Raw genomic sequence first — 115,343 nt, 5'->3', positions numbered from 1 at the left:
CGCGCTCGCCAAGATCCTCACCGAGCTGCCCGCCGCGCTGTCGCGCCGGGTCGACCCCCGCTCGTCGCTGAGCCTGGTCTGGGGCCGGGTCGAGGCGGGTTCGGTGGCCAACGCGATCCCGGACGACGGCATCGCCGAGGGCACCGTGCGCTGCCTGGACGAATCGGCCTGGCACGCCGCCCCCGACATGATCAAGGCGCTGCTCGAGTCGGTCGCGAGCGCCTACGGTGTCGAGGCCCGGATGGAGTACGTACGCGGAGTGCCGCCCGTGGTCAACGACGAGATCAGCGTGCAGATGCTGACCGAGGCCGCCGAGGGGGTGCTCGGCGAGAGTGCCCCGGTGCCGACCGAGCAGAGCCTGGGGGGTGAGGACTTCGGCTGGTACCTCGAATCCGTCCCCGGTGCGTACGCCCGGCTCGGCACCCGCACGCCGGGAGCGGCGCACTTGGCCGACATCCACCAGGGCACCTTCGACGTCGACGAGCGGACCATCGGCACCGGGGTGCGGTTCCTCGCCGCGACCGCGCTGACCGCGCTCTGGGACGGGCGCCGGCCGTTCACCGAGCCTCTGGTGGCGCTGAACGCCGACAAGTAACCTGATATCGGACATCGCCGATCCCTGGAAACGGGGTTCGGCTCCGAGGTGTCACCCACTGGACCGTACCCGCAGGTAGCCTCCCGGCGGCCCGCGGGTCACAAGGTGGCCTGAGCTGGATAACGGACCTATTTCGGACTCGTGTGCCAGTTTGGTCAACTCTGACGGACCAACTATCTTCCGTGCAGGGTTGCCGTGCGTCTCTTCGCGCGTGCACTGATACGCGAAGGGAGTCCATCTTGCTTCAGAACCGATTCGGCAAGCTGGCCGCGACCGCACTGGCGGGCAGCATGCTCATGGGTGCCGCCGCGTGCGGCGGGGGCGAGGAGACGTCGTCGGCCCAGCCGAGCGGGGCCGGGACCAGCGCTCCGGCCGCGTCGGGTGCGAAGGTCGGACTGGCGTACGACATCGGCGGACGCGGTGACCAGTCGTTCAACGACTCCGCCGCCGCGGGCCTGGACAAGGCCAAGGCCGAGCTCAGCCTGGCCGACACCAAGGAGCTGGAAGCCGGCAGCGGGGAGACCGAGGCGGCCAAGGAGGAGCGGCTCCGGCTGCTGGCCTCCGGCGGCTACAGCCCGATCATCGCGGTCGGCTTCGCCTACTCCGGCCCGGTGAAGAAGGTCGCCGCCGAGTTCCCGGACGTCAAGTTCGCGATCGTCGACGACGCCGCGGCCACCGCCCCCAACATCACCAACCTGCTCTTCGCCGAGCACGAGGGTTCCTTCCTCGTCGGCGCCGCCGCGGCGCTGAAGAGCAAGAAGAACCACGTGGGCTTCGTCGGCGGCGTCCAGGTCCCGCTGATCAACAAGTTCGAGGCGGGCTTCATCGCCGGCGCCAAGGCGGTCAAGCCCGACATCAAGATCGACGTCAAGTACCTCACCCAGCCGCCGGACTTCGGCGGCTTCAACGACCCCGCCAAGGGCAAGACCGCGGCCGAGGGCATGCTCGACGCGGGCGCCGACGTCATCTACCACGCGGCGGGCGGCTCCGGCGGCGGTGTCTTCGAGGCGGCCAAGGCGGCCAAGGGCCTGGCCATCGGCGTCGACTCCGACCAGGCCAAGACGGCGGCCCCCGACCTGCAGGGCGTCATCATGACCTCGATGGTCAAGAAGGTCGACATCGCCGTCTACGACTTCCTGAAGGGCGTCGCCGGCAACACGGTCAAGTCCGGTCCCGCGGTCTACAACCTCAAGGCCGGCGGCGTCGACTACTCCACCACCGGTGGCCAGGTCGACGACATCAAGACCAAGCTCGAAGAGTACAAGCAGCAGATCATCTCCGGCAAGATCACCGTGCCGGAGAAGACCTCCTGACCTGGTACCAATGAAGGGCCCGGCGGATATGTCCCCGGGCCCTTCGTCCTCATATCAGCTTCACGTTCCGTAACAGGGCCACCCGTGCGGAGGAGGCCGTCATCAGCACCCCGACATCGGCCGTCGAGCTCGAGGGGATCACCAAAAGGTTCCCCGGCGTCGTCGCCAACCGCGACATCTCCCTTTCCGTCCAGCAGGGTCACGTGCACGCCGTCGTCGGTGAGAACGGCGCGGGCAAGTCCACCCTCATGAAGATCCTGTACGGCATGCAACGCCCTGATGAGGGGCGGATCCGAATCAACGGCAAGGACGTCGCGTTCCGCTCCCCCGCCGACGCGATCGCGGTCGGCATCGGCATGGTCCACCAGCACTTCATGCTGGCCGACAACCTGACCGTGCTGGAGAACGTGATCCTGGGCAGCGAGCCGCGCAAGGGCGGTGTGGCCGTCGACTTCGGCGCCGCCCGCACGAAGATCCGGAAGATCTCCGACTCCTACGGCCTCGGCATCGACCCCGACGCCACCGTGGAGGAGCTGGGCGTCGGAGCCCGGCAGCGGGTGGAGATCCTGAAGGTCCTCTACCGGGGCGCCCGGATCCTCATCCTCGACGAGCCGACCGCCGTGCTCGTGCCGCAGGAGGTCGACGAGCTCTTCGACAACCTGCGGGAGCTGGTCCGCGAGGGCCTGACGATCATCTTCATCTCCCACAAGCTCGACGAGGTCCTCTCGGTCGCCGACGCCATCACCGTCATCCGGCGTGGCACGACCGTGGCCAGCGTCGACCCGCGGGGCGTGACGGCCAGGCAGCTGGCCGAGCTCATGGTCGGCAGTGAGCTGCCCAGCCCGGAGACCCGCGAGTCGACCGTCACCGATGTGGTGGAGCTGTCGGTGCGCGACCTGACCGTGCTCTCCCCGGACGGCCGCCGCGTCGTCGACGGCGTCGACTTCGACATCCGCAAGGGCGAGGTGCTCGGCATCGCCGGGGTCGAGGGCAACGGCCAGGCCGAGCTGGTCGAGGCCATCATGGGCATGCGTCCGGCGCTGGGCGAGATCCGCCTCGGCGGGCACGACATCTCCTCCTGGACGACCCTGCGCCGCCGGGAGGCGGGCATCGGCTACATCCCCGAGGACCGGCACCGGCACGGCCTGCTGCTGGAGGCCCCGCTCTGGGAGAACCGGATCCTCGGTCACCAGACCCGGTCGCCGAACGTCAGGGGGCCCTGGATCGACCGCGCCGGAGCGCGCCGCGACACCCAGCGCATCGTCGAGGAGTACGACGTTCGGACCCCGGGCATCGACGTGGACGCCGCGGCCCTGTCCGGCGGCAACCAGCAGAAGCTGATCGTCGGCCGGGAGATGAGCGGCGACCCGGTGTTCCTGATCGCCTCCCACCCGACGCGCGGCGTCGACGTGGGCGCCCAGGCCGCGATCTGGGACCACCTGCGCGCCGCGCGGGCCGCGGGCCTGGCCGTCCTGCTGATCTCCGCGGACCTGGACGAGCTCATCGGCCTGTCCGATACGCTCAAGGTGATCCTGCGCGGCCGGATCGTCGCCGACGTGGATCCGTCGAACGTCACCCCCGAGCAGCTCGGTTCCGCCATGACGGGCGCCGGAGAAGCCGCGTGAACGGACGTGAGAGCCGCCCGGCGGGTGCGCGGGCCGTGCGGACGACTCGCGCGGACGCCGCGGGAACGGGTGCCGGAGGGCACGCATGATCATCTATCGACCGCACGCCGCACCCGGGGTGTCCGTATGACCCAGGACAAGTAATGACCCAGGACAAATCGACCTTCGCCGACCGGCTGCTCGGCAGGGTCTCACCGACAGGGCTGCTCTCGCTGGTCGCCCCCGTTCTCGCCATCGCGTTCGCCGCCCTGGTCACCATGGCCGTCCTCTGGCTCACCGGCGACCCGCCGGTCGAGACGCTGGCCTCCATGGCCGAGTACGGCGTACAGCCGCGCTCGATCGTGCTGACCCTGAACGAGGCGACGACCTACTACCTGTCCGCGCTGGCGGTGGCGGTCGGGTTCAGGATGAACCTGTTCAACATCGGCGTCGACGGGCAGTACCGCCTCGCGGCGCTCACCGCCGCCGCCGTCGGCGGCGCGGTCACCCTGCCCGCCCCGCTGCACATCGCCCTGATCGTCTTCGTCGCGGTGCTGGTCGGTGCCGGATGGGCGGCCATCGCCGGGCTCCTCAAGGTGAAGCGGGGGGTCAGCGAGGTCATCTCCACGATCATGCTGAACGCCATCGCCACCTCACTCGGCGCCTGGCTGCTCAACAAGGAGCGCCTGGCCGTCGAGGTGGCGGGCAGCAACAACATCGGCACCCGGCCGATCGCCGAGTCGGGTCAGGTGCCCGGCCTGGCGCTGATCCCCGGAACCCAGAGCAAGGTGTTCGGCCTGATCATCCTGGCGGTCGTGATGGGTGTGCTGTACCACGTGCTGCTCAACCGGACCCGCTTCGGCTTCGACCTGCGCGCCACCGGCCGTTCGGAGACGGCGGCCGTGGCCAGCGGCGTCAACGTCAAGCGGATGGTCCTCATCGCGATGGTGCTGTCCGGCGCGGTGGCCGGGCTGATCGGCATGCCCCAGTTGCTCGGCGCCTCCTACAGCTACAGTCTCGACTTCCCCACCGGCCTCGGCTTCACCGGCATCGCCATCGCGCTGCTGGGCCGCAACCACCCCATCGGCATCGCGTTCGGCGCTCTGCTGTGGGCCTTCCTCAACACCTCGTCGGGCGTCCTCCAACTGGAGGGCATCTCGCCCGACATCGTCGCCATCATGCAGGGCACGATCGTGCTGTCGGTGATCATCGCCTACGAGCTGGTCCACCGTTACCAGGCCTCCGCCAAGCAGCGCCGGGTCAGCCGTGAACTCGCAGGCGCCCCCACCCCGGCCGAAGGAGTGTCGGTATGAGCAACGGCGTCACCACGGCGGAGGCTCCGTTCCTGGAGCCGAAGACCCAGGTCCGCAAGCGCACGTTCAAGCTGAGCTGGCAGACCCTTCTGCTCGCCCTGGGCGGGCTCGTCCTGCTGCTCTCGTTCACCCGCACCGTCACCGGCGCGGTCGACCTGACCTCCGCCGGCGCCGTCAACGCGGCCGTCGCGCTGGCCGTGCCGATCGGCCTGGCCGGACTCGGCGGCCTGTGGTCGGAGCGGGCCGGCGTGGTCAACATCGGCCTCGAAGGCATGATGATCATGGGTACCTGGTGCGGGGCCTGGGGTGCGCTCCAGTTCGACAACCCGTGGGCGGGCGTCGTGGCCGGTGCGATCGGCGGCGCGCTGGGCGGCCTGCTGCACGCGCTCGCCACCGTGACGTTCGGGGTGGACCACATCATCTCCGGTGTGGCGATCAACATCCTGGGGCTCGGCGTCACCCAGTTCCTTTCCAAGGTCACCTTCGCCGAGATGCCCGGCGGCGGCGACTCCCAGTCGCCCCCGGTGCCCAAGCCCGAGGTGGTGAGCCTGCCGCTGGTCGGCGAGCCGTTGCAGTGGCTGGGGCAGAAGCAGTGGTTCCTGCTGTCGGACGTGGCGAACATCCTGCGCGGTCTGGTGACGAACGTCTCGCTGCTGACCATCCTGGCGATCCTGCTGGTCCCGCTGACGTACTACGTGCTCTGGCGCACGGCCTTCGGCCTGCGGCTGCGCTCCTGCGGGGAGAGCCCGGTGGCGGCGGAGTCGCTCGGTGTCAACGTCTACACCTACAAGTACGTCGCGGTGGTCGTCTCCGGTGCCCTCGCCGGTCTCGGCGGCGCGTTCCTCGCCCAGGTCGCGGCCAGCGCCTACCGCGAGGGGCAGACCAGCGGCCGGGGCTTCATCGGCCTCGCCGCGATGATCTTCGGCAACTGGCGGCCGGGCGGCCTGGCCGCCGGCGCGGCGATGTTCGGTTACACCGACGCGCTCCAGCTGCGCCGGGGCGGCGAGTCGGTGCACGCGCTGCTGCTGGTGGTGGTGGTCCTGCTCGTCGGGGTCGCCGTCTACCAGCTCGTCCGGCAGAACCGCACGCGGGCGGCGCTGGTCACCGGGGTCGCGGCGATCGTCGTGTTCGTCGTGTTCGCGCTGACCGACACCATCCCCGCCGAGTTCACCTCGGTCACCCCGCACATCACCACGCTGCTGGTGCTGTCGCTGGCCGCGCAGCGTCTGCGTCCGCCGGCCGCCGACGGCGTGCCGTACCGGAAGGGACAGGGCAAGTGAGCACCATCGACGGCGTCGTCGGCGGCGACATCGACTGGGCGGCGCTGAAGGCCGAGGCCGTGCGCGCCATGGGCAACGCCTACGCCCCCTACTCGAAGTTCCCGGTCGGCGCCGCGGCGCTGGTCGACGACGGGCGGATCGTGTCCGGCTGCAACGTCGAGAACGCCTCCTACGGGGTCGGACTGTGCGCCGAGTGCGGGCTGGTGTCGGCGCTGCAGGCGAGCGGGGGCGGCAGGCTGGTCGCGTTCACCTGCGTGGACGGGCACGAGGAGCTGCTCATGCCGTGCGGCAGGTGCCGCCAGTTGTTGTTCGAGTTCGGCGGTCCGCAGCTGCTGGTGGAGACCGTCGACGGCCCCAAGCCGATGACGGAGATCCTTCCCTACGCCTTCGGGCCCGAGAATCTGAGCCGGGGGGCATGACCATGGACGCGATCGACGTCATCGTCACCAAGCGCGACGGACGCGAGCTGTCGGCGGAGCAGATCGACTGGGTCGTCGACGCCTACACCAGGGGTGTCGTGGCCGACGAGCAGATGTCCGCGCTCGCGATGGCGATCCTGCTCAACGGCATGAACCGGCGCGAGATCGCCGGGTGGACCCAGGCGATGATCCGCTCCGGGACCCGGATGGACTGGTCGTCGCTGCCCGGCCGCACCACCGACAAGCACTCCACGGGCGGCGTCGGTGACAAGATCACGCTGCCGCTGGCGCCGCTGGTCGCCGCGTGCGGCGGCTACGTGCCCCAGCTGTCCGGCCGGGGGCTCGGCCACACCGGCGGCACCCTGGACAAGCTGGAGTCCATCCCCGGCTGGCGGGCGTACCTGTCGCCGGAGGGCATGCTCGGCGTGCTGGGCGAGGCCGGGGCGGTCATCTGTGCCGCGGGCGACGGGCTGGCCCCGGCCGACAAGAAGCTGTACGCGCTGCGTGACGTCACCGGCACCGTCGAGTCGATCCCGCTGATCGCCTCCTCGATCATGTCGAAGAAGATCGCGGAGGGGACCGGGGCGCTGGTGCTGGACGTCAAGGTCGGCTCCGGCGCCTTCATGAAGACCGTGGAGCAGGCCCGTGAGCTGGCCGCCACCATGGTCGAGCTGGGTGCCGACGCCGGGGTCTCGACCGTGGCGCTGCTCACCGCGATGGACCGGCCGCTGGGCCTGACCGTGGGCAACGCGCTGGAGGTCACCGAGTCCGTCGAGGTGCTCGCCGGGGGAGGACCGGCCGACGTGGTCGAGCTGACCGTGCTGATGGCGCACGAGATGCTCCGGGCCGCCGGTCTGTCCGGCGGCAAGGACCCGGAGCGGGCGCTGAAGGACGGTTCCGCGATGGACGCCTGGCGCCGCATGATCGTCGCCCAGGGCGGCGACCCCGACGCGCCGCTGCCGCGGGCCGCCGAGACTCTGGAGGTCACCGCCCCGGCCTCGGGAGTGCTGTCGAGGCTCGACGCGTACGGCGTGGGCCTGGCCGCCTGGCGGCTCGGCGCGGGCCGCGAGCGCAAGGAGGACCCGGTGTCCTTCGGCGCGGGCATCACCCTGCACGCCAAGCCGGGTGACCCGGTGCGTGAGGGGCAGCCGCTGATGACCCTGCACGCCGACGACGCGGGCCGCTTCGAGCGGGCCCTCGCCGCGCTGGAAGGCGCGTACGCGGTCGGCGAGACCGCCGACGCGGACCTGCTGCCGCTGGTGATCGACCGCATCACCGCCTGAGCGTCCGTGCTCGTGGGCCCGCCCGCGACCCCGCCGGGGTCTCGGGCGGGCCCACGCCGTCAGGCGAAGATCTCCTTGATCACAGCGCGGTGGGTGGGCTGGGCCTCGGCGTGGCGCTCGCGGCCCTCGGCGGTGATGCCGACGAAGATGCCGCGGCGGTCGGCCTCGCAGATGCCGCGCGTCACCAGGCCCGCCTTCTCCAGGCGGGAGATCAGCCGCGAACAGGCGCTCTGGCTGAGGTGGACGGCGTCGGCGACCTCCTGAACCCGATACTTCTCCTGGCCGCCCTCGACCATCCGCTCCAGGACCTCGAACTCGCTCATGCCGAGCCGGTGCCGCTCGGAGAGCTCACGCTCCAGCGCGCAGGCGGCCGTGGCGTGCTTGGCCAGCACCTCACGCCAGGCGTGGACCACGGACTCCTCGCTCATGCCGGGCATCGTACCATGCACAAACATTAAATGCACACACATTAAATGCCTTTGCATTAGATGTGTGTGCATGTATGGTCGGTGGCCATGACCCCTTCGTCACACGACGGACGCTGGGACGCGCGGCTCTGGTCCATCCTCGCCGTGCTCTGCGCCGTCATCTTCCTCGACGCCCTCGACGTCTCGATGGTGGGAGTCGCGCTGCCCTCCATCCAGGCCGACCTGGGACTCTCCACGTCCTCGCTGCAGTGGGTGGTCAGCGGCTACGTGCTCGGCTACGGCGGCCTGCTCCTGCTCGGCGGCCGGACCGCCGACCTCCTCGGGCGCCGCAGGGTCTTCCTGGCCGCCCTGGCCGTCTTCGCCGTCGCCTCACTCCTGGGCGGGCTCGTCGACGACGGCACGCTGCTGATCGCCGCCCGCTTCGTCAAGGGTGTCAGCGCCGCCTTCACCGCGCCGGCAGCGCTGTCCATCATCACCACCACGTTCGCCGAGGGACCAGCCCGCAACAGGGCCCTCAGCGTCTTCACCGCCTCCGGCGCCAGCGGCTTCTCGCTGGGCCTGGTCATCTCAGGGCTCCTGACCGAGCTCGGCTGGCGCTGGACGTTCCTCATGCCCGTCCCGGTCGCGGTCATCGCGCTGGTCGCCGCCCTGCGGGTCCTGCCCCGGCCAGCCGATCGCGATCGCGCCGAAGGCGGGTACGACCTCGTCGGCGCGGTCACCGTCACCGGCTCCATGCTCCTGCTCGTCTTCGCGGTGGTCGAGGCGCCCGAGGCGGGCTGGAGCTCGCTCCGCACGATCGCCTCACTGGCCGGGGCCGCCGCGCTGCTGGTCGCGTTCGTGCTCGTCGAGCGGCGGGTGAAGCACCCGCTGGTGCGGCTCGGCATCCTGCGTTCGGGCCCGATCGTCCGCGCCAACCTCGGGCTGGTGATCCTGTTCGGCTCCTACGTCGGGTTCCAGTTCGTCGCCATGCAGTACTTCCAGAACCTGCTGCACTGGTCGGCCCTGGAGACCGCGCTGGCCTTCCTGCCCGCCGGCCTGCTGGTGGCGGTCACCTCCACCAGGATGGGCGACCTGGCGGACCGGTTCGGCACCGCCCGGCTCATCGTGATCGGGTCGGCCGCGCTGGCCGCCGGGTACGCCTTCTTCCTCCGGATCGACGGCGACCCCAGCCTGGCCACGCTGGTGATCCCCGGAATGGTCCTGCTGGGCGTCGCCTTCGCGCTGTCCTTCCCCTCGCTCAACATCCAGGCCACCAACGGTGTGGCGGACGACGAGCAGGGGCTGGCCTCCGGCCTGCTGAACACCTCCGGTCAGGTCGGCGGGGCGGTCGTGCTGGCGGTGGTGACCGCGGTCCTCACCTCCGGCGCGGACGCCGATCCGATCGCGGGCTTCCGCGCCGCCGTCGCGGTCTCCGGGATCCTCGCCCTGGTCGGCCTGGTGATCGCCCTCACCGGGCTCCGGGGCCGCCGCCCCGAGGCCGTCGCGGCCGAGGACGGCAAGGTCCTGGAGCCCGCCTGACCGGAGAACCCCCGGCGTGGAGACGCGCGGAGCCCGGCGGAAGTCCCTCCGTCTCCGCGAGGCCTCCCCCGGGAACCGCGGCCCCGGGACGCGGGCACGCCGCCGCCGGAACGGGGGCCCGGCGGCGGCGCCGGTCCGTGCGCGCCGCGCCGGAGGAACCGGTGCTTGACTCGCGCCTCGACAGACTGTCACGATCCGGCCACGGCGCGGTGGCCGGCGGGAGGTGAACCCCGGCGGTGATCCGGGCATCCAACGAGGCAGGAGGCTCACCATCATGAACCGCACCCTCGTGCCCCTGGCACTGCTGCCCCTCGTCCTGCTGTCCGGCTGCGGTTCGTCCGCCCAGACCGCGGCTCCGTCCCCCGGGGGCCCGGCGACCACCGCCGCACCCCCGCCGTCGGACACGCCGGCCCCGCCGCCGTCCACCACCCCGGCGGCGGGGCTCGAACCGCCGACGGGCACCGGGGAGATCGAGGTCACGCACACCGTCGACACCCCGCCCACCGTCACGGGAGCCCGGTTCGCCCAGCACCGGGGGTTCGACCGCGTGGTGATCGACCTCCGGGGCGACGTCCCCGCCTACAGCGTGCGGTGGGTGCCCGAGCTGGTCCAGGACGGATCGGGCGAGCGGATCGACGTCCAGGGCGGGGCCTACCTCCAGGTGACGATGAACCCCGCCACCGCGCACACCGAGGCCGGCGAATCGACCTGGGCGGGCGGGCCGGTCTTCCGGGCCGGGCTCGGCAACGTGCAGAGCGTGGTCAGGACCGGCGACTTCGAGGCCGTGGTGGGGGTGGGCGTCGTCCTCGACCGCAAGGCCGCGTTCCGGGTGCTGGAGCAGAAGAACCCCAGCCGGCTGATCATCGATGTCGCGCACGGAAAACGGTGACAGACTAGCCCGATGGTCCGCAGAATCGACAATGCGAAACGGATTCCCGTCCCGGGCGGGAAGGTCATCGACGAGTACGTCGGCCGGGTGAACAGCGGCGACGACCGTGTCTCCATCGCGCACATGACGGCTCCGGCCGGCTGGGACGAACCCGCGCAGACGCCGGAGTTCGCCGAGTACACCCTGGTGCTCAGGGGGTCGGTCATCGTCGAGCACGACGGCGGCACGACCGAGGTGAGCGCCGGGCAGGCGTTCGCCTCCGAGCCGGGGGAGCGGATCCGCTACAGCGCCGGCCCGGAGGGCGCCGAGTACGTCGCCGTCTGCCTGCCGGCCTTCTCCCCGGAGACCGCCGGCCGCGAAGACTGACGCGGGCCCCCGAGGGCCCCTGTCCTTCGGGGGTCCCCCGCCTTCCTGAGGGTCGCCGCAGCCTCCCGAGGCCGCCGGCCGGGCGGATCGGCGTCGCCGGAGCGCCCGCCCGGACGGGCACGTGAACATTCCGGGACCGGAGTGCGGCGGCTCCCCTCGTGAGCGGGGATGTCAGGCTTGCGACGGTAAGGTTGTGAAATGAGTCAGCTACCCACTCTTGAGCAGATCCGCCGGGCTCCGAAGGTGTTGCTCCACGATCATCTCGACGGTGGTCTGCGGCCGGAGACCATCATCGACGTGGCCCGTGAGACGGGTTATGACAGGTTGCCCGCCTCCGACGCCGAAAGCCTGCGCGTCTGGTTCAGGGAGGCCGCCGACTCCGGCTCGCTGGAACGGTACCTGGAGACCTTCGACCACACGGTCGCCGTCATGCAGACGCGCGAGGCCCTGGTCAGGGTGGCCGCCGAGTGCGCCGAGGATCTGGCGGCCGACGGCGTGGTCTACGCCGAGGTGCGTTACGCCCCCGAGCAGCACACGTCCGGCGGGTTGAGCCTCCCGGAGGTGATCGAGGCGGTTCAGGAGGGCTTCAGGGCGGGCTCGGCGGGCCGCGGGATCCGGGTGGGCACGCTGCTCACCGCGATGCGCCACCAGGCCAGGTCGATGGAGATCGCCGAGCTGGCGGTCCGCTACCGCGACGCCGGTGTGGCGGGCTTCGACATCGCCGGGGCCGAGGCGGGTTACCCGCCCACCCGTCACCTCGACGCCTTCGAATACCTCCAGCGGGAGAACGCCCACTTCACCATCCACGCCGGTGAGGCGTTCGGACTGCCGTCCATCTGGCAGGCGATCCAGTGGTGCGGCGCCGACCGGCTCGGCCACGGCGTCCGCATCATCGACGACATCACCGTGGAGGACGACGGCGAGCCCAAGCTCGGACGGCTGGCGGCGTACGTCCGCGACAAGCGGATCCCGCTGGAGATGTGCCCGACGTCCAACCTGCAGACCGGGGCCGCCCCCTCCATCGCCGAGCACCCGATCGGCCTGCTGCGCCGCCTGTACTTCCGGGTGACGGTCAACACCGACAACCGGCTGATGAGCGGGACGTCGTTGTCGGAGGAGTTCGCCAAGCTCTCCGAGGCGTTCGGCTACGGTTGGGACGACATGCAGTGGTTCACGATCAACGCCATGAAGTCGGCGTTCCTGCCGTTCGACGAGCGGTTGGCGCTCATCAACGGCGTCATCAAGCCCGGGTTCGCCCGGCTGAAGTGGCAGGCGTGAGCGGGCCCGCGCGGGCGGGGGGGAGCCCGATGAGGCAGGTGTTCCGCTCCACCCCCATGCTGGTCTTCGGCTGGCTCTGGATGGCGTTCGCCGCGTTCAACGCGGCCGACCTCGTCGTCCGCTACGACGGGCGGGCGTCCATGGTCGCCGCGGCGGTGCTGGGTGCGCTGACCGCCCTCGTCTTCGTGGTCTGCCTGAGGCCCGCCCTCATCCTGGGCGAGGAGGGCCTGCTGGTCCGCAACCCGCTCAGGAACGCCTTCGTGCCCTGGCGGCAGGTGGACGAGGTCACGGTCTCGCACGCGATCGCGATCACCTCCGCCGGCCGGACGGTCCGCTGCTGGGCACCGCAGACCTCGGCCCGGGAGCGGGCGGCGGCGGCTCGCAAGGGCAAGGGGAGCGCGGCCCCCCTGTGGCGGGGCCCGCGTATCGAGCCGGTCCCGTCCAAGGGCGAGCGGGCCGCCGAGGCTCTGGCGGGCAGGACCCACGCCGACTGGGTGGCGGAGCAGATCTCCGCACGCGCCGGGACCGCCTCGGGAACGGCGGTCGTCCCCGGCGACGGGGGGCTGAGGATCTCCTGGTCACCGAGCGCGGTCGCGGCCCTGGTCGGGGCGGCCGTCCTGATCGTCGCCGCCTTCCTGGTCTGACCCGCGTCATCTTCCTGGTCTGGCCCGCGTCGTCGTCTTCCCGGCCCGCCCGGACGTCGCTGTCCCGGGGCCACTGAGCCCCGGGGCGGTGGCCGGGTCCCTACAGGCCGAGGCCCTCGGCCAGGTCCGTCCTGAGGGCGCCGAGATCCCGCACGGCCTGCTCGCGGGCCGCGGCGACCTCGCCGGTCACCGGAACCACGACCTCCAGGTAGCACTTGAGCTTGGGTTCGGTTCCCGACGGGCGGACGACCACCCGCGCGCCACCGGACAGGTGGTAGCGGAGGCCGTCGGTGGGCGGGAGCCCGCCCGCGCCGGCGCTCAGGTCGTCGGCGGCCTCCACCTCGCGACCGCCGAGCCGGGTGGGCGGGGCGGTCCGGAGGCGGGTCATCGCGTCGGCGATCAGCGACAGGTCGGCCACCCGGAACGACAGCTGGGAGGTGGCGTGCAGCCCGTGGCGGCGGGCCTGGTCGTCCAGCAGGTCGAGCAGGCCGCGGCCGTCCAGCTTGGCCCGGGCGGCGAGACCGGCCACGACCAGCGCCGCGCCGATGCCGTCCTTGTCGTGCACGGGCAGCCCGAGGTCGGAGCCGATGCTGTAGCCCAGGGCCTCCTCGTAGCCGAAGACCAGGCCCCCGCCCGCCTTCATGATCCATTTGAAGCCGGTCAGGGTCTCGGCGTACCGCACCCCGTGCTCAGCGGCGATCTTGCCGAGCAGGGACGACGAGACGATGGTGGTGGCCACCAGGCGGTCGCCGCCCGAGGTCTGCCGGATCACATGCTCGCCGAGCAGCGCGCCGAGTTCGTCGCCGGTCAGCATCCGGTAGCCGCCGCCGGGCAGCGGGACGCCCACCGCGCAGCGGTCGGCGTCGGGGTCGTTGGCCAGGACCAGGTCGGCGCCGACGCGGCCGGCGAGCTCCAGCGCGAGGTCCATCGCGCCCGGCTCCTCCGGGTTGGGGAAGGAGACCGTGGGGAAGTCCGGGTCGGGCTCGGCCTGCTCCGCGACGACCGCGGGCGCCTCGAATCCGGCGGCGGCGAAGGCGGCGGCCAGCGTGGCCCCGCCCACGCCGTGCAGCGGGGTGTAGGCCACCCGCAGGTCGCGGGCCGAGCCGAGCGGGAGCGCGGTCACCGCCTTCAGGTACGCCTCCAGGACGTCGTCGCCCAGCGTCGTCCACGCCGGGTCGTCCGGGGAGCCCAGGGGCAGCCCGGAGACCGGCCCGACGGCGTCGATGGCGGCGGAGATCTCCGCGTCGATCGGCGGCACGATCTGGGAGCCGTCGCCCCAGTAGACCTTGTAGCCGTTGTCGCGGGGCGGGTTGTGACTGGCGGTCACGGTCACGCCCGCGTCGGCGCCCAGGTGACGGACGGCGAAGGCCAGCACGGGGGTGGGCAGCGGCCGGGGCAGGACCGAGGCGCGCAGGCCGGCGCCGGTGAGCACCGCCGCGGTGTCGTGGGCGAAGACGTCCGACTTGTGCCGGGCGTCGTAGCCGATCACCACGTGCGCGCCGGGGCCGAGGACCCGGGCCAGACCGGCGGCGGCGCGCATGACCGTCACCCGGTTCATCCGGTTGGGGCCGGCTCCCAGCTCGCCGCGGAGACCGGCGGTGCCGAACTCCAGCCTGGCCGCGAACCGCTCCCGCAGCCCGTCGCCGTCGCCGCTCTCCAGCAGCCCGGCGAGCTCCGCGCGTGTGTCCGGGTCGGGGTCCTGGTCCAGCCAGGAACGGGCGAGCCGTACGAGATCGCTGCTCATCGTCACCTTCCGAAGGGTGGGACCCGCCCGGCCCGCCCTGCCCGCGAAGGGGGGCGGGGCCCGGCGGCCTGTCTCCCGGAGCCTTGCGGGCCCTTCCCGGGAAGGGCCCGGCGGCCCCCGCTAGATCCTGTCGACGACCTTGGCCAGCAGGCCGCCCATGCGCGCGGCCGTGGCGCGGCCGACCTGGAGGACCTCCTCGTGGTTGAGGGGCGTGCCCACCAGACCGGCGCCGGGGTTGGTGACCAGGGAGATGCCCAGGACCTCGGCTCCGGCCTCGCGGGCGGCGATGGCCTCCAGCGCCGTCGACATGCCCACCATGTCGCCGCCGAGGATCCGGCACATGCGGACCTCGGCCGGGGTCTCGTAGGTCGGGCCGCGGAAGGCCACGTAGACGCCCTCGGCGAGCGACGGGTCGACCTCGCGGGCCAGCTCGCGCAGCCGCGCGCTGTAGACCTCGGTGAGGTCGACGAAGGTGGCGCCGGTGATCGGGCTGGCGCCGGTGAGGTTGATGTGGTCGCTGATCAGTACGGCCTCGCCGACCTCCTGGGTCTCCGGGCGGAGACCTCCGGCGGCGTTCGTCAGCACGATCGTGCCGACCCCCGCCCTGATCGCGGTCCGGACCCCGTGCACGACCGGCTCCACGCCGCGGCCCTCGTACAGGTGGGTGCGGCCGAGGAAGATCAGCGCGTTCTTGTCGGAGCCGGTCCGCACGGCGCGGATCCTGCCCGCGTGGCCCTCCACCGCGGGCGGCGCGAAACCGGGCAGGTCGGTCACCGGGATCTCGGCGATCGTCTCACCGATCGCGTCCGCCGCCGGAACCCAGCCCGAGCCCATCACCAGCGCGACGTCGAAGGATTCCACTCCGACGGCGCTCTTCAACGCGTCCGCGGCGTCCGTCGCGAGTGCATAAGGGTCATTGGTCACCCGACCGAGCGTACCGGTCATCCGGGCGTCCCTCACCGGCCGAGAGCCGCGTCCGGGCCAACCCGTCTCCGCCGGTTCCGGCCGGTCACCGCGACTCCGACTCCGGCTCCGGCTCCGGCATCGGCCCCGGCCCCGGCCTCGGTCCCGGCTCCGGCTCCGGCTCCGGGGGCGGTCAGCCGAGCAGGACGGCCGCCAGGCCCACTCCGGCACCGGCCGCGATCAGCCAGGCCGAGTTCAGTCTCGTCCGCCACAGCACCAGCAGCGCTCCGCCGGTCAGTGCCCAGGTGAGCGGGTCGACCAGGGAGGTGTGGCCGAGCTGGAGCGTGACCCCGGCCATCAGCGCGAGGGCGGCGGCGTTCACCCCGTCGAGCAGCGCGCTCGACCACGTCTTCGAGCGGATCCGGTCGGTGATCTTCGTGAGCAGGCCCACGAAGAGGAAGCTCGGCAGGAAGATCGCGACAGTGGCGAGGGCCGCGCCGGGCACCCCGGCGATCACATAGCCGACGAAGGTGGCCGTGGTGAACACCGGACCCGGGGTGAACTGGCCGATCGAGACGGCGTCGGCGAGCTGGCTCTCGGTCAGCCAGCCGAGCCGCTCGACGAAGTCGCCCTCCAGGAAGGCCAGCAGGACGTATCCGCTGCCGTAGAGGACGGCGCCGATCTTGAGCATGGTCAGGAACAGCCGGAGCAACTGGTCGGGGTCCTGGCTCCCCGCCAGGGCCAGCGGCGCGGCCAGCAGCCCTCCGATCCGGCCGGGCCCGTCGTCGCGGAACGTCCCGTCCGGTCCGGTCCGCCCGTCGGGTGGCGGCTCGCCGCCTCGGTCGCCGGGGGCGGGTGTCCCGGAGGCGGACGTGTCGGGACCGCCGGGGGCGGGTGCTCCGGGACGGAGGCGGGCACGCGCGGCCGGAGCGAGCCGTACGGCCGTCGTCAGCAGCCCGCCACCGGCGAGCAGCAGCAACTCGTTCACGCCGAGCAGGTAACCGGCCAGGGCGGCCCCGGCCAACGCCCACAGGTACGCGCTCTTCAGCGCGGTGCGTACCAGGGGGAACAACGCCCACACGATGATCGCGACGACGACGGGCCGGATACCGTAGAGCACCCCCTCCACCGCCGGGGTGGTGCCGTAGCGGACGTAGAGCGCGGCCAGCACGCCGACCATGAGCGCGGCGGGCAGGATGAAGCAGACCCCGGCCGCCACCAGGCCGCGCCGGCCGGCCCGCTCGTGGCCGAGGTGGATGGCCAGCTCGGTGGAGGACGGGCCGGGGATGAGGTTGGTCGCGCCGACCAGGTCGAGGAAGCGCTGCTCGGTCACCCAGCCGCGGCGCCGTACCACCTCGTCGTGCATCATCGCGATGTGCGCCGCCGGGCCGCCGAAGGCGACGGTGCCCAGCCGCAGGAACAGCCGGACCAGCTCGCGGAGGTCCGGACCGGTTCCGGTGTCACCGTCTCGGCGGGGCGTTTCCGTCACGCGGGCATCATGACAGCCCCGCAGGTGAGCATGGGCTGACGCCCCGATGAACAACGGGTGCGGGCGGGCGTGGCGCCCCCGGGGTTCAGCCGCCCAGCGAGGTGCAGGGCCGGCCGCGCAGGTCCCTGACGTAGTCGTCCGGGGCGCCCGCGCGCTCGGCGGCCTCGGCGAGGATGCCGAGGTAGCGCGCCGAGGGCAGTCCGCCCTCGTAGCCGTCGAGCACGTAGAACCAGGCCACGACCTCGCCCTCCAGGGTCTGCACCCGGAGCCTGATCTTGTGGTAGAGCCCGCGGGCGGCACCCTCCCACTGGTCGAGGGAGCTCTCGTCCCAGTCGGGCACGTCGTACAGGACGACGAAGACCTGCTCGCCGGGGTCTTCGACGATCGTGGCGAGCGCACCCTCCCAGCCGAGGTCGTTCCCGCCGAACGTCAGACGCCAGCCCTGGAGCCAGCCCGTCCCCCTGATCGGGGAGTGCGGGGCTCGGTGGGCCATCTGCTTGGGGTCCATGTTGCTGCCGTAGGCGGCGTAGACAGGCACGGCATCCAACAGTAATCCACAATGCGGCGGACGTTCACCCGGCCTCCGTCTCGTGTCGACATCACGGGTATTTGCGAGGGATTTGGAAGGCTTTCGTGGTTTTGATGGGGTGCCGAGCGCCGACCGGTTCGGACCATGCGGGAGAATGGGGTACGTGACAAGGATCGTGATCATCGGTGGCGGGCCCGGCGGATACGAGGCGGCACTGGTGGCCGCGCAACTCGGCGCACAGGTGACCGTGGTCGAACAGGACGGGCCCGGCGGGGCGTGCGTGCTCACCGACTGCGTGCCGTCCAAGACGATGATCGCCACCTCCGTCCGCAAACAGGCGCTCCTCGACGCCAGCATGCTCGGCGTGCACTACACCGGCGGGCCGGACGGCGACGTCGGCGGCGTCATCGCCGACATGCCCCTGGTCAACAAGCGCGTCAAGGAACTGGCCCGCGCGCAGTCCGCCGACATCGCGGCGCGGCTCGCCGCCGAGGGCGTCGAGGTGATCCAGGAACGCGGCCGGCTGGTCGACCCGCAGGTGGTCCGGGCGGGCGACCGGACGATCCGGGCTGACATCGTCATCGTGGCGACCGGCGCCACCCCGCGCATCCTGCGCGGCGCCGAGCCCGATGGCGAGCGCATCCTGACCTGGCGGCAGCTCTACGACCTCCAGGAGCTGCCCGAGCACCTCATCGTGGTCGGTTCCGGCGTCACCGGCGCGGAGTTCGCCGGGGCCTACCGGTCGCTGGGTGCGGAGGTCACGCTCGTCTCCTCCCGCGACCGCATGATGCCCAACGAGGACGCCGACGCCGCCGAGGTCCTCGAAGAGGTCTACCGCCGCCGCGGCATGAACGTCATGGGACGCTCCCGCGCCGAGTCCGTCAAGCGCACCGCCGACGGCGTGGTCGTCACGCTGGAGGACGGCCGCACCGCCGAGGGCAGCCACTGCCTCATGACGGTCGGCATGGTCCCCAACACCTCCGGCATCGGCCTGGAGGAGGCCGGGGTCACCCTCGACCGGGGCGGTTTCATCCAGGTCGACAAGGTCTCCCGCACCTCCGCACCCGGCGTCTACGCGGCCGGCGACTGCACCGGTGTGCTGATGCTGGCCTCGGTCGCCGCCATGCAGGGCCGGATCGCCGTCTGGCACGCCCTGGGCGAGGCCGTGCAGCCGCTCCGCCTGGCCACCGTGGCCTCCGCCATCTTCACCGACCCCGAGATCGCCGCGGTGGGCGTCGCCCAGCGCGCCATCGAGGCCGGTGAGATCGACGCCAACGTGGTCAAGCTGCCGCTGGCCACCAACGCCCGTGCCAAGATGCAGGGGTTCAACGACGGCTTCGTCAAGCTGTTCTGCCGTCCGCACACCGGCATCATCCTGGGGGGCGTCGTGGTGGCCCCCCGTGCCTCCGAGCTGATCCTGGCGGTCTCCGTGGCCGTGCAGCAGCGGCTCACCGTCGACCAGCTCGCCCACACCTTCGCGGTCTACCCGTCGCTGTCCGGTTCCGTCACCGAGGCCGCCCGCCGCCTGATGCAGCCGATGACCCCCACCGGCATCTGACACCCGGTCCCGTCCGGCCGGGATCCTCTCTCCGGCGTGCCCGCGCAGGCCAACATCTCACCAAGTATCGGCACGCCCGCACGTGTCGCGGGTCCCCGTCCGGCCTGTCCGGCGAGGCTGCCCTCCAGCGCCGGCGTCGATCTCCCGCCGCCAGGCGACGAGAGGCAGCCTGCTGCCGGACGAGAGGAAACCGATGATGAGGCACATCCGGCGGATGTGTTACCCGGTCGCCGCACTGGCCGTGCTGGCCGGACCGCTGGCCGTGGGCGGCGCGACCCATGCTCACGCCGCGCAGGCCGGCCCCGCCCCCGCGGTCCCCGCCGGGCCCGACACGGGTCGGGCGGGCCCGCCCACCGAGGCGGCTCCGGGCGGGACGGTGCTGCGTGCCGGGCCCGACCCGGCCTCCTGCCCCGCGCGGGTGGCGCTGGTCAACGGCGGCTTCGAGCGTCCCGCCGCCTCCAATGCGGTCAACTTCTTCCCCGACGCCTCGCGGAACGCGGCCGACTCGGTGCCGGGCTGGCTGACGACCGCCCGCGACCGCACCCTCGAGATCTGGACCGGCCCGGCCAACCCGACCAACACCGCGCCCGCCGAGGGCAGGCAGTTCGCCGAGCTGAACGCGAACGAGGTCTCGACCCTCTACCAGGACCACGCGACCACCCCCGGGGCGAAGCTGTACTGGCGGCTCTCCCACCGTGGCCGTCAGGGGACCGACACGATGGCCCTGGACATCGGCGCACCCGGCTCGCCGGTACCGCAGCGGGTCATGTCCGACGGCACCGGAGCCTGGGGCACCCACACCGGTGTCTACACGGTTCCCGCCGGGCAGACGACCACCAGGTTCGCCTTCCGCTCCGTCTCCGCGGCCGGAGGTGTCGGCAGCGTCGGCAACTTCCTGGACGACGTCTTCTTCGGTACCGCCCCCTGCGTCGTCGTCACCAAGGCCGCGATCCCCGAGGGCCCGGTCGACGTCGGGGATGTGATCACCTACCGGCTGACCGCCAGGAACGAGGGCGGAGGGGTGGCGGAGAACGTGCGGCTCACCGACGCCGTCCCGGCCGGGACCTCCTACGTGCCCGGTTCGCTCCGCGTGGTGGACGGCCCCAACAGCGGGGTCAAGACCGACGGGCCGGGTGACGACCAAGCGGCCTTCGACGCCGCGACGGGCAAGGTCTTCTTCCTGCTGGGCGTCGGCGCGACCGGTTCGGCGGCCGGACGGCTGCCCAACACCGCCGACCTGCCGGGTGGTACCACGGTGGAGTTCCGGGTCAAGGTCGGCCCGGCCGCCGCAGGTAAGCAGGTCGTCAACCAGGGCTCCGTCACCTACGAGAACCGCCTCGGCGCCACGCCGGAGCCGTTGACCTCCACCTCCGGTGAGGCGTCGACCAGAGTCAATCCCGCTGTGGACCTGAGCGTGGTCAAGTCCGCGGATCCGACCACGGCGACCATCGGCCAGAACGTCACCTACCGTCTCGCCGTCCGCAACGCCGGACCCAGCGACGCCACCGGGGTCACCGTCAAGGACATTCTGCCGCGCGGTGTCGCGTTCGTCTCCGCGACGGCCTCGGCCGGTGACTACGTCGCCGCCACCGGGACGTGGAGGGTGGGTGAGCTCGCCGCAGGCGGCACGGCCCTGCTGACGATCCACGTCAAGGCCACGGTGGCGGGGGAGCGGACCAACATCGTCACGGTCCGCGGTGACGAGAAGGACCTCGACCCGGCCAACGACATCGACGCGGTCAGGATCTGCGTCCGGCCTGCGGCCTCCTGCGAGAACTGCTGCTCCGCCCGGTGCGTGGACTGCGGGACGCGGGCGGGGTGACGGGCCCGGGGCTCAGCGCACCCGGGTCCGCAGGCGCTCCAGGGCGGCCCGGCCGTCCTGGACGGCGCGGGCCACGAAGTGGAGCTCCTCCGCGCGCCGTGCGCCGGCCAGGGTGTTCTTGGCCGCCTCGTACGCGTCGATCGCGTGCCGCCAGTCGTGGTCGGCGGTCATGCTCCCGCGTCCGCTGATCTGGAACTCGTAGTCGAGCTGGTCGATCTCCTCGCCCAGCCGGGTGATGTCCTCCTCCGCGCCGCGCCGCATCAGGGCGAACCGCGCGTTGCGCCGGGACCGCTGTTGAGCGCTGACGCCCCAGGCCACCACGGTGAGCGCCAGGCCCACCGCGCTGAGCACGACCATCACGAGGCCGACCGACGGGCCGCCGCCCGAAGGCGTGGACCGCGCGGCCTCCGGCTCGTCGGTCTTGAAGAGGTCACCGGGGTCGAAGCTGGGGACCGAGGTCGGCACGCCGGTGTCGATGCCCACCGGCGTGCCCCGGGCGCCGGTCAGGTCCACGTCGTCGGCCTGGATGAAGGACGCGCCTTCGACGAGTGCGCCGGTGAAGTCGGCGCCGTCCAGGTCGGCCTGGGTGAACTGGACCTCCCGCAGGTCGGCGTCCTTGAACGTGGCGTGGTGCAGCTCGGCCTGGCCCATCTTGGCCTCGTGGAGGTTGGCCCGGGTGAAGTCGGCCTTGCGTGCCTTGACCTGCCCGGGGGTGCTCTCGGCGAGGTCGGCGTCGATCAGTTTGGCGTTGGTGAAGTCGACCTGGGTCAGCTCGGCCCGGGTCAGCTTCGCCCCGGTCAGGTCCGCGTGGGGGAACTCGGCCTGCCCCGCCTCGGCGTCGACGAGGATCGCGCCGCGCAGGTCGGCGTGGTCGGCGTGCATCTGCCCCAGGTCGGCCTCGGTGAGGTCGGCCTTGCGCAGGTCGGCGTACTTGAGCGTGGCCTGCGTGAGGTTGGCCTCCCTGAGTGAGGCGCCGTACAGGATCGCCCCGGTGAGGTCCTTCTGGAGCAGGTCCGCGCTGTCCAGCTTGGCCTTGGTCAGGTTCGCGCAGCGCAGGTCGTCGGGCAGCGGCGCTCCCCGGGTGAAGTCCCTGCCGCGCAGGTTGGCACCCTCGCCGGGCTTGCACGGTCCGGCCGCGGCCTGGACGGGAGAGATCACTGTCCCTGACAACGCGATGACCACGACGGTGAGAGCCAGGGGGATGGAACGACGCACGGGAGCCTCCTTCAAAAGCAGTCCCGATGGTGTCAGTGCGGCGTTGCATCCCGCTATAAGGCGGCTTACACATTTCATCCAGTACGACTGCGACGGACATCGCGCACGGCTAGTTTGTTTATCTGATAGCTAAACTAACCAGCCATGGATCAAGGAGTTGTCTCCAGCCTCGCCACCCTCGACTGGGAACACGCGCTGATCACCGGGAACGGCCGCCAAGGGGTCCTCGCGTACGGCGAGCCGGGTGACCTGCGCCTGACGCTCTCGCACGAGCGTCTCTTCCTCCCGGTCGCCGGCCCGCTGCCCCCGCCGGGAACCGCCCGCGTCCTGCCGGAGTTGCGCGCCATGCTGTACGCCGGACGCGGCCGTGAGGCGGCCGAGCGGGTGGTCGAACTGGCCGCGGCGGAGCACCCCGGTTACGCCGGAACCCGTTGGATCGACCCGCTGGTCCCCGCCGCCACCCTGCGCCTGACCGGCGGCGGGGCCGGGACGTACCGGCGCACCTGCGACTTCACCACCGGGCTGGTGACACAGGGGTGGGGTGGAACACGACAGGAGGTCTTCGTCTCCAGGCCCGACGACGTGGTGGTGGTCCGCCTGTCCGGCGCCGGGGGCCTGCTGAGCCTGGACCCGATCGGGGAGGAGCCGCCGGTCCCGATCCGGTTCACACGGGTCGCCGAGCCGGGCCGCCTGCTGCTCGACGCCCTCTTCGGCGACCGTGACGCCGGGGTCGGAGTGGAGGCGGGAACGGAGGGCAGAGCCGGAACCGAAACCGGAGCCGGAGCCGAAACCCGAGCCGAGGACGGGACCGGGACCGGGACCCTTGAGGGTTACACGGTCGAGTGCCGTGTCGCCGGGGCGGCCGTGCCGTGTCCCGGTGGCCTGGCCGTCCGCGGCGACGTGCTCCTCCTCGTCCGGACCGTCGTGCGCGGACCGGGCCCGCCGACCCCGGGGGCACGACCCGGCCGGGCCGCACGGCTGGAGGACCTTCCCACGGACTTCGCCGCGTTGCTCGCCCGGCACACGGCCGTCCACGGTGAGCTGTTCGCCCGCTCCTCGGTCCGGATCACCGCCCGTACGGACCGTACGGGCACCGAAGCCGTAGAAGGTCCAGAAGGCGCGGCAGGCGCGAGGCACGCGGAGAACGCCGGGAGCACGGAGAACGCGGAGAGCACGGAGAACGCGGAGAACGCCGGGAGTACGGAGAACGCGGAGAGCACGGAGAACGCGGAGAGCACGGAGAACGCCGGGAGCACGGAGAACGCGGCGGGCATGGTGCCGGTGGACCGGCTCTTCGACGCGGGGCGGTACGCGGTGATCTCCAGCACCGGGGAGCTGCCGCCCACGCTCCAGGGCGTCTGGAGCGGAACCTACGATCCCCCCTGGCGCAGCGGCTACACCCTGGACGGCAATCTGGCCTCGGCGGTGGCCGCCCTGCACGTCACCGGCACCCCGGAGCTGATGACGCCGGTCTTCGACCTCGTCGAGGGGGTGCTGCCCGACTTCAGGGAGAACGCGCGCCGGCTGTACGGCTGCCGGGGAATCCTGGCACCCGCCCACATGTCCTCGCACGGGCTGCACAACCACTTCGGCCCGGTCTGGTGCCTGACCTTCTGGACGGCGGGAGCGGCCTGGCTGGCCAGGCTCTACCACGACCACTACGCCCACACCGGGGACCCGGCCTTCCTGCGTGAGCGGGCCTGGCCGTTCATGGTGGAGGCGGCCGAGTTCTACGAGGACTTCCTGACGCCCGGCGGCGACTTCGTCCCGTCCTACTCCCCGGAGAACACCCCGGCCGACGGTGACTCCCAGGCGTGCGTCAACGCCACCATGGACGTGGCCGCCGTCCGCGACCTGCTGCGCAACCTGCTGCGGGCCTGCGAGGCCCTGGGGGAGGACGGAGCCCGCTGGCGGAGGTTGCTGGGGCGGTTGCCCGGCTACCGGATCGCCCCGACCGGTGAGCTGGCCGAGTGGGCCGGTCACCGCCGGCCCGTGGGTGGTCACGCGCGCCACCCCGCAGACAACCACGCGCACCGGCATGCCTCCCATCTCTACCCGCTCTGGTACGAGCGGGACCCGGCCTTCGACGATCCGGCGCTGGAGCGGGCGGCGGCGCTCACGGTGCGGCGGCGGCTCGACTGGTGGCAGGGGGCGGACAGCGACGAGATGGCGTTCGGGCTCGTCCAGCTCGGTCTGGCGGCGGCGGCCCTGGGGCTGGGGGAGGAGGCGTACCGGGCGCTCACGCTGCTGGCCGCGCGGTACTGGCGGGAGAGCCTCGTCTCCACCCACAACCGGGACGCGATCTTCAACGTGGACGTCTGCGGCGGGTTTCCGGCGCTGGTCGCCGCGATGCTCGTCCGCTCCGACGGGGGTCGGAGCCGCCTCGACCTGCTGCCCGCGCTTCCGGCGGCCTGGCCCGAGGGCGAGGCACGCGGGCTGACCGGGCGGGGGGTGACGGTCGAGCGGCTGACGTGGTCGCCCGGCCGGGTGGAGGCGGTGGTCTCGGCCCGGGCCCCGTCTGTCGTCACGTGCGGGACACAGCGGCGGACGGTGCGGCCCGGCAGGTCGGCCCCATTGACGTTCGTTGGTTTAGACGCAAAACTAACTCAGCAACCGGAAGCCTGAGTTCTGGAGTCTTCATGCCTTACCGTCCGCCTTTGGTGGCGCACGAGTACTTCGTCGCCGATCCGCCGGAGCTGCCCGTCCGCTCGCACGGCGAGAAGGGCCTGTCGGCGCTGACCGCCGTGGAGCCGGTGGCCTCCGACGCGTCCGGCGTGACCCTCAAGGGTGCGACCTGCGCCGAGGAGACGCTGCTGGTCCAGGTGAACGTGGCGGGCGAGGGCGTGATCCGGGTCAGGCTCGGCGCGGACGCGGACGCGCGGACCAGGTCGGCCGCCGCGATCTCCATGGTCACCCCCGGTGAGTACGCCGACGCCCGGGTGGACCTCGGAGACGGGACGGTCGTGGTCGACGCGGGCTCGCTCCGGGCCGAGATCACCCTGGCTCCGTGGCACCTGCGCTTCACCGACGCGAGCGGCCGGACGATCCTGGAGCAGGACCGCGGCCACACCGACATCAGCGGCCGGATGCGCACGCTGCCGTTCGGCCGCTCCCTCGCGGGCGGCGCGGTGGCCGGTTACCACGAGAGCTTCGCCGCCCCCTCCGACGAGGCGTTCTCCGGGTTCGGCGAGTCGTTCACCCGGCTCGACAAGCGCGGCCAGCGGCCGGTGATGTGGAACTTCGACGCCTTCGGCGCCGAGTCGCAGCGGGCCTACAAGAACGTCCCCTTCTACCTGTCCAGCAGGGGGTACGGCGTGCTGGTGGACAGCGGGACGCCGGTGGAGTTCGACGTCTGCCAGTCGACGAACAGTTGCGTGCAGATCGTGGTCCCGGACGACCTGATCGACTACTACGTGATCGCCGGACCCGCCCCCGCCGATGTGCTCGGCCGCTTCGACCTGCTGACCTGCAAGCCGCTGCTCCCGCCGAAGTGGGCGTTCGGCACCTGGATCTCCTCCGGGTTCTTCGTCGACACCCAGGAGCGGGTGCTGAACCGGGCACGCACCATCCGCGAGCGCGGGATCCCGTGTGACGTGCTCCACCTGGACACGTACTGGCAGAAGGACGGCCACTGGTCCGACCTCCAGTGGGACGCCGACAACTTCCCCGACCCCGAGGGCATGCTGGCCGAGCTGGACGGCATGGGCTTCAAGGTCTGCCTGTGGATGAACCCCTACATCTCCCACCTCAGCCCGGCCTTCCCCGAGGCGGCGGAGAAGGGGTACTTCCTGAGGAAGCAGGACGGCGAGGTCTACGTGGCCGACTGCTGGCACGGTTCCTACCCGCCCTGCGGCATCGTCGACTTCACCAACCCGGCCGCCGTCGAGTGGTTCCAGGGGCTGCTCCGCCCGCTGCTCCGGCAGGGCGTCCAGGTCTTCAAGACCGACTTCGCCGAGGGCGTCCCGCACGACGCGGTCGCCTTCAACGGCATGGCCGGCACCGACCTGCACAACGTCTACACGCTGCTGTTCAACGACGCCGTCTCCGCGGTGACGAAGGAGATCGCCGGGCACGGCATGGTCTGGGCACGCTCGTCGTTCCTCGGCGGCCAGCGGCACTCCGCGCAGTGGGGCGGCGACACCTACACCAGCTACCCCGCGATGGGCAGCACGCTGCGCGGCGGGCTGGCGCACGGTCTGTCCGGCGTCCCGTTCTGGAGCCACGACGCGGGCGGTTTCACCGGCCGTCCCACCGACGACCTGTACGTGCGCTGGACGCAGTTCGGCGCGCTCTCCCCGCTGCTGCGCCTGCACGGCACCACCAGCCGGGAGCCCTGGGAGTTCCCCGAGGTCGAGGCCCAGGCGGTGGAGGCGCTGCGGCTGCGCTACCGGCTGATGCCCTACCTCTACTCGGCGGCCGTGGAGGCCGCCAGGACCGGGGCGCCGATGATGCGGGCGCTCTGCGTCGACTACCCGGACGACCCGGTCGCCTGGCAGGCCGACCTGCAGTACCTGCTCGGCCGCGACCTGCTGGTGGCGCCGATGATCTCCCCGGAGGGGACGCGCCGGGTCTACCTGCCCGCGGGCGAGTGGGTGGACCACTGGACGGGCGAGGTCCTCACCGGCGGCCGTTACGTCACGGTCAGCACGCCGCTGGACCGCATCCCGCTGTTCGCGCGGCGCGGCGCGCTCGTCCCGGTCCTGGCCGAGCCGGGCGAGACCGTCGGGGACGGGACGTTCGGCGAGGTCACCCTGGTCGCGTACGGCGTGGGCGAGGGCCGGGCGACCATCTCCGACCTCGACGGGGACACCACGGTCACCGCCGTCGGCGACGGGGACGGCCTGCGGGTGACCGTCTCGGGGGGCACGCGGATCGCGGGCGTCGAACTGGTGGGGGCCGACGCCCCGGTCGTCATCACCACCATCTAGGAGAAGAACCATGTTCAAGGTGAGAACGGGCGTCGCCCTGGTGGCCGCGCTCGTGGCGCTGGCCGCCTGCGGCGGCACCGACCAGGCGGACACGCCCGCCGCCGACGGCCCCCGGACCCTGAAGCTCTGGCACTACGAGGGTGCCGACAGCGCGATGGGCAAGGCGTGGGCCGAGGCCGTCAAGCAGTTCGAGGCGAGCCACCCCGGTGTCACCGTCACGTTCGAGGCGAAGGCGTTCGAGCAGATCCGCCAGTCGGCGGGAATGATCCTCAACTCGGACGAGGCGCCGGACGTCATGGAGTACAACAAGGGCAACGCCACCGCCGGGCTGCTGTCGAAGCAGGGCCTCCTCACCGACCTGACCTCCGAGGCGACCAAGCGCGGCTGGGACAAGCTGCTCAGCCCGTCCGTCCAGACGACCGCCCGCTACGACGAGCGCGGCGTCATGGGTGCGGGCAACTGGTACGGCGTGCCGAACTACGCCGAGTACGTGATGGTCTACTACAACAAGGACGCCTTCAAGAAGGCGGGCGTCGAGGTGCCCACCACCTTCGAGGAGTTCACCGCCGCGCTCGACACGTTCGTCAAGGCCGGCACCACGCCCATCGCGGTCGGCGGCGCCGAGTACCCCGCCCAGCAGATCTTCTACCAGCTCGCGCTGAGCAAGGCGCAGCGGCCGTGGGTGGACGCCTTCCAGCTCTACAAGGGCAAGGCCGACTTCAAGGGGCCGGAGTTCACCTACGCCGCCGACACCTTCGCCGACTGGGTCAAGAAGGGCTACATCGCCAAGGACTCCGCCGCCCTCAAGGCCGAGGACATGGGCGTGTCCTTCATCGGCGGCAAGTACCCGATCATGATCTCGGGAAGCTGGTGGTACGGCCGCCTCGCCGCGGAGATCAAGGACTTCGAGTGGGGCACGTTCCTGTGGCCCGGCAACACGATGAGCGCCGGATCCAGCGGCAACCTCTGGGTCGTCCCGGAGAACGCCAAGAACAAGGACCTCGCCTACGACTTCATCGACATCACGATGAAGAAGGACATCCAGAACCTGCTGGGCAACTCCGGGGGCGTCCCGGTGGCCGCCGACACGGCCGCGATCACCGACCCCAAGAGCAAGGAGCTGATCGAGAACTTCAACAAGCTCTCGACCTCCGACGGGCTGGCCTTCTACCCCGACTGGCCGGCGCCCGGTTACTACGACGTGCTCGTCGCCGGGGTGCAGCACCTCATCAACGGCACCAAGACCTCCGGCCAGGTCCTGGACGAGATCGCCGCGCCGTACGACGAGAACCTCGCGGACATCGGCAACTGATCCACTTCGCGGCCCGCGCCTCCGCCGGAGGGCCCGCGTCCTTCCCGGAGGGCCGACGTCCTTCCCGGAGGGCCCGCGTCCTCCGCCGGAGGCGCGGACCGCACGCACAACAGAGAGGTCGTCACATGACGACGAGGTCCCGCGACCGCGGGTACTGGGTGTTCCTGCTGCCGAGCTTCGTGCTCTTCACCGCGGTCATCGTCGTGCCCTTCCTGATGAACGTCGGGATCGGCTTCACCCGCTGGCAGGGCGTCGGCGATCCGCGGTGGGCCGGGCTGGACAACTACACGCGGCTCTTCGCCGACGAGCGGTTCTGGGCGTCCTTCCGTAACAACGTCGCGCTCATCGTGGCCATGGCGATCGTCCCGACGATCATCGGGCTCGTGCTGGCCGCGACCCTGTTCGACTACGTGGGCAAGAAGGTCGGCCCCCGGGCGGCCAGCCTGTTGCGGGCGGCGTACTACCTGCCCCAGGTGCTGCCGGTCGCGGTCGCCGGAATCGTCTGGGGGTGGATCATGCATCCCCAGTTCGGCGCGCTCAACGAGCTGCTCAAGCTGCTGGGGATGGAGCCGCGCAACTGGCTCGGCGACCCGGGCTGGGCGTTGCCGAGCGTCATGGTGATCATGGTCTGGTTCCAGATCGGCTACCCGGTCGTCATCTTCATGTCCGGGCTCCAGCGGGTCGACCCCGCCCTGTACGAGGCGGCGGAGATCGACGGCGCGACGTGGTGGCGACGGTTCTGGCACATCACGATCCCGCAGATCCGGCCGGAGATCTACGTGGTCCTGCTGACCTGCACGATCGCCGCGCTCAAGGTCTTCGGCCCGATCTTCGTGCTCACCCGGGGCGGCCCCGGCGGGGCCACCCTCGTGCCGTCCTACTTCAGCTATCAGAACTTCTTCGAGAAGGCCAACGTCGGGTACGGCGCGGCGATCGCCACCGTGCTCACCCTCGTGATCATCGTGGTGACGGTCTTCTTCATGCGGATACAGGACAAAGAATCATGATCCGAAAGTACTCGGTCCTGGTCTCGCTGGTCGTGCTGGCCGTCGTGATGCTGGTGCCGTTCGGCGTCGTCACGCTCAACGCGGTCAAGTCGCCGGCCGACTACTCCTCCGGCGGGCCGCTGAGCCTGCCCGGGGAGCTCTACCTCGACGGCATCGTGAAGTTCTGGAACCGGGTCGACTTCGGCGGCAAGCTCTGGAACAGCCTGCTGATCAGCGGCTCGGTCGCCGTGCTCGCGACGGTCCTGTCGGTGCTCAACGCCTACGCGCTCGGCATCGGCAGGGTACGCGGGCGGATGTGGATCCTCGTCGTCTTCCTGGTGGCCAACACGCTGCCGCAGGAGGCGCTGGTCTACCCGCTGTACTACCTGGCCAAGGGGGTCGGCCTGTACGACAGCCGGCTCGCGGTGATCATCATCTTCACGGTGATCCAGAGCGCGTTCGGGACCTACCTGCTCGCCTCGGTGCTCGGCCGCTTCCCGCACGAGATCCTGGAGGCCGCGGCCCTCGACGGGGCGGGAAAATGGCGGGCGCTGTGGCGGATCGTCGTGCCGATCAGCAGGCCCACACTGAGCGTCCTGCTCATCTTCTTCTTCATCTGGACCTGGAACGAGTTCTTCCTCCCCCTGGTCTTCCTGATCTCCAACGAGAACCAGACCGTCCCGGTCGCCCTGGGCGTGCTCCAGGGGGACAAGATGATGGACGCGACCATGTCCAGCGCCTCGGCGCTACTCGGCATCCTGCCCGCCGTGGTGTTCTTCCTCATCTTCCAGCGGACCCTGACCCGCGGCGTGACCGTGGGGGCGGTCAAGTAGCAGGCCCCCCGGTCTCCCGCTCCGCCCTGCCGTTTTCCCCCGCCCGGTCTTCCGCCGGCCCTGCCGGCCGCCCTCCCGGTCTCCCGCCGGCTCCGCGGCCGGCGGGGGTCAACCGTCGACCGCGCGGTTGATCGCGGTCGAGACCGCCAGGGGGACGGCGAGCAGGCCCAGCAGGACGAGCTGGGCCGTCCGCTCCCCCAGATCGCTGGAACAGTGCCCGGGCGGGTTGTCGCCGAACCAGGGGATCAGGGTGCCGATGGGCCCGCCGCAGCCGTCCGGCCCCGCCCGCAGGGGAGCCAGGACCAGCGCCAGGATCAGGGCGAAGAGCATGACCAGCCAGTGCTGGGCGGAGGAGGAGGCGATCTCCGGGTAGAACAGGCGGCGCCACTGGCCGTACACCCAGAAGTAGAGGGCGAGCGCGAGCGAGACGAACCCCGTCGCGGTCCCGTCGACGTCGACCGGGGTGCGGACGGCGAACGCGAGCGCGGCCTCCGCCGTGAGCACCCCGGTGAGCCACCACGCCCGGTGCCAGGGCACCGACCAGGGGCCGATCCGCGCGTATCCGATTCCCGCCTCACCGCTCATGGTGGGAATCGTGACACCGGCCACTTGCGCGCGGCTTGGACCCGGCTGCCGGATGACCGGAGGAGCTGCAGGAGACCTAATGATCCTGTCGGAGAATGCATGAAACTTTACTCGCATAGAACTTGCAACTCCTACCGAGAGAACTTATAACTGAAGTAGGAACTTTGAGAGGCAGGCTTGAGGAACCTGCCGGGTCCCATGGAGGTGGTTCTCGATGCTGCTGACGTCGATCGACCCGTTCGTGCAGGAGTTCGACCGTCAGTTCGACCGGCTCACCCGTCAGGCCCTCGGATGGGGCGAGGGCGAGACGCGGGGTGCCATGCCGCTGGACGGTGTCCGCCGCAAGGACGACGTCCTGCTGAAGTTCGACCTCCCCGGCGTCGACCCCGAAACCATCGAGGTCACCGTCGACCGCGGAGTGCTCTCGGTGAGCGCCTCCCGCGAGGAGGAGTTCGGGCAGGAAGACCGGATGTTCGTCCGGGAACGCCCGATGGGCACCTTCACCCGCCGCGTCTACCTCTCCGAGCACCTCGACAGTGACAGGATCGACGCGGCCTACTCCAACGGGGTCCTAGCCGTGCGCATCCCCGTGATCGAGCGGGCCAAGCCCCGTAAGGTCGAGATCCAGCGGGCCGAGCACGCGGCCGAGCAGAAGTCCATCAAGGCCTGATCAACAGGCCCGCACGTCGAACCGCGACAGGGTGGAAGCCGGGGAATCCGGCTTCCACCCTGTCGCGGTCCGGGAAAGGAACGGCGATGGTCCAGCTGCCCTTCGACGACGAGCACGCGCCGCTCTACTCGGTCGGCCAGGTGGCCGACATGCTCAACGTCGAGCAGGCGTTCCTGCGCCGCCTCGACGAGTACGACGTGGTCCGCCCCGCCAGGTCCCCGGGCGGCCAGCGCCGTTACACCCGTCACGAGATCGGCCACCTGCAGAACGCCATCGCGCTCATCGGCGAGGGGATGAGCCTCACCGCCGTCCGCCGCATCTTCGAGCTGCAGCAGGAGGTCGCCGCCCTGAGGGCCGAGCTGGCCGGGGAGCGCGCCGCCCGTGAGGGCCGGTCCGGGGGCACGCCCTCGGGCGGCTGAAGGCGCATCCGAAGGAAGTCTGCACATGATCGTTTCTGGGGCCGCCCGCATCTGTCGTCGTGGCATGAACGGGTGGGCTCATGCGATTTTGGTTGTGGAGAGCAGCGTTCGGCTGGCTCTTGCGACGCTCGAAGCCACGCACTGGCGAACCTGCGGTGCCTCCGCAAGGAGTTCGTCACACATCGGCAATACTGAGCGCACTCGGCTCACCAGTTCTACGACCACATCTTCCAGTCCGGCCCCTTCTGCGCACAGGCGCCGCTCCAGTCGTCGGAAGGTGCCGACGGTGACCCCGTCGAAACGTCGCGAGCCCGCGAATTTCATACCAAGGGTTTCCCCCTCACCCATATAAGCGGCTGTACAAACGAGATCATAGGCAGGAGACAGGGTGGGACTCACCGGATTCCGGTAGACAAGGGACCAGTTCTTCAAGTGCGCGTCTCCATTAGAGATCAACACAGTGAAAGCGAGCCGCCTGGCGAACTCCTGTAAGGCCGAAATATCATGGAGGCGGTAAACTAGCGCGGCCACCGTCTCATAGTTTCCGAGATATTTCTCACTGGGGTAGACCCCGCGAACCTGGGCGAGATCTTCGATGTGGATGGGTTGGCGATTTTCGCCTCGATCGAAACGGCGCACGGCATAAGCCAGGGTTTCGTCACCAGGCCATACCCTCGAGGGGAGCGTGTCAAGTTCGTCGCGCCGATAGAGGCGGACTTCGGGTACGTCGATGCCGACGGCGGCGGCCAGTGACATCATCGCGTATTCGTTACGGGGAACGTCGGGATAGGCCCGGTCGGGAAGCTTGACAATCCAGTCGCCACCCTGACCGAAAGCAGGAAGCGTGAGCCGGTGGTCTTCGGCAAGCATGGAGAACTTGAGTGCCACGCCCGCGAGGGAGAAGCGCATCTCAAGATGGAGGTCTTCTTGAACCGTCCGCTTGTCCGTGCCTGTGAGGCTCAAGCCGGGATCTTCAAAAGCGTCCTCCTCGCCTTCGCAGGGCAGCACCCGGACCGCTCCCGGCAGATCGTGGCCGACCTGGGCGAGCAGTTCCATCTCTCGGTCTGCTGAAACCCCTCGATCAGTCGCGATCCAATCTCGAAGCACACCCTCAGGTAGAAGGTTGGAGAACCACGGCGGAAGTCGGAGCGCGGCGGCGTGCCTGCCGGTCAGGTTCTGCTCGAAGTTAAGCCCCAGGATCGCCCGGCTCGGATTCAGAAGGTAACTCTCCAAGAATACGAATCGAGTGAAATCGCCACGCTGATACAGCGTGCCCACGCGCTCGTCGCCCAGGACGACGGCATAACGCGACTCAGTCGGAGGCATGGAATTCCTCGTCGGGGAGGGCTGGTTCATCGCCGGGAAGATCTTCGATCAGGAGATCGGAGATGGGTGGAGTATTCTCGAACCTCCATTCGCACATGCGGTCGAGGAAGCTCTTGACGATGGATATGAGATTGCTCTGCCGCCCCTGAAGGAATGGGACAACCTGGTCGTTTTGGAGAAGAGTCGCCATTTCCGGGGTGATCAGATGGGAATCGAGAACTTTCAACCAGGTGCCTTCGTCCATGGTGATCGGTGGATTCGCCAGGACGTCGCCGACGTTCTTACCCGCTTCCTGTCCCATCGACGGAAGCAAGACACGGTTGGCCGCCCACAGCCGGTACTTCTCCGGTACCAGCCGGCTGGGAAGAATGTAGCGCACCGCATCCGCTGCGGTGGGCCGATCGGTGAGGCATTCGGCAAGTTGGATGCGATCGCTGAGCGCTCCTGTGCTGGGGTCTCTTGGCGTCAGCGCCCACCAGGAACACAATGTGATCTTGGTGGCCGCCTCGTTGGTTCTGAACCTTCGGAGCTCGGGCAACGGCGGTGCGGGCCGGTTGAGGGTGTTGAGAAGGCTCTGCACGGACTCACTAAGGGAGCTGGGCTGAATTTTGGCGCAGAGTGCCCTGCTCGCACCGGTGCTGCTGCCCTTGAAGATCTCCGGCCCCAGCAACGCCGCCCGCCAGTACCAACGCCGCAGCAATCTTCGGTTAGCTGGATCTGGGTCGGGGAAATGAGCGAAGACCCGGGTGAGCACGATCAACAGGTATCGGTAGGCGAGCAGGCTGAAATGTGGCACGCCCACCTCGTTCTGGAGGAAGCGGACTGCCCGTGCCAGCGCCTCCTCTCCCGCCTGGTAGGCCGTGTCACGATCTTCCCCCGGGAACTCGATGACTTCCCTGCGGTTCTCATCGTCGAATTCTGTCCGGATCTCACGTTCGGGATCCGGTCCTCGCCTGGCGAGCATCGCGCGCAGGACCGTGTCGTTGTCGATGCGGCCGAAGCCGAACTGTTCATCGACATGGGTGGCGATCAGGTCGATGGTGAGTGTTCTGTCTTGCGCCGACTCTTCGCCCGCGTAGAGGGCGGAAAAGATTTCCGCTTTGCTCAGGCGCTTTCCGTAGTTGTTCATCCGGTCGAAGATGTCCTGGAGGACTTCGGCGCTTTCCTGCTCCACCTGGTAGGCGGGCATGGGGTACTGCCGCAGGACTGTGGTCAGGTTGAACGCCCGGTCCTGGAAGGAAGAAGGGATACCCGGGTAGGCGGTGAACCAGCGAAGGACTTTACGAAGATCGAACAGGATGGGCAGTGGAACGACGTGAGGGTCCTCGGCCGTCGGCCGGGGTATGAACCTCTCGTTCCTCAAGTCATAAGCCAGCGCGAACCTCGGGTCCCGTCCCCCCTCCTCGTGCAGGGCGTTGGCCAGGCTCGTAATCCGCTGTTGGCCGTCGACGACCCACAACGACGGATCCATTCGGGGAGCCTCGATCCGCAGTGCTCCGAGAGTGAGGATCTGTTCCGCAGCGGGCCGCACCCAGAGGAGAAGGCTGCCGACCGGATAGCCTTTGACAATGCTGTCGAAAAGCCGGATGACATCTTCACGCCCCCACCGAAAATCTCGCTGGAAGTGCGGAACCCGGATTTGGCCGCGCCAGGCCATGCCGACCAATTTTTCCACATCGTAGGTCGTGGCGCTGGGACGGGTGTCCAGCCCGCTGCTCATCGCGGCTCCTGTCGTGGGGATGCATCGTGGCGAGGAGAGTCACTGTTCGTATCTCGATCCCTATTAAACAGGCATACCAGAGGGCGGGCCGGGGGTAGCACGAAGACACCGAGGGCTGCAGACCGTATGTCGGGATCCTCGCGCCTCTGGATTTTCACGGTCGACTACCCCTTGATGGCCCCGATGATCACTCCCTTGGTGAAGTGCCGCTGGACGAACGGGTAGACGAACAGCACCGGCAGCAACGCGACGACGACGATGGCCATCTGGATCGCCAGGCTCGGGGGCAGCGCCTGACCGGCGATCGTGCTGTTGCTGCTCTGGCCCACGACCAGCGCCTGGCCCTGGAGCACGTACTGGCGCAGCACTACCTGGAGCGGCCACTTGGCGTTGTCGTTCAGGTAGAGCACGGCGTTGAAGAAGGAGTTCCAGTAGCCGACCGCGTAGAACAGGCCGATGACGGCCGTGACGCCCTTCGACATGGGCAGCACGATCGTGCGCAGGATGCGGAACTCGCTCGCCCCGTCGATGCGGGCACTGTCGCTCACCTCCTCCGGGATGTTCATGAAGAACGCCCGCATGACCACGAGGTTGAACGCGGTGACCGCGCCGGGCAGGATCAGCGACCAGTACGAGTCGATCAGCCCGAGCGAGCTGACCAGCAGGTAGTTGGGGATCAGGCCGGGGCCGAACAGGAACGTCAGCAGCACCAGGAACAGCATCGGCCGGTGCAGCAGCGAGCCGGGCCGCGACAGCCCGTAGGCGGCCAGCACGGTGACGACCAGGCTGATCGCCGTGCCCACCACGGTCACCCCGAGGCTGACCAGCACCGACCTGGTCACCACGCCGCCCGCGAACAGCTCCTCGTACGCGGCGAAGGACAGCTCGCCCGGCACCGTGACCAGGCCGCCCGCCTGTGAGACCGTCTCCTGCGTGGACAGGCTGGTCAGCACGACCATGTAGATCGGGAACAGCACGCCCGCCACGATGAGCGTGAGGACCAGGCCCTTGAGGAACAGGCCGGCGCGGCTCGGCCGCTCGGCCCAGGGGGGAAGAGTCGTCATGATCGTTTGTAGATTCCCTGCTCGCCGAATCGGTGGGCGACCTTGTTGGCCATCAGGATGAGGATCAGCCCGACCAGGCCCTTGACCAGGCCCGCCGCGGCGCCGTAGCTCCATTCGCCGGTCAGCAGCGTGCGCCAGTACACGAAGGTGTCCAGCACCTCGGCGGCGTCCCGGCCGACCGCGTCGCGCTGAAGGAAGAACTGCTCGAAGCCGACGTTCAGCGCCTCGCCGAGGCGCAGGATCAGCAGCAGGACGACCACCGGACGCAGGCCGGGCAGGGTGATGTGCCACATCCGCCGCCAGCGGTTCGCGCCGTCCACGGCGGCGGCCTCGTAGAGGTTCTGGTTGATGGCGGCCAGCGCCGCCAGGAAGATGATCGTCCCCCAGCCGGCGTCCTTCCAGATCGTCTCCGCCGTCACCAGCACAAGGAAGGTGTCCGGGTTCGTCATGATGTCGATGCCCCGGTAGCCGTGGTCGCGCAGCGTCTGCGACAGCAGGCCGGCGCCGCCGAACATCTGCTGGAACAGCGTGACCACCAGCACCCACGAGAAGAAGTGGGGCATGTAGACGATGCCCTGGATGAACAGCCGCAGCCGGGGCCGCACCACGCTGTCCAGGAGCACGGCCAGCAGGATCGGCACCGGGAAGTAGAAGACGAGCTGGAAGGTCGTGATCGCCAGGGTGTTGAGCGTGGCGTCCCAGAAGCTCTCGTCGAACATCAGCCACTGGAAGTTGCTGAAGCCGACCCACGGGCTGTCCGCGATGCCCACGTAGGGGGAGTAGTCCTGGAAGGCGATGACGTTGCCGAGCAGCGGGACGTAGTGGAACACGATCAGCAGGCCGATCGCGGGCAGCGCCATCAGCAGCAGCTGCCAGTCGCGCCGGAGCCGCGCGAGGAACGGCTGGCGTTCCGTCCGTTTTGCCGCTCTTGTCCTTTGGGCCCTGTTTCCGACATCCTTGGAGACGCCGGTGCCGGCGGGTGAGGTCAGGTCACCCGCCGGCCCGGTCTTCGCGTGGTCCCTAAGCACGGCCGTTGTCCTGCAGGACCTTCAGGTAGAACTCGCGGGCCTCGTCGCCGCCGTCCCTGCGCCACTCACTGACGATCTGCTTGGCGTCGCTCACGGGCCGCCGGCCGCGCATGATGTCGGTGAACTTGTCCTCGGTGGGGACCTGCAGCCCGGAGTACTTCGACGGCCGCTGGATCCTGATCCCGTCGAACGGGCCCTTCTCCAGGTGGGGGAAGGTGGCGTTCTGCCACTCCACGTTGAGCTTGACCGCGTCCGGGTAGGACCAGTCGACGTAGAGCGGGCGCCCGCCGAGGAAGCCGTAGGTGTAGGCGACCTCCTTGCGGCCGAGGTCGGTCAGCTGGGGGGTGCCCTTGTCGTCGCGGGTGAAGTGCTTGCCCTCCACACCGAAGTTCGACAGCTCGTACTCCTTGGTGCCGAACGGCGCCGCGCACCAGTTGAGAATGGAGAGGATCTCCTCCACCTTCTCCTTGGGCAGGCCCTTCCTGACGAAGGTGAAGATGCCCGCCGCGGTGCCGTGGTACATCATCGGCGTGCCGCCGTCGTGGGCGAAGACCGGGAAGACGCCGAGGCTGAAGCCGGGGTTCTTGCCCCGGTGCTGCTGGAGCAGTTCCTTCCAGCCGCCGAGGCCGTCGCGGTAGACGAGGATCTGCCCGGCCGCGATCAGGTCCTTCTCGTTGGCGCCCTTGCTGCTGACCACGTTCGGGTGGACCAGCTCCTCCCTGAAGACCTTCTGCATGAACTCCAGCATCAGCTCGAACTCGGGCGTCTCGTACTTGTGGATGAGCTTGCCGCCCTCGTACCGCCACTCCTGCGGGATGCGGAAGGTGGGCCACATCATCTCGTGGATGCTGCCGAACGCCCAGCGCTTGGCCTTGGCGTCGGTGATCTCCTTGCCGAGCCGGAAGAGCTCGTCGGCGGTCTTCGGGTTGGCGTTCCAGCCGTTCTTGTCGAACAGGTCCTTGCGGTAGAGCAGCCCGAACGGGTACGGCTCGGTGGGGAACGGCACCGCCATGAGCTTGTCGTTCCACACCGACCACTGCCAGGCGGCGGTCGGCAGGTTGGCCAGCAGCGGGTACGGCTTGACCCTGTCGCCTTGCAGGTACGGGGTGAGGTCCTCGAACGCCTTGTCGACGGCGGTGTTGAAGTCCGCCATCTTCTCGATCTCCCAGCTCGGGATGACCATGATGTCCGGCAGGTCGCCGGCGGCGAGCCGGGCGATCGCCTTGTCGCCGTAGACGTTGCCGTCGGTGATCTGGAACTCGACCGTCGCCCCGATGTCGGCGTTGACGGCCTGGAAGTAGGAGTTGTCCGCCAGGGCGGGCGGCGGCGGCCCCCACAGCGGGGTCATGGCCTTGTAGGAGCCGCCCTTGCCGGCCTTCTGGGTGAGGGCGGCGGTGGGGCTGGCCGGGTAGGAGGTGAAGCCGCCGCCGACGTCCGCGACGCCCGGCAGGGTGGAGACGGTTCCCGGGATGTCGGGCTTGATCCCCGGGAAGGGGGTGTAGGTGGGGGTCAGCGACGTCAGCTTGTCCGCCGCGGCGGCCGTGGCTCCTCCGCTGCCGGGCCGGGGGCCGCTCGGGGCGGAACACGCGCTGAGCAGACCGCCGCCCGCGACCGCGACGGCACTGAGTCCTACCAGGCCGAGAAAGCCGCGGCGGCTGGTCGTCGCGCCTCCGGGGAGATCGTTCACGGCGCGCTCCCTTCGTTCGTTCGGGATGGATGGGGGGTGTCGGCGGAGAGGGCTCCGGGGTAGAATTAGTTCGTCTTCCGACCAAACAAATTAGTCGAGGGTGACCGACGCCACAAGTGACCGACGATCGCGGGACGCCGGTAGGCGGTCACGGATTGGTGAACGATGGGGCATGATGGGGCCAGCCTGGCCGAGGGAGAGCGGGACTCACCTTGATCACATCTACGACCGACCCGCGGCCCGCGGACTTCGCCGACGTGCGGGCCACGAACCTCGCCGTCGTGCTGAGGTTCGTGCGTGAGCACGCGCCGTGCTCGCGGGCCGACATCGCGGCGTCCACCGGTCTCAACAAGGCGACCGTCTCCAGCCTGGTCGCCGATCTCATCGACCGCCGGCTGGTCCGGGAGACCGGCCTGACCGAGAACCGGGTCGGCCGTCCCGCCACGATGCTCGTGCTCGACGGCTCGCCGTACGCGGCGATCGGCATCGAGGTGAACGTCGACTACGTCACCGCTGTCGCGGTGGACCTGTCGGGACGGCGCCTGCTCTCCTGGCGCCGCTCCTTCCCCGGCGCCACCAGTGCGCCGGGCCAGGCCGTCGCGGCCGTCGCCGGGATCGTCCGCCGGGTGGTCAACCGCATGGCCAAGGAGGAGCGGCAGGTCCTCGGGGTGACCGTGGGCGTGCCGGGGCTGGTCGGCCTCGACGGTACCGTGCGCATCGCCCCCAACCTGGGCTGGCGCGACGCCGACCTGTGCGGAGACCTCACCAAGGCGCTGCGCGACCCGGGCTTCCCCGTCCAGGTCGACAACGACGCCAACCTCGCCGCCCTGGCCGAGCACCGCTTCGGGCCGCAGGCCGGCACGGCCGACCTGGTCTACCTCACCGGCGAGATCGGAGTGGGGGCCGGGGTCATCCTCGACGGGCGGCTGCGCCGCGGTGGGCAGGGCTTCGGCGGTGAGATCGGCCACCTCCAGCTCGACCCGCTCGGCGCCGAGTGCCGTTGCGGACGCCTGGGCTGCCTGGAGGCCGTCGCCGGGATCGGCGCCGTGCTGGAGCAGGCCGCGCTCTCGCCGGCCGACGTCGAGGCCGAGCTGGAGGAGGTGGTGCGCCTGGCCCGCGACGGCGACCCCCGCACGCTCACGATCCTGAAGAACGTGGGGCACAGCCTGGGCAAGGGCGTGGCGCTGGCCGCCAACCTGCTCAACCCCGAGGTCGTCATCCTGGGCGGCTACTACGTGCCGCTGGCGCCGTGGCTGCTGCCCGCGGTGGAGGCCGAGATGCGCGGACGCATGATCGCGCCGGACGCCGGGGGCTGCCGGGTCGTCGCCTCCACGCTCGGTTACGACGCCGCCGCCCTCGGTGGCGCGGCTCGGGTGCTGGATTCGGTGGATTCAGGGCGTTTGCCGCGGATCTCTTGACCTGAGCCGCACAGGAGTGCACCCTTGCGGGAAGCTCCGTTCGAAACACGCGTGTAACGAACGGAGTTTTCCCGGACCAACCGTCGAAGCGTTTCGATGTCCTCGGTCGAAGCGCTTCGACGCTCGTAAAGGGACGGTCTCCCGTGACCTCACCCCCCACGACCGCAACCAGCGGACTCCGGCCCTCCGGCCGGGTGTTCCCCTCTCTCCGCCGATCGCGGACACCGATGGCGAACGCGGTGCTCCACCTCGGCACCGCAGGCGCTCCGCCTCCCCGCCGGGCCGGCGGCGAGGACCGCGCAACCCCGTCAGGTCCGACCGGTCATCGCGAGCCCGCGCACGACCGTAACCGAAGGGAGGCAGGGGTGTCCCGCCCGTGGCCGCAGCCAGGGGCCCCCGCCCCGGGAATCCGATGAACGAACCCTTCCGCGACGCGACGCTCCCGCTCGCCGTGCGCGTCGCCGACCTGCAGAGCAGGCTCACCCTCCAGGAGAAGATCGGCCTGCTGCACCAGTACCAGGCGCCGGTCGAGCGCCTCGGAGTCGGCGCGTTCCGCACCGGCACCGAGGCGCTGCACGGCCTGGCCTGGCTCGGCCCGGCGACGGTGTTCCCGCAGGCGATCGGCCTGGCCAGCACCTGGGACCCGGAGCTCGTCAGGCGCGTGGGCGAGGCCACGAGCGACGAGGCCCTGGCCTTCCACCACAAGGACCCCGCCGGGGCCGGACGCAACGTCTGGGCCCCCGTGGTCAACCCGCTGCGCGACCCCCGGTGGGGGCGGAACGAGGAGGGCTACTCCGAGGACCCGTGGCTGACCGGCGTCATGGCGACGGCGTACGCCTCCGGCCTTCGTGGGAGCGATCCCACAGTGTTGAAGACCGCCCCCACGCTCAAGCACTTCCTCGGCTACAACAACGAGACCGACCGCTGCGTCACCTCCAGCAACCTGCCGCCCCGGGTGCTGCACGAGTACGAGCTGCCGGCCTACCGCCCCGCGCTGGAGAGCGGCGCCGCGGTGGCCGTGATGCCGTCGTACAACCTGGTCAACGGCCGTCCCGCGCACCTGAGCCCGCTGATCGGCGAGGTGCTGCGGCGGTGGGCGCCCGACGACGTGCTGGTGGTCAGCGACGCCTACGCACCCGCCAACTTCACCGGCCTGCAGGCCTACTACGACGACCTCCCCGAGGCGTACGCCCACGCGATCAAGGCCGGGCTCGACAGCTTCACCCAGGACGACGACCGGACCGAGGCCACCCTCGGCCACATCCGCGAGGCGCTGGAGCGTGGCCTGATCGGCGAGGCGGACATCGACGCCGCCGTCCGGCACACGCTGTCGATCCGGTTCCGGCTGGGCGAGTTCGACCCCGCCACCCCCTACGACGACGTCACCGAGGCGGTCGTCAACTGTCTCGAGCACCAGGAACTGGCCCGCGAGGCGGCCCGCCGCTCGATCGTGCTGCTGCGCAACGACGGCATCCTCCCGCTGGCGCCGTCCGTGCGCAGGATCGCGGTCATCGGCCAGCTCGGCGACACGCTGATGGAGGACTGGTACTCGGGCACCCTCCCGTACGCCGTCACCGCGCGCGCCGGACTCGCCGAGCGGTGCGAGACCGTGTTCTGCGAGGGCGTCGACCGGCTCACCCTGTCGGTGGACGGCGGCCACGTCGTCGCCGACCCCGACGGCGGCCCGCTGGGGGTCGGCGCCGAACCCGACCTGTTCGACCTGTTCGACTGGGGCGGCGGCGCCTACGCGCTGCGCGCGGTCGCGACCGGCCGCTACCTGTCGGTCGACGAGGCGGGCGTGCTGGTCAACGACCAGCCCGGCCCCAACGGCTGGGAGGTGCGCCAGACCTTCCGGATGGAGGACCGGCCGCGCGGCACCCTGGCGCTGCGGCACATCTCCACCGGCCGCTACCTCGCGCTGGACGGCGGAGCCTTCCGCCTGGTCGACGACGCCGACGCCGCCACCTGGCTCACCATGGAGCGGGTCGTCTCCGGCGCCGAGGCCGCCGCCGCCCTCGCCGCGACCGCCGATGTGGCCGTGGTGGTCGTCGGCGACCACCCGCTCGTCAACGGCCGCGAGACCGAGGACCGCCTCGACCTGGCACTGCCCGCCGCGCAGGAGGCGGTGGTGCGGGCCGTGCGCGCGGCCAACCCCGCGACCGTCATGGTGATCAGCAGCGGCTACCCGGTCACCTGGGCCGACGAGGACATCCCCGCGGTGCTGTGGTCCTCGCACGGCGGCCAGGAGTACGGCCACGCGCTGGCCGAGGTGCTGTTCGGCGACGCCGACCCCGAGGGGCGGCTCACCCAGACCTGGTACCGCTCGGCGTGCGAGCTGCCCGACCTGCTCGACTACGACATCATCGCCGCCGACGCGACCTACCAGTACTACCGGGGCACCCCGCTCCACCCCTTCGGCCACGGCCTGAGCTACACCACCTTCGACTACACCGACCTGGCGGTGTCGGTGGAGGACGGCCGGCTGACCGCCTCCGCCACCGTCGCCAACACCGGGTCCCGCGCCGGGGCGGAGGTCGTGCAGATCTACACCCGCCAGCGCCGGTCCCGGGTCAAGCAGGCGCTGCGCCGCCTGCGGGGCTTCGTCCGGATCCGGCTCGCCCCCGGCGAGAGCACCCGGATCACCTGGAGCCTCGACCTCCGCGAGCTGGCCTTCTGGGACGTCACCAGGAACCGGTTCGTCGTCGAGGACGCGCCTCACAAGATCATGATCGGCCGCTCCGCCCACGACATCCGGTTGTGCGCGCCTTTCCACGTCGACGGGGAGGAGATCCCGCCGCGGGCGGCCTTCGCCGGGCCGATCGCCGCGGTCGACCACGACGAGTACGACTCGGTGGCGTTCGTGGACGCCTCCCGGGTCGCCGGTGACGCCGTCCGCTCCGGCGCGGAGGGGGCGTGGATCCTGTTCCGCTCCCTCGATTTCGGAGCCCGGGCCGCCTCCTGCGCCGTCACCGCGACCGGCGTCGAGGGCGGCGTGGTCACCCTGCGCCTGGACGACCCCCTCTACGGGCCGGTCGTCGGCGACCTGCCGATCCCGCGGGGCGGTCGCTACGACCTGACCGAGGTTCGAACCGCGCTCGCGGACGTCCGGGGGGTGCACGATCTCTACCTGGTGTTCGAGAACGCCGGGATCACCGTGGCCACCGTAGGCTTCGACGAGGCCGGGTGAACCGGCGCGGCGGGTGCACCGGCCCTCCACCGCCGTCCGGGCCGGGCGTCATGGGCCCCGGGGACGTCGGGGCCGCGAGAGCCACGGGGCCCGTACGGTGAGGGGACCACGAGACGAGGGGAGCGCATGACCGGCCGGGCGGTGACGATCAGCGAGGTCGCCAGGCATGCGGGCGTCGCGGTCAGCACGGTGTCGTACGTGCTCAGCGGCAAGCGGGCGATCTCGGCCGACACCCGCCGCCGGGTGCTCGACAGCGTGCGGGTCCTCGGCTACCACCCCAACGCCGGGGCCAGGGCACTGGCCAGCAAACGGGCCAACGTCATCGCGCTGGTGCTGCCGCTGCGGGCGGGCATGCACGTGCCGGTGCTGATGCAGTTCGCCACCTCGGTGGTCACCGCCGCGCGGCGGCACGACCACGACGTGCTGCTGCTGACCGCCGACGAGGGGGCCGACGGGCTCCGCAGGGCGGCGGCCAGCGCGCTGGTGGACGGGCTGGTGCTGATGGACGTCGAACTCCACGACAGCCGGGTGCCGCTGCTGCGCGAGCTCGCCGAGCCGAGCGTGCTGATCGGGTTCCCCGCCGATCCGGCCGGGCTGACCTGCGTCGACCTCGACTTCGCGCGGGCCGGGGCACTCTGCGTGGAGCACCTGGCGGCGCGCGGGCACCGGGAGGTCGCGCTGCTCGGCGCCCCCTCGGTGGTCTACGAACGCGGCACCGGCTTCGCCCGCCGCACCCGGGAGGGCTTCACCGAGGCCGTGGCCGGGCACGGCCTGACCGGCGTGGCGCTGCCCTGCGAGGAGACCTTCGACCAGGTCTTCGCGACGGTCTCCGGCATCCTCGACGCCCGGCCCGGCCTGTCCGGCCTGGTGGTGCACAACGAGGCCGCGGTCAACCACGTGCTGGGGGCGTTGCGCCAGCTCGGCAGGAGGGTGCCGGACGACGTCGCGGTGGTGGCCATCTGCCCCGACGACGTCGCGGAGCGTTCCAGCCCGGCGCTGACCTCGGTGCTGATCCCGGCCGAGGAGGTGGGCCGCCAGGCGGTGTTGCTGCTCATGGAGAAGCTGGAGGGCCACTCCGTCCCCGGCACCACCTTCCTGGAGCCCCGCCTCACGGTGCGCCACAGCACCTGACCGGACGCCTCCCGGCGGCTCGGCGGCGTCCCGGCGGAAGGCACGGCCGCGGAAGGCCGGAAAGAGGCCGCGGAAGGCATGAAAGAAGGCGCGTCCCCCGTTCCCGGGGGACGCGCCTTGCCACGCCGTCGTCAGGGGCGGATCACCAGTCGCCACCGCCGAAGTCGCCTCCGCCGAAGTCGCCGCCTCCGCCGAAGTCACCCCAGCCGCCGCCGCCGAAGTCGCCGCCGCCCCCGCCGAAGTCGGTGCCGCCGCCGTCGGCGAAGCCCTGATCGTAGCCGTAGCCGTAGCCGCCCATGCCCCAGCCGCCGCCCATCATGCTGCCGAGCATGGTGCCGACGAGCATGCCGGTCATCACGTCGCCGAAACCGCCGTAGTAGCCGTAGGCGTACGGCTGGTAGGCCGGTCCCGCGTCGTAGTACGGCCGGCGCTGGCCGTTGACCATGACCTCGCGGGTCTGCGGCTCGAAGCCCCGCTCGATCGCCTCGGCGTCGGCCGCGCAGGCGGGCACGTCGCGGAGCGCGCCGCCGGGCGGGGCCCAGCGCACGTCACGCACCGACGGGCCGTGCTGCGGGTTGAAGAAGCACGGGGAGCGCCGCTCGGGGAGCGGCTGGTCGTTGACGCGGGCCTTCACGCAGGCGAGGGCGTAACGGCCCTCCTCCAGGGCGGTGGTCACACCGCGCAACTCGTCGGGACGCTTGACCGCCGCGAGCTCCACCTTGGCCCGCTCGTAGGAGTCGAGGGCACGCTGCCAGTCCTGGTTGTGGTCGCCGGAGTCGCCGAGCAGCTTGACGTCGGTGTCGAGGTCGGTGATCTCCTCGCCGAACTTGGTGACGTCCTCGTCCACGGTCTGCTTGACCGCGGCCAGCTCGGCGGCCTCGCGGGCCTCGCGCTGCTTGTTCTTCTTGCGGGAGTACAGGAACAGTCCGCCGCCGCCGGCCAGGGCCAGCACCAGGATGCCGACCAGTACGCCCGCGCCGGAGCCGCCGGAGGACGAACCGGAGCCGGCGGGACGCGCGCCGCCGCCGACCGCGGCGTCGTCGGCCAGCTTGACGAAGTTGACCACGTTGTCGGTCGGGCTGTTGCTGGTCCTCGCGCGGGTGAGCAGCTCGTCGACGTCGACGCCCCTGATGTTGGAGGCGCCGTACGGGATCTTGCCGTCCATGATCAGGACGGTGGACTTGCCGCCCACGCCCTTGAGCGTGGAGTTCAGCAGGGTTCTGGCCTGCGACTGGCTGGTGATGGAGCCGCCGGGCAGCACCGCCACGTAGACGGAGGAGGTCTGCTCGGCCGCACCGCGCATGGCGTCGGCGGCGTTGGCAGGAATCCCCGCGGCGGGATCGGCGTAGAAGTGGTCGCCGTCCTTCAACCCTGAGACGAGCGTGCTGGGGTCGGGCGCCGCGGCGGCGGCGGCCGCCGGGGCGATCATGAAGATGGCCAGCAGCCCGGCGAGCACTGCGAGTATCGCGGCGCCGAGACGACCTGGCGCGGTTCTTGTGGTCACGGCAGAAAGCCTCCTTCGTCCTGAGGACGAATGAGTGAGCGGCGGAGTTCCCTTACGCCTCTCCGTATCCATCCAAAATCCATGCAAACGCCCATCAATCCTCGCCCCGCATCCGGGGCGAGACCGTCAGGCGTCCTTGATCTCGCAGATCGCCGCCCCGGCGGTGACGGTCTGGCCGACCTGGGCCGCCAGCCCGGTGACGGTTCCGGCCTTGTGCGCGGCGAGCGGCTGCTCCATCTTCATCGCCTCCAGCACCACGATCGTGTCGCCCTCCGCGACGACGTCGCCGTCGGAGACGACGACCTTGACGATCGTGCCCTGCATCGGGCTGACCAGCGAGTCACCGTTCGCGGCCTTCTTCGCCGCCGAGCCGCCGGCCCGGCGCGGCGCCCGCGACGCGGGACGCCCCGCGCCCGCGTTCGCGCCTGCGGCGGGGACCCCGAAGCCGGCCGGGAGCACGACCTCCAGGCGCCTGCCGCCGACCTCGACGGTGATCCGCTCCCGCTCGCCGGGCTCGTCGGCCGTGCCCGGCTCCCCGGCGTACGGGGCGATCGCGGTGGTGAACTCGGTCTCGATCCACCGGGTGTGCACGGAGAACGGCTCACCGGTGAACGCCGGGTCGTCGACCACGGCCCGGTGGAAGGGCAGCACCGTCGGCATGCCGTCGATCTCGAACTCCGCCAGCGCCCGGCGGGACCGCTGCAGGGCCTGCTCCCGGGTGGCGCCGGTCACGATCAGCTTGGCCACCAGCGAGTCGAAGGACTGCGGCACGGTCATCCCGGCCTCGTAACCGGCGTCCAGCCGGACACCGGGGCCGGAGGGCGTGGTCATGCGGGTGATGGTGCCCGGCGCGGGCAGGAAACCGCGGCCGGCGTCCTCGGCGTTGATCCGGAACTCGATCGAGTGGCCGCGCGGCGCGGGATCGCCGTAGCCCAGCTCCCCGCCGTCGGCGATGCGGAACATCTCACGCACCAGGTCGACGCCCGCGACCTCCTCCGTCACCGGATGCTCGACCTGGAGGCGGGTGTTGACCTCCAGGAAGGAGATCGTGCCGTCCTGGCCCACCAGGAACTCGCAGGTGCCGGCGCCGACGTAGCCGGCCTCGCGCAGGATCGCCTTGGAGCTGGTGTAGAGCAGGTCGAGCTGCTCGGCCGTGAGGAACGGCGCCGGGGCCTCCTCGACCAGTTTCTGGTGGCGGCGCTGGAGCGAGCAGTCGCGGGTGCCGACGACGACCACGTTGCCGTACCGGTCGGCCAGGCACTGGGTCTCCACGTGCCGGGGACGGTCCAGGTAGCGCTCGACGAAGCACTCGCCGCGCCCGAAGGCGGTGACCGCCTCGCGCACGGCCGACTCGTACAGGTCGGGGATCTCCTCCAGGGTGCGGGCCACCTTCAGGCCGCGTCCGCCACCGCCGTACGCGGCCTTGATCGCGATGGGCAGGCCGTGCTCCTCGGCGAAGGCGACGACCTCCCCGGCCCCGGAGACCGGGTCCTTGGTGCCCGCCACGAGCGGGGCGCCGACCTTCTGCGCGATGTGGCGCGCCTGCACCTTGTCGCCGAGGGCGGTGATCGCGGCGGGCGGCGGGCCGATCCAGGTCAGGCCCGCCTCGGTCACGGCCCGCGCGAAGTCGGCGTTCTCGGCGAGGAATCCGTACCCGGGGTGGACGGCGTCGGCACCCGACCGCCGCGCGACGTCGAGGATCTTCTCGATCGACAGGTAGGTCTCGGCGGGCGACTGGCCGCCGAGCGCGTACGCCTCGTCGGCGACCCTGACGTGCAGGGCGTCCAGGTCCTGGTCGGCGTAGACGGCGACACCGGCCAGCCCGGCGTCCTTGCAGGCGCGGGCGATCCGTACGGCGATCTCGCCGCGGTTGGCGATCAGGACCTTCTGCACCGGCGTGGTTCCCTTCAGTACGCGTGGACGAGGAGGGCGGGCAAGCCTTCAACGGAGTGTAAGCGGCTCCTGATCGCGGGGACGCGGTGGGTCCGCGGTGTGTGCCCCGCACACCGGCCGGCCATGCTCTCCTCCCATCGAATGCCCTATGTATGACCAGAAATCCGATTAAAAAAGAACGTTAGCGATTTCAGTGGAGTGGGAAGGTCCATAGCCGCTCGGTATAACCGCGATCCACTGGTATTCCGACCGCCTATCGTGATTTCGTTTTGGTGACCCTCCGACACCGATACCGAAGGAGACTGGCATGAGCCAGAACTTGCTCGGCGGCAATCCCGCGGAAATGCAGCAGATGGCCACCCAGTTCACTCAGCAGGCAGACCAGGTGAGGGCCACCGTGGCCGCTCTCGACCGGGAGGCCGCCAAGGTCGGCACCGCCTGGACGGGCCCCGGAGCCCAGCGTTTCAGCGAGGCCTGGCAGAACTACCGGGCGGCTTTCCAGCGCATGTCCGAGGAGCTCGGCGAGGCGTCCCGGGTCATCAACACCTACCGGGGCAATATCGAATCCGCGACCCGCTAGAAAACGGACCGCCGAAACGCCCCGCCCCCCGGGGCGTGATTCCGGCGCACGGACCGGGGCTTCGGCGGCCGGGAGGCTCACCGGGTGCCGGGGGCCGAAAGGCTCACCGGGTGCCGGGGGCGACCGCCGCGCCGGTGGGTGACGGCGCGGCGGCGGGAATCCGCCGGACAAGAAGGACGAGAACAAAGGAGCACCGCCCGCCCGTCGGACGGGCGGGCGGTGCTCCTTTCAGGCGACGGCGGCCTGGACGGGGACCACCGAGCCCAGGGTGACCAGCAGGCCGCGCCCGGGGGGGCCGCCGACCGCGCCGCGGGGCAGGCGGACGTTGAACAGGTCGCCGTCGGCGGGGCTCTGGACCGACAGCAGCAGACCGGTGCGGCCCTTGCGGGCCTCGGCCACGAAACCGCGGTAGGCGGTGGCCAGGTCGCCGGTGGTGCCGCCGACGAGCAGCCCGTGCTCGCCGTCCCTGCCGGTGCGGAGCACCTGCTCCAGCGCGGTGCCCAGCGCGGAGTCCGCCGAGAGCAGCTCGGCGTCGTCGACGATCACCACGTAGCGCTCGTGACCGGTCACCGCGCCGTTCAGGTCACCGTCCGCGTCCAGCACGGCCAGCACGCCGTCCGTGTCCGACAGCGTGCGCAGCGGGCTGCGGCGGGGGGTCACCAGGACCACCGGCGTGCCGCGCGACAGCAGCGACCGGGCGGCGGTCAGCAGCGCCGTGGACCTGCCGGACCTGGAAGGGCCGGCGATGACCGCGGCGGGGCCGTGGGCGAGCAGGTCGACGCCGAGCGGGGCCAGCGAGTCGCCCCCGGCGCCGAGCAACGCCCACAGCGGTGACGGCGGCTCGAAGCCGGGCACCAGTTCGAGGGTCTGCGCCGCCGTGATGCGCATCGGCAGCGCGTCCACCCGCAGCGGCGGCTCGGCGGTGATCGCCGGCGCCGAGCGGGCCAGGGCCTGGAGCGCGCCGACCTGCGCCGGGCCGGAGGGGTCGTCGCAGAGCAGCGCGATCTGACTCTCCGTCGTGCCGTGCTCCCCGGTGGACAGCGCACGCCCGGGGGCGAGCGTCGCCGGCAGGTCCTTGACCGGCAGCCCGGCCAGCGCGTAGTCGGTGGGGTCGGCCAGCCGCAGGATCAGCCGGTCGTCGAAGACCGTGGAGATCTGCCCGATCAGCGCCGACCGGTCGCCGGTCACCACGGCCCGCAGGCCGACCGCGGGCCCCTCCCGGAGCAGCTGCATCAGCGCCTCGACCAGCCGCCCGTAGTCGTAGGCCTCGAAGGCGGCGACGTACCCCTCCCAGCGGTCGAGCATCAGCACCAGCCACGGCAGCCGGGGCCCGCCGGCGGCGGCGCGGAGCTCGGCCAGCGAGGCGTACCCGGCCTCGGCGAGGAGCTGCTGACGCCGCCCCACCTCGGCGCGGAGCCTGCTCAGCAGCCGCTCCACCCGGTCGAGCTGGTCACGGGTCACCACCGCACCGCAGTGCGGCATCGCCACCAGCGGCAGCAGCGCTCCCGAGCCGCAGTCGACGGCGTGCAGGTGCACGTCGTCGGGCGAGGCCCCGGCGGCGATCGCCCCCGCCAGCGTGCGCAGCGCGGTGGACCGCCCGCTGCGCGACGCACCCGCGATGAGCAGGTGCCCGCCGTGGGCGAGGTCCAGCGCGAGCGCCTGCCGATCCTGTGCCCACGGCAGGTCGGTGACCCCGAAGGCCAGCGGCGGCACCTCCTCGGCCCCCGCCCGGTACGGGAGCGCGCCATCGGGTGGGGTGGGCAGGACGACGAGGTCGTCCAGCGGGGGAAGCCAGGGGCTGGGCTGCTCGTGGATCCCGGCGACGCGGGCGGCGTCGGCCAGCGCGTCGGCGAGCAGGGACAGGTCGGTGACGTGGCCGCTCTCACCGCCGCCGCCGGACGCGACCGGCGGGTGCCCCAGTGCCCGCCAGCCGATCTCCGTCACCCGCACCCTGGAGTCGCCGGAGGCCGCGGGCCCGCGTCCGCCGATCCGCGCCGCCTGTACGGCCGTGGCCGAGCCCGCTCCGGACTTCACGTAGCAGCGGCCGGGGGTCGACTTGGAGATGTGGGCGGCGTCGGGGCGGCCGATGACATCGGCCGACTCCGCCGCCTCGGTGACCCGCAGCGCGATCCGCAGGGAGGTGTTGGCCTGGATGTCGGCGGTCACCACGCCGCCGGGCCGCTGGGTGGCCAGGATGAGGTGGATGCCGAGGGAGCGGCCCCGCCTGGCGATGTCGACCAGCCCGGTCATGAAGTCGGGCAGCTCGCTCACCATGGCGGCGAACTCGTCGATGACCAGCACCAGCCGGGGCAGCGGGGGCGGGGGCTCGGCGCGTCCGCGCAGCGGCCTGGCGGGTGCGGAGCCCCCGGCGACGAGCAGGTCGCGGGAGGCGCGGGCCGTCCGCGTGTCACGCAGCTCGTGGTAATCCTCGATGTCCTTGGCCCCGGCGGAGAGCAGCAGACGCTCGCGGCGGCGGATCTCCGCGGCCAGCGAGGCCAGGGCCCGCTGGGTCAGGTGGCCGTCGAGGTCGCTGACCATGCCCACCGTGTGCGGCAGCCGCACGCACTCCTTGAACGCGGCTCCGCCCTTGTAGTCGATCAGCACGAACGTCATCTCGTCCGGCCGGTTGGCCACCGCCAGCGAGCAGATGAGGGTCTGCAGCAGCTCCGACTTGCCCGCGCCCGTGGTGCCCGCGATGAGCGCGTGCGGTCCGTCCGTGCGCAGGTCGACGGAGAACGGGCCCTCCGGGCCGATCCCCAGCACCGCCTCGGTCGAGCGTCCCCAGCGCCCGGCCAGGGCCGCGCCCGACGGCGCGGGCAGGTCGAGCAGGTCGAGCAGACGGGCGGCCCCCGGCAGGGCCAGCGCGGCGTCGTCGCGGCTGACGTCACGGATCGGCGCCATGGAGCGGGCCAGCCGGTCGCACCAGGAGAGCGGTACCCGGTCGGCGACGATCTCACCGAGGCCGTCCAGGCCGCCGCCGCGCAGCCGGACCGTGCCGTCCGCCTCCAGTGCGGCGACCGTCGCGCACTCCTCGGGCAGCAGCCGCTGGTCGCCGTCCACCGCCAGGGTGTAGACACCCGCCCGGGGACCCTGCCGCAGTACCTGCGGCATCCCGGGCAGGGCACGCAGGGCCTGGGCACCGTCCAGGACGACCAGCACGTCGTAGGGGCGGTCGTCGTAGACGGGGGCGGCGTACGGCTGGTCGGCCCCGCCGAGGTCGCCCCAGCCGCTCGGAATCCGGGCGGAGGCGGCGGCCGGGCCGGCGGCGGGGTCGTCGCCGAGGCGCTCGTCGACCAGCGCGGCCAGCTCGCTCACCCGCCGCGCCGCGGCCTCCGGGTCGGCGCCGACCAGGGCCACGCAGTCTTCGCCGCCGCGCGGAGCGCAGTGCGGCAGCCAGCGGACCCAGTTCCACCGCTCCTCGCCGTCACCGTGCGCGGAGAGCACGACGATCGCCAGGTCGCGCGGGCTGTGCAGGGCGGCGGCCTGGCCGACCAGCCATCGGGCCAGCCCGGTCGCCGCCTCGCGCGGCCCGGTCAGGCCGGCCACTCCCAGGCGGCGCATGGCCAGCGCCACCGGGACCGCGTGGCAGGTGGGCGGGTCGGGCAGCGGCGTGTCGGACGGCGCGGAGCGCTCGGGGGCGAACTCCAGGTCGGCGGGGAGGTCGGCCAGGCCCACCCGGAGCCGGAGCGCGTCGGGATCGTGACCGCGCCGCTCCCAGAGCCGCCGCCGGGGGCCGGTCACGGTGAGCAGCACCTCCGCGGGGTCGGGCGCGGCGGCGCGGCGGGCGACCTCGTCGTCGGCGCGGGCACGCTCCACCTCGGCCTCGAAGGCCGCGAGCCGCTCCCGGTACTGCTTGAGCTGCTGACGGTACTGCTTGCGGCCGTGCCGCCGGTCGCTCCACCACTGGCCGATCATGATCACCGGGGTCATGAGCGCGAACAGCAGGAAGTACCAGGTCTTCATGGCCACGGCCATGCCGACGCCCAGCGCGGCGGGCAGGAACGCGGTCAGCAACTGCAACCGCATGGTCTCGGCCCGCTTGGGCTCGGCCGGGACCTCGAAACGCCGTGCGCCGCCCGGCGGCCGGAGCCGGGGCGGGCGGTTGTAGGCGAGCCCGCCGTCGGGCTGGGCGTCCAGATGCGCGTCGGGCGGCTCCACGGCCCGCAGGGTCAGCGCCGTCCCGCCGCAGCTCAGCAGGGCGTGCTCGGGCCAGGGCGACCGTTCTTCCAGGGGCGCCCCGTCCAGCAGCGGCGACGCGCCGGGCCCGGGTTCCACCGTGATGGCGTCGGGGGTGAGCCGCACCACGGCGGCCACGGCGGGCAGCCGCGGATCGGGGACGGCCACCGCGCAGGCCGGGTCGGAGCCGACGGTGTGGACGCCGAGGCTGAGCCGGTGCACCGAACCGGCCGCGGGCCCGCCGACCACCCGCACCTCCACGATCCCGCCGGGCTCCTCGGCGAGCGTGTCCCCCGCCAGGGAACGGTCGAGGGTGACGAGGTCCCCGTCCCGCAGCAGTCCCACGGCGCGGGCGGCGGGGTCGAGCGGACGGCCGTCCAGCCAGAGGGTGGGCGGCCCGGCGTCGGCGGCGGCGCGGCCCAGTCCGTAGGGGGCCTTGCTGCGCGTCAGCCGCACCACGTTGCTCGGGCGTTCGCCGCCCTGCCCCGTGAGGGACTCCGCGAGCCGCCCCACGGTGGTCGTGTCGTCGCCTTCGACCACGACATCGCGGTCGGCGTGCTCGCTGAGCACGGTGAGCATGATCCGCATCGCCGCTCTCCTCGGGTCAGGCCCGGTCCACCGTACCCAGCGCGAACGGCCGTGCAAGGGGTGTTCGCGGCGACATCCGCGGGCGCCCGGGGACGCCACGTCGTACGGGTGCGCTGGTGATCACGCGACACCCGCGTGGACGAGGGCCTGGGACGCGGGAGCCGGACGGGCGCCTGCGGTGCGAGGACCGGGATGTGGATCAGTATGTGGAAAACATCCCAGCCTGTGGACAACGGCCGGGTGTTACTCATCGGTTATGCCGATCTATATGGGCATTCGGTGGCTGACGTGCTTGGGGGCGTCGGCGGCCGGGGCTGTGGAAAAACTGTTCGGAGAACCGGTACGGCGGGCCGGTGACCCGGTCCGGCACCTGTCTCCCCTCCCGAAGAGCCGGGGTGGGCGCCGGCCTCGGCCGGTGGCCCCGTATGCGCGCGGGCGTCGGCGGTCACCGTGACCGGCCGGTGGCCCCGCATGCGCACGGGCTTTCGCGGCCGTCGCGACCGGCCGGTGGTGGCGCGGACCGGCGGCCCGTGGTGCCGTCGCCGGCGCGGCGGTGGTCCGCCCGGCGCCGGGAAGGCGTGGACGCTCGACCGTTGAGAGAAGAAAGAGCCTGATATGCCCTTCACCGGACATGCGGCACTCCGACAACGTGGCCATGCCGCCAGCATGGCACATTTTGAACAGGTTCAGAGCTGCGGGGGAGGTGCGTCAGGGCCGTGTCTCGATAAATCGGACATGGCGTAATCATGAAATTGTGGAGGATTATATGGTGACTATTGTGGCGCGTGATAGTCGGCGTCGTTTTTCTGGTCACGTCACATGTGGTGAAATTCGTCGCGTGCGGAAACTCCGGAGTCGCCGTCGGGGCAGTGGGTGCGAAGGTCACCCCAGGTGTGCGGTGCGGTGCGGACTGTTCATCAACGGATGACGCCGCCGGTCACGGCCACGGGTCCGCGGAGCCGTGAAGTTCGCGGATGCCTCCGGGGGCGTGTCTGATCCGTTTCCGGGATGGTCGTCCCGAAAATCGGGAAGTCCGCCCGCCGGGAGCCGGAACCCCCGATTTCGGTCACGCAAGAAGATCGGCCGGTCGGGCCGTTGTTTTCGTTCGATGCGGCGTTGACAGATGTGTTCCTATCAAACGAGCATGGGTCCTGGATTTTGTCCGGAAGTCCGTCGGCACGGTGCGGATAATGACGTAAATTCGACCAGTAGTCCCCATATTTGTGATCACTCTGGGAGTCCCCCTACCCATGAGGACCAGTGAGAAGCCAGCCGGCCGCGGGCCGGTGAACGCCGAGCGACAGACTTCGGCCACCACCCTGTCCGGGCCCGCCTCGCGCAAGCTCCCCGTGCCTCCGCGCGAGCGCAAGCCCGCCCTCGCGGCCCTCGCCGTCCTGCTGATCCTGGGCGGCGCCCTGGCCACCACCCTGCTGGTCCTGCGCAGCGGTGACCGCGTCTCGGCGATCGCCGTCTCCCAGCAGATCGGTGCCGGGCAGCGCTTCACCGAGGCGATGCTGAGAGAGGTCCAGATCGCCGACACCGGCATCGACTACGTCGCGTGGGCCGACCGCGCCAAAGTCGCGGAGAACTTCGCCCGCGTCACCCTCATCCCCGGAACGCTCCTGACCCGCGAGATGGTCGTCTCCTCCAGCAGGGAGCTGGGGCCCGGAAAGGCGCAGGTGGGGCTCGCGCTCAAGCCCGGCCAGTCGCCGGGCACCCTGGAACGGGGAGACCGGGTCCAGGTGATCTACGTGCCGAGCAAGGGCGGCTCCGCGAATGAGGAGGGCCGGGTGCTGGCGCAGAGCGCGCTGGTCCACCAGGTCGGCACATCCGGCCGCGGCGGGGCGAGCGGCCTGGTGACGGTGATCGTCGACAGCTCCGTCTCGCCGACGATCGTCGCCTATGCCTCCAGCGGTGAGATCGCCCTGGCCGAGTTGCCGGGGGCGCGCTGACGTGGCGCTCATCGTGCTGGCCGCCGACAAGGGCGCCCCGGGCGTGACCACCGCCGCCACCGCGCTCGGCGCCGTCTGGCCACGTCCGGTGCTGCTCGCCGAGTGCGACCCGGCCGGCGGCGACCTCGCCTACCGGCTGCCCGCCGCCGACGGCGGCGTGCTCAACCCGGCCAGAGGGCTGCTCACCCTGGGCGCCACCGCCCGCCGGGGCCTGCGCGCCGAGCAGATCCACGAGCACACACAGAAGATCGTCGGAGGGCTGGACATCCTGGCCGGGCTGACCCACGGGGAGCAGGCGGCCGGGCTGACCTGGCTGTGGGGTCCGCTCGGCCGCGCGCTGGCCGCGTTGCCCGAGGGCGACGTGCTGGCCGACTGCGGCCGGCTCGGCGGCCACCCGCAGCTCGCCGAGCTGGTCGCCGAGGCCGCGCTGGTGGTGCTGTTCACCAGGGCCAGCCTGGATCACGTCGCCCACCTGCGTGAACGCCTGCAGGTGATGCCGCGTGACACCCAGGTCGGGGTGGTGGTGATCGCCGACCCCCGGCAGTACCGCACGACGATCGAGGAGGTTCGCCGGATCGTCGCCGCGACCGCCGGGAACGTCGCCTTCGTCAGCGGCCTCGCGCACGACCCCAAGGGCGCCGAACTGCTGCGCGGCCAGTGGGGCGGCCGCCTGGACCGCTCCCTGCTGATCCGTACCGCCCGGGAGCTGGCCGCCCGCCTCGACGCCCAGCTCCGTGCCCCGGAGCCGGTCCGATGAGCGGGGCGAGGCGATGACCGTCGACCACACGCTGGTGAAGCGTTTCCGGCAGGAGGTGGGCGACCGGCTCGCCCATCAGCGGCGGCTGGACCAGGCAGGCGGCCTGCCTCCGATGACCGGCGAGGACGAGCGGCAGTTCGCCCGCGCGCTGATCGCCCAGGTGCTGGAGGAATTCGCCCGCGGGGAGATCGGTGTCGGCCGGACCCCTCCCACCGCCGAGGAGGAGGAGGCCCTCGCCGCCGGGATCCACGCGGCCCTGTTCGGCGTGGGCCGGCTGCAGCCGCTCCTCGACGACCCCGAGGTCGAGAACATCGACATCAACGGCTGCGACCGCGTCTTCGTCGGCTACGCCGACGGCCGGGAGGTCATGGGCGAGCCGGTCGCCGACTCCGACGAGGAGCTGGTCGAGCTGATCCAGATCCTCGCCGCCTACAGCGGCCTGTCCAGCAGGCCGTTCGACACCGCCAACCCTCAGCTCGACCTGCGCCTTCCCGACGGCTCCCGGCTGTCGGCGGTGATGGACGTCACGATCCGTCCGGCGGCGTCGATCCGCCGTTCCCGGCTGGGCAAGGTGTTCCTCAGCGACCTCGTCGGAAACGGCACCCTCACCCCGGAACTGGGGCGTTTCCTGTCGGCCGCGGTGGCGGCCAGGAAGAACATCATGATCGCCGGGTCCACCAACGCGGGAAAGACCACGCTGCTGCGGGCCCTGGCCAACGAGATCCCGCCGTCCGAGCGGCTCATCACCGTCGAGCGTGCCCTGGAGCTCGGGCTCGACCAGTTCCCCGAGCTGCATCCCAACGTGGTGGCCTTCGAGCAGCGGCTGCCCAACTCCGAGGGACAGGGGGAGATCTCCATGGCGGAGCTGGTCCGCCGCTCCCTGCGGATGAACCCGTCCCGCGTGATCGTCGGAGAGGTCCTCGGCGACGAGATCGTCACCATGCTGAACGCGATGACCCAGGGCAACGACGGTTCGCTGTCCACGATCCACGCCAACTCCTCGATGGAGGTCTTCAACCGCATCGCCACCTACGCGCTCCAGGCCGACGAGCGCCTGCCGATCGAGGCCACGCACATGCTCATCGCGGGCGCGATCGACTTCGTGGTCTTCCTGGAGAAACGCAACGACTACGCGGTGGGCGGCACGCTCCGCCGCTTCGTGTCGAGCGTGCGGGAGGTGGCCGGGGTCGACGGCCGGGTGCTCTCCTCGGAGGTGTTCGCCACCACGCCCGACGGCAGACTCGTGCCGCACGCCCCGCTGTCCTGCCTGGCGGAGCTCGCCCGTCACGGCTACAACCCCGGCGGCTGGGCATGACCTCCATCCCCCCGGGCCTGTTCGACCCCCTGGTGCTGCTGGCGGGCGCGGCGATCGGCGCCGGGCTGTTCCTGCTCTTCGTCGCCGTGTACGGGGTGCGTCCCCGCCCCTCCGCCCCGAGGAGGAGAGCGGGCAGGCGTGAACTGCTCCGTGCCCTGTCCACCCGGTCCGCGGTGGGGGCCATCGCAGGGGTGGGGGTGCTCGTGGTGACCGGCTGGCCCGTCATGGCGGTGGGCGCCGTGCTCCTCGCCCTCGGCTGGCGGGGCCTGGCCGGCGGCGCGGCCGAGGAACGCGCGGCGATGCGGCGGCTGGAGGGCCTGGCCGCCTGGACCGAGTCGCTCCGCGACACCATCGCCGGGGCGTCGGGCCTGGAGCAGGCGATCCCGGCGTCGATCCGGGCCGCGGCCCCCACGCTCCGTCCGCACCTGCGGTCCCTGGTCGACCGCCTGCACACCCGGATGGCGCTGCCGGACGCGCTCCGGCGCTTCGCCGACGAGCTCGACGACCCGTCGGCCGACCTGGTCGTGGCCGCGCTGATCCTCAACTCCAGGCTGCGCGGCCCGGGCCTGCGTGACGTGCTCGGCGCGCTGGCCGTGTCGGCGCGCGAGGAGCTCGACATGCGCCGTCGGGTCGAGGCCGAGCGCCGCGCCACCCGCCGCAGCGTGCAGATCGTGGTCGGCACCGCCGTCGCCTTCGCCGTCTCCCTGGTCGTGTTCAACCCCTCCTACGTCGCCGAGTACGACGACGCCCTCGGCCAGGCCGTACTCGTGGTGGTCGCCGGGTTGTTCGGCGCCGGGTTCGCCTGGATGCGCCGCCTGGCCCGTTTCGACAAGCCCGCCCGTCTGCTGGGCCTGTCCCCAGCGGGTCCGGTGGGTTCGGCGGGTGCGGCGGGTCTGATGGGTTCGGCGGGTTCCGCCGGCTTCGGAGGTGAGGCACGCGATGAATGAGCCGCTGCTCGCGGGGGCGGTGCTCGGTCTGGGCCTGTTCCTGCTGTTGCGGGCGCTCTTCCCGGCCCGCCCCGGTCTGGTGACGCGCCTGCTGGCGCTCGACGCCGCCCGGGAGGGGGCCGACGTTCCCCGCGCGCGACTCGTCATGCCCGACGAGGAGGTCAGCGCGCTCCGCCGGAGTCTGGGCGAGCGGATGGCCCGCTTCTATGCGGCCCGCGGCTGGGAGGTCCGCTCCGCCAAAGCCGACCTCGCGCTGCTGGGCAAGTCCTTCGAGGGTTTCCTGGCGACCAAGGCGCTGCTGGCCGTCTCGGGGTTGCTGGCCTTCCCGCTGCTGGTCGGCTGGCTGGTGGTGATGGGGTGGGGGCTGTCGCTCACCGTTCCGCTGTGGGTGGCGCTCGCCGTCGCCGGAGTCTTCTTCTTCCTGCCCGACGTGCAGGTCAAACGGGACGCCGCCCGGATGCGCCGTGACTTCCGGCACGTGGTCGGGTCCTTCCTCGACCTGGTCGCGATGAACCTGGCGGGCGGGCGCGGCGTGCCCGAGGCGCTGATGATGGCGGTCTCGGTGGGCGGCTCCGACGGCGAGGGGGCCAACTGGGCCATGTCCCGCATCCGTGAGGCCCTCGGCAACGCGAGGATCGTCGGCATCACCCCCTGGCAGGCGCTGGGGCAGCTCGGTGACGAGATCAACGTCGACGAGCTGCGCGACCTGTCCGCCGCGCTCGGCCTGGTCGCCGACGACGGCGCCAAGGTCCGCTCCTCGCTGACCGCCCGCGCGGCCACCATGCGGCGACGCGAGCTGGCCGAGGTCGAGGGGCAGGCCGGCGAACGGTCCCAGTCGATGCTCGTCGCCCAGCTCCTGCTCTGCGCGGGATTTGTGATCTTCCTGAGTTTCCCGGCCGCTATGAAGATGTTGGGGTCCTGACCATGCTGAGCCATCCGTGGGTCGTCTACGCGATCACCCTTCTGCGCGTGCGGATCGACAGAGCGCGCAACGCCCCCACCCGGGGGGCCTCGGCCGTGGAGTGGGTGATCATCACGGCCATCATCGCCGGGGTGGCGCTCGGCCTCGCCACCCTCATCAGAAACCTCGTCGAGGGCAAGCAGTCGGAGATCTCCAACCAGTTCGGCGGCGGTGGGGGCGGGGGTGACGGTGGCGGCTTCGAACCGTGACCGGGACGCGGAGCGTGCCCGGCGCCCGGAACGGGCTCACGGCCGGGAGCCGGAGCAGGCCCGCGACCCGGAGCAGGCCCGCGACCGGGATCCGGCCCGCGACTCGGATCCGCGGCACCGGCGGAGCCCGGAGCGCGGCCGGAAACGGGACGGCGACCGGCGTTCCGAGAGGGGGGCCACCGCGGTCGAGCTGGCGATCATCATGCCGATCGTGCTGGCCGCCGTCATGCTGACCGTCCAGACGGCCCTGTGGTTCCACGGGCGCCAGGTGGCCGACGCCGCGGCCAGGGAGGGGGCCCGGCTCGCCCGGGTCGACACCGAGTCGTGGCGGCAGGACGCCGAGTCGCGGGCCCGGGAGATCCTACGGGCCGTCGGCCCGCGGATTCTCGACGGCGCCCGGGTGACCGCGTGGGAGGAGGGTGACCGGCGTGGTGTGGAGATCACGGCCACGGCCGTCCAGGTCGTCCCGCTGCTGCCCTCGAACACGTTCGGCGTCACCGCCCGCTTCGGCGGTCCGGTCGAGTGCTTCCGTCCCGACGACGGAAGCGAAGGGTGCGCGCAGTGACCTCCCGGCCCCGTCCACGCGGCGTACGTCCGGCGACGGGTGCCGAGCGCGGGTCGCTGAGCGCCGAGACGGTGCTCCTGGCGCCGGTCTTCCTGCTGTTCCTGCTCTTCCTGGTAGGCGCGGGCCGGGTGGTGGAGGCCCAGGGCGAGGTCAACGGCGCGGCCAGGGACGCGGCCAGGGCCGCCTCGGTGGAGCGCACACTCTCCGACGCGGAGGCCGCGGCCGACGAGGCCGCGCGGGCCGCGCTGTCGGGCGAGTGCGAGCCCGAGGTCGATCTGGACGGCTCGTCCTGGCAGGAGGGCGGCCGGGTCCGGGCCGAGGTGACCTGCTCCCTCGACCTGGAGTTCCTGGGCTTCGGCGTGGCGAAGGAGGTCCGGGGCGACTCGGTGGTCCCGTTGGAGCAGTTCCGGAGGGTCGAATGAACCGCACGGAACCGCCCGGCGACCGGGGATCGATGTCGATCTTCACGGTGATCTTCTCGGTGGTGGTCTTCCTGCTGGCCGGGCTCCTGGTGGACGGCGGGGCCGCCATCAACGCCCGGCTGCGGGCCGCCGACGTGGCGGAACAGGCGGCCAGGGCCGCCGCCGACCAGATCGACGTCGAGCACCTGCGGGCGACAGGTCAGGCCCGGCTGCTCGGGGAGAGCGAGGTCTGCGCGAAGGCCGAGGAGATCGTCTCCGCACACGGCTCGGCGGATGTCCGGCTGGCCGGGTGCGCACTCGGCGGCGGTGGGGCCGAGGTCTCCGTGAGCGTCTCCGTCACCTGGGAGGCGTTCTTCCTCGCGGCCTTCGGTTTCCCGGGTGCGGAGACGGAGGCCACGGCCGTCGCCGGGCCCGACGCGGGGGAGGACGCCGGAGCCGCCGGGCCCGACGCCGGAGCGGGAGCGGGGGCCGCGACCGACGCCGGAGCGGGAGCGGGGCCCGGAGCGGGAGCGAGCGCCGCGACCGGGCCGGGCGCCGAATCCGGGACCGAATCCGGGGCCGGGACCGGGGCCGCCGGGCCCGCGGCGGGTCCCGGGTCCGGCGGGGAGGCGGCTTCCGGAGCCGGGGCGGATCGAACGCTGTGAACCGCCGGCCCGCCGGATGACCGACGACGAACCTGGACGGGGAGGGAGACGAATGCCCACGCGACAACCTGTGCGCATCAGGCCCAGGCGCACCCCGGGCGACCTGCTCGCCGGGATCTGCGCGCTGATCGCCCTGGTGGCGCTCGTCGCCGGGGTGCCCTACGCCCTGTTCCGGCTGGCAGGCCCCCCGCTCTCGCCCGAACTCCTCGACCTCGACCTGCTGACCAGCCAGGTGGGCACGAGCACGGTCGTCGCGATCCTTGTGCTGCTGGTCTGGATCGCGTGGTTCCAGTTCGCGGTCTGCGTGGTCGTCGAGGTCTACGGCGGACTGCGCCGGGTGGGCATGCCGGCGCGGGTGCCGCTCTCCGGCGGCACGCAGATGTTCGCCAACCGGCTGGTCTCCGCGGCCCTGCTGCTGTTCACCGTGTCGGCGGTGGCACTTCCCGTCACCGGGCTGGCCGGTCCGGCGCCCGCCCGGCCCGCCGTCACCGCCGCCGGGCAGCTCGCGTCACCCGTACCGGTCGTCGAGGAGCGGCCGGCGCTGGCACCGGCGCAGAAGGCCAAGAAGGTCTACGTGGTGCAGCCACCGCACGGCCGCCACCACGAGAGCCTGTGGGAGATCGCGGAGAAGTGTCTCGGCGACGGCCGGCGGTATCCGGAGATCTACCGGCTCAACCAGCACAAGGAGCAGCCCGACGGCAGTCGCCTGCGCATGGCCGACCTGATCAGGCCCGGCTGGGTGCTCGACATGCCGGACGACGCGCGCAACGTGCACATCGTCCCCGCACCCCAGTCGCGCGACGACACCCTCAAGGATCACCGAGCCGCGCCCGCCGAGCTCGACGGCCGCACCCAGACCTTCACCCCGGGCCGTGCGGACGCGCCCGCGGAGCCCGGGACCGCCCCGCACGACACGTCCGTCCTGCCCGGTGACCGGGCGGGCGGGCGGGACGGGACCACCGCCGAACGTGACCCGTACACCCTTCCCGACGCGGGGCGTGCCGAGCAGCGCGACCCGGCCACGACGGCCGGCCCCCGTCCCGCGGAGCGGCACGGCCCCGGCGTGGTGGAAGGGCGTGACCTCCGCCCCGCGGAGCGGCCCGGATCCGGCGCCGCGGGCCCGGGGGTGCGCGCCGGTGATCCCGGGACCGCCCTGCCCGGCCCGGAGCGGGGAGCCGGCGCGGAGCAGGATACCGGCCCGGCGGTGCTCGACTACCTGGCCGGGGCCTCCCTGGCGGCGGCGGGCCTGCTGGCGGCGCTCGGACGCAGGCGCAGGCAGCAGCTCTGGCGCCGGGCGTTCGGCCGCCGGATCACCCGGCCGAGGGACGACGCGGCCCAGGCCGAGCTCGCGCTGCGGCTCGGCGCCGACGCGCCCGGCAGCCGGATGCTCGACGTCGGGCTCCGGTTGCTCGGCCGCTCCCTGGCGCGGGCGAACCGCGTCCCGCCCACGATCTACGCCGCCCACCTGTCGTCGCAGAGCCTCGACCTGTGGATCCACCCGCCCCAGCAGGAGGCTCCGGCGCCGTGGGCCGCCCACGACGGCGGCCAGGTGTGGCGGCTCCCGGCGCACGAGGGCCGGATGCTCGACGACCGGGCGCTGGCCGACGCACCGGCGCCGTACCCGGGCCTGGTCTCGCTCGGTTCCAGTGACGAGGGCCGGGTGCTGGTCGACCTGGAGGCCGCCCACGGGCCGATCAGCCTCACCGGGCCGCAGTCCACCGCCGCGCTCGCCGCGCTCGCCGTGGAGCTGGCCACCAACCGCTGGTCGGACCGGATGCGCGTGACCCTGGTCGGCTTCGGCGAGGAGCTGACCGCGATCGCCCCCGACCGGATCAGGTGTGCGGGCACCCTGGCCGAGATCCTGCCCGAGCTGGAGGCGGCGGCGCCGGCCGGTCGCGGGCCCGGCGGTGAGGTGCTCACCGGGCGGATCCACGGCCGCGCCGCCGACCCGGTCTGGACCCCGCACTACCTGCTGTCGGCCGTCGCCCCCACCCCGGAGGAGGGACGCCGCCTGGCGTTGCTGGCCAGGAAGGGCGTCCGGACGGCGGCCGGGTACGTCATCGCGGGCGAGGTCCCGCACGCCACCTGGAACTGGACGATCTCCGAAGACGGCCGGGCCGCGATCGACGCGCTCGGCGTCGAGGTGAACGCGCAACTGCTGCCTCCCCGGCACTACCGGGCACTGGTCGACCTCTTCCGGGCGACCGAGCGGTTCGAGGGTGAGGAACTGCCCGGCGAACCGGCGCCGCTTCCGCCGGGGCCGCCCTCGGTCGAGGTCCGCGTGCTCGGCCCGGTCGAGGTCGCCGGCCCGCCGCCCATGGAGGAGGGGCGGGCCGTGCTCGCCGTCGAGCTCGTCGTCTACCTGGCGACGCATCCCGGCGGTGTCCATCCCGTGGTCCTCGGCGGCATCCTGTGGCCACGGGGCGTGCAGGCGGCGGTCAGGGACGCCACGATCGCCAGGGTCGTCACCTGGCTGGGCGTCGACAGCCAGGGGCGGCCCAACCTCTACGCCGACTCCTCCGGCCGGCTCCGTCTCGGCCCGGAGGTGCGCAGCGACTGGGCGGTCTTCCGCGACCACGTCCGCCGCGCGCACGCCGATCCCGGGGGACGCGCGGCACTCCTGGACGCCGCTCTCGCCCTGGTGCGCGGCCCGTTGCTCAGTGACCGCCCGCGCGGCCGTTACACCTGGCTGGCCGCCGACGACCTGGAGTACGACGTGGCCGCGGCCGTCGCGGACGCCGCGCACCGGCTCTGCGAGCTGCGGCTGGCCTCCGGTGAGGCCGACCGGGCGATGGCCGCGGCGCGGGCGGGGCTGCTGCTGGCCGCCGACGACGAGGGGCTCTGGCGCGACCTGCTGCGGGCCGCGCACCTGACCGGTGACCCGGCCCGGCTCAGCGCCGTGGCCGACGCGCTGCACCGCCGGGCCACCTCCCATCCCTACGGCGGCGGGATGGCGCCGGAGACGGAGGCCCTGATCGACGAGCTGCTGCCCTCGTGGCGGATGCGCTCGGTCCCGTCGGCATGACGGCCATGTCCGGGCGATCGATGACGGTGAACGGGCGGCCGGCGCTGGACGGCCGGGGAGAGGAGCGGCGCGTCATGCCGAATCGTGCATACCGGTGGTCCGTCGGATGGCGCGCTTCTAGCGTGCTCGGTATGCGTGCCGCGACCGCGCCGGCCCTGGCCTTCCTCCTGGTCGTCCTGGTCGTACTGCCGGGCTGCGCCTCGCCGCCCGCCCGTCCGTTCACCCCCGCCGATCTGCCCGCCGAGACGTCCGCCGGGCAGGCGTCGCCGGGGGGAACGCCCGGGGCCGGGGACGACGCGTCCCGTCCCGGCGGCGGGCCCCGGACGGAGACGGTCCGGGTCGCGCCCGGCCTCCGGCTGGTCGTCGAGTGGCCCGCCGCACCCGACGCCGACACGGCCGCGATGATCGGAGCATTCCGCGACTACTTCGCCGGCACGCTCAGAGCCGTCGCGAGCGGGGGCGACGACACCGCTTACCGCCGTCTGGTGGAGGGGGAGGCCAGCCGCCACGCCTACTCGTGGGTTCAGGAGTTCCTCGACGAGGGCCGGTCCCTGCGCGGCACGATGCGGCTGTACGCGTTGAACGTCAGCGCCGTCGTGGGGGCCGGCGCGCAGCTGGACATGTGCGTGGACCAGGCCCGGCTGAGCCTGCTGGACTCGGCGACCGGCAGGGAGATCACCTGGGGGGACAAGGGCGAGCCCTTCCTCCAGGCGGCGGGCATGCGGCGCTACGACGGCGGGGTCTGGAAGATCAAGGCGCTCCGCCACGCCGTGCTTCCCAGCGAACGAGCGAAGGGGTGCATTCGATGATCATGAACGTGATCGTCGCGGGTCTGCTGCTGCTCGATCCCGGTCCGCCGTCCCCCCAGGGCGACGGTTTCCAGGACGGACGCAGGGTGGGGGTCCAGCTGGCGAACTCCAAGATCGTAATCACCGGGACGGGGCTCGGCGCCAGGAGCGACGGCTACCGGATCAAACGCCCGTGCTGGTACGAACCCGGTAACAACGCGGCCGACATGCTGCAGTCGCAGGAGTCGGTGCGCGACTGGTGGTTCCGGTACACCGACAACCCCACGGAGGAGAAGTACCAGGAGTTCCTCAAGCAGTTCAGGGACAGGGTCGGCCAGGAGGGACGCTGGTGGTCGCCGGCGTACAACTCGGCCGATCCCGGTGGCCTGGCCTGCTGGATGGGGCTGGAACCCTTCGTGTGGGTGCCGCCCGGTACGACTCCGCCGGCCGGGATCACCGTCGCGGAGCTGGCCGAGATCGCCCGCGCCGCGCTGACCGTGCCGGAGCCGGAGATCGAGCTCAACCCGGACGCCAAGAGCTACGTCAACCTGCCGACCTGGGTCTGGTTGAGCGGTGTCGGGGAGACCACCCGGTCGGTGACCGCGACCCTTCCCGGTGTCATGAGCGCCACGGTGACCGCCACCCTGAGCGAGGTGCGGATCGACCCGGGCACCACCGCCGACCGGGCCGAGGTCAAGGAAGACTGCGGGCCCGCCGGCAGGCCGTACACCAAGGGGGGTGCGTTCACCTGCGGTGTCCGCTACCTGCGCGCCTCGATCGACCAGCCGCGTGACGTCTACGAGCTGACGGTCACCTCCGTCTGGACGGTCGACGTCGACGCCGAGGGCGGCGAGGTGCCGTTCGACTACGACCCGGTCGAGGTGGGGGCCACCCGCGACGTGCCCGTGGGCGAGGTGCAGAGCACCGTCAGGCGGCCGGCCGCCGGCTGATCACGCGGGGCGCCGGTGAATCCGGGGCGCCCGCGAATCCGAAAGGACGCCCGCAAGCCCGTCACCACCGCCCGCCCCGGCCCCACAGCCCGTCTCACGGCCCGCAGCCGTGCGCGCTTCCCGGAGGCTCAGCCGGACGCCTTCTCGTGGGCGAGCAGCCACTGCTTGACCGGGGTCCCGTAGTAGTAGCCGCCCAGCCCGCCGGCGGCTGGCAGGATGCGGTGGCAGGGGACGAACGGCGCGATCAGGTTCTGCGCGCACGCGCTCCCCGCGGCCCGCGCCGCGGTCCTGGGCAGGCCCGCCCGCTCGGCCAGCTCGGCGTAGCGGATCGTCGTGCCCGGCGGCACCGCGCGCAGGGCGGCGAGCAGCCGCAGGCGGGTGGGCGTGCCCGGCTGCTCCACCGCGACGGCGTCCAGGGCGAGCAGGTCGCCGTCCAGATAGTCGCGTACGGCCTGGGCCGGCTTGCCCAGGTCGTCCACTTCGGTCATCCCCTCGGCCCGGAGTCCGGGTGAGAGCCGCGCGAACATCAGCCCCGGGTCGGCGGTGAAGCCCGCCGCGACGACGACGCCCCCGCGGGCGAGCAGGGCCAGCGGCCCGGCCGGGGTGGGCAGAACCTGTGTCTCGATCATTCGGAACTCCAGAGGTGCAGTGCGGCGTAGGCGCGCCAGGGGCGCCACCGCTCGATGTGGTTGTCGGGAATGCCCAGGCAGGCCATGGCCCGCCGCAGTCCGAGGTCGCCGGCGGGCCAGGCGTCCGGGTCGCGCAGCGCCCGCAGCGCCACGTAGCTGCCGGTCCACGGCCCGATGCCGGGGATCTCCATCAGCCGGGCCACGACCTCGGCCGGTTCCTGCGCTCCGTCCAGGTCGATCTCGCCGCCCGCCACCTTCGCCGCGAGCGCCTTGAGCGTGGCCACCCGCCGTCCGGTCAACCCCAGCCCGCCGAGGTCGGCCTCGGCGAGCTCCGCGGCGGTCGGGAACAGGTGGGCCGGCTCCTCGCCCCCGATGGGGCGTCCGGCGCGCGCCGCGACGCGGCCGAGGATCGTACGGGCACCCGCGACGGAGATCTGCTGGCCGACCACCGCGCGGACCGCCACCTCGAACCCGTCCCAGGCACCGGGGACGCGAAGCCCGGGACGGGCGGCGACGAGCGGCGCCAGCGAGGTCTCGCCCAGGGCGGCCGAGATGGCCTCCGGGTCGGCGTCCAGGTCGAACAGGCGGCGGCAGCGGGCGACGATCCAGGCCAACCGGCGGGTGTCGTCGATGTCCACGTCCAGCCGGACGTGGTCCGGCCGCGGGGTGAGGGTCACCGTTCCCCCGGGGACGGCCCGTCGGTAGGACGTCCCGTCGACGTGCTCCAGGCCGGGAATCGCCCGTGCGCGAAGGAAGCGGATGAGCGTCCCGGCGTCGTACGGCTCGCGCCGGTGCAGCCGCAGAGTCAGCGCGTCGCCGGCGGCTCCGCGGCCGGTGGCGTCGCGCAGCTCACCCGGGGGGAAGCCGTACGTCTCCTTCATCACCGCGTTGAACTGCCGCACGCTCCCGAAACCGGCCGCGAACGCCACGTCGGTGATCGGCAGTCTGGTCTCGGTCAGCAGTTGCTTGGCCAGCAGCAGGCGTTTGGTCCTGGCCACGGCCAGCGGCCCCGCGCCGATCTCCGTGGTGAACAGCCGGTGCAGGTGCCGGCCGGTGATGTGCAGCCGCCCGGCCAGGCCCGTCACGCCGTCGTCGTCCGCCACGCCCTCGTCGATCAGCCGCAGTGCCCGGCCGACGAGGTCGCCCCGGTGGTCCCAGCCCGGGTCTCCGGGGCTCAGCTCCGGGCGGCACCGCCGGCACGGCCGGAACCCGGCGGCCTCGGCGGAGGCCGCGTGGCGGTAGAAGCGCACGTTGCGCGAGGAGGGGGTGCGTGCCGGGCAGATCGGCCGGCAGTAGATCCGGGTGGAGGTGACGGCCGTATAGAACCGCCCGTCGAAGCGGGCGTCCCGCGCGACCACCGCGCGGTAGCAGGAGGTGAAGTCGAGCTCTTTCACGGACACACCAACGACGCTATCCGCAGCGCAGCGGGTGGTGCTGGCGGGAATCGGACATGACCGTCGCGGTGCTCCGGGCATGGGGCCCCGGTCAGGGGGCGTGGCGGGGCACCGGGCGGGGGTTTCACCGGTGCCGGAGGAAGGAGGCCGCCGGGAGGGGCGGGGACGCCGGGAGGAGGGAGGCCGCCGGGAGGAGGGAGGCGGGGACGCCGGGGGAGGGCGGCGTCACTTGGAGGAGATGCCGACGCCGATCTCGAACTCTCGGTAGACGCGGGCCCAGAACCCGTCGCGCAGCCAGACGCGGGCCTCGGGGTAGGGACGCAGCGAGTGGCCCAGCTCCTTCTCCGCCTCGATGAGCAGCTCGGTGTCGATGACCGTGGGCAGGATCGGGCCGGGGAGCAGGTCGCGGATGTTGTCGCGGCCCCGGGTGAGGATCCACTTCTGGGCCACGTGCTCGCCGACCTCCTCCACGCGCGGGCGGCTGGGGCCCAGCTTGGTGACCGGGCCGGTGGGCAGCTTGGGCTTGGCGGGGGTGCGGCCGGCGAAGACCTGCGCGGGAGAGGGGGTGATGGGCGGGGCCGGCACCGGGACGGGGGCGGGAGCGCGGCTGAAGAACGCGCGCAGGAAGTCGGCACTGATGATCTCGACGGTGTCGGCCTCCCAGACGAGGCGCTCGGCCTGGTTGGTGCCGTACGGCGGCTCGACGCCCCACAGGTGGATGCGAACCCCGTACGCCTGGGCGGCCTCCACGGCCGGGACCATGTCCTCGTCGCCGGCGAGCAGGATGGTGTCGCTCACCGCGTGGTGCCTGGCCAGCGCCTCCAGGTCGCTCCGGATCTGCGCGTCCACGCCCTTCTGCTGGCCGCGCGCGTTCAGGTTGCCCAGGCGGACCTTGACCCAGGGGAGCTGGGCGATGACCCGCTGGTCCACGGTCGGCACCCGGTCGCGGGCCGCGTCGTACCAGTAGATGCGCAGCAGCTCGCCGTGGATGCGCGCCTCGGCGCGTTTCTGCAGCGCCTGGATGAGCTCGTCGGCCGCGACGCGGTACTCCTTGCGCTCCTTCGCCCCGAGGAGCACCTCGCCGGCGGCGGCGTAGAGATAGCCGACGTCGACGAGCACGGCGTACTTCGTACCGATGGGATGGGACATGAGGTCCGGGATGGTCATGGCGTCCTCCAGGCCTCTGAACTAGCTGATCGGCTGACTATATGCGCCCATTTCTTAGATGGTCCCAACTCTCGCGCAACTTGACACCCCGTTCTTGGGATCTATCTCGGCAACGCGCTCGCCCGCCAAGCCCCTTGCCCAGTTGCGAGAGGTTTTCGCATGTGATGCGAAGGATTGCGCCAGTATTCGGCCTTCTGTGGGGCTTTTATGGCGGCAATCCGGGCGGCGTGCGCCGAGAGGGCGATCACCACTGCGGCGATCTCCTCCGGCGTCGCGTCCCCCTTGATGATCTTCAGGTGTCTCACAGCGGGATGTTCCCATGCTTCTTCGGGGGCAGGGTGGCACGCTTGTTGCGCAGGGCCCGCAGGGCCCTGACGATCTGGACACGGGTGTCGCGCGGACGGATCACCGCGTCCACATACCCGCGTTCGGCCGCGAGATACGGGTTGGCGAGCGTGTCCTCGTACTCCGTGATCAACCTGGCCCGTTCGGCGTCCGGGTCGGCGGCCGAGGCCAGCTCCCGCCGGTGGAGGATGTTGACGGCGCCCTGCGCGCCCATCACCGCGATCTGCGCCGTCGGCCAGGCCAGGTTGATGTCGGCGCCCAGGTGCTTGGAACCCATGACGTCGTAGGCCCCACCGTACGCCTTGCGGGTGATGACCGTGACCAGGGGGACGGTCGCCTCGGCGTAGGCGTAGAGCAACTTGGCGCCCCGCCGGATGATCCCGTTCCATTCCTGGTCGGTGCCGGGGAGGAATCCCGGGACGTCGACGAAAGTGAGCACCGGAATGTTGAAGGCGTCGCAGGTGCGTACGAATCGCGCGGCTTTCTCCGACGCCGCGATGTCGAGCGTGCCGGCGAAACTCATCGGCTGGTTGGCCACGATCCCCACGGACCGCCCCTCGACCCGCCCGAAGCCCACGACGATGTTGGGGGCGAACTGCGCGTGCAGTTCCAGGAACTCACCGTCGTCCAGGACGTGCTCGACGACCGTGCGCATGTCGTACGGCTGGTTCGCCGAGTCGGGGATCAGCGTGTCGAGCTCGCGGTCCTCGTCGGTGGCCGACATGACCGGGTCGGCGTCGAAGACCGGGGGCTCGTCCATGTTGTTGGACGGCAGGTAGGACAGCAGCGCTCGGGCGAACTCCAGGCAGTCGGCCTCGTCGGCGGCCTCGTAGTGGGCGACGCCGGAGCGGGAGCTGTGCGTGTGGGCGCCGCCGAGCTCCTCGAACGTCACCTCCTCGCCGGTGACCGTCTTGATCACATCGGGGCCGGTGATGAACATGTGCGACTTCTCCGACACCATGAGCACGAAGTCGGTGAGCGCGGGGGAGTAGACCGCGCCGCCCGCGCAGGGCCCCATGATCAGGGAGATCTGCGGGATCACCCCCGAGGCGTGCACGTTCCGCTTGAAGATCTCGGCGTACAGGCCCAGGGAGACCACACCCTCCTGGATGCGGGCACCTCCGGAGTCGTTGATGCCGATCACCGGGCAGCCGGTCTTCAGTGAGTGGTCCATGACCTTGACGATCTTCTCGCCGAAGACCTCGCCGAGCGACCCGCCGAACACCGTGAAGTCCTGGGCGAACACCGCCACCGGGCGCCCGTCGACCGTGCCGTACCCGGTCACGACCCCGTCGCCGTACGGCCGCTCGCGATCCAGGCCGAAGTTGGCGGACCGGTGCCTGGCCAGCTCGTCGAACTCCACGAAGCTGCCCTCGTCGAGGAACTCCAGCACCCGCTCCCTGGCGGTCATCTTGCCCTTGGCGTGCTGCTTCTCCACGGCACGCGCCGAACCGGCGTGGGCGGCCTCGTCCAGACGCCGCTCCAGGTCGGCCAGCTTCCCTGCCGTCGTGTGGATGTCGGGCTCGACGGATGCCGCCTCGGCGGCTCTACGGGGCTCGCTCATCCCAGCAGGGTAACCGTTCCCTGACAGACGAACTATCGGGGGTCGCCGTTCGTTGCCGGTGCGGAGCCGGCCTGTCGCGGCGGGAGCGGATTTGGAAGGGTAGAGGACCGTGATGGACGTGATCGAGGCGGTACGCACACGAGGACTGGTCAAGAGATTCGGGCAGCAGGTGGCCGTGGGAGGCGTCGACCTGGTCGTGCCGCGCGGCAGCTTCGCCGGGCTGGTCGGTCCCAACGGAGCCGGGAAGACCACCACGCTGAGCATGGTCACCGGCCTGCTCCGCCCCGACGAGGGCCAGGTCCTCGTCGACGGCGCCGACGCCTGGCGCGACCAGGTGGCGGTCAAGAGCCGCATCGGCGTGCTCCCCGAGGGGCTGCGGCTGTTCGAGCGCCTGTCCGGCCGGGAGCTGCTGTCCTACAACGGCCAGCTCCGCGGCATCCCGGCGGCCGAGGTGGAGCAGCGGGCCGAGGAACTGCTGAGGGTCATGGACCTGACCGACTCGGCCGACAAGCTCGTCGTCGACTACTCCACCGGCATGCGCAAGAAGATAGGGCTGGCCGCCGCGCTGCTGCACAACCCCGCGGTGCTCTTCCTGGACGAGCCGTTCGAGGGCGTCGACCCGGTCAGCGCCAACACGCTGGTCGAGGTCCTCCGGCGCTACACCGCCTCCGGCGCGACGGTCGTCTTCTCCAGCCACGTCATGGAGCTCGTCGAGCGCCTGTGCGACTGGGTCTCGGTGATGAACCGCGGCCGGATCGTCGCCCAGGGGCCGCTGGACGAGATCCGCGCCGGCCGCAGCCTCAACGAGGCGTTCCTCGGCCTGGTCGGTGCCCGCGGTGACGGCGGCGGCAGTGGAGAGGAGGGGCTGTCGTGGCTGGGCGCGACCTCGGCGTGAGCGCGGAAGACCCCCGCAGGGACGACATGGGCACGACGGACCCGGCGACCGCGGGGGCCGCCGGCACGGACGGCACGGACGGCACGGACGGCACGGACGGTGCTGCACACATGAGGGCGGCCGCGGGTGGACGGCGGGCCGGCGGCGCCGCACGCGTGGGGCCCGACGGCGCCGCGCGCGTGGGGCCGGGGGTCTTCGTCCGGCTCAAGATGCGGCTGGTCGCGGGCAACCTGCGGGGCAGCACCCAGCGCATGCTCGGGTTCACTCTCACGCTGGTCCTGGCGGTCGTCGTCGCGGGGTTCGGGTTCCTGTCGATGGCCATGCTCCGGATGGCCGGCCCGGACGTCGCCGCGGACACGGTGACCGTGCTGTTCACCTTCATCCTGGTCGGCTGGGCGGTCGTGCCGCTGCTGGCGTTCGGCCTGGACGACACGCTCGACCCGTCCCGGCTGGCGCTGTTCCCACTGCGCACCGGCCAGCTCGCGGCCGGCATGTTCGCCGCCTCGGCCACCGGCGTCTGGCCGGTCGCCACGCTGATCGTCATGATCGGGGCCGTCGTCGGCCTGGCCGGCGGGGTGGGCGGGGCACTCCTGGGGGTGATCGCGGTGCTGCTGCTGTTCGCGCTCTGCATCGTGGTCTCCCGGCTGATCACCACCTCCCTGTCGGGCGTCCTGCGCACCCGCAGGGGCCGCGACGTGCTCGCCGTCTCGGTGATCTTCTTCATCCTGGCGGCCCAGCTGCCCAACCTGCTGCTCAACGGCGGTCTGTCCGCCGACCCGCAGGCGATGCTGCGCGGCCTCGCCTCGGTGCTGCGCTGGACCCCGTCGGGCATGGCCGCGCACGCGATCTCCGACGCCGGTTTCCTGGCGGTCGCCGAGCTGGCCCTGCTCGCCGTCCTCGCCGTGGCCGCCGGGTGGCTGTGGATCGCCGCGCTGCGCCGGGCCCTGGTCACGACGGACGCCTCCACCGAGGGCGCCTCGGTGCGCACCACCAGGAGCCTGCTGGCCAGGGTCCTGCCCGACGGTCCGCTCGCCGCGGTCGCGGTCAAGGAGCTCAAGTACGCCCGCCGCGACCCCCGGGGCCGGGTCGGCTGGTTCGCCGCCATCGCGGTCACCGGGATCATGGCCTTCTCGCTGAGCCGCGACGCCGACGGCCACGCCGGGATCGCGCTGGCCGTCGGCCCCGCCTGCCTCGGGGCGGTGATGATCGGCCTGCAGTCGTGCAACGCGTTCGGCATCGACGGCCGCTCCCTGTGGATGAACGCCACGACCTACGCGACCGACCGGGCCTGGCGGACCGACCTGGCCGGGCGGCACCTGGCGGTGGCGACGATCGCGGTCCCGCTGCTGGCCGTGCTCGCGGCGGTCGTGGCCTTCCTGGCCGGGAACCTCCTGTGGGCGATCCCGGTGGTGCTCCTCGCCTGGGGCGTCCTGGGGGTGGGGCTCGGCGTGGGCTCGCTGACCAGTGTGTCCATGCCCTACACCGTGCCCGAGCGGCTCAACGCCTTCACCGGCGCGGCACCGGGCCAGGGCGGTGTCGCCTTCGCGGCGTCGTTCGGCGCGATGATCGGCACCGGCCTGCTCGCCCTCCCGGTCATGGTGCCGGTGGGGCTGGGCCTGACCTGGGTCAGCGTGCTGGCGGTGCCGTACGGGCTGCTGGTCTCCTGGGGCGGCCGGCGGGTCGCCGCGAAGGTCGTCTCCGGCCGGTACCCGGAGCTGCTGGAGGCCGTCTCCAAGGCCGCGTGAATGGTCTAGTCCAATGGGTGAGACCGGTCGGCGCCGGAGAAAACCGACTGGGTACGCTGACGAACATGTCCGCCACCGTGTCCCATCAGGTAGAGCGCTCCTCCGCCGTCACCGAGATGCCCGACGAGCTGCGCGCGGACGTGCGGCTGCTCGGCGAGCTCCTGGGGCAGGTCATCGCCGAGCATGGCGGCGACGACCTGCTCGCCGACGTCGAACGACTGAGAAAGGCCGTCATCGGAGCCCGTCGCGGAAAGGTCTCGGTCGACGAGATCACCGCGATGGTGGCCGAGTGGCCGATCGACCGCGCGGTGCAGATCGCCCGCGCCTTCACGTGTTACTTCCACCTCGCCAACCTGGCCGAGGAGCACTTCCGGATCCGCACGCTCCGGGTCCGCGACACCGGCGAGGAGCCGCTGCCGGAGTCGCTGGCCCAGGCCGTCCAGGAGCTCGGCGGGGAGAAGGTCGCCGACCTCGTCGGGCGGCTGCGCCTGCACCCGGTGCTGACCGCGCACCCGACCGAGGCCCGCCGCCGCGCGGTGGTCACCGCGATCCAGCGGATCAGCACCCAGCTGTCGGCGTACAACAGCCCCGAGCGGGGTGCCGCCGAGCGGGCCGAGACCCGGCGGCGGCTGCTGGAGGAGATCGACCTGCTGTGGCGCACCGCCCAGCTCAGGTCCACCAAGCTCGACCCGCTGGACGAGGTCCGCACCGCCATGGCGGCCTTCGACGAGACCCTGTTCCGGGTGGTGCCGCTGGTCTACCGTGCCCTGGACGCCGCGCTCGGCGGGGGCGGGGGCACCGAGGAGCCGCGGGCGCGCGCGTTCATCCGGTACGGCAGCTGGATCGGCGGCGACCGCGACGGCAACCCCAACGTCACCGCCAAGGTGACCCGGGACGCCGTGCTCATCCAGGCCGAGCACGTCCTGATCGCCCTGGAGAACGCCACGCTCAGGATCGGCCGTTCCCTGACCCTCACCGCCGCCTACACCCCGGCCTCGGCCGACCTGCGGGCCGCGCTGGCGAGCGCCGAGAACGACCACCCCGACCTGGTGTCGGAGATGGCCACCCGCTCCCCGCGGGAACCGCACCGGCAGTGGCTGATGTTCGTCGCCGCGCGGATCGCGGCCACCCGGCAGCGTGGGCTCGACCTGGCCTACCGTTCGCCGGCGGAGCTCCTGGTCGACCTGCGCGTCGCCCAGGAGTCGCTGGTGGCGGCCGGGGCCAGGCGGCAGGCGTACGGGGAACTGCAGAACCTGATCTGGCAGGTGGAGACGTTCGGTTTCCACCTGGCCGAGTTGGAGGTCCGCCAGCACTCGCAGGTGCACGCCGCCGCGCTGGAGGAGATCGCCGCGGGACGCACCTCGGAGCGGACCGAGGAGGTCCTGGCCACGATCCGCACCATCGCCTGGATCCAGGAACGGTTCGGCACGACGGCCTGCTCCCGTTACGTCGTCTCCTTCACCCGCTCGGCCGACGACATCGCCGCGGTGTACGCGCTGGCCGAGCACGCGCTGGGCGAGCGGGCGCCGAGGCTGGACGTGGTCCCGCTGTTCGAGTCGGGTGCCGACCTGGCCGGAGCCCCCACCGTGCTGTCGGGCATGTTGGAGATCCCGGCCGTCCGGGCCCGGCTGGCCGTCGACCGGCGGCTGGAGGTCATGCTCGGCTACTCCGACTCCGCCAAGGAGCTCGGCCCGGCCGCGGCGACCCTGAAGCTCTACGAGACCCAGGAGGCGCTGGCCGCCTGGTCGGCCGAGCACGGCGTGCCGCTGACGCTCTTCCACGGCCGGGGCGGGGCGCTCGGCCGGGGCGGCGGCCCGGCCAACCGCGCCGTCCTCGCCCAGGCGCCCGGGTCGGTCGGCGGCCGGTTCAAGGTCACCGAGCAGGGCGAGGTCATCTTCGCCCGCTACGGCCATGAGGCCATCGCCCGCCGCCACATGGAGCAGGTCACCTCGGCGGTGCTGCTGGCCTCCACGCCGTCGATCGAGGCGCGCACCGCCGAGGCGGCGGGACGCTTCCGCGAGGTGGCCGCGCGGGTCGCCTCCGCCTCGGAGAAGGCCTACCGGCAGCTGACCGAGGCGCCCGGCTTCCCGGAGTGGTTCTCCCTGGTCAGCCCGCTGGAGGAGATCGGTTCACTCCGCCTGGGCTCCCGCCCGGCCCGGCGCGGGCTCGGCGCACCCCGCTCCCTGGACGATCTGCGGGCCATCCCGTGGGTGTTCGCCTGGGCCCAGACGCGGGTCAACCTGCCCGGCTGGTACGGCCTGGGCAGCGGCCTGCAGGCGGTGGTCTCCGAGTCGGGCCTGGAGGAGCTGCGCGCCGCCTACCGGGAGTGGCCGCTGTTCGCCTCACTGCTGGACAACGTCGAGATGTCGCTGGCCAAGACCGACCGGGACATCGCCGCCCGGTACCTGGCGCTCGGCGCCCGGGACGACTTCGTCGAGCAGGTCCTCGCCGAGTACGACCTGACCCGCCGTCTCGTCCTGGAGACCACCGGCCACACCCGCCTGCTGGAGAACCGCCGGGTCCTGTCGCGTGCGGTGCAGCTGCGCGACCCGTACGTGGACGCGCTCTCCCACCTGCAACTGCGCGCGCTGTCCACGCTCCGCGCCGACGAGGGGTTGTCCGATCAGGACCGGGAGCGGCTGTCCACGCTGCTGCTGCTGTCGGTCAACGGCGTCGCCGCCGGTCTGCAGAACACCGGCTGATCCGGCCCGCGCGGGCGGGCCGCCGGCCCGCCCGCGCGGCTGCCGCTCAGACGCCGACGCGCTCCGGGGCCGAGTAGAGGTTGAAGCGCTCCCCGCGCAGGAACCCGACCAGGGTCATCCCGAACTCCCTCGCCAGGTCCACGGCGAGGGAGGAGGGCGCCGACACCGCGCAGACGACCGGCAGGCCCGCGGTCAGCGCCTTCTGCATGATCTCGTAGCTGGTCCGGCCGCTGACCATGAGCAGGTGCCCGCCCAGCGGCAGCCTGCCGCCCATCAGCGCCCAGCCGACCAGCTTGTCCACCGCGTTGTGCCGCCCCACGTCCTCGCGGACCGCCACCGCCTCGCCCAGCGGGGTGAACAGGCCCGCGGCGTGCAACCCGCCGGTCTTGCCGAAGACGCTCTGTGCCCTGCGCAGCCGCTCCGGCAGGGCGTACAGGACCTCCGGGGAGACGCGCAGGCCGTCGTCGCCCGGCGGGAGCGACGGGCACCGGTCGCGCAGGGCGTCCAGGCTCGCGCTGCCGCAGACGCCGCACGCGCTGGAGGTCGTGAAGTGCCGCTCCAGCGCGGGCAGGTCGGGCAGCCCGCCGCGCAGCCGCACGGTCACCGTGTTGTAGCGGGCCTGCGGCGGCACGTCCTCATCGGTGCAGTAGGCGATGGACGCGACGTCGGCGGGGGACACGACGCCCTCGCCGTACAGGAACCCGGCGGCCAGTTCGAAGTCGTGCCCGGGGGTCCGCATGGTGATCGCGACCGTGCGGCGTGCCCCGCCCGCCTGGATCCGGATCTCCAGGGGCTCCTCGGTGGCCAGGTCATCGCGGCGCTCCACCGCGGTGCCGGCCCGGACCTGGGTGATCCGGGCCCGGGTGGTCGGCCCGGAGCGGCCGTCCGGCCCGTGCCCGCCGATCCCGGGGGGCCGCGGACCGGGGGGCTCGGAAGGTCTGCTCATGTGGCCATCTTCCCGTCGTCGCCGCCGTCCGGACCGCCTCCGCCCTGCCCAGGGGCGAGGCGGAGGCCCGTTTCCCCCGTATTCCGTAACAGTACTCCCTGGTCATTGCCGTAATTCGGTAACAGCGGGTCGTTAGTGGAGGCAAGATGGCTAAGTGCTCGACTCGCCCTTCACCGATCTCGACCGCCCGCCGCTCTCCGAGGCGGCGCTCAACCGCGCGCTGGTCCGTCCCGGCTCCCTCTGGTCCGGCATCAGGGTCGTCGACCGGACCGGATCGACCAACGCCGACCTCGCACAGGCCGTACGCGACGGGGCACGGCAGGGAGCCGTCGTCATCGCCGAGTCCCAGTTCGCCGGCCGCGGCAGGCTCGGCAGGGTCTGGAGCGTCCCACCGCGCTCGGGACTGACGTTCTCGGTGCTGCTGCGTCCCGACCCCTCGCCGGTCCGGCAGAGCTGGCTGCCGCTGCTGGTCGGCCTGGCGGTGGCCTCGGCCGTGCGCAAGGTCGCCGAGGTGGACGTCCGCCTCAAGTGGCCCAACGACCTGCTGATCGGTGAGCGCAAGCTCGCAGGGGTGCTCGCCGAGCGGGTCGACAGCGCGGTCGTCGTGGGCGTGGGGCTGAACGTGAGCGTTCGCGCCGAGGAGCTTCCGGTGGAGACCGCCACCTCGCTGGCCGTCGAGGAGGCCGCCTGCGTCGACCGCGACCCGATCATCCGGGCCGCGCTGCGGGAGATCGAGGCCCACTACCGCGAGTGGTCCGAGGCCGACGGCGACGCCGACGCCTGCGGCCTGCGCGCCGCCTACCTCGCGGCCAGCGCCACGGTCGGCCGCGAGATCAGGGTGGAGCTGCCCGGCGAGCGGGTGCTCACCGGCACGGCCACCGGCATCGACGACGCGGGTCACCTGATCGTCGCCTCCGATGGGAAGGAGCACACGCTCAGCGTGGGCGACGTCGTGCACGTGCGTCCGCACGCCTCCTGACGTCAGGCGTGCGGGCATGCCACGATTTGCCCCATGGGTCTACCCGATCACCAGATGACGGAGGGGGAACGGCGCATCCGGTCGTTCCGCCCCCACTGGAAGCGCCTCATCGTCCCGTTCCTCGCGATGATCCTGATCATCGTGGCGTCGGGTGCCGCCATGTTCTTCATGCCCGCCTTCGAGTACGCCTCCTACGCGCTCCTCGCCGTGGCCGTGATCACCGTCGGGCTCCTCACCGTGTGGTCCTTCGTGCCGTACCTGAGATGGAAGAACACCGCGTACGTGCTCACCTCGCACCGGTTCACCATCAGCACGGGAGTGCTGGGCAAGTCCGTCGACGACATCCCGATGAGCAAGGTCACCACGGTCAGCGCCGACCAGACCCTGCTGGAGCGGATGCTCGGCTGCGGCACGCTCGTCATCGAGTCGGCCGGCGACCAGGGCCGGGTGACGCTGCGCGACATCCCGCACATCCAGGACGTCCGGGCCGAGCTGTTCCGGGCGCTCGACGAGGCGGCCGACGAGGAGCTCTCCGAGCGCGGCGGCCGGTGACCCCGGCCGTCCGCAGGGTGCGCGTCCGTGCCCTGCGAGCCGGGGCACGGACGCGCGTCCGTGCCCCGCGACCTGGGGCCGGGCCGTCAGCGCCGCGCCGAACTGGTAATCATTGAGACAGGGCACGCTTCCGCAGGCTGTTCGACCGTAGGCGGGCTCGTGGGGCCCGCAGAGTTCAAGACCAGATGAGGTGCAGCAAATGCCGTACACCGTGCAAGGCGTGGTCGCGCGTGGCAAGGGAGAGCCGGTCTCGCTGGAGACCGTGATCGTGCCCGACCCGGGCCCCGGCGAGGCGGTGGTCACCGTCCAGGCGTGCGGGGTCTGCCACACCGACCTGCACTACCGCGAGGGCGGGATCAACGACGACTTCCCGTTCCTGCTCGGCCACGAGGCCGCCGGGGTGGTCGAGGCGGTCGGCGAGGGCGTCACCGAGGTCGCCCCCGGCGACTTCGTGATCCTGAACTGGCGGGCGGTGTGCGGCCGGTGCCGCGCCTGCCTGCGCGGGCGCCCGTGGTACTGCTTCAACACCCACAACGCCACGCAGAAGATGACCCTGGAGGACGGCACCGAGCTGTCTGCGGCGCTGGGCATCGGCGCGTTCGCCGAGAAGACCCTGGTCGCGGCCGGACAGTGCACCAAGGTCGACCAGGCGGCGGCCGCGACGGTGGCCGGGCTGCTGGGCTGCGGGGTGATGGCGGGCATCGGCGCGGCGATCAACACCGGCGGCGTGACCCGCGGCGACAGTGTGGCCGTGATCGGCTGCGGCGGGGTCGGTGACGCGGCGATCCTGGGGGCGTCGCTGGCCGGCGCCTCGAAGATCATCGCGGTGGACGTGGACGACCGCAAGCTCGGCTGGGCCACGGACTTCGGCGCCACCCACACGGTCAACTCCCGCCAGAGCGATCCGGTGGAGGCGATCCGGGAGCTGACCGGCGGGTTCGGCGCGGACGTGGTCATCGAGGCGGTCGGCCGCCCGGAGACCTACAAGCAGGCCTTCTACGCCCGCGACCTGGCCGGGACCGTGGTGCTGGTCGGCGTGCCCACCCCGGAGATGACGCTGGAGCTGCCGCTGCTGGACGTCTTCGGCCGCGGCGGCGCGCTGAAGTCCTCCTGGTACGGCGACTGCCTGCCCAGCCGCGACTTCCCGATGCTCATCGACCTGTACCTGCAGGGCCGCCTGGATCTGGACCGGTTCGTCTCCGAGACGATCGGCCTGGGCGACGTCGAGGACGCCTTCGCCAAGATGCACCGCGGCGAGGTGCTGCGCTCGGTGGTGGTCCTGTGATCGACAAGGTCGTCACCTCCGGCACGTTCTCCCTCGACGGCGGCACCTGGGACGTCGACAACAACGTCTGGCTGGTCGGTTCGGCCGGCGAGGTGCTCATCATCGACGCCGCGCACGACGCCGCCGCGATCGCCGAGCGGGTCGGCGACCGCAGGGTGACCGCGATCGTGTGCACCCACGCGCACAACGACCACATCAACGCCGCGGCCGACCTCGCCGCCAGGGTGGACGCGCCGATCCTGCTGCACCCGGACGACCGGGAGCTGTGGGAGATGGTCCACCCCGGACGGTCCTTCACCCCGCTGGCCGACGGCCAGGTGCTGACCGCCGGCGGGATCGAGCTGACCGTGCTGCACACCCCGGGCCACGCGCCCGGCGCGGTCTGCCTGCACGCCCCGCGGCTGGGGGCGGTCTTCACCGGCGACACCCTGTTCCGGGGCGGTCCCGGCGCGACCGGGCGGTCGTTCTCCTCCTTCGACACGATCATCGAGTCGATCACCAAGCGGCTGCTCACCCTGCCGCCGGAGACGGTGGTGCACACCGGCCACGGCGACTCCACCGTGATCGGCGACGAGGCCCCGCACCTGGAGGAGTGGCTGGCCAGGGGGCACTGAGCGCCTGAAGGAAGGCGGGCCCGGCCGTCGCGCCTTTTCCGCCCGTCTCTCTCGCTCTGCGTGTCTGCCGGCCGCATGCCTCGATGCCTGCGTCCGCTGTCCGCATGCCTCCGTCCGCGCGTCCCGGTTCCGGCCGGGGCGCGCGGACGTGTTTCCGGGCCGTTCGCGGGCGTTCGCGGGCGTTCGCGAGAGGGGATCGCACGATGGGAATACCGCGCCGGGAATCTCGTGCCGGGAATTTCCCGGGAGATTTGTGATCAAGACAGAGGGATTACGGTTTTGTGTCCTAGTTCACGTAGGCAAGCCTAACCGAATGAGCTACCTTAGGTGTGCCTTACCTATGCTAAGCTCCTCGAAAGGTCGCACCCCCGTGTATGTATGCGTCTGCCGCGCGGTAACCGAGAACGAGGTGCACGACTGCATCGCGGCAGGAGCCAAGAGCGCACGACAGATTCGTGACGCGACGGGTGCCGGTGGCGACTGCGCTTCTTGCGTGCGCAAGATTTGTGCGATCCTGAAGCGGTCTGAAAATTTGATGCCGACCGCATAGCACGAGGAGCCCGCCGATGCAGGGCGACAAGCAGATCATCGAACTTCTCAACGAGCAGCTCACCGCCGAGCTGACCGCGATCAACCAGTACTTCCTGCACGCCAAGATGCAGGAGAACTGGGGATACACCAAGCTGGCGAAGTACACCCGCGAAGAGTCCATCGACGAGATGCGCCACGCGGAGAAGCTGACCGACCGCATCCTCTTCCTTGAAGGCCTGCCCAACTACCAGAGGCTCGGCACCCTCCACATCGGCCAGACCGTCGCCGAGCAGCTCCGCGCCGACCTGGAGGTCGAGCTGGAGGTGGTCAGGCGGATCAGACCGGCCATCGTCCTCATGCGCGAGAAGGGCGACCACACCTCGGCGCGTCTCTTCGAGGAGATCCTCGAGGACGAGGAGCACCACATCGACTACCTGGAGACCGAACTGGGGCTCATCGACAGCCTCGGCGAGCAGCTCTACCTCGCGCGCTACGCGGAGCCGCCGTCGGCCTCCTGAGCGCGTCCGCTGACACGTTCAGGGTGAATTGTCCCGAACACGCCCGCCAGACCCTCTCTGGCTGGGCGTGTTCTGTTCTGTCGGTTACCCTCGCAGAGAGGCTGTGCTTTCCAGGAACTTCCGAGGTGGGAGCCGTACTCCGCGCCCCTCGGCCGTTGCGGGATGACTATCCGGGATTTATCAGTGTTTGCCCAGGTCAATGGATAGGTCAACGACGAGTCAAACCGCGCGCTGCGCCGGGGAAACGATCCCCTAAGGTCCTACGATCGCAACATGACCTGTGTACTACTCGCCGAGGATGACACCTCGATCTCAGAGCCACTGGCGCGAGCCCTGCGCCGCGAGGGTTATCAAGTTGAGGTGAGCCCCGACGGCCCGCAGGCTCTGGAGCGGGCTCTGTCGGGTGGCATCGACCTGATCGTTCTCGACCTGGGGCTGCCCGAGATGGACGGCCTGGAAGTGGCCAGGCGCATCCGCGCCGAGGGCCACGGCACTCCCGTGCTGATCCTCACCGCCCGGGTCGACGAGGTCGACACCGTCGTGGGTCTCGACGCCGGGGCCGACGACTACGTCACCAAGCCTTTCCGTCTCGCCGAGCTGCTGGCGCGCGTGCGCGCTCTGCTGCGGCGGGGCACGTCCGAGACGCCCGTGGTGCAGGGGGTGCGGATCGACGCCGACTCCCGCCGCGCCTGGATGGGCGACAAGGAGCTGCATCTGACGACCAAGGAATTCGACCTGCTGCGTGTGCTGGTACGCGACGCCGGCAAGGTGGTCACCCGAGAGCAGATCATGCGCGAGGTGTGGGACACCAACTGGTGGGGTTCCACCAAGACCCTGGACATGCACATCTCGTGGCTGCGCCGCAAACTGGGCGACGACGCCGCCAAGCCGCGTTACATCACGACGGTTCGAGGGGTCGGCTTCAGGTTCGAACGCGAGTAGGGAATGCGCCGCCGACTGCTCTCCTCCACTCTCCTCGTCGCGGTCATCGCGGTGTTGCTGCTCGGCATCCCCCTCGGTGTGGCGGTCGACCGGCTCATCGAGGAGGAGGCGACGCAGGAGCTCTCCTCGCAGGCCAAGAACCTGTTGCAGGAGGTGGAGTACGCCCGGATCAAGGACCAGCCCATCGATGACCAGCAGCTGGAGCAGAAGTACCCCGATCGGTACATCCAGATCTACGCCCGGGGAACCCCCGACCAGCTGATCACGGTGGGCACCGCACCGGCCGAAAGTCAGAAGATGACCGAGGACGCGCTGTCCGAGAGCGGCGTGTACATCGTGGTCAGCCGTGACAAGACAGAGGTCGAGCACGAGGTCCGCGCGTGGCTCCTGCTCATCCTCGGGCTCGCCGCGGCCGCCCTCGCGGTCGCGGTCGGGCTCGCCATCGTCCAGTCCCGCCGCCTGACGCTCCCGCTCCGCGACCTCGCGATGATCGCTGAGCGGCTGGGCTCCGGCGACGCCCGGCCCAGCAAACACCGCTACGGCATCCATGAGCTCGACCGGGTGGCCGAGGTGCTCGACCGCAGCGCCACCCGCATCTCCGACCTGCTCTCCCGGGAGCGCGAGTTCGCCACCGACGCCTCGCACCAGCTCCGCACCCCGCTCACCGGCCTCACCATGCGGCTGGAGGAGATCGTCGCCGCGGCTCACGAACCCGCGATCGTCAAGGAGGAGGGCGAGGCCGCGATCGTCCAGGCCGAACGCCTCACCGCGGTGATCGACGAGCTGCTCGCCGCCGCCAGGCGGCAGCGCCACGCGCAGGCCGAGGTCATCGAGCTCGACGCGCTGCTCGACCAGCAGTTCATCGAGTGGGGCCCGGCCTTCCGCCGGGTGGGCCGGAAGCTGAAACTCGCCGGGACCCGCGAACTCCAGGCGCTGGGCACCAGCGGCGGCATCAGCCAGGTGGTCTCCACCCTGCTGGAGAACTCCCTGGAGCACGGCGGCGGCACGGTCACGGTGACCACCAGCGACAAGGACAGGTCGATCGTCATCGAGGTGGCCGACCAGGGCCCCGGCATCCCCGACGAGCTCGCCCCCCGCGTGTTCGAACGCAACGTGAGCGGACGGGGGGGCACCGGTCTCGGCCTGCCCCTCGCCCGGGCACTGGCCGCCGCCGACGGCGGACGCCTGGAGCTCGTACGGCCCCGGCCGGCGGCGTTCGCCTTCTTCCTGCGCCAGGTCGGCGACAGCGGCAGGAACCGCGTGGTGAGCGGCCCGGCCTGAGACCGGCCGGGCGGTCGCGTGGTAAGCGGCTTCGGCCGAAGGACCGGCGGGGAGACTTTGACTGAAGGACCGGCGTGGCGGCGCGGCGGGCCCCGCGCTACCGGCGGGTCGGGGAGGTGCTGTCCTCGGCGGCCTTGTTCAGCAGGTAGACGTGGCCGTTGACCTGGCTGCCCGCGTTCGGCGCCGGCGGGACCGGCTCCGCGCCGGGGAGGAAGACCCACTTCTTGTACGACCAGAACCGGAACAGGGTGCCCAGACCGGTGCCGATCAGCATGGCGATGTTGTAGCTCACCGGGTCTTCCAGCCCGAGGGTGTACGTGACGAAGCCGATCACCAGCAGCGAGATCAGCAGCCCGACGGCGTTGAGCACGAAGAACAGGAAGTACTCGCGGGCGAGCCCGCTCTGCTCGCGGTGCCGGAAGGTCCAGTAGCGGTTGCCGGCGTAGGCGACGGTGGCCGCGACGACCGTGGCGATGACCTTCGAGCTCAGCGGGCCCACGTCCAGGCCGAACCGGAGAAGGTTGGTGCCGCCGGTGTCGATCACGAACGCGATCGCCCCGATGACGCCGAACTTCGCCAGCTCATGGGCCAGGGCGATGATTCGCTGGTAGGCGTGTCGGAGAAACTGCACGTTTCCTGCACGGTCCTTTCGGAGGTCGGCCGCTGATCCGCCACGTGGAGGACCTCGAACACTATGCGGTCAGGCTACCGGTGCGCCGGGGAGACCTGTGTGATGTTGCCCCCCTGTTGTACACAGTGGTCAGTCAAGAACATTTCACGAGATATCCCGTATCGGTGGGTCTCGTCGCTGGTCGGGGCCCGAATCCGGGCCGGTAGACTCGACCGGCGTGAGCAGCACTTCCCCGGAGAGCCCCCGCGGTCCCGTCGTCGGCATGATCGGAGCGGGCCAGCTGGCCCGGATGACCCAGCAGGCGGCCATCGCCCTCGGAGTCGAGCTACGGGTCCTGGCCGGCTCGCCCGACGAGAGCGCCGCCCGGGTGGTGGCCGACGTCCGGCTGGGCGACCACCGGTCCCTGCCCGACCTGCGTGACCTCGCCAAGGGGTGTGACGCGGTCACCTTCGACCACGAGCACGTCCCGACCGAGCACATCCGGGCCCTGGCCGCCGACGGCTTCGCCGTCCACCCCGGCGCCGACGCCCTCGTGCACGCCCAGGACAAGGCCGTGATGCGCGAGCGACTGACGGCGATCGGCGTCCCGTGCCCCGCGTGGCGGCGCGTCGAGACGTCCGCCGACATCGAGGGATTCGCGACGGAGAACGGCTGGCCGGTCGTGCTCAAGGCCGTGCGCGGCGGCTACGACGGACGCGGGGTCTGGGTCTGCCGCTCCGCCGACGACGCCGCCGAGGTCCTGGCCTCCGGCGTGCCGTTGATGGCCGAGGCGTTCGTGCCGTTCGAGCGGGAACTCGCGGTGCTGGTCGCCAGGTCGCCGCACGGGCAGGGGGTCAGCTACCCGGTGGTGGAGACCGTCCAGCGCGACGGCATCTGCGTCGAGGTCATCGCCCCCGCGCAGGGGCTCGACCCCGAGCGGGCCGCGGTGGCCCAGGGGATCGCCCTGAGGATCGCCAAGGAACTGGGCGTCACCGGCCTGCTCGCTGTGGAGATGTTCGAGACCGCCTCCGGTTTCGTGGTCAACGAGCTGGCGATGCGTCCGCACAACAGCGGCCACTGGACCATCGACGGCGCCCGCACCTCGCAGTTCGAGCAGCACCTGCGCGCGGTCCTCGACCTGCCGCTGGGCTCGCCCGCACCGAGCGCGCCGGTCGTGGTGATGGCCAACCTGCTGGGCGGCGACGACCCCGACGTCTTCTCCCGTTACGAGCACGTGATGGCCCACGACCCGGGCATCAAGGTCCACTTCTACGGCAAGGAGGTGCGGCCCGGTCGCAAGATCGGCCACGTCACCGCCCTGGGCACCGACGTGGACGAGGTCCGGGCACGTGCCCGGCACGCCGCCGTCTACCTGTGCGAGGGCCGCTACACCTGAGCGGGCCGGCCGGACCGGGTGTGCGAGGCCCGGCGGCACGGAGAACGCGGCCTGTGGGCCGTACGGCAGAGCGGCCCGCGGGCCGTAGGACGAAGGAGCCTGCGGGCCGTAGGACGAGGCGGCCTGCGGGCCGTGGGGCGGATGGCCTCCGGGCCGTACGACGAAAGGGATGAAGGGATCGTATGAGCACCGTCGGCATCGTCATGGGCAGTGACTCCGACTGGCCCGTGATGCGGCTGGCCGCCGAGGCGCTGGCAGAGTTCGGGGTGGATTTCGAGGCCGACGTGGTCTCCGCGCACCGCATGCCCGAGGAGATGATCGCCTACGGCGCGCAGGCGGCCGGACGCGGGCTGAAGGTGATCATCGCGGGTGCCGGGGGAGCCGCCCACCTGCCGGGCATGCTGGCCTCGGTGACCCCGCTGCCGGTGATCGGCGTCCCCGTCCCGCTGAAGTACCTCGACGGGATGGACTCGCTGCTCTCCATCGTCCAGATGCCCGCCGGGGTTCCGGTCGCGACCGTCGCCGTCGGCGGTGCCCGCAACGCGGGCCTGCTGGCCGTACGGATCCTCGCCGCCGCCGACGAGGGCCTGCGGGCGAAGATGGAGGACTTCCAGCGCGCTCTCAAGGAGCAGGCGTACGCCAAGGGTGCCCGGCTCCGCGCCGAGGCGGCCGGCCTGGGTGCGGAAGCAGCCGGATCGGGCGCCTGACGGCGGCGGAGTGGGGACCGAGGCCACCGGAGCGGGTGCCTGACGTCGTCGTGGCTGGTGCCGGGGCCGCCGGAGCGGGTGCCTGACGGCGCCGGGGTGGGAGCCGAGGCCGTCGAGCGGGCGTGTGATGCCTGTCGGTCAGGCCGGGCCGGTGTCATCCGGTCGGGTGTCTGAGGCCGTCCGCCGAGGAATTTTCACCGCCTTTTTCTCCGCCCTCACCTCCTCTTCTGCCGTCCCGCCGGGCCCGGCCTCCGGCGGACCTGCGGATATGCCCGGACTTGTCGGGAAGGGGAAACTCCAAGATTCTTGGAGGTTGAACCATGAGGAACGCGATACGCGCCGCCCTCGGGGTCACGATGGCGGTACTCGCAGTTTTCGGAAGCGTCGGAGCGGGCGACGGCGACCGGCCCGCGGAACACCGGATCAGCTCGGAGGCCACGCCCTAGGAGCACGCCGCGTCGCCGGGGCGGAGATGCCTCCGGGGGATCACGGCACGGCACCCCCGCCGTGCCTCTCGCGCCGCGCGGACTCATTGCGCGGGCGGCCCCTGGCCGACCTGCGTGGCCGACGGTTCTCATCGTCCCTGCGGGGTGAGGACGTGGCGGACGCGGGAGGCGGCCGTCTCCAGGTCGGCGGCCGGGACGATCGGCTCGGCCCACGACCACCAGTACCACCAGTCCCCCCGGTGCGGTGCGGCGTGCACGCTCTCGAAGAGGACCGGAGCCTCCGGGTTGACGACGTGCAGCTCCGGAGGACGGCGGTGGGCCACACGGACCCGCGCGAGCAGATCCTGCCGGTTGAGAAGCTCACCCAGGCGTGTCAGATGGTCGATCGCGACGGTTGCGGCGTCGTCGGTGACGGTCATGATCGGCTCCGTGTCGAGAGGTTGCCGCCGGCGCCGGAGCGGACACGGTGGACCGTGCCCGGCCGGAGGCGGTGGGCTGTGGGATGCGGCGGGTGGTTCCGGGCCCCGGTGCCTGCGGTTTCCGGGATGCGCCTCCAGGATGACCTGCTTCCAATACCGTGAGTCATGGAACGGTTACCACTTTCGCGGCCGTGATCCCGGTCGATCGCGGTGGTGATCCGACGTGACGAGAGGAGTTCGCCATGCCCCCTTCGCGTGAGCTCGACCATGGGTCCACCCCGCTGACCTTCTACGCCGCCGAGCTGCGCCGTCTGCGTGACCAGGCGGGCTGGACGCAGGAGCAACTGGCCGAGGAGATCGCCTACTCGACAGCCCTGGTCGGCATGGTCGAGACCGCTAGGCGAAACCCGTCCAGGGACTTCACCGAGCGCTGCGACCGGGCGCTGAACACCGGGGGGATGCTCATGCGGGTCTGGCCGCTGCTCACCCAGGCGGCCTATCCGTCGTGGTTCAGGCCGTGGGTGGAGATCGAACGCGAGGCCCACACTCTCAAGAGCTGGCAACCTCTGGTCTTTCCGGGTCTGCTCCAGACGCCCGACTACGCGCGGGCTCTACTGATGGGGCGACGCGGGGTTCCGCAGGAACGCGCGGAAGAACTGGCCGCCGCCCGGATCCAGCGCCAGGATCTCCTCCATGGCCCACGTCCGCCCCTGCTATGGGCGGTCATCGACGAGGGCGTCCTCCATCGGCGAATCGGGGGTGCGGAGATCATGCATGAACAGATTGCGGCGGTCTTGGCGGCCATGGAGAGCCGTCACGTCTCTGTCCAGATCGTGCCTGCGGACGTCACTGTCACAGCCGGCCTGAGTGGAGCTTTTGTGATAGCCAGCGTCGATGGTTCCCCGGATACTGTGTACGTGGACTGCGCCGTCGAGGGGCACGTCACCGACCATCCCCGAGACGTGGCGGAGATCTGCACCCGTTTCGAAGAGCTGCGGACGGAGGCCCTGCCCCCGCGAGCGAGCATCGACCTCATGACGAAGGTGATGACGGCATGGAAGCAGACCTGAGCACGGCAGTCTGGCGTAAGGCCTCCCTCAGCAGCGACAACGGTGGCGACTGCGTGGAGGTGGCGGTGGTCGACGGGCTCGACGAGGGGCACAAGGCCGGGTCGGGCCCCCTCTACGTGCTGCGCGACTCCAAGAACCCCGACGGGCCCAAGCTGTTCTTCACCCAGTCGGAATGGGACGCCTTCGTCGGCGGCGTGAAGCTCGGCGAGTTCGACAACTGACCCCGCGGTGAGGCCGGGGCTTCGCCGCCGTCGGGCCCCGGCTTCAGACCCGTACGCCGACGGGGTCAGCCGCCGTGGTGCCGGGTGAGGAGCGGGAAGTACGGCCCCCACTCCTCGACCGTCCCTGGGGGGAGCCGGAGCGGGCCGTCGGCCGGGGGGAGGCGGTCCCGGTGGAAACCCGGCTCGGCGTTGCGCGGCAGGTAGCCCTCGAACAAGGACACACCGGCGAACCGCCGGTCGAGCACGGCTGCGCACCGGGTGACGGGATCGGCCTCCGCAGGGGTGACCGGGTGGTAGGCGCCGTCACGCAGCTCGAACGCCCGGCCCGCGCCGCGTCCGCCGTCGGCGAAGTCGATTCCACCGGCGGCGCGCAGTCGCCCCGAGACGCACACCGCCGCGTACTCGTTGAACCGCAGCCCGCCGAACGTGTCGTCGTCGATGACGACCACACCGGAGGGTGCCGCCAGGCTGAGCAGCGACGCCAGTTGCAGGTCCAGGTCGTCGAAGGCGTCGAGCGGGTCCGGTGTCCCGGGGACGCCCGCGGCCTTCCGCCACGCGTCGACGGCTGCGTCGTCGACCACGTCCCCGGCCATCGCCGGTGTGCCGCCGAGGTCGTACTCCAGGCGCCAGGGCGTCGGCAGCACCCATCCGGCGGGCAGCCCGTCGCCGCCGACGGGGATGACGAACCGTGATCCGCCCGGTATCACCCGCTCGAACAACGGGAGCACCCCGGCGTCGAGGGTGAAGTAGCAGCTCAGCTGGAATCCCACCGTGTGTTTCCTCACTGGCCGGTCAGCTCGTCGCAGACCCGTACCCGGCCCGTATCGTCCCCGCGTCCCGGCCCGGGACGTCTCGTCGGCATGAGACGGCTCGGGCCACGACGCGGAGACGGTCAGGGGCGGGCCGGTTCGTGAAGGACGGGGTCAGGGGCGGCCGAGCGCGCGGTAGTGCCAGCCCGCGGCACGCCAGACCTCGGCGTCGAGGGCGTTGCGGCCATCGACGATCTTGCGGGAGGCCACCACGGAACCCAGCTCCTCGGGGTCGAGGGTGACGAACTCCTGCCACTCGGTGAGCACCAGCACGACATGGGCGTCGCGGGCCGCCTCCAGGGCGGAGTCGCCGTAGGAGAGCTCGGGGTGGGCCCGGCGGGCGTTCTCCTGGGCGACGGGGTCGTAGACGGTGACCTTGCCGCCCTGCTGGCCGATCTTGACGGCGACGTCGAGCGCGGGGGAGTCGCGGATGTCGTCGGAGTTGGGCTTGAACGCGGCGCCGAGCACGGTGACCGTGCAGCCGCGGAAGGAACCGCCGGCCAGTTCGCGGGCCAGGTCGACCATCCGGGCCCGGCGGCGCATGTTGATCGCGTCGACCTCGCGGAGGAAGGTCAGCGCCTGGTCGGCGCCGAGCTCACCGGCCCTGGCCATGAAGGCGCGGATGTCCTTGGGCAGGCAGCCGCCGCCGAAACCCAGCCCCGGGTTGAGGAACTTGCCGCCGATGCGGTCGTCGAAGGAGAGCGCCAGCGACAGTTGCTTGACGTCGGCGTGGGTGGCCTCGCACACCTCGGCCATCGCGTTGATGAACGAGATCTTCGTGGCGAGGAACGCGTTGGCGGCGACCTTGACCAGCTCGGCCGTCGGGTAGTCGGTGACCACCACCGGGACGTCCGCCTCGATCAGGGGGGCGTAGACCTCGCGCAGGATCTTCTCGGCCCGCTCCGAGGCGACGCCGAACACGATCCGGTCGGGTTCCAGGGTGTCCTTCACCGCGAAGCCCTCACGGAGGAACTCGGGGTTCCAGGCCAGCTCGGCGCCCGCTCCGATGGGGGCCAGCCTGGCGAGCTTGTCCGCCAGCCGCTGCGCGGTGCCGGCCGGGACGGTGGACTTCCCGACGACCAGGCACTCCCGCCGCAGGTGGGGGGCCAGTGCCTCGACCGCGGCGTCCAGGTAGGACACGTCCGCGGCGTACTCGCCGGGTTTCTGGGGGGTGCCGAGGCACAGGAAATGCACATCGCCGAACTCCGCGGCCTCCTCGTAGGAGGTGGTGAAGCGCAACCGCCCGTTGGCGAGGTTGCGCCGCAGGACCTCCTCCAGGCCCGGTTCGTAGATGGGCAGGTCGCCGGCCTGCAGACGGCCGATCTTCTCCGCGTCCACGTCGAGACCGAGGACCTCGAAGCCCAGCTCGGCCATGCATGCGGACGTCGTCGCACCGAGGTATCCGGTTCCCACCATGGTGAGGCGGTAGGCCACTGGTGCTCCTTTCGGTACTGCCCGGTTCTTTGCCGTCAGCGTACCGGCATTCGATTCTCCCACTTTGCCACCTGCGTAAACAGCGGCGGCATACGTCACCTGGGGTGGAGCGCTCCACGCTTTGTTGGACGTCCTAGTATTTGCCCATGAGCTTCCCTCTCTACGCGCTGCCGGAGGAGCACCAGATGCTCCGCGAGACGGTCCGCGCCCTCGCCGATGAGAAGATCGCCCCGCGTGCCGCCGAAGCGGACGAGACGGGGGAGTTCCCCGCCGACGTCTACAAGGCGCTGGTCGCGGCCGACATGCACGCCGTGCACGTTCCCGAGGAGTACGGCGGGTCGGGGGCCGACGCGCTGGCGACCGTCATCGTCATCGAGGAGGTGGCGCGGGCCTGCGCCTCGTCCTCGCTGATCCCCGCGGTCAACAAGCTCGGAACCGTCCCGCTGCTGCTGTCGGCCTCCGAGGAGCTCAAGCAGCGCTACCTGCCGCCGGTCGCCCGGGGGGACGCGATGTTCTCCTACGCGCTGTCGGAGGCGGAGGCGGGCAGCGACGCCGCCGCCATGAAGACCCGCGCCGTGGCCGACGGCGACCACTACGTGCTCAACGGCACCAAGATGTGGATCACCAACGCCGGGGTGTCGGAGTACTACACGGTGATGGCCGTCACCGAGCCGGGCGTCGGGGCCCGGGGCATCTCCGCGTTCGTCGTGGAGAAGGGCGACGAGGGCGTCAGTTTCGGTCCCAAGGAGCGCAAGCTCGGCATCAAGGGCTCCCCGACCCGCCAGGTCATCCTGGACGACGTGCGGATCCCCGCCTCCCGGATGATCGGCGAGCCGGGCACGGGTTTCAAGACCGCCTTGGCCACCCTGGACCACACCCGCATCACGATCGCCGCCCAGGCGCTCGGCATCGCCCAGGGTGCGCTCGACTACGCGATCGGCTACGTCAAGGAGCGCAAGCAGTTCGGCAAGGCCGTCGCCGACTTCCAGGGCGTTCAGTTCATGGTCGCCGACATGGCCATGAAGCTGGAGGCCGCCCGGCAGCTCACCTACGCCGCCGCGGCCAAGTCGGAGCTGGCCATGCACGGCGAGCCGCAGGCGGACCTGACCTTCTTCTCCAGTGCCGCCAAGTGCGCCGCCTCCGACGCCGCGATGGAGATCACCACCGACGCCGTCCAGCTCCTCGGCGGGTACGGCTACACCAGCGACTACCCGGTCGAGCGCATGATGCGCGACGCCAAGATCACCCAGATCTACGAGGGCACCAACCAGATCCAGCGCCTGGTCATGGCCCGCCAGCTGCTGAAGTAGGCATCTGAGCAGCGGGAACCGCGTTCCGCCGGGATCGTCTTGCGGCTTCTCCGGCCTCGGGGTGAGCGTCGTGGCGGCTCCGTTCCGTCCCCGCTCCGCGGGACGCGGAGCGGGGACGGAACGGAGCCGCATCCGCGGGACGCGTGACCGCTTCGCCTCACCGAAGCCGATCGCGTCTCCCGGCCCTGCCGGGAGGCGCCGGAGGAGAGGGTACGGACATCGACTCCGGCGACGGCGGCGGGCGGCCGTCGGGGCCCGGTGGAGTGGCGGCGGTGACGTCGGTCCGGGGCTCTGTGTATGGTCGCTGTCATGAGTGTCGACCGCATGGCCTCATGATCTGTTTCACGGTGGGCGACGGCCCGGTGGCACCGGCCGGCGCCGTTCGAGGTTTGGCCGCCGGAGCGCGGGTGTCTTACGGTGGAGGTCGAGAGAGGCGGAACGCGGCATTGGTCGCCGGTCTTCGGGGCCTGCGAACTTCGCTGCTGCGCCGAGATGTCCGCCTACAGAGTGGGTAGCCAGTGGCAGACCCGAAAACCGTCGACCGGCTCGTACCGGGTGATCATGTGTGCTGGACCTTCGATGACCATGAGCGGCATCTGAAGGCCCTGGTCCGTTTTGTCCGAACCGGTGTCAGTCAGAACCACCAGGTGCTGTACTTCACCGACACCTTCCTGCCGCGGGCGTTCCTGGTGGCGCTGGAGGCGTACGGCGTGGAGGTCGCCGGGCCGCAGCACAGCGGTCAGTTGCAGGTGGCCATCGCCAACGAGTCCCACCTGACCTCCGGCGGCGCGTTCGAGGCCGAACGGGCGCTGGAGGCGTGGAGCACGGCGATCGAGAACGCGCGCGAGCAGGGGTACGCCGGTCTGCGGGTGGCGATCGACATGGGATGGATCATCGGTCCGGAGCCGGGGACGGACCAGCTCGCCCGGCTCGCCCGGTACGAGGCGCAGGCCAACCGCGTCTTCTCCGAGGGTTACGCCATCGCGCTGTGCTGTTATGACCGCCGCCTGTTCACCGCGGCCGAGCTGGAGCGCCTCGGCGCGGCCCACCCCGGGACGGCGCGGGCCGGGGCGGGGGCCACTGAGGAGTGGGAGCCGCTGCTGCGTGTACGCCGTACCGGTGCCGGGCTGACGCTGGCAGGGGAGGCCGACGAGACCAACCGGGACGCGCTGGCCGCCGTGCTGGAGCACCTGGTCGAGGACGCGGCCGCCGGCGACGGGCCGGTCACCCTCGACGTGGCGGGGCTGGTCTCCGCCGACCTCTCCGCCGTCCGGCTGCTCGCCGGTGCCGTCCGCAGCGCCCCCGCGCGGATCCGGCTGGCCGGGGTGCACCCGCCGCTCACCGACCTGCTGGCCGCGTTCGACCCCGATGAGCGCTCCTTGGATGGGCTCAGCCCGGATCGGCTCGGCTCCGACGGGACGGCCGCCTCGGGCGGGGCACCCCCCTCCCGCCCGGTCGTCCGGCCGGTCGTGGGGAGAGCGGAGAGAGCGGAGAGAGCGGAGAGACGAGCCGGCTGACGCCGCCGACGCGGTTCTCCGGCTCGCGGGTTCCGCCTCCGGGCCTTGCGGTCCCGGAGGCGGCAGGAGGCGATCGGCGGCGGTAAGAGGTGATCGCCGGGAGTCGGAGGTGATCGGCGGCCGGTGCCGGGCCGGCCCCGGATGAGAGGCCAGGGCCGGCGGGGCCGGCGAGGCCCGGTCAGCCGGTCTGGACGGCCGGCCCGGTGTTCGCCCTGCCGACGGGCGGTGCCCCGGCGGCTCCGGGGCGGGAGATCATGGTGAAGGTCCCGTCGAGGTTGGTGAGCTTGAGCAGCCTCAGCACGGGGGGCGTCGCTCCGGCCAGGAGCAGCGGCCTGCCCTGCTCGCGCGCGTACCGCTTGAGGGCGATCAGCGCGCTCAGGCCGCAGGCGTCGATGAAGGTGACGCCGGAGAGATCGATGATGATCGTGCCGGTGTCGACGTCGACGGCATGTCTGACGTAGGCGACCAGCTCTGGGCGGGTGGCCAGGTCGAGCTCGCCGGTCACCGTGACGACCACGGAGCCGTTCGCGCGCTCGCTCACGAGATGTAGTGCTTTCATCGCCCACTTCCCTGCAGGCATCACGTGAAGATACGTGCCCGGCCAGGGAGTGTCGCTCGGACGCGCCCGGCCTCGGTGTGCCGCCGCCCGTCCGCGCCGGCGCGGGGGAAGGCCGGTTCACCTGAAGCCACGATACTCCCTAATGGTGCGAATTATCGCTTTCCGTGATCGCGTAGCTTCGAAGCGAAGTGTAGATCTCATGCCGGTCATACGCCAGCCATTTGTGGAAATGGCTCACGTTCACTGCGGTCGCTTCTATCTGGTCAGCCCGAAAACGGGAACAGGTGGAACCGAAATCGGACGGCCCCGATGGGTGGGGAGTGACCGCTGGGCCGGAAGACAAGGATGGGGAAGGATGAGAACGAACAAAAGGAAATGCAGGAAGAACGGCGACGAAAGGGTAACCCGGTCGGACGACCGGGGGCGGGTCAGCCGGATGAGTGGCTGAGGGTGAAGCTGTCGAGGGCTTCGCGCAGGCTGCCGCGCATCTCGAAGTGCCGGTCGAGGTTGGTGATGGTCAGCAGGTGGGTGATCATCCCCGGGCTCACCACGAGCACGAGCCGACCATGTGCCTCCTTGACCCGGGTGAGGGTGCCCACCAGGACTCCCAGGCCCACCGAGTCGCAGAAGGGCACCTGCGTCAGGTCCATCACCAGGCACGGGTGGCCCAGGCCGTCGAGGACCTGGTCGATTTCCGCGCGCAGCCGGGGCGCGACCGCCATGTCGAGATCGCCGGCGGCCTGTACCACCATGCACGGGCCGCTGGGCCAGGTTTGGATGTCGAACGTCGAACTCACGATCATCACCTCCGTGCGCTGTTAAGTGCCCGGAGGGGAGATTGTTATGCGTACTTTCTAGAAACGTGTCCGACTTACTTTTTGCAGATGTTCTGCGTCGCGGTGCGTGCCGTCGGAGTGGCCGAGGGCGTCGCGCTCGGCGAGGCCGCCGCGGGCTCCTTCACGGTGACCTTCTTCGCCGGTGTGTAACCACTGCCGACGACCACTTCGATCCCGTCACCGAGAGAGTCGACCGGCCGCAACTCGGCCCCGGGCAACGCCGCGGCCACCGTGCGGGCCGAATCCTCCCGGCCGGGACCGTGGCGGACCACGGTCTTGGTGAAATCCTTCTGCGGGGTGTCGCCGGCGGCGTCGGGCACCAGGAACCCGACCTTCTGCAGGTCGGTCCTGGCCCGCGCGCCGAGACCGGCGATCGTGGTGCCGTTGAGCACCCGCAGAGAGATCCGCGAGGGCGGCACGGTCGGTGCCGGAGGCTTCGGCGAGGCCGACGAGGAGGCCGCGGGACCGGGCTTCGGTGAGGACGAGGCGGGTGCGACGAGCGTCTCGTCGGCGTCGATCCGGCGGAACAGCTCAGCCGCCGCCTTCTTGTCCCACAGCACCGCGGACTCGCCGGTCGGCGTCTTGTAGTCGACGTCGGCGATCGGGACCGTGGCGAAGGACACGTCGTCGGTGGAGACGTCCTTGAGCTGCCCGGCCAGGCCGAGCAGGTCCTTGCGGAGCGGGTCGTCGACCCGGAGCGTGCCGAGGGTCGTGTCGACGAACGAGGCGAGCTTGACCGGGTTGGTGAGCGTGTCGCCGCTGAGGGCCTGGCTCAGCAGGGCGGAGATCACCTGCTGCTGGCGGTCGATGCGGTCGAGGTCGGAGCGGGCGGTGGCGCGGGTGCGGGCGTAGGCGAGGGCCTTGACGCCGTCGAGGGAGTAGGTGCCGGGCTGCAGGTCGAGCGCGGTCTTGGGGTCGTTGATCGGCACCGGGGTGCAGACCGAGATGCCGCCGAGCGCGTCCACCACGTGGATGAAGCCGAGCACGTTGACCTCGACGTAGTGGTTGATGGTCAGCCCGGTGACGTTCTGCACGGCCCGCACGGCGAGCTTCGCCCCGCCGAGCTGGTACGCCGCGTTGATCTTGTGCTCGCCCTTGCCCGGGATCGTCGTCCACGTGTCGCGGGGGAGGCTCACCACGGTGACCTTCCGGTGGTCCTTCGACAGGTGGATCACCATCATGGTGTCGGTGCGCTGACCGCTCTCGCGGCCCAGCTTGAGCTCGTTCTGCTGCCTGCGTGAGAGGTTGTCGCGCCGGTCGACGCCGACCAGCAGGATGTTCATCGCGCCGGTGGGCCCCGGCCCGGAGACCCCCGCGTCGACCCCCTGGATCCGCTCCTCCGCGTACGTCGTCAGCCCCCAGGTGACCCCGGAGGTGCCGAGGACGACGCAGGAGAGCAGGCCGGAGGCGATCAGCCCGCGCCGCCGCGAGCGGGCGCCCCGGACGGAGCGGCGTTCGCGCCTCGGGGTGACCTGGACGCTTCCGTAGGCATCGCCGCCCACGAGCACACCCGAGTCCTCCTCTTCCCCGTCGCGCATGCGTGGCCCCCTCGGCTCCAGCTGGGTCGATGAGCTACCCGTTCGTACAGTAGCGTGAGCGACGCCATGAAGCAGTTCCCCGACTCGCCCGCGCCGGCGTCGTCTCCCGAGACACGTGTCTGGCCCCCCGTCTCCGTCGTCATCCCGGTGCTGAACGAGGAGCGCCACCTGAGGGAAGCCGTACGGCAGGTGCTGTCGCAGCGGTACGCAGGACCGATCGAGGTCGTGCTCGCGATCGGCCCCTCCCGTGACCGCACCCAGGAGGTCGCCGACGCGATCGCCGCCGAGGACCCCCGCGTGATCGTCGTCCCGAACCCCACCGGACGAACCCCCAACGCGCTCAACGCCGCCATCGCCGCCTCCCGCAACGGGATCGTCGCCCGGGTGGACGGCCACGCCATGCTCCCCGAGGACTACCTCCAGGTCGCCGTGGAGACCCTGGAGGAGACCGGCGCCGACAACGTGGGCGGCGTCATGGCCGCCGAGGGCGTGACGCCGTTCGAGCAGGCGGTGGCCCGCGCGATGACCTCCAAGATCGGCGTCGGCGGCGCCCGGTTCCACACCGGCGGCACCGCGGGCCCGGCCGACACCGTCTACCTCGGCGTGTTCCGCCGTGAGGCGCTGGAGCGGGTCGGCGGCTACGACGAGCACTTCCTGAGGGCACAGGACTGGGAGATGAACCACCGCATCCGCCAGACGGGCGGCCTGGTGTGGTTCCAGCCCCGCATGCGCGTCTCCTACCGCCCACGGCCCGACATCAAGGCCCTGGCCAAGCAGTACTTCCACTACGGCCGGTGGCGCAGGGTGGTCGCCCGCACCCACGAGGGCACGATCAACCTCCGCTACCTTGCGCCTCCGGCGGCCGTGGCGGCCATTCTCGCCGGCCTGGCCGTCTCGCCGTTCTTCTGGCCGGGCCTGCTGATCCCCGGTGGTTACCTGGCGGCGATCGTGGCCGGGTCCGCGGTGACCGGCAGCGGACTGCCCGGCCCCGCGCTCGCCCGGCTTCCGGTGGTCTACGTGACCATGCACATGTCGTGGGGCTGGGGCTTTTTGACCAGCCCGAGGAAGCTGGCCAAGCAGGGCAAGCCGGGCGCCTGACCCGCGCGCCCGGCGCCGCCGGAGTCGTGGCGTCTCAGGGGCCGGTGCCCGGGTCAGGGCCCGGATGCCCGGTCAGTGCGCGGCCGGGTGGACGCCGACCACCCGGCCGGTGACGTCCGAGGCCAGCACGGCCAGCATGGTCCGGGCGACGGCCCGCGGGGAGGGCGGGGCCGCCGCGGGTCCCCCGCCGGGCCGGCCGGGGATCGCCGCCGGGGCGGGATCGACGCAATCGACCCGGACGCCGTACGCCGCCCACTCGCCCGCCAGAGCCCCGGCCAGGGCGGTCATCGAGGCCCTGGCCTGGGCCTGCAGGGCATCCCCGCCCGCCCGTCCGTCCGCGCCGGGGCCGCAGAACAGCAGCCGGCCCCGGGTCTCGCGGAGGTGGGGCAGGGCCGCCCTCGCCACGGTGACCGGGCCCAGGTGGCTCGCGCCGACCCACTCGGCGACCGCGGAGTCGTCCAGCGACCCGAGGTCGCCGGGCGGGGCGCCCGCCACGCTCGCCACGTAGTCGATCCGGCCGGTCTCCCCGGCCGCCCGCGCCAGCGTGCCGCCCACCGCCCGGGGGTCCTGCACGCGCGACCCCTCCGGGAGGGCGAACACGCGGGCGCCGTACCGCCCGGCCAGCTCCCCGGCCAGCTCCGCCACCCCGGCCCCGGTGTGGCCGCCGGAGCCGCCGAGCACCACCAGCGTCCGGCCCGCCATGGCCTCGCGCAGGGCCTCGTCCGGCGGCGCGGGCGCCTCGGCCGCGGCGAGCCGCAGGAGCTGGTCGGCGATGAAGAGGTCGACCGGGTGGGTGACCTTCATGTTGCGCTCGCTGCCCGGCACGACGTGGATCGGCACGTCGGGCAGGTAGCGCAGCACCACGCCGCAGTCGTCGGTGGGCGGCCGGTCGCCGAAGGCGGGATCGGCGAAGGCGCGCTCGTACGCCTCCCTGATCACCGAGAGCCGGAAGCACTGCGGGGTCTGCACGCGCCGCAGGCCGGCGCGGTCGGGGATGTCGCGGACGGTCTCCCCGTGCGGCCCCCGCGAGACCACCACCAGCGTGTCGGAGCTCGGTATCGCGACCTCGACCGCCGGGTGGACCCGCAGCGCCGCCACGCAGTCGGAGATGATCCGCGGCTCGGTCAGCGGGCGTACGGCGTCGTGGAGCAAGACGTCGCACTCCCCCTGCCCGAGGGCCCGCAGCGCCCGCCAGGTGGTCTCGGACCGGGTCTCGCCGCCCTCCAGGACCCCGGTGACCTTCCGGTAGCCGTTGCGCTCGACGAGCCGCTCCACCTCGCCGGTGAAGCCCGGAGTCATCAGCACCAGGATCTCATCGATCTCCGGCGCGCCGTTGAACAGGGCGAGCGTGTGCTCCAGGATCGTCTTACCGCCTATCTCCAGGAGCTGCTTGGGAGTGTTCAGGCCAACACGCCGGCCCACGCCGCCGGCCAGGACGACCGCGACGGTCCGGAGACGCGGTTCAAGATCGGTCAAGGTTGGTTTCCTTCGACAGTTCGGATATGGCGAGCGTAATAGGTGCTTATTTGAGCGTCCGGCGCGCTCCCGTGCTATCCCGTCAAGATCTCGCTACGCTCGGTGCGCACTCCCCGGTTCGCACGGTGACCCCGTCGGATGCGAAGGAGCCCATGTTGCCTGATCCGCACGCCACCGTCCCGTCCGCCGTCCCCGGGACGGCCGTCGTCGTGCTGGCCACCACCGGGGGGTCCGGCCTGCGCTGCTCCGGCGAGACCCTCCTCGAACGGCTGACCGGGCAGCTGCTCGCCCTCCCGGTCGGGGACGTCCATGTGGTCACCCGGTCCGGCGACGTCATCCACGCCGCCGGCGGCACCCACACGATAGGAGGCGACGGGTCGCGTGACCTCGGCGACGACCTGCGCCGGGTCGCGGAGGCGGCCCGCGCGGCCGCCGGGCCGGTCGCCGTGGTCGCGGGCGACCTGGTGGCGCACACCGAGGCGCTGGCCGTGCTCCTCGCCCACCCCGCGCGCGACTCCGCGGCGCTGGTTGGCGCCGCCGGCGACGCCGGGCCGGGGTGCCCGCCGGTCAGGGTCGAGGGCGGGTGCGTGGTGGCCGCCGGCACCTCCTTCCACCAGGTCGAGGAGGCCGACGCCACCTTCCGGGGTGCGTTACAGGTCGGCGCGGCCGACCGCGGCGACTTCGCCGCGACCGCGGAGAGGCTCGCCGACCTGGTCGCGGCCGGGGAGTTCGGCCCGATGGACGGCGGCGAGGCCGTCGACCTGCTCCTGGTGGGGCTGGTCCGCTCCGGCACCCGGGTCAGGGCCGCCCGGCTCGGGCCGCTCCACGCCGGGCGGGTGACCGGCCCGGCCGGCCAGGAGCGGGCCGACGCGGCCGTGGCACGACTGGCCGAGGTGGACGAGGCCGCGGTGCGGCTCGCCTCCGCGGTCAAGGCGAACGACGGCTTCTTCGCCACCTACGGGGTCAGCTCCTGGTCCGGGCACCTGGTGAAGGCGGCCGCCCGGCTCCATCTGACGCCGAACGCGGTCACCGGCATGTCCGTCGGGCTGGCCGCGCTGGCCGCCGTCTGGTTCGCCACGGGCACCCGGCCGGCGCTGGTCGCCGGGGCGGTCCTGCTCTACCTGTCGTTCGTCCTCGACTGCGTCGACGGCCAGCTCGCCCGGTACACACGCGCCTTCTCCCCGCTGGGGGCGTGGCTGGACGCGACCTTCGACCGGGTCAAGGAGTACGTGGTCTACGTGGGCCTCGCGGTCGGCTACACCGCTGGGCTGGAGACCACCGGCGGCGGCCCGCAGGGGATCTGGGCGCTGGCGGTGGCCGCGATGATCCTGCAGGTGCTCCGGCACATGATCGACTTCTCGTACGCGGGAGCGCGCGCCGACGCGGCCCGGGTGGGGGCGGCCCGCGCCAGGACGCCCGGCTCGCTGACCGCCCGCGTGAGCGAGGCCGGACGCCGGGCGGCGTCAGGGGTCCCGGAACCGTCCGGCACGGGCCTGGTGGCCCTCCAGGGGGCGGGCACGGGCGGATCCCAGCGGGGGATGACGGGATCTCCGGTCGCGGCCCCGCGCGGAGCCCCGGAGGCGCCCGCGGGCGCCTCCGCCGAGCCGGACCGCGGCAACACCGTCGTGCGGCTCTCGCGGAGCCTGGAGCGGGTCCCCCTCACCCGCTGGCTCAAGAAGATCGTCGTACTGCCCATCGGGGAACGGATGGCCCTGATCGCGGTGACCGCCGCGGTCTTCAACGCACGGGTGACCTTCATCGCCCTGTTGGTCTGGGGCGGCGCCGCCGCGCTCTACACCCTCACCGGCAGGGTGGGAAGGTCGTTGAGCCGGTGACGCCGGCGGGAAGGCGGATGTGATCATTACCACTGCGCACATGACACCGGTACCGCGCAGCGTCGTGGTCGCCTACCGCGACGACGGGGTGCTGTCGCGGTCGATGGGAGCGCTGGTGGCCGGGCAGCTCCCGCCGCTGCCGCCCGCGGTGGTCGGGATGTTCGTGACCGGGGTGCTGCTGCTGGTCGGCGTGGCGGAAGCCGACGACCTGGCGGTCTTCGCCCCGCTGGTGGTGCTGCTGCTGGCCGGCCCCGGCAGCTCCCACCCGCACGACGGCCGGCTCGACTGGCTGGTCCCGCCCATCCTGCGCCTGACCGAGTACGGGTTCGTGGCCTCGGTGGGCTTCGCGCGCGACGTGCCGCCGGTGCTGATCTTCATGCTGCTCGGCGCGACGGCCTTCCACCACTACGACGTCGTCTACCGCCTGCGGCAGCGGGTCTACCCGCCGCCGTGGCTGGCCACCGCCGGCCTGGGCTGGGACGGGCGGATGCTCATGGTCTCCCTGGGCGGCCTGGCCGACCAGGTCACGCTGATGTTCGTCCTGCTCTCGCTGTACCTGTGGGGGCTGTTCGCCTGGGAGAGCGTCACCTGCTGGCTGGCCGCCCCGCGTCTCGGGGTGGACGCGGTCGATATGGGCGCCCACGATTGAGAACGCCCGGCAAACCCTCGATTACACGATCAGGCCCCGAAGGCAACTAACCTTTGGGGCCAGGAGTGCCCGCCGGGGGGCTCTCATGTGGATGAGGAGTGCACGTTGCTGGGAATGGTGCTGGCCGCCGGGGCCGGACGACGCCTGCGGCCGTACACGGACACGCTGCCCAAGGCGCTGGTTCCGGTCGACGGCGACACCACGATCATGGACATCTCGCTGCGGAACCTCGCGGCGGCGGATCTCCGCGACGTGGTGGTCATCGTCGGCTACCAGGCGCAGGCCGTGCACGAGCGCAAGACCGAGCTGGAGCGGCGGCACGGCGTCAAGCTCACCCTCGTGCACAACGACAAGGCGGAGGAGTGGAACAACGCCTACTCCCTGTGGTGCGCTCGCGACTACTTCGACCAGGGCGTCCTGCTGGTCAACGGTGACACGGTGCACCCCGTCTCGGTGGAGCGGACCCTGCTGTCCGCGCCGGTGACCAGTGACATCCTGCTCGCCGTCGACGACGTCAAGAAGCTCGCCGACGAGGAGATGAAGGTCACCCTCGACGGTGACGGCCACCTGAAGCTGATCACCAAGCTGATGGACCCGGCCCAGGCCGCCGGTGAGTACATCGGCGCGACCCTCATCCGCCCCGGCATCGGCGAGCGCCTCGCCGACGCGCTGCGGGCCACCTTCGAGCGCGACCCGCAGCTGTACTACGAGGACGGCTACCAGGAGCTCGTCGCCCGCGGCGAGAAGATCGCGATCGCCCCCATCGGCGACGTCCCGTGGGTCGAGGTCGACAACCACGACGACCTCGCGAAGGCGCGGGAGATCGCGTGCCGATACTAGCCAGGATGCTCCCCGCCCCCCTGACCATGGAGGTGCGGCGGGGAGCGATCGCCCAGCTCGGCTCGTTGCTCGCCGACAGCAGGGTGGCGACCTCCGGGCGGGTGGCCGTGGCGGTGGGCGTCGGCCAGGGCGACAGGATCGCCGAGGTCATCGCCCCCTCCCTCGACGAGGCCAGGGTCTTCCGGGTCGCCGACGGCTCGGTCGACGCCGCGATCTCGCTCGGCGCCGACCTGCGCCGCGGCGCGTACGAGGCGGTCGTGGGCATCGGCGGCGGCAAGACCATCGACGCGACCAAGTACGCCGCCTCGCTCGCCGGGATCCCGATGGTGGCCGTGGCCACCAACCTGTCGCACGACGGGATCTGCTCCCCGGTCGCCTCGCTGACGCACGACGGCGGCAAGGGCTCCTTCGGCGTGCCGATGCCGCTGGCCATCATGGTCGACCTCGACTTCGTGCACGACGCACCCCCGTCGCTGGTCCGCTCCGGGGTCGGCGACGTGGTCAGCAACCTGTCGGCCATCGACGACTGGCAGCTCGCCGCGGCCGAGCGCGGCGAGCCCATCGACGGCCTGGCCTGCTCGATGGCCCGCACCGCGGCGGAGGCGGTGATCGGCAGGCGCGACTCGATCGAGTCCGACGCCTTCCTCACCGTGCTGGCCGAATCGCTCATCCTGTCGGGGATGTCCATGGTGATCGCCGGCTCGTCCCGTCCTTCGAGTGGCGGAGACCATGAGATCCTGCATGCCGTGGATCAGCTCTTTCCCGGCACATCCAATCACGGCGAGCTCGCCGGGATAGGTGCCGCATTCTGTTTCTTCCTCCGCGACGACTCGCGGAGGCTCCCCCAGGTCGTCGACTGCCTGCGCGGGCACGAGCTGCCGGTCACCCCCTCCGACGTGGGGTTGACCACCGAGCAGTTCACCAAGGCCGTCATGCTGGCGCCCTCGACCCGTCCCGGGCGCTACACGATCCTTGAGCACCTGCGCCTGTCGGAGTCGGAGATCCGTGATCGGGTAGAGGACTATGTCCGGGCCGTCGGTCGCTGAGCTGCGTGCGGTGGCCCAGCCGCACTCGACCATGGAGCGCAACAGCGGCGAGCACTGGGCCGGCGTGCTGTACATGCGCAAGCTGTCGATCTACGTCACCTGGTTCCTGGCGAAGACCCCGATCACGCCCAACCAGACCACCTGGCTGATGATCCTCACCGGGCTGGCGGCGGGTGCGGTCCTCGCGCTGCCCGGCTTCGCCGCGGCCCTCGCCGCGGCCCTGCTGGTCCAGCTCTACCTGCTGCTCGACTGCTCCGACGGCGAGCTGGCCCGCTGGACCGGCCGGACCTCCATCACCGGTGTCTACCTCGACCGGGTCGGCCACTACTTCGCCGAGGCGGCGCTGCTCATCGGGCTGGGCTTCCGGGCCTCGGAGACCCTCCCCGACTGGTACACCGTGGCGGGGTTCGCCGCCGCGCTCGGCGCCATCCTGATCAAGGCGGAGACCGACCTGGTCGACGTGGCCCGTGCCCGCTCGGGGCTGGTCGCGGCGACCGAGTCGTCCGCAGAGCAGTTCCGGTCGCGGGGGCTGAGCCTGGCCCGCAAGGCCGCCGCGGCCCTGAAGTTCCACCGCGTCGTCCAGGCGGTGGAGCTGTCCATCCTCGTCGTGGTCGCCGCCCTGTGGGACGCGGTCAACGGGGGACTGGCGGCCACCCGGATCCTCGCGGTCGCCTGCGTGGCGGTCGCCGCGCTCCAGATGGTCCTGCACCTGGTCAGCATTCTGGCGTCCAGGCGGCTGTCATGAGGAACCGGACGGCGTCGCGACACGTCGTAGGTGCGAACACCTCGCTGTTTGGTGGGTGTTCGCTGCCGGTTCCGATACGCTTGTCATCCGGTAAACCAGCAACCAGCGGTCCCGTCGGAAATGTCGCCCCCAGCAGACTCGGTGATCATGAAGGTATGTTTCGTACGTGCTCTCAACGCGTCAAGGCGATGACCCGTTGAAGATCTCGTGCGTCATCCTCACCATGGGCAACCGGGTCCCCGAGCTGGGACGGGCGGTCGAGTCGGCGCTGAACCAGTCCGACGGTGACGTCGAGGTCGTCATCGTCGGCAACGGCGCCGACGTCCCCGAACTGTCGGTGTCGATCCCGGAGGGGTCGTCGGCCTCGGTGAAGACACTCCGGCTCGGCCACAACGCGGGCATCCCCGCCGGTCGCAACCGCGGCGTCGAGGAGTGCTCGGGCGACGTCGTCCTCTTCCTCGACGACGACGGCTGGTACGCCGACACGGGGCTCGTCTCCCACCTGCGCGAGCGGTTCTCCACCGAGCACGACCTCGCGGTCGTCTCCTTCCGGGTGATGGACCCCGACGGCGGCACCGGCCAGCGCCGCCACGTCCCCCGGCTGCGGGCCGGCGATCCCGAGCGGTCCTCCCCGGTCACCACCTTCCTGGGCGGGGCCTGCGCGATCCGCAGGTCGGCCTTCCTCCAGGTCGGCGGGCTCCCGGAGCGTTTCTTCTACGCCCACGAGGAGACCGACCTGGCCTGGCGGCTGCTCGGCGAGGGTTACCGCATCGAGTACGACGCCAAGACGGTCATGTACCACCCGCAGGTTCCCCCGACCAGGCACGCCGACTTCTACCGGCTCAACGCCCGCAACCGGGTCTGGCTGGCCCGCCGCAACCTCCCGTGGCCGCTGGCCCTGCTGTACCTGCTCAACTGGGTCGTGCTGACCCTCGTCCGCGAGCGGTCCTCCTCGGCCCTGCGCTCCTGGTTCAAGGGCTTCGCCGAAGGGCTCCGGGAGCCCGCCGGCGAGCGCCGTCCGATGGCCTGGAACACCGCCTGGCGGATGCTGCGCCTGGGCCGCCCGCCGATCGTCTGACCGACTCGGCCGGTCGTGCCGTCCACCCGCCGCGATGACGTCGCGGCGGGGGTGAACCGATCCGGTGCCCGCCCGCAACTCACCGGTCATGAGACCCATCGACCTCTGGTCGTACGAGATGCGCAGGGCCGGGCCCGGTGCCCTGGCGGCCCCGCCGGCCCTTCTCCTGGTCATCGTGCTGATGGTCGCCTTCCGCGGGTTCGGCGCCCACGAGGGCAGCGCCGCCTGGATGCTCCTGGTGCTCATCGAGACGGGAGCCCCGCTCGTCACCGGTATGGTCGCGGCCTCGCTGATCGGCGGCGACCGCGCGCTGGAGCTCCAGCTCGTCGCGCCGACGCGATACCGCTCCACCCTGACGCGCCGCCTGACCCTGACACTCGGGTGGACGGGCGCGTGCGTCCTGGCCGGCGTGACGCTCGTCGTCACCACCGGTTGGTGGGACCTGCTGCGGGACGCACCCAAGGGGCTGGGCGTCCAGCTCACCTGGCTGGCCCCCGCCCTGTGGACGGCGGCGCTGGGGCTGCTCGCGTCGGTCGTGCTGCGCAGCACCGCGGCCGCCACCACGCTGGTCGCCTTCCTCTGGCTCGCCGGGCAGCTCTTCGGCGGAGCCCTGCACGGTCACCCGCTCACCCGGCTGGTCTCCGTGTTCGCCACCTCGCAGCGGATCGAGCCGCAGGACTGGCTGCCCAACCGGCTGACCCTGCTCGTGACGGCCCTGCTGATGGCCGGGGCCGCCTGGTACCTGCTCGGTGACCCCGAGCGTGTCCTCGGCGGTGATCAGGAATGACCGTGCTCACGTGCCACGGGTTCCCGGGCCGGGTCCGCCGGCCCCCGGCGCGGACCGTCCACGCGTCCGCTCCCGCCCCGCCGGCCCTGATCCACGCGCACACCCTGGCCCCGCCGGCCCTGATCCGCCTGCACGCCACCCGCACGGAGTCCTGAGATGAACATCGACATCACCCGGCTGACCAAGACCTACAAGGGCGGTGTGCGTGCCGTCGACGAGGTGACCCTGCACATCCCCACCGGCATGTACGGGCTGCTCGGCTCCAACGGCGCGGGCAAGACCACCTTGATGCGGATCCTGACCGGCCTGCTCAAGCCCACCTCCGGCACGGTCCGCGTCGGCGGCCACGACATCACCACCCCCGGCGGGCGCCTGGCCGTGCAACGCACCCTCGGCTACCTGCCGCAGGACCTCGGCGTCTACCCGGAGCTGACCGCCCGCCGCTTCCTCGACTACATCGCCCTGCTCAAGGGCATCGACCGCCGTGCCGAGCGCCGCCGCAGGATCGCCGAGCTGCTGGAGACGGTCTCGCTCACCGACGCCGCCGACCGCAGGCTCAAGGGCTTCTCCGGCGGTATGCTGCGCCGCGTCGGCATCGCCCAGGCGCTGCTCGCCGACCCCCGGCTGCTCGTCGTGGACGAGCCCACCACCGGTCTGGACCCCGAGGAGCGCATCCGCTTGCGCACTCTGCTCTCCCAGCTGGCCGGCGACCGCACCGTCCTGCTCAGCACCCACATCCTCGACGACGTGGCGCAGACCTGCCGCCAGGTCGCGGTGATGGACGGGGGCCGCCTGGTCTTCCACGGCGACATCGCCGGGCTGGTCTCCTACGCCGACCGGCGGGTGTGGACGCTCACCACCACCGGCCCCGCCCCCACGACCGGCAGGATCGTCTCCGTCCTGCCCGAAGGCCCCGCCATGCGCTACCGTGTCGTCTCCGCCACGCCCCCGGCCGCGGACGCGCGGCCCGCCGTACCGACCCTGGAGGACGGCTACCTCGCGTTGATGGAGGCCGGCGCGTCCCGCTAGGCGTCCTTGGCCTCGTCGAAGGCCATGGTGACACGGGAGGCCGTGGCGGTGACGAGGGCACGCCTGGGCAGGCCGAGCTCGCTCAGCTCCCGGGCCACCGGGTGGTTGCCCAGGCGGATCAGCGCGCCGCCGGCCCGTGCCCGGACCCCGCGCGCCGACACCGACCACGGCACCCGGCGGGTGACGCCGTCCTGGTGCGTGTAGGCGTCCAGGGCGGTCATCATGCCGGTGCCGGGCGCCGGGAGGCCGGGTTTGATCAGCAGGTCCAGCACCAGGCGGCCGTCCTTGCGCAGGACGCACCGTTTGTACGGCGAGGAGGTGCGCAGGTCGATGTCGGCGAGCTCCTTGGGGAAACCCCAGATCGTGCGGCCCGCCTCCAGAGTGAATCCCTGGTCGACCGGAAGCCAGTGGACGAACGCCCCGGCGCCGGTCCGGTACAGCTCCGCCAGATTCGCCCGCAGCCCGCCGCGGGGGGCGTGCCCGGCGTCCGGCGGCCGGACCAGGAAGGCGACGCCGAACTCGTGGTACGGGCCGAGGTCGCCGTCGAGGTAGTCGATGAAGACCAGCGTGCACAGGGCCTTGCGGGGGATCACCTCGGCGACGTCCAGCCGCGAGTAGGCGATCACCGCCCGGGCGGCGTCCGCCCGGACCAGATAGGACGCGCTGTAGACCGAGGCATCGCGGACGCGGACCGGCAGTGCGACCTCGCGTCCTTGGATCAGATGGCGTGCCATGCCTCCAGTACACCAATCTCCACGTCCGACGTCACCCGTCGGCCCGCCCATTCCTCCAGCCGGCCGACGAAGTCGCCCGCGTGGTCCGGCCAGTTGTGACGGGCCAGCGCCTCCGTGTGACCCCGGGCACCCATCTCCGCCGCCCCGGCCGGGTCGTCCCGCAGTGCGAGCACGGCGCGCACCGCCGCCTCCACGTCCCCGAAGGGCACCACGAGACCGCATCCGGACCGCTCGACCAGCGAGGCGGCGGCGGGCAACGGCGTGGTCACCACCGGGATGCCCCGCGACATGTACTCGATGACCTTGGTCGGCATCGACCGCCGGTAGTTGGGCACGTCGTGCAAGAGCGACAGGCCGGCGATCGCCCCCTCGGCCATGCGCAGCGCGTGCCGGTTGGGCACGTAGCCGTACCAGTCGAGCAGGCCCTGCCGCTGGGCGTCCCGCAGGACCGGCCGGACGTCGGGGTCGGCCGCGCCGATCAGGTCGAGTCTGATCCCGTGCGGGAGCAGCCGCCGGCCCAGCTCGACCAGTTCCGCCGCGCCGCGGGCGGCGGACAGGTGGCCCACGTAGACCACCCGGTTGCGGCCGGGCGGCGCGGGCTGCCGCCGGGGAACGTAGGTGGTGTTGGGAACCACGGGGTGGGGGCCGGTGAAACGCTCCCGGTAGGACTCCTCGGCCAGCATCAGGTGCAGGCGGCGCTCCGCGCGGGACTCGATCCGGCGCACGAGCCCCGGCAGGATCGGACGCAGGCGCTCGGGCAGGTACGCCTTGGTCTCCAGCGCGGCGGCCGTGTCCTCGTGCACGTCCCAGACGGTGGCCGGGCGCCGCCTCGGCAGCCGGAACAGCAGCTCGATGTCGTGGACGATCAACAGGTCCGCGTCCTGCACGCCGCGCTTCAGCGCGCTCCGGGCGGCCTTCAGCGCGCGCCAGCGGCGGCGGCCGGTCGCGCGGGGAACGTCGATCGCCCGGATCCGGGGATCCGCGGTGACGTTGCAGTCGGTGAAGGGGGCGACGTAGGTGATCTCGTGCCCCGCCTCCAGGAGCGCCCGGATCTGCCGATGCATGATCCGGGCGTCTTCCGGGTGATGAACGATTGTCCCGACACATACCCGCATATGCCGATGCTGAGCGCCGGTTCCGTCCGCACCGGATGTGTTGGGTGAACCGGTGGGTAACTGGGGCTGAACTCTACCGGCCGGGGTCTCAGGTGGCGCCCCGCGGTGGGCCGCCCGCGCTCGTGGCGGGGCCTGCCGGGAAGCCTGCCGAAGTGCTCCCCGGGAAGCCTCCCGGGGCGTTCCCGGTACCGGTGGCCGCAGGACCCGGGGTGCCCCCGGTGCCTCCGGCGGCGGGTGCCGCGGTGCCGGAGGCGGTCGCCGGCGCGGGTCCGGCCGGCGCGGTGGCGGGCGTGCCGTCGGGGCCCGCGGGGCGGCGGTAGAGCCAGACCAGGCGCGGCTCCAGCAGCCACTTGAAGAGCGTGCGGGTCTCCGGCAGGCACAGCACGATGGCCAGCAGCAACGACATCGACATGATCGCCAGGACCCCCAGTGGGCCGTACAGCCACGGGAAGCTCAGCCACTCCTGGTCCTTGGCGATGAGCACCACGACGCCGTGGAGCAGGTAGGCGTAGAGCGTGCGGGTGCCGAGGTCGGAGAACCAGGTCTCACCCCTGGGCACCAGGGCGAGCACCGCGGCCGACATGGCCAGCGCCGCGACGAGCACGGCGGCGCGCACGCCCAGTCCCATCCACCACGACAGCTCCATCGCCTTGAAGCTGTAGCGGAAGTAGACGGGGTCGAGCTTGACGTGAGGCGCGATGAGGACGGCCACCACGGCGGCGCCCCCGAGGACGACCGCCGAGGTGATCTTCACCCAGAGCGGCTTGAGCAGGTCGAAGTGCTCGGGCTTGAGCAGCAGGCCGAGCACGTAGAAGGGGAGCAGGCCGAAGAAGCGGTCGATGCTGAAGTCACCGGAGATCTCCGAGAATCCCGCGATGAGGTAGATGCCCACCGCCACCAGCAGCGGCTGCCGCATGCGGGTCCAGACGGGCGTGGAGATCCGCCACAGCACCAGCGCCAGCAGATACCAGTTCAGCCATGCCGGGTCGATGATCGTGAGACTCCACTTCTGGCCGAGCGCGAAGCGGAGCAGGGCATAACCGATCTCGACGACGACGTACGGGATCAGCAGGGTGTCGACCAGCTTGTTGATCTTGGCGTTGGAGTTCCAGAAGTTCCGTCCCAGATAGCCGCTGATCAGTACGAACGCCGGCATGTGGAACATGTAAATGAACATGTACGCCGACTTCGCCGAGTGCGCGTCCAGGGTGGGCACCAGCGAGTGACCGGCCACCACCAGGGCGATCAGGACGAACTTGACGTTGTCGAGGTAGGGCTCACGCTTCTTCCTGGCCGCAGGCGCGGCGGGCGCCTCCACGGCCTGCGGCTCGCGCTCCCGCTCCGCCTGCCGCTCCAGCTCCGCCTCCCGCTCGGGCTCGGCGGCGTGCGTCCAGAACGACGACCGCTGCCCGCTGGTGCTCTGCCAGTACGAGAAGGGGGGGCCGGAATCCGTCTCCGGGGACGCCGGAGCCGTCTGCGGGCGTGCGCTCTGCGGGTGTGCCCCGTCACGCGGGTGCGGCGGCCGCGCTCCCGGGCCGGGCCGCGTGCCGTGGGCCGGGCCGCCGGCGTACGGGTGCGTGCCGGACGGCTGGTCGCCGGCCGGGGACGCCCCCGGCTGCGGCCGGGACGGCGGGGCCTCCGCCCAGGCGGGCAGCGGGGGCGGCGCCTGGTGCACGGGCGGGGGGGAGACGGGAGCGGCGTGCGGAAGAGGAGACTGCCGGGTCGCCCCCGGAGGGTCGTACCCCCAGGCGGGCTCCGGGCCTCCCGCCAGGTCGTGCCCCGGGGAGGACTCCGGCGCCCACGGGGATCCCGGCACCTGCGCGGGATCGTGCCCGCGCAGGGACTCCTGGGCCCAGGCCGACTCCAGGGGCATCGGGTCGGGTGCCAGGGGCTTGGACAGGTCGAGGGGGTCCTGGGAGTCGTACGACTCACCGGCCCGGGGCTCCCGGTAGGCCGGGTAGCCGCCCCACTCCGTGACCTCGCCGGGGCTCTCCTCCCGCATGCCGTCCGGCCGGGAGTGCCAGCCGGGGGCGGCGGGGAGGCGCTCCGGCGGCTCCGGCCAGGCGGGCTGGGCCGGGCCGGCTCCTCGCGCGGGGTCGGGCACCGGCCACCCGGCGGGGGTCCGGCCCTGCCCACCGGTGGACCTGCCGGCGTCGGCACCGGAGGGGCCGTCGTCATCGGGGGCCGGCATCTGGAAGGAACGGATGTCGCTCACGGGGGAAACGCTCAGCTATCTGTCGGAGACCAGGGGGAGTCGGGCACGCTGTGAGGACGCCGGGGACGATCCGGGGGGACGGGTAAGCAGGCGTTCACCTCGCCGACCCGAACACCCTAAACCGACCGCGCGCTCTCTGTCGCACATGTGCCCGCCGAACGGGGGGTTCCCGGAGAATCGTGACTGTCCGAAACCTCGGGTGTCCCCGGGGCTCCGCCGTCCCGGGCGGGATCCGGCGATCGGCCGGACCCCGCCCGGGAGCCGCTACTGGCAGGGGTCGGTCTTGGCGGTGACGACCTTGTCCTGGAGGGAGTCGGGGATCTTGGGCAGGGCCCGGACCCCCGGCCAGTCGCTGCCGATGACCAGCTGGATGATCGGCCCGGTCGGGGCCTTGGCCCCCTTCGCGGGCTTGGCGGTGGTCGCCGGGGTGTACCGCTCCGCGCTCACCGGCCTGATCTTGCCGGCGATCGGGGTGCGCTTGTCCTTGGAGAGCCTGCCGGCCACCGTGTCACCGTAGGCGATGCCGTCGGCGCCGTCCTTGGTGGCGTAACGGATCTCGGTGGTGGCGCGGTTGCCCGTCGCCGGGCGGGCGTTGCCGATGTGGGTGACCACGAAGCCCTGCTCCGCGAGTTCGTCGGCCACCTCCTTGGCCTTGCCGAACATGTCGGTGCCGTTGAGGACCTGCACCCGGACCTGCTCGCGCGCGATGGCCGGCTTGGCGGTGGGATTGGCCGGCGGGGTGACCTCGGTGTCGTTCTTGATCGCGGCGAACAGCTTGTTCGCGTCGGGCTGCCGCCAGGCGACCCGGTTAGGGTCGTCCGGGTGGGGGCCCCACGGGACGGTGATGAGCTCGACGCCGCCGGCGGTCAGCGACTTGGCGCTGGTCGCGATCTCCAGGAGGGCATTGGTGTCGTCCGCCAGCGCCTTGTCCATCCGGACGGACTTGGCGGCGGTGTTGATGAACTTCAGCAGCTTGCCGGGATCGGTCAGCAGCTCGCTGCTGGTGGCCTTCTTCACGACCTGGGTGAGGAAGACCTGCTGGCGCTTGATCCGGCCGATGTCGCTGCCGTCGCCGTAGCCGCGCAGCCGGACGTAGCCCAGGGCCTGCTCGCCCTTGAGGTTGTGCCAGCCCGCCGCCAGGGTCAGCTTCGCCTTCTTGTCGTCGACCGGTTTGCTCAGGCAGATCCTGACGCCGCCGAGGGCGTCGACGATGTTCTTGAAGCCGGTGAAGTCGACCTCGACGAAGTGGTCGACGCGGATGTCGGTGAGCGCCTCGATCGTGGTGATCGTGCAGGTGATGCCGCCCTCGTTGTACGCGGCATTGATCATCTCGGTGCGGGGTGCGACCGGCTGGCCGGTCTCGGACTTGCAGGCCGGCATCTGGACCACCGAGTCGCGGGGGAAGCTGACGAACGTCGCCTTGTCGCGGTTGGGGGCCAGGTGCATGAGGATGATGGTGTCGGTGCGCTTGCCGTCGTTGGCCATCTTCTGGCCGTACTTGAGGTTGTCGCCCTCGCGGGTGTCGGAGCCGACGATCAGCACGTTCAGCGCGCCCGTGGCGGCCGGCCGGTCGTTGCCGAGCTTGTCGCCGAGGTCGACGGTGTTGAAGTTGCCGAGCGTGTTGCGGTAGACCCCGTATCCGCCCAGCGTGCCGAGGACCAGCAGCCCGGTCAGGGCGACGCTCGTCCAGGCGCCGGCGCCGAGGCCCTTCTTCCCGCCCTTCCCGCGTCCGCCGGACCGGCCGCCCGCCTTCCGGGGGGCGTCCCCGGGCTCCTCGGGTTCCCCGGGCTCCTCGGGTTCCCGCGGCGGGACCGTCTCCGGGTGGGGGGCGTCGCCCTTCGCCCGCCGGGAAGCCCTGCGGCCCGGGGGGGCCGGTTCGGCCCGGCGGTCGCCGACGGCGACGTGCCGGTTGTCGCTCATGCGATCTCCTCGCTTGGCGGCGGCATCCGGTGCTGCTGCAGCTCGCTCATTGCGCCCAAAGGGTAGGTCATGAGACCGCCGCCGGGAGCCGCGATGATGTGAACCTGGTCAAGACCGCCCCCCTGCCGCCGCCACGATGATCCGGCGGTCAGCATACTCAAGTCCTGACATTTAATGGAATGTTACCGAAATTAGGTTTACGAACGCTTAATGCCGCTGCGAGGCATGCGGCGGGTACGGCCGGCAGGACGTACCGGTAGTCGAACTCCGCCACCGCCGGGGGCATCACCAGCAGCGTCGCCGCGACCGCCCACGGCAGCGCCCAGGCCGCCGGTACGGCCGCCGGGCCGTTCACCGATCCGACGGCCGTACCGGTCGCAGGTCCGGTCACCGGGCCGTTCGTGGGGTTGTCCGTCGGTCCGGGCGCCGTTCCGGTCGTCGGCGCGGTCGTCGATCCGGGGCGCTCGGTGCCCTCGGTGCTTCCCGTGCCCTCGACGTCCCCCGGGTCCCCCGTGCGTCCCGTACCCGGCGACACCCGCGCCGGGCGCCCGGCGCGCAGCCGCTGCGCTCCCGCCACCACCGGCGGGACGAGCAGGAGGACCAGCAGCGCCGCGCCGGGCAGCCCGGCGACGGACTGGTAGGCGCGGATCCAGCCCGCGTACGGCTCGACGATCCGCGGCTCGATCGGGCCCGCCTCGTAACGCCGCGCGAACTCGGCGCCCACCATGGCCGGGTAGCGTCCCGGCGGCGCGGGCCGCGTCTCGGGGAACTCGTAGTAGTCGTAGATCTCCCGGTCCGGGTAGACCGGCCGGCCCAGGGTGAACGAGCGGGCCAGTTCCGCGGTGACCGAGCTCAGGTAGTCGAGCGGCTGGCTCCGGATGGCGAGCGACGCGAACCGTGCGGCCAGCTCGTCGCTCTCCCGGGTGAAGGTGATGCCGGGCCGCCGGACGAGCGGCGAGTCCGGGCTCCAGACGTACTCCTGCGCGGGAGGCCGCTTCGCGGGTGGCCGGGGGTCGCACAGGGTCGCCAGATCCGGCGGCGGCCTCATCACCGCGCAGTCGGCGAACGTCATCGTCTTGGCGTACAGGAAGACGCCGTTCGCGCCGACGATGCCGATCCGCTGGTGGGTCGCGTAGAACCAGGCGCCGTACCCGATGACCGGCACCGCCGCCGCGGCCAGCATCACGCCGGCCAGGAACACCCGGCCCCGCTCCCGGACGATCAGCCAGCCCGCGAACACCGCCACCAGCGGCAGCCCCACGGTCCTGGTCAGCGTGGCCGCGGCGAGCAGCAGCCCGATCCCGCACGCCGTGCGCCACCCGGGCGACCGGCGTACCCCCAGGCAGGCCGCGGCCGTGACCAGCAGCCCGAACAGGGTGTCGGAGACCAGCAGGTGCTCCAGTTCGATCTGGTAGGCGTCCAGCAGGGCGGGGGCGGAGGCGAGCGTCGCGGCCCAGCCGGGAGCGCGCAGCCGCCGGGCGGTGAGGTAGACCAGCACGCCGACGCAGAGCCCCATCAGGTGCTGGACCAGCGTGACGAGGGCGAAACTGTGGAACGGTTCGAGCAGCCGCAGGAACATCGGGTAGCCCGCCGGGCGGACCAGGTCGGGGCGGGGCTTGAGCGCGGTCACCACGTAGGTGTAGGAGTCGGGGAACCACAGCGCCGGCCGGTAGCCCAGCATCGCCACCGCCCGCAGCGCGGCCCCCACCCCCAGCACGCCCAGGAACCAGCGGTGCCGCCGCGCCCACCCGAACACTCTTCCCCCTCCTCGCGCGCTGCGCGTACGCTACCGGCTCCCGCCGGATCCCCGCGCTCGGGCGGGGCTGCCACTACGCTCGGGTCGAGCCATGAGGATCGCCTGGTTTGACCCCGCGCGCAGGCCCTCGGCGGGCAGGGTGCTCGCCGTGGCCTCGGTCGTGCCCGCCCTCGTGCTGGCGGGCTGGCTGCTGGCCGGGCTGCCGCTGCTGCTCCTGGGCGTCTTCCGGCCGCTCGCCGTCGTCCCGCCGGGCCTGCTGGTGATCGCGCTGCTGTGCCGGTACGGCCTGCGCCGCCTGC

The 115,343-nt window shown here is 71.7% G+C and carries 99 protein-coding genes (2 of these 99 only partly in view); 65 read left to right on the top strand and 34 right to left on the bottom strand.

The features are described 5' to 3' along the window. The 7 genes from F4562_RS12460 to F4562_RS12430 all read left to right on the top strand — a co-directional run. Positions 1-595, top strand: partial view of an amidohydrolase gene (locus tag F4562_RS12460; RefSeq protein WP_184538486.1) — the end only. 644 nt of this gene lie to the left of the window's left edge; the window shows 595 of its 1,239 coding nt (coding positions 645-1,239); the start codon falls outside the window, past its left edge; its stop codon occupies positions 593-595. Between the two features lie 239 nt (positions 596-834). Then, positions 835-1,908 carry a BMP family lipoprotein gene (locus F4562_RS12455; protein WP_221206131.1) on the top strand — a complete coding sequence of 358 codons (1,074 nt, stop codon included), beginning with the start codon at positions 835-837 and terminating at the stop codon, positions 1,906-1,908. Positions 1,909-2,009: 101 nt separating this feature from the next. Further along, positions 2,010-3,533, top strand: a complete 1,524-nt coding sequence (locus tag F4562_RS12450) for an ABC transporter ATP-binding protein (protein WP_184539554.1) — start codon at positions 2,010-2,012, stop codon at positions 3,531-3,533. Between the two features lie 143 nt (positions 3,534-3,676). Next, entirely contained in the window at positions 3,677-4,825 is a 1,149-nt protein-coding gene (locus F4562_RS12445) for an ABC transporter permease (protein WP_184538488.1), read from the top strand. Beyond that, positions 4,822-6,105 carry an ABC transporter permease gene (locus tag F4562_RS12440; protein ID WP_184538490.1) on the top strand — a complete coding sequence of 428 codons (1,284 nt, stop codon included), beginning with the start codon at positions 4,822-4,824 and terminating at the stop codon, positions 6,103-6,105. The genes F4562_RS12445 and F4562_RS12440 overlap by 4 nt, the downstream gene beginning before the upstream one ends. Then, positions 6,102-6,524: a cytidine deaminase gene (locus tag F4562_RS12435; protein WP_184538492.1), complete on the top strand. Its 423-nt coding sequence runs from the start codon at positions 6,102-6,104 to the stop codon at positions 6,522-6,524. Before F4562_RS12440 ends, F4562_RS12435 begins: the two co-directional genes overlap by 4 nt. Before the next feature lie 2 nt (positions 6,525-6,526). Beyond that, the gene (locus F4562_RS12430; RefSeq protein ID WP_184539556.1) at positions 6,527-7,807 is read left to right on the top strand and encodes a thymidine phosphorylase; all 1,281 of its coding nucleotides are present in this window, start codon (positions 6,527-6,529) and stop codon (positions 7,805-7,807) included. 59 nt (positions 7,808-7,866) lie between these two features. Here the strand turns inward: F4562_RS12430 and F4562_RS12425 are convergent, their stop codons facing one another. Next, entirely contained in the window at positions 7,867-8,235 is a 369-nt protein-coding gene (locus tag F4562_RS12425) for a MarR family winged helix-turn-helix transcriptional regulator (RefSeq protein WP_184538494.1), read from the bottom strand. Between the two features lie 87 nt (positions 8,236-8,322). On the opposite strand from F4562_RS12425, the gene F4562_RS12420 reads away from it, so the two are divergent. The 5 genes from F4562_RS12420 to F4562_RS12400 all read left to right on the top strand — a co-directional run bounded on the left by F4562_RS12420 (position 8,323) and on the right by F4562_RS12400 (position 12,930). After that, positions 8,323-9,753, top strand: a complete 1,431-nt coding sequence (locus F4562_RS12420) for an MFS transporter (protein WP_184538496.1) — start codon at positions 8,323-8,325, stop codon at positions 9,751-9,753. A 274-nt stretch (positions 9,754-10,027) separates the two neighbouring features. Next, complete coding sequence (locus F4562_RS12415; RefSeq protein ID WP_184538498.1) at positions 10,028-10,642, top strand: AMIN-like domain-containing (lipo)protein; 615 nt, start codon at positions 10,028-10,030, stop codon at positions 10,640-10,642. Between the two features lie 12 nt (positions 10,643-10,654). After that, entirely contained in the window at positions 10,655-11,008 is a 354-nt protein-coding gene (locus tag F4562_RS12410; protein WP_184538500.1) for a cupin domain-containing protein, read from the top strand. Positions 11,009-11,206: 198 nt separating this feature from the next. After that, the gene (locus F4562_RS12405; RefSeq protein ID WP_184538502.1) at positions 11,207-12,286 is read left to right on the top strand and encodes an adenosine deaminase; all 1,080 of its coding nucleotides are present in this window, start codon (positions 11,207-11,209) and stop codon (positions 12,284-12,286) included. 29 nt (positions 12,287-12,315) lie between these two features. Then, positions 12,316-12,930 carry a PH domain-containing protein gene (locus tag F4562_RS12400; protein ID WP_184538504.1) on the top strand — a complete coding sequence of 205 codons (615 nt, stop codon included), beginning with the start codon at positions 12,316-12,318 and terminating at the stop codon, positions 12,928-12,930. 100 nt (positions 12,931-13,030) lie between these two features. On the opposite strand, the gene F4562_RS12395 is transcribed toward F4562_RS12400, so the two are convergent. The 4 genes from F4562_RS12395 to F4562_RS12380 all read right to left on the bottom strand — a co-directional run bounded on the left by F4562_RS12395 (position 13,031) and on the right by F4562_RS12380 (position 17,604). Next, positions 13,031-14,674, bottom strand: coding sequence for a phospho-sugar mutase (locus F4562_RS12395; protein ID WP_184538506.1), 1,644 nt, complete (start codon positions 14,672-14,674; stop codon positions 13,031-13,033). A gap of 120 nt (positions 14,675-14,794) precedes the next feature. Further along, complete coding sequence (locus F4562_RS12390; RefSeq protein ID WP_311733830.1) at positions 14,795-15,598, bottom strand: purine-nucleoside phosphorylase; 804 nt, start codon at positions 15,596-15,598, stop codon at positions 14,795-14,797. Between the two features lie 172 nt (positions 15,599-15,770). Beyond that, complete coding sequence (locus F4562_RS34855) at positions 15,771-17,066, bottom strand: chromate transporter (protein WP_311733831.1); 1,296 nt, start codon at positions 17,064-17,066, stop codon at positions 15,771-15,773. 85 nt (positions 17,067-17,151) lie between these two features. Continuing rightward, positions 17,152-17,604, bottom strand: coding sequence for a gamma-glutamylcyclotransferase family protein (locus tag F4562_RS12380; RefSeq protein WP_184538510.1), 453 nt, complete (start codon positions 17,602-17,604; stop codon positions 17,152-17,154). A 154-nt stretch (positions 17,605-17,758) separates the two neighbouring features. On the opposite strand from F4562_RS12380, the gene F4562_RS12375 reads away from it, so the two are divergent. Beyond that, positions 17,759-19,153: an NAD(P)H-quinone dehydrogenase gene (locus F4562_RS12375; protein WP_184538512.1), complete on the top strand. Its 1,395-nt coding sequence runs from the start codon at positions 17,759-17,761 to the stop codon at positions 19,151-19,153. A gap of 193 nt (positions 19,154-19,346) precedes the next feature. Next, positions 19,347-20,975, top strand: coding sequence for a CARDB domain-containing protein (locus F4562_RS12370; protein WP_221206138.1), 1,629 nt, complete (start codon positions 19,347-19,349; stop codon positions 20,973-20,975). Between the two features lie 12 nt (positions 20,976-20,987). Here the strand turns inward: F4562_RS12370 and F4562_RS12365 are convergent, their stop codons facing one another. Next, positions 20,988-22,190, bottom strand: coding sequence for a pentapeptide repeat-containing protein (locus F4562_RS12365; RefSeq protein WP_184538514.1), 1,203 nt, complete (start codon positions 22,188-22,190; stop codon positions 20,988-20,990). 144 nt (positions 22,191-22,334) lie between these two features. Here F4562_RS12365 and F4562_RS12360 point away from each other — a divergent pair, with 144 nt between their 5' ends. From F4562_RS12360 to F4562_RS12340, 5 genes are all read left to right on the top strand, one after another. Continuing rightward, the gene (locus F4562_RS12360) at positions 22,335-24,815 is read left to right on the top strand and encodes a glycosyl hydrolase family 95 catalytic domain-containing protein (protein ID WP_184538516.1); all 2,481 of its coding nucleotides are present in this window, start codon (positions 22,335-22,337) and stop codon (positions 24,813-24,815) included. Positions 24,816-24,850: 35 nt separating this feature from the next. Then, positions 24,851-27,118 carry a TIM-barrel domain-containing protein gene (locus tag F4562_RS12355; RefSeq protein ID WP_311733872.1) on the top strand — a complete coding sequence of 756 codons (2,268 nt, stop codon included), beginning with the start codon at positions 24,851-24,853 and terminating at the stop codon, positions 27,116-27,118. A 10-nt stretch (positions 27,119-27,128) separates the two neighbouring features. After that, the gene (locus tag F4562_RS12350; RefSeq protein ID WP_184538520.1) at positions 27,129-28,430 is read left to right on the top strand and encodes an ABC transporter substrate-binding protein; all 1,302 of its coding nucleotides are present in this window, start codon (positions 27,129-27,131) and stop codon (positions 28,428-28,430) included. 125 nt (positions 28,431-28,555) lie between these two features. Beyond that, positions 28,556-29,437 (top strand): carbohydrate ABC transporter permease, encoded by an 882-nt coding sequence (locus tag F4562_RS12345; RefSeq protein ID WP_184538522.1) that lies wholly within the window; start codon positions 28,556-28,558, stop codon positions 29,435-29,437. Further along, positions 29,434-30,249, top strand: a complete 816-nt coding sequence (locus F4562_RS12340) for a carbohydrate ABC transporter permease (protein WP_184538524.1) — start codon at positions 29,434-29,436, stop codon at positions 30,247-30,249. The genes F4562_RS12345 and F4562_RS12340 overlap by 4 nt, the downstream gene beginning before the upstream one ends. Positions 30,250-30,357: 108 nt before the next feature. On the opposite strand, the gene F4562_RS12335 is transcribed toward F4562_RS12340, so the two are convergent. Next, complete coding sequence (locus tag F4562_RS12335; protein WP_184538526.1) at positions 30,358-30,834, bottom strand: hypothetical protein; 477 nt, start codon at positions 30,832-30,834, stop codon at positions 30,358-30,360. Positions 30,835-31,048: 214 nt separating this feature from the next. Here F4562_RS12335 and F4562_RS12330 point away from each other — a divergent pair, with 214 nt between their 5' ends. Together F4562_RS12330 and F4562_RS12325 are read left to right on the top strand one after the other, a co-directional pair. Next, positions 31,049-31,504: an Hsp20/alpha crystallin family protein gene (locus tag F4562_RS12330; protein ID WP_184538528.1), complete on the top strand. Its 456-nt coding sequence runs from the start codon at positions 31,049-31,051 to the stop codon at positions 31,502-31,504. Positions 31,505-31,590: 86 nt separating this feature from the next. After that, positions 31,591-31,923 (top strand): MerR family transcriptional regulator, encoded by a 333-nt coding sequence (locus F4562_RS12325; RefSeq protein ID WP_184538530.1) that lies wholly within the window; start codon positions 31,591-31,593, stop codon positions 31,921-31,923. 78 nt (positions 31,924-32,001) lie between these two features. Here the strand turns inward: F4562_RS12325 and F4562_RS12320 are convergent, their stop codons facing one another. From F4562_RS12320 to F4562_RS12300, 5 genes are all read right to left on the bottom strand, one after another. Further along, positions 32,002-33,249 (bottom strand): type II toxin-antitoxin system HipA family toxin, encoded by a 1,248-nt coding sequence (locus F4562_RS12320; protein WP_184538532.1) that lies wholly within the window; start codon positions 33,247-33,249, stop codon positions 32,002-32,004. Next, the gene (locus F4562_RS12315) at positions 33,236-34,969 is read right to left on the bottom strand and encodes a DUF262 domain-containing protein (protein WP_184538534.1); all 1,734 of its coding nucleotides are present in this window, start codon (positions 34,967-34,969) and stop codon (positions 33,236-33,238) included. Before F4562_RS12315 ends, F4562_RS12320 begins: the two co-directional genes overlap by 14 nt. 164 nt (positions 34,970-35,133) lie before the next feature. Continuing rightward, positions 35,134-36,033: a carbohydrate ABC transporter permease gene (locus F4562_RS12310; protein ID WP_184538536.1), complete on the bottom strand. Its 900-nt coding sequence runs from the start codon at positions 36,031-36,033 to the stop codon at positions 35,134-35,136. After that, positions 36,030-37,061: an ABC transporter permease gene (locus tag F4562_RS12305; RefSeq protein ID WP_311733832.1), complete on the bottom strand. Its 1,032-nt coding sequence runs from the start codon at positions 37,059-37,061 to the stop codon at positions 36,030-36,032. The genes F4562_RS12310 and F4562_RS12305 overlap by 4 nt, the downstream gene beginning before the upstream one ends. Further along, positions 37,054-38,748: an extracellular solute-binding protein gene (locus tag F4562_RS12300; protein ID WP_184538538.1), complete on the bottom strand. Its 1,695-nt coding sequence runs from the start codon at positions 38,746-38,748 to the stop codon at positions 37,054-37,056. The genes F4562_RS12305 and F4562_RS12300 overlap by 8 nt, the downstream gene beginning before the upstream one ends. A 212-nt stretch (positions 38,749-38,960) precedes the next feature. Here F4562_RS12300 and F4562_RS12295 point away from each other — a divergent pair, with 212 nt between their 5' ends. The 3 genes from F4562_RS12295 to F4562_RS12285 all read left to right on the top strand — a co-directional run bounded on the left by F4562_RS12295 (position 38,961) and on the right by F4562_RS12285 (position 44,484). Next, a complete protein-coding gene (locus F4562_RS12295; protein WP_184538552.1) occupies positions 38,961-40,166 on the top strand; it encodes an ROK family transcriptional regulator in 1,206 nt (401 codons plus the stop codon). 412 nt (positions 40,167-40,578) lie between these two features. Beyond that, complete coding sequence (locus tag F4562_RS12290) at positions 40,579-43,353, top strand: glycoside hydrolase family 3 protein (protein ID WP_184538554.1); 2,775 nt, start codon at positions 40,579-40,581, stop codon at positions 43,351-43,353. Between the two features lie 126 nt (positions 43,354-43,479). Continuing rightward, positions 43,480-44,484, top strand: coding sequence for a LacI family DNA-binding transcriptional regulator (locus F4562_RS12285; protein ID WP_184538556.1), 1,005 nt, complete (start codon positions 43,480-43,482; stop codon positions 44,482-44,484). Positions 44,485-44,626: 142 nt separating this feature from the next. Here F4562_RS12285 and F4562_RS12280 read toward each other — a convergent pair whose 3' ends face one another. Next, positions 44,627-45,988, bottom strand: coding sequence for a hypothetical protein (locus F4562_RS12280; RefSeq protein ID WP_184538558.1), 1,362 nt, complete (start codon positions 45,986-45,988; stop codon positions 44,627-44,629). Between the two features lie 126 nt (positions 45,989-46,114). Next, the gene (locus F4562_RS12275) at positions 46,115-47,881 is read right to left on the bottom strand and encodes an acetyl/propionyl/methylcrotonyl-CoA carboxylase subunit alpha (protein WP_184538560.1); all 1,767 of its coding nucleotides are present in this window, start codon (positions 47,879-47,881) and stop codon (positions 46,115-46,117) included. A 307-nt stretch (positions 47,882-48,188) separates the two neighbouring features. Here F4562_RS12275 and F4562_RS12270 point away from each other — a divergent pair, with 307 nt between their 5' ends. Next, positions 48,189-48,461: a WXG100 family type VII secretion target gene (locus F4562_RS12270; RefSeq protein ID WP_030907662.1), complete on the top strand. Its 273-nt coding sequence runs from the start codon at positions 48,189-48,191 to the stop codon at positions 48,459-48,461. A 228-nt stretch (positions 48,462-48,689) separates the two neighbouring features. Here the strand turns inward: F4562_RS12270 and F4562_RS12265 are convergent, their stop codons facing one another. After that, positions 48,690-53,225, bottom strand: a complete 4,536-nt coding sequence (locus F4562_RS12265; RefSeq protein ID WP_184538562.1) for a type VII secretion EssC family protein — start codon at positions 53,223-53,225, stop codon at positions 48,690-48,692. A gap of 1,250 nt (positions 53,226-54,475) precedes the next feature. On the opposite strand from F4562_RS12265, the gene F4562_RS12260 reads away from it, so the two are divergent. From F4562_RS12260 to F4562_RS12205, 12 genes are all read left to right on the top strand, one after another. Then, on the top strand, positions 54,476-55,177 hold the full coding sequence (locus F4562_RS12260) for a CpaB family protein (protein ID WP_184538564.1): 702 nt from the start codon (positions 54,476-54,478) through the stop codon (positions 55,175-55,177). 1 nt (position 55,178) lies between these two features. Beyond that, positions 55,179-55,934 (top strand): hypothetical protein, encoded by a 756-nt coding sequence (locus F4562_RS12255; RefSeq protein ID WP_184538566.1) that lies wholly within the window; start codon positions 55,179-55,181, stop codon positions 55,932-55,934. Positions 55,935-55,947: 13 nt separating this feature from the next. Then, the gene (locus F4562_RS12250; RefSeq protein ID WP_184538568.1) at positions 55,948-57,249 is read left to right on the top strand and encodes a TadA family conjugal transfer-associated ATPase; all 1,302 of its coding nucleotides are present in this window, start codon (positions 55,948-55,950) and stop codon (positions 57,247-57,249) included. Further along, positions 57,246-58,196 carry a type II secretion system F family protein gene (locus F4562_RS12245; protein WP_184538576.1) on the top strand — a complete coding sequence of 317 codons (951 nt, stop codon included), beginning with the start codon at positions 57,246-57,248 and terminating at the stop codon, positions 58,194-58,196. Before F4562_RS12250 ends, F4562_RS12245 begins: the two co-directional genes overlap by 4 nt. Further along, positions 58,189-59,118: a type II secretion system F family protein gene (locus tag F4562_RS12240; RefSeq protein WP_184538578.1), complete on the top strand. Its 930-nt coding sequence runs from the start codon at positions 58,189-58,191 to the stop codon at positions 59,116-59,118. The genes F4562_RS12245 and F4562_RS12240 overlap by 8 nt, the downstream gene beginning before the upstream one ends. A 2-nt stretch (positions 59,119-59,120) precedes the next feature. After that, positions 59,121-59,366, top strand: a complete 246-nt coding sequence (locus tag F4562_RS12235; protein ID WP_184538580.1) for a Flp family type IVb pilin — start codon at positions 59,121-59,123, stop codon at positions 59,364-59,366. Then, positions 59,347-59,931, top strand: coding sequence for a TadE/TadG family type IV pilus assembly protein (locus F4562_RS12230; RefSeq protein ID WP_311733833.1), 585 nt, complete (start codon positions 59,347-59,349; stop codon positions 59,929-59,931). The genes F4562_RS12235 and F4562_RS12230 overlap by 20 nt, the downstream gene beginning before the upstream one ends. Further along, positions 59,919-60,353, top strand: coding sequence for a TadE/TadG family type IV pilus assembly protein (locus tag F4562_RS12225; RefSeq protein ID WP_184538581.1), 435 nt, complete (start codon positions 59,919-59,921; stop codon positions 60,351-60,353). The genes F4562_RS12230 and F4562_RS12225 overlap by 13 nt, the downstream gene beginning before the upstream one ends. Next, positions 60,350-60,997 (top strand): pilus assembly protein TadG-related protein, encoded by a 648-nt coding sequence (locus F4562_RS34850; protein WP_246473412.1) that lies wholly within the window; start codon positions 60,350-60,352, stop codon positions 60,995-60,997. The genes F4562_RS12225 and F4562_RS34850 overlap by 4 nt, the downstream gene beginning before the upstream one ends. Before the next feature lie 52 nt (positions 60,998-61,049). After that, positions 61,050-64,022 carry a BTAD domain-containing putative transcriptional regulator gene (locus F4562_RS12215; protein WP_184538583.1) on the top strand — a complete coding sequence of 991 codons (2,973 nt, stop codon included), beginning with the start codon at positions 61,050-61,052 and terminating at the stop codon, positions 64,020-64,022. A gap of 131 nt (positions 64,023-64,153) precedes the next feature. Continuing rightward, positions 64,154-64,831 carry a hypothetical protein gene (locus F4562_RS12210; RefSeq protein ID WP_184538585.1) on the top strand — a complete coding sequence of 226 codons (678 nt, stop codon included), beginning with the start codon at positions 64,154-64,156 and terminating at the stop codon, positions 64,829-64,831. Continuing rightward, entirely contained in the window at positions 64,828-65,760 is a 933-nt protein-coding gene (locus F4562_RS12205; protein ID WP_221206142.1) for a hypothetical protein, read from the top strand. The genes F4562_RS12210 and F4562_RS12205 overlap by 4 nt, the downstream gene beginning before the upstream one ends. Positions 65,761-65,888: 128 nt before the next feature. Here F4562_RS12205 and F4562_RS12200 read toward each other — a convergent pair whose 3' ends face one another. From F4562_RS12200 to F4562_RS12180, 5 genes are all read right to left on the bottom strand, one after another. Further along, positions 65,889-66,389 carry a methylated-DNA--[protein]-cysteine S-methyltransferase gene (locus tag F4562_RS12200; RefSeq protein WP_184538589.1) on the bottom strand — a complete coding sequence of 167 codons (501 nt, stop codon included), beginning with the start codon at positions 66,387-66,389 and terminating at the stop codon, positions 65,889-65,891. Then, positions 66,386-67,789, bottom strand: a complete 1,404-nt coding sequence (locus tag F4562_RS12195) for an AlkA N-terminal domain-containing protein (protein WP_311733834.1) — start codon at positions 67,787-67,789, stop codon at positions 66,386-66,388. Before F4562_RS12195 ends, F4562_RS12200 begins: the two co-directional genes overlap by 4 nt. Before the next feature lie 219 nt (positions 67,790-68,008). Continuing rightward, positions 68,009-68,950: an NYN domain-containing protein gene (locus F4562_RS12190; protein ID WP_184538593.1), complete on the bottom strand. Its 942-nt coding sequence runs from the start codon at positions 68,948-68,950 to the stop codon at positions 68,009-68,011. Between the two features lie 101 nt (positions 68,951-69,051). Next, a complete protein-coding gene (locus F4562_RS12185; protein WP_184538595.1) occupies positions 69,052-69,255 on the bottom strand; it encodes an acyl-CoA carboxylase subunit epsilon in 204 nt (67 codons plus the stop codon). Continuing rightward, a complete protein-coding gene (locus F4562_RS12180) occupies positions 69,252-70,859 on the bottom strand; it encodes an acyl-CoA carboxylase subunit beta (protein ID WP_184538597.1) in 1,608 nt (535 codons plus the stop codon). Before F4562_RS12180 ends, F4562_RS12185 begins: the two co-directional genes overlap by 4 nt. Positions 70,860-70,971: 112 nt before the next feature. On the opposite strand from F4562_RS12180, the gene F4562_RS12175 reads away from it, so the two are divergent. The 3 genes from F4562_RS12175 to F4562_RS12165 all read left to right on the top strand — a co-directional run bounded on the left by F4562_RS12175 (position 70,972) and on the right by F4562_RS12165 (position 76,201). Further along, positions 70,972-71,754, top strand: coding sequence for an ABC transporter ATP-binding protein (locus F4562_RS12175; protein WP_184538599.1), 783 nt, complete (start codon positions 70,972-70,974; stop codon positions 71,752-71,754). After that, positions 71,730-73,499, top strand: a complete 1,770-nt coding sequence (locus tag F4562_RS12170) for a hypothetical protein (RefSeq protein WP_311733835.1) — start codon at positions 71,730-71,732, stop codon at positions 73,497-73,499. The genes F4562_RS12175 and F4562_RS12170 overlap by 25 nt, the downstream gene beginning before the upstream one ends. Positions 73,500-73,564: 65 nt before the next feature. Beyond that, positions 73,565-76,201: a phosphoenolpyruvate carboxylase gene (locus F4562_RS12165; protein WP_184538601.1), complete on the top strand. Its 2,637-nt coding sequence runs from the start codon at positions 73,565-73,567 to the stop codon at positions 76,199-76,201. A gap of 46 nt (positions 76,202-76,247) precedes the next feature. Here the strand turns inward: F4562_RS12165 and fdhD are convergent, their stop codons facing one another. After that, positions 76,248-77,147, bottom strand: a complete 900-nt coding sequence (gene fdhD / locus F4562_RS12160; RefSeq protein ID WP_184538603.1) for a formate dehydrogenase accessory sulfurtransferase FdhD — start codon at positions 77,145-77,147, stop codon at positions 76,248-76,250. Between the two features lie 154 nt (positions 77,148-77,301). Here fdhD and F4562_RS12155 point away from each other — a divergent pair, with 154 nt between their 5' ends. The 8 genes from F4562_RS12155 to F4562_RS12120 all read left to right on the top strand — a co-directional run bounded on the left by F4562_RS12155 (position 77,302) and on the right by F4562_RS12120 (position 83,849). After that, the gene (locus F4562_RS12155; protein WP_184538605.1) at positions 77,302-78,126 is read left to right on the top strand and encodes a biotin--[acetyl-CoA-carboxylase] ligase; all 825 of its coding nucleotides are present in this window, start codon (positions 77,302-77,304) and stop codon (positions 78,124-78,126) included. 33 nt (positions 78,127-78,159) lie between these two features. Further along, positions 78,160-78,678 (top strand): PH domain-containing protein, encoded by a 519-nt coding sequence (locus F4562_RS12150; protein ID WP_184538607.1) that lies wholly within the window; start codon positions 78,160-78,162, stop codon positions 78,676-78,678. Between the two features lie 199 nt (positions 78,679-78,877). Continuing rightward, positions 78,878-79,963, top strand: a complete 1,086-nt coding sequence (locus tag F4562_RS12145) for an S-(hydroxymethyl)mycothiol dehydrogenase (RefSeq protein ID WP_184538609.1) — start codon at positions 78,878-78,880, stop codon at positions 79,961-79,963. Further along, positions 79,960-80,577 carry an MBL fold metallo-hydrolase gene (locus F4562_RS12140; RefSeq protein ID WP_184538611.1) on the top strand — a complete coding sequence of 206 codons (618 nt, stop codon included), beginning with the start codon at positions 79,960-79,962 and terminating at the stop codon, positions 80,575-80,577. Before F4562_RS12145 ends, F4562_RS12140 begins: the two co-directional genes overlap by 4 nt. 313 nt (positions 80,578-80,890) lie before the next feature. Next, complete coding sequence (locus F4562_RS12135; protein ID WP_312872110.1) at positions 80,891-81,127, top strand: (2Fe-2S)-binding protein; 237 nt, start codon at positions 80,891-80,893, stop codon at positions 81,125-81,127. 16 nt (positions 81,128-81,143) lie between these two features. After that, a complete protein-coding gene (bfr, locus tag F4562_RS12130; protein WP_184538615.1) occupies positions 81,144-81,626 on the top strand; it encodes a bacterioferritin in 483 nt (160 codons plus the stop codon). A 273-nt stretch (positions 81,627-81,899) separates the two neighbouring features. Further along, the gene (locus F4562_RS12125) at positions 81,900-82,568 is read left to right on the top strand and encodes a response regulator transcription factor (RefSeq protein WP_012888073.1); all 669 of its coding nucleotides are present in this window, start codon (positions 81,900-81,902) and stop codon (positions 82,566-82,568) included. A 3-nt stretch (positions 82,569-82,571) separates the two neighbouring features. Then, positions 82,572-83,849, top strand: a complete 1,278-nt coding sequence (locus F4562_RS12120; RefSeq protein ID WP_184538618.1) for an ATP-binding protein — start codon at positions 82,572-82,574, stop codon at positions 83,847-83,849. A gap of 97 nt (positions 83,850-83,946) precedes the next feature. Here F4562_RS12120 and F4562_RS12115 read toward each other — a convergent pair whose 3' ends face one another. Next, complete coding sequence (locus tag F4562_RS12115; protein WP_184538620.1) at positions 83,947-84,480, bottom strand: GtrA family protein; 534 nt, start codon at positions 84,478-84,480, stop codon at positions 83,947-83,949. Positions 84,481-84,742: 262 nt separating this feature from the next. Here F4562_RS12115 and F4562_RS12110 point away from each other — a divergent pair, with 262 nt between their 5' ends. Next, positions 84,743-85,855, top strand: coding sequence for a 5-(carboxyamino)imidazole ribonucleotide synthase (locus tag F4562_RS12110; protein WP_184539568.1), 1,113 nt, complete (start codon positions 84,743-84,745; stop codon positions 85,853-85,855). A gap of 182 nt (positions 85,856-86,037) precedes the next feature. After that, positions 86,038-86,562, top strand: coding sequence for a 5-(carboxyamino)imidazole ribonucleotide mutase (purE, locus tag F4562_RS12105; protein WP_184538622.1), 525 nt, complete (start codon positions 86,038-86,040; stop codon positions 86,560-86,562). Positions 86,563-87,136: 574 nt separating this feature from the next. On the opposite strand, the gene F4562_RS12100 is transcribed toward purE, so the two are convergent. After that, positions 87,137-87,427: a hypothetical protein gene (locus tag F4562_RS12100; RefSeq protein WP_246473411.1), complete on the bottom strand. Its 291-nt coding sequence runs from the start codon at positions 87,425-87,427 to the stop codon at positions 87,137-87,139. 242 nt (positions 87,428-87,669) lie between these two features. On the opposite strand from F4562_RS12100, the gene F4562_RS12095 reads away from it, so the two are divergent. Next, complete coding sequence (locus F4562_RS12095) at positions 87,670-88,497, top strand: helix-turn-helix domain-containing protein (RefSeq protein WP_184538624.1); 828 nt, start codon at positions 87,670-87,672, stop codon at positions 88,495-88,497. Continuing rightward, a complete protein-coding gene (locus F4562_RS12090; protein WP_184538626.1) occupies positions 88,482-88,718 on the top strand; it encodes a DUF397 domain-containing protein in 237 nt (78 codons plus the stop codon). The genes F4562_RS12095 and F4562_RS12090 overlap by 16 nt, the downstream gene beginning before the upstream one ends. Before the next feature lie 65 nt (positions 88,719-88,783). Here the strand turns inward: F4562_RS12090 and F4562_RS12085 are convergent, their stop codons facing one another. Beyond that, positions 88,784-89,488 (bottom strand): hypothetical protein, encoded by a 705-nt coding sequence (locus F4562_RS12085; RefSeq protein WP_184538628.1) that lies wholly within the window; start codon positions 89,486-89,488, stop codon positions 88,784-88,786. A gap of 153 nt (positions 89,489-89,641) precedes the next feature. Next, complete coding sequence (locus F4562_RS12080) at positions 89,642-90,943, bottom strand: UDP-glucose dehydrogenase family protein (RefSeq protein ID WP_221206395.1); 1,302 nt, start codon at positions 90,941-90,943, stop codon at positions 89,642-89,644. A gap of 164 nt (positions 90,944-91,107) precedes the next feature. Between F4562_RS12080 and F4562_RS12075 the strand changes: the two genes are divergently transcribed. Continuing rightward, positions 91,108-92,271 (top strand): acyl-CoA dehydrogenase family protein, encoded by a 1,164-nt coding sequence (locus F4562_RS12075; RefSeq protein WP_184538632.1) that lies wholly within the window; start codon positions 91,108-91,110, stop codon positions 92,269-92,271. A gap of 518 nt (positions 92,272-92,789) precedes the next feature. After that, the gene (locus F4562_RS36300) at positions 92,790-93,788 is read left to right on the top strand and encodes an MEDS domain-containing protein (protein ID WP_184538634.1); all 999 of its coding nucleotides are present in this window, start codon (positions 92,790-92,792) and stop codon (positions 93,786-93,788) included. 178 nt (positions 93,789-93,966) lie between these two features. Here F4562_RS36300 and F4562_RS12065 read toward each other — a convergent pair whose 3' ends face one another. The 3 genes from F4562_RS12065 to F4562_RS12055 all read right to left on the bottom strand — a co-directional run bounded on the left by F4562_RS12065 (position 93,967) and on the right by F4562_RS12055 (position 96,721). Beyond that, the gene (locus F4562_RS12065) at positions 93,967-94,347 is read right to left on the bottom strand and encodes an STAS domain-containing protein (protein WP_184538636.1); all 381 of its coding nucleotides are present in this window, start codon (positions 94,345-94,347) and stop codon (positions 93,967-93,969) included. A 428-nt stretch (positions 94,348-94,775) separates the two neighbouring features. Continuing rightward, positions 94,776-95,144, bottom strand: a complete 369-nt coding sequence (locus F4562_RS12060; RefSeq protein ID WP_184538638.1) for an STAS domain-containing protein — start codon at positions 95,142-95,144, stop codon at positions 94,776-94,778. Between the two features lie 74 nt (positions 95,145-95,218). Then, complete coding sequence (locus tag F4562_RS12055; RefSeq protein ID WP_184538640.1) at positions 95,219-96,721, bottom strand: LCP family protein; 1,503 nt, start codon at positions 96,719-96,721, stop codon at positions 95,219-95,221. Between the two features lie 66 nt (positions 96,722-96,787). Here F4562_RS12055 and F4562_RS12050 point away from each other — a divergent pair, with 66 nt between their 5' ends. Next, the gene (locus F4562_RS12050; protein WP_184539572.1) at positions 96,788-97,819 is read left to right on the top strand and encodes a glycosyltransferase family 2 protein; all 1,032 of its coding nucleotides are present in this window, start codon (positions 96,788-96,790) and stop codon (positions 97,817-97,819) included. Positions 97,820-97,891: 72 nt separating this feature from the next. Here F4562_RS12050 and F4562_RS12045 read toward each other — a convergent pair whose 3' ends face one another. Further along, positions 97,892-99,295, bottom strand: a complete 1,404-nt coding sequence (locus tag F4562_RS12045) for a bifunctional cytidylyltransferase/SDR family oxidoreductase (protein WP_184538643.1) — start codon at positions 99,293-99,295, stop codon at positions 97,892-97,894. Between the two features lie 152 nt (positions 99,296-99,447). Between F4562_RS12045 and F4562_RS35790 the strand changes: the two genes are divergently transcribed. The 9 genes from F4562_RS35790 (at position 99,448) to F4562_RS12000 (ending at position 107,304) form a co-directional block, all read left to right on the top strand. Continuing rightward, positions 99,448-101,130 carry a CDP-alcohol phosphatidyltransferase family protein gene (locus tag F4562_RS35790; RefSeq protein WP_184538645.1) on the top strand — a complete coding sequence of 561 codons (1,683 nt, stop codon included), beginning with the start codon at positions 99,448-99,450 and terminating at the stop codon, positions 101,128-101,130. Positions 101,131-101,170: 40 nt separating this feature from the next. Next, a complete protein-coding gene (locus F4562_RS35785) occupies positions 101,171-101,779 on the top strand; it encodes a DUF5941 domain-containing protein (RefSeq protein WP_221206147.1) in 609 nt (202 codons plus the stop codon). A gap of 105 nt (positions 101,780-101,884) precedes the next feature. Further along, the gene (locus tag F4562_RS12030; RefSeq protein ID WP_184538646.1) at positions 101,885-102,619 is read left to right on the top strand and encodes a phosphocholine cytidylyltransferase family protein; all 735 of its coding nucleotides are present in this window, start codon (positions 101,885-101,887) and stop codon (positions 102,617-102,619) included. A gap of 5 nt (positions 102,620-102,624) precedes the next feature. Continuing rightward, complete coding sequence (locus tag F4562_RS12025) at positions 102,625-103,665, top strand: iron-containing alcohol dehydrogenase family protein (protein ID WP_184538648.1); 1,041 nt, start codon at positions 102,625-102,627, stop codon at positions 103,663-103,665. Beyond that, positions 103,643-104,410 carry a CDP-alcohol phosphatidyltransferase family protein gene (locus tag F4562_RS12020; RefSeq protein ID WP_184538650.1) on the top strand — a complete coding sequence of 256 codons (768 nt, stop codon included), beginning with the start codon at positions 103,643-103,645 and terminating at the stop codon, positions 104,408-104,410. The genes F4562_RS12025 and F4562_RS12020 overlap by 23 nt, the downstream gene beginning before the upstream one ends. Positions 104,411-104,606: 196 nt before the next feature. Next, positions 104,607-105,488, top strand: a complete 882-nt coding sequence (locus F4562_RS12015; protein WP_184538652.1) for a glycosyltransferase family 2 protein — start codon at positions 104,607-104,609, stop codon at positions 105,486-105,488. Between the two features lie 88 nt (positions 105,489-105,576). Next, the gene (locus F4562_RS12010) at positions 105,577-106,275 is read left to right on the top strand and encodes a hypothetical protein (RefSeq protein ID WP_184538654.1); all 699 of its coding nucleotides are present in this window, start codon (positions 105,577-105,579) and stop codon (positions 106,273-106,275) included. Continuing rightward, positions 106,272-106,430 carry a hypothetical protein gene (locus tag F4562_RS12005; protein ID WP_184538656.1) on the top strand — a complete coding sequence of 53 codons (159 nt, stop codon included), beginning with the start codon at positions 106,272-106,274 and terminating at the stop codon, positions 106,428-106,430. Before F4562_RS12010 ends, F4562_RS12005 begins: the two co-directional genes overlap by 4 nt. A 1-nt stretch (position 106,431) precedes the next feature. After that, positions 106,432-107,304 (top strand): ABC transporter ATP-binding protein, encoded by an 873-nt coding sequence (locus F4562_RS12000; protein ID WP_184538658.1) that lies wholly within the window; start codon positions 106,432-106,434, stop codon positions 107,302-107,304. On the opposite strand, the gene F4562_RS11995 is transcribed toward F4562_RS12000, so the two are convergent. From F4562_RS11995 to F4562_RS11975, 5 genes are all read right to left on the bottom strand, one after another. After that, entirely contained in the window at positions 107,301-108,038 is a 738-nt protein-coding gene (locus F4562_RS11995) for an acetoacetate decarboxylase family protein (protein WP_184538660.1), read from the bottom strand. The two genes, F4562_RS12000 and F4562_RS11995, sit on opposite strands and share 4 nt — an antisense overlap. Beyond that, positions 108,023-109,153, bottom strand: a complete 1,131-nt coding sequence (locus F4562_RS11990; RefSeq protein WP_184538662.1) for a glycosyltransferase — start codon at positions 109,151-109,153, stop codon at positions 108,023-108,025. Before F4562_RS11990 ends, F4562_RS11995 begins: the two co-directional genes overlap by 16 nt. An 88-nt stretch (positions 109,154-109,241) precedes the next feature. Further along, the gene (locus F4562_RS35780; protein ID WP_184538664.1) at positions 109,242-111,368 is read right to left on the bottom strand and encodes an acyltransferase family protein; all 2,127 of its coding nucleotides are present in this window, start codon (positions 111,366-111,368) and stop codon (positions 109,242-109,244) included. A 264-nt stretch (positions 111,369-111,632) separates the two neighbouring features. Further along, positions 111,633-113,288: an LCP family protein gene (locus F4562_RS11980; RefSeq protein ID WP_184538666.1), complete on the bottom strand. Its 1,656-nt coding sequence runs from the start codon at positions 113,286-113,288 to the stop codon at positions 111,633-111,635. A gap of 157 nt (positions 113,289-113,445) precedes the next feature. After that, positions 113,446-115,044, bottom strand: coding sequence for an ArnT family glycosyltransferase (locus tag F4562_RS11975; protein ID WP_311733836.1), 1,599 nt, complete (start codon positions 115,042-115,044; stop codon positions 113,446-113,448). Positions 115,045-115,135: 91 nt separating this feature from the next. On the opposite strand from F4562_RS11975, the gene F4562_RS11970 reads away from it, so the two are divergent. Further along, a protein-coding gene (locus F4562_RS11970; RefSeq protein WP_184538668.1) for a hypothetical protein crosses the window boundary here: on the top strand, positions 115,136-115,343 show its 5' end (the start). 1,946 nt of this gene lie beyond the right edge of the window; only the first 208 of its 2,154 coding nucleotides appear in the window; it begins with the start codon at positions 115,136-115,138; the stop codon falls past the right edge of the window.

The sequence above is a fragment of the Streptosporangium becharense genome, assembly GCF_014204985.1.
Classification (GTDB): Bacteria; Actinomycetota; Actinomycetes; order Streptosporangiales; family Streptosporangiaceae; genus Streptosporangium; species Streptosporangium becharense.
This window is presented reverse-complemented; position numbering and strand designations above follow the sequence as displayed.

Coding starts and splice junctions, on each gene's coding strand:
- F4562_RS12445 (WP_184538488.1), top strand. CDS start 3,677: ATGACCCAGGACAAATCGACCTTCGCCGACCGGCTGCTCGGCAGGGTC.
- F4562_RS12440 (WP_184538490.1), top strand. CDS start 4,822: ATGAGCAACGGCGTCACCACGGCGGAGGCTCCGTTCCTGGAGCCGAAG.
- F4562_RS12430 (WP_184539556.1), top strand. CDS start 6,527: ATGGACGCGATCGACGTCATCGTCACCAAGCGCGACGGACGCGAGCTG.
- F4562_RS12425 (WP_184538494.1), bottom strand. CDS start 8,235: ATGAGCGAGGAGTCCGTGGTCCACGCCTGGCGTGAGGTGCTGGCCAAG.
- F4562_RS12420 (WP_184538496.1), top strand. CDS start 8,323: ATGACCCCTTCGTCACACGACGGACGCTGGGACGCGCGGCTCTGGTCC.
- F4562_RS12415 (WP_184538498.1), top strand. CDS start 10,028: ATGAACCGCACCCTCGTGCCCCTGGCACTGCTGCCCCTCGTCCTGCTG.
- F4562_RS12410 (WP_184538500.1), top strand. CDS start 10,655: ATGGTCCGCAGAATCGACAATGCGAAACGGATTCCCGTCCCGGGCGGG.
- F4562_RS12405 (WP_184538502.1), top strand. CDS start 11,207: ATGAGTCAGCTACCCACTCTTGAGCAGATCCGCCGGGCTCCGAAGGTG.
- F4562_RS12400 (WP_184538504.1), top strand. CDS start 12,316: ATGAGGCAGGTGTTCCGCTCCACCCCCATGCTGGTCTTCGGCTGGCTC.
- F4562_RS12395 (WP_184538506.1), bottom strand. CDS start 14,674: ATGAGCAGCGATCTCGTACGGCTCGCCCGTTCCTGGCTGGACCAGGAC.
- F4562_RS12370 (WP_221206138.1), top strand. CDS start 19,347: ATGATGAGGCACATCCGGCGGATGTGTTACCCGGTCGCCGCACTGGCC.
- F4562_RS12360 (WP_184538516.1), top strand. CDS start 22,335: ATGGATCAAGGAGTTGTCTCCAGCCTCGCCACCCTCGACTGGGAACAC.
- F4562_RS12350 (WP_184538520.1), top strand. CDS start 27,129: ATGTTCAAGGTGAGAACGGGCGTCGCCCTGGTGGCCGCGCTCGTGGCG.
- F4562_RS12345 (WP_184538522.1), top strand. CDS start 28,556: ATGACGACGAGGTCCCGCGACCGCGGGTACTGGGTGTTCCTGCTGCCG.
- F4562_RS12340 (WP_184538524.1), top strand. CDS start 29,434: ATGATCCGAAAGTACTCGGTCCTGGTCTCGCTGGTCGTGCTGGCCGTC.
- F4562_RS12335 (WP_184538526.1), bottom strand. CDS start 30,834: ATGAGCGGTGAGGCGGGAATCGGATACGCGCGGATCGGCCCCTGGTCG.
- F4562_RS12330 (WP_184538528.1), top strand. CDS start 31,049: ATGCTGCTGACGTCGATCGACCCGTTCGTGCAGGAGTTCGACCGTCAG.
- F4562_RS12325 (WP_184538530.1), top strand. CDS start 31,591: ATGGTCCAGCTGCCCTTCGACGACGAGCACGCGCCGCTCTACTCGGTC.
- F4562_RS12320 (WP_184538532.1), bottom strand. CDS start 33,249: ATGCCTCCGACTGAGTCGCGTTATGCCGTCGTCCTGGGCGACGAGCGC.
- F4562_RS12315 (WP_184538534.1), bottom strand. CDS start 34,969: ATGAGCAGCGGGCTGGACACCCGTCCCAGCGCCACGACCTACGATGTG.
- F4562_RS12310 (WP_184538536.1), bottom strand. CDS start 36,033: ATGACGACTCTTCCCCCCTGGGCCGAGCGGCCGAGCCGCGCCGGCCTG.
- F4562_RS12290 (WP_184538554.1), top strand. CDS start 40,579: ATGAACGAACCCTTCCGCGACGCGACGCTCCCGCTCGCCGTGCGCGTC.
- F4562_RS12285 (WP_184538556.1), top strand. CDS start 43,480: ATGACCGGCCGGGCGGTGACGATCAGCGAGGTCGCCAGGCATGCGGGC.
- F4562_RS12270 (WP_030907662.1), top strand. CDS start 48,189: ATGAGCCAGAACTTGCTCGGCGGCAATCCCGCGGAAATGCAGCAGATG.
- F4562_RS12265 (WP_184538562.1), bottom strand. CDS start 53,225: ATGCGGATCATGCTCACCGTGCTCAGCGAGCACGCCGACCGCGATGTC.
- F4562_RS12260 (WP_184538564.1), top strand. CDS start 54,476: ATGAGGACCAGTGAGAAGCCAGCCGGCCGCGGGCCGGTGAACGCCGAG.
- F4562_RS12250 (WP_184538568.1), top strand. CDS start 55,948: ATGACCGTCGACCACACGCTGGTGAAGCGTTTCCGGCAGGAGGTGGGC.
- F4562_RS12245 (WP_184538576.1), top strand. CDS start 57,246: ATGACCTCCATCCCCCCGGGCCTGTTCGACCCCCTGGTGCTGCTGGCG.
- F4562_RS12240 (WP_184538578.1), top strand. CDS start 58,189: ATGAATGAGCCGCTGCTCGCGGGGGCGGTGCTCGGTCTGGGCCTGTTC.
- F4562_RS12235 (WP_184538580.1), top strand. CDS start 59,121: ATGCTGAGCCATCCGTGGGTCGTCTACGCGATCACCCTTCTGCGCGTG.
- F4562_RS34850 (WP_246473412.1), top strand. CDS start 60,350: ATGAACCGCACGGAACCGCCCGGCGACCGGGGATCGATGTCGATCTTC.
- F4562_RS12215 (WP_184538583.1), top strand. CDS start 61,050: ATGCCCACGCGACAACCTGTGCGCATCAGGCCCAGGCGCACCCCGGGC.
- F4562_RS12210 (WP_184538585.1), top strand. CDS start 64,154: ATGCGTGCCGCGACCGCGCCGGCCCTGGCCTTCCTCCTGGTCGTCCTG.
- F4562_RS12205 (WP_221206142.1), top strand. CDS start 64,828: ATGATCATGAACGTGATCGTCGCGGGTCTGCTGCTGCTCGATCCCGGT.
- F4562_RS12200 (WP_184538589.1), bottom strand. CDS start 66,389: ATGATCGAGACACAGGTTCTGCCCACCCCGGCCGGGCCGCTGGCCCTG.
- F4562_RS12190 (WP_184538593.1), bottom strand. CDS start 68,950: ATGACCATCCCGGACCTCATGTCCCATCCCATCGGTACGAAGTACGCC.
- F4562_RS12180 (WP_184538597.1), bottom strand. CDS start 70,859: ATGAGCGAGCCCCGTAGAGCCGCCGAGGCGGCATCCGTCGAGCCCGAC.
- F4562_RS12175 (WP_184538599.1), top strand. CDS start 70,972: ATGGACGTGATCGAGGCGGTACGCACACGAGGACTGGTCAAGAGATTC.
- F4562_RS12165 (WP_184538601.1), top strand. CDS start 73,565: ATGTCCGCCACCGTGTCCCATCAGGTAGAGCGCTCCTCCGCCGTCACC.
- fdhD (WP_184538603.1), bottom strand. CDS start 77,147: ATGAGCAGACCTTCCGAGCCCCCCGGTCCGCGGCCCCCCGGGATCGGC.
- F4562_RS12150 (WP_184538607.1), top strand. CDS start 78,160: ATGGGTCTACCCGATCACCAGATGACGGAGGGGGAACGGCGCATCCGG.
- F4562_RS12145 (WP_184538609.1), top strand. CDS start 78,878: ATGCCGTACACCGTGCAAGGCGTGGTCGCGCGTGGCAAGGGAGAGCCG.
- F4562_RS12135 (WP_312872110.1), top strand. CDS start 80,891: ATGAGCTACCTTAGGTGTGCCTTACCTATGCTAAGCTCCTCGAAAGGT.
- bfr (WP_184538615.1), top strand. CDS start 81,144: ATGCAGGGCGACAAGCAGATCATCGAACTTCTCAACGAGCAGCTCACC.
- F4562_RS12125 (WP_012888073.1), top strand. CDS start 81,900: ATGACCTGTGTACTACTCGCCGAGGATGACACCTCGATCTCAGAGCCA.
- F4562_RS12120 (WP_184538618.1), top strand. CDS start 82,572: ATGCGCCGCCGACTGCTCTCCTCCACTCTCCTCGTCGCGGTCATCGCG.
- F4562_RS12110 (WP_184539568.1), top strand. CDS start 84,743: ATGATCGGAGCGGGCCAGCTGGCCCGGATGACCCAGCAGGCGGCCATC.
- purE (WP_184538622.1), top strand. CDS start 86,038: ATGAGCACCGTCGGCATCGTCATGGGCAGTGACTCCGACTGGCCCGTG.
- F4562_RS12100 (WP_246473411.1), bottom strand. CDS start 87,427: ATGACCGTCACCGACGACGCCGCAACCGTCGCGATCGACCATCTGACA.
- F4562_RS12095 (WP_184538624.1), top strand. CDS start 87,670: ATGCCCCCTTCGCGTGAGCTCGACCATGGGTCCACCCCGCTGACCTTC.
- F4562_RS12090 (WP_184538626.1), top strand. CDS start 88,482: ATGGAAGCAGACCTGAGCACGGCAGTCTGGCGTAAGGCCTCCCTCAGC.
- F4562_RS12080 (WP_221206395.1), bottom strand. CDS start 90,943: ATGGTGGGAACCGGATACCTCGGTGCGACGACGTCCGCATGCATGGCC.
- F4562_RS12075 (WP_184538632.1), top strand. CDS start 91,108: ATGAGCTTCCCTCTCTACGCGCTGCCGGAGGAGCACCAGATGCTCCGC.
- F4562_RS12065 (WP_184538636.1), bottom strand. CDS start 94,347: ATGAAAGCACTACATCTCGTGAGCGAGCGCGCGAACGGCTCCGTGGTC.
- F4562_RS12055 (WP_184538640.1), bottom strand. CDS start 96,721: ATGCGCGACGGGGAAGAGGAGGACTCGGGTGTGCTCGTGGGCGGCGAT.
- F4562_RS12050 (WP_184539572.1), top strand. CDS start 96,788: ATGAAGCAGTTCCCCGACTCGCCCGCGCCGGCGTCGTCTCCCGAGACA.
- F4562_RS35790 (WP_184538645.1), top strand. CDS start 99,448: ATGTTGCCTGATCCGCACGCCACCGTCCCGTCCGCCGTCCCCGGGACG.
- F4562_RS35785 (WP_221206147.1), top strand. CDS start 101,171: ATGACACCGGTACCGCGCAGCGTCGTGGTCGCCTACCGCGACGACGGG.
- F4562_RS12025 (WP_184538648.1), top strand. CDS start 102,625: ATGCTCCCCGCCCCCCTGACCATGGAGGTGCGGCGGGGAGCGATCGCC.
- F4562_RS12020 (WP_184538650.1), top strand. CDS start 103,643: ATGTCCGGGCCGTCGGTCGCTGAGCTGCGTGCGGTGGCCCAGCCGCAC.
- F4562_RS12010 (WP_184538654.1), top strand. CDS start 105,577: ATGAGACCCATCGACCTCTGGTCGTACGAGATGCGCAGGGCCGGGCCC.
- F4562_RS12005 (WP_184538656.1), top strand. CDS start 106,272: ATGACCGTGCTCACGTGCCACGGGTTCCCGGGCCGGGTCCGCCGGCCC.
- F4562_RS12000 (WP_184538658.1), top strand. CDS start 106,432: ATGAACATCGACATCACCCGGCTGACCAAGACCTACAAGGGCGGTGTG.
- F4562_RS11995 (WP_184538660.1), bottom strand. CDS start 108,038: ATGGCACGCCATCTGATCCAAGGACGCGAGGTCGCACTGCCGGTCCGC.
- F4562_RS11990 (WP_184538662.1), bottom strand. CDS start 109,153: ATGCGGGTATGTGTCGGGACAATCGTTCATCACCCGGAAGACGCCCGG.
- F4562_RS11980 (WP_184538666.1), bottom strand. CDS start 113,288: ATGAGCGACAACCGGCACGTCGCCGTCGGCGACCGCCGGGCCGAACCG.